Consider the following 115,343-nt stretch of genomic DNA (forward strand, 5'->3'; position numbering starts at 1 on the left):
CGGTGCGGGCACCGTGGTTCTTTTGCTGTTTTGAGCGTCAAGCTTCCAGCATCAGAACGACTCGTCCGCCGACAGATAGCGCCATTGTCCCGGCGGGAGTGCGCCCAGCATCACCCGGCCCATTCGCACGCGCTTCAGACCGATCACTTCGAGGCCAACCAGTTCGCACATCCGGCGGATCTGGCGCTTCTTGCCTTCGCGCAACACGAAACGCAGTTGCTCGCCGTTTTGCCAGCTGACCTGTGCAGGCTTCAACGGCACGTCGTCGAGCGAGAGGCCGTGACGCAATAGCGCGAGGCTTTCCGGTGGGAAATGGCTTTCGACGTCGGTGGTGTGTTCGCCGAACGACACGCGCACCAGATATTCCTTGTCGATTTCCGAATGGCCGCCGATCAGTTGCTTGGCGATGCGGCCGTCCTGCGTCAGCACCAGCAGGCCTGTCGAATCGATGTCCAGACGTCCGGCCGGCGCAAGTTGGCGCAGATGCGCGACCGAGAAGCGGATGTCGGAGCGGTCGCCTTCCCAACGATTTTCCGGCGTCACCAGGGTGATTGCCGGCTGGTAGCCGTCTTCCGCCTGACCGGAGACGAAGCCCACGGTCTTGTGGATCAGGACCGTTACCTGGCTCGCCTGCGCCGCTTCGGCGGCAGGGTCGATCTCGATGCGCTGGTCCGGACGAACCTTGGTGCCGAGCGTGTCGACCCGCTCGCCGTCGACCAGCACCCAGCCTTTTTCGATCCACTCGTCGGCTTCGCGACGCGAGCACAGGCCGAGTTCCGACATCAGCTTGGAAAGGCGCAGGGTGCCCGGTGCGTCTTCGTAATCGCGACGCGGGATGCGCGGGGCGGCATCGGTGTCGCGTTCGGTTCTGGCTGCAGGCGCCGGGCCGCGCGGCTTGTCGGCGCGCGCGGGGCGCGTGTCGTCGCCAAAGCGGCGGCCGGCGGCCGGCAGTGTTTTATCGAAGCTGCGAGCCGGGCGTTCGCCTCGGTCACTACGTTCGCTGCGGTCGCCGGCACGAGCAGGACGATCGCCGAATTCCCGCTTGGCCGGTGCGCGTTCGCCGCGGTCGTCGCGCGGTGCGCGTGCGGGACGGTCCGTGCGGTCACCGTAGCCGCTTTTGACGGGCTTCGCGAAAGTGCGCTCGCCACGCTCGGACGAACCACGCTCGCTTTCAAAACGGCGCGGAGCGCTATCGCTGCGCGGCCCGCGTTCGCCGCCACGGCGTTCCTGCGGGGCGCCACGATCGCTGCCGAAACGGGGGCGATCCGAGGCGTCGCGCGCCGGACGCTCGCCACGTGGTCCGCCTTCCGACGGACGGCCTGCGCCCGGACGCGGGCCACTGAACGAGCGGCGTTCGCCGTCGTCACGGCGCGGGGCGCGGCTGCCTTCGAAACTGCGGGGCGCGCGTTCGCTGCGATCTGCGCCGCCTTCGAAGCGCCGGGGTGCGCCCTGGCTGCGTTCGCCGTCAGCGCGACGCGGAGCACGTTCGCTACGATCGCCACCACCTTCAAACCTGCGGGGCGCACGCTCGCCGTCGTCACGACGGGGACCACGGTCGCCGCCGCCTTCAAATCGACGCGGTGCGCCTTGAGGGCGTTCGCCGTCAGCGCGACGCGGAGCACGTTCGCTACGATCGCCACCACCTTCAAACCTGCGGGGCGCACGCTCACCGTCGTCACGACGGGGACCACGGTCGCCGCCGCCTTCAAATCGACGCGGTGCGCCTTGAGGGCGTTCGCCGTCAGCGCGACGCGGCGCCCGTTCGCTGCGATCGGCACCACCTTCAAACTTACGGGGCGCACGCTCACCGTCGTCACGACGGGGACCACGGTCGCCGCCGCCTTCAAACCGGCGCGGTGAGCCTTGGCTGCGTTCACCTTCAGCGCGACGCGGAGCCCGTTCGCTACGATCGCCACCACCTTCAAACTTACGGGGCGCACGCTCGCCATCGTCCCGACGCGGCGCGCGATCGCCGCCACCCTCGAAGCGGCGCGGCGCGCCGCCGGCTCCTTCGCGTCGCGGCGGCCGATCCGACGGTGCCCGGCGCGCAGCGCCGGCGCCACCTGCATCCCGCTCGCGGGAAAACGATCCTTCAGCCTGTGGCGCACGCGCGCCAGCGCCTGCCGGCTTGCCTGCGCCGGTAGGCCGCTTGCCGCCCGCTGCGCCGACGCCTTCACCCCGTGCCCCGTTAAACCCGGCTGTCGGTGTAGACGGCCTTGGTCCGCTCGGACGCGTCGGCTTACGTGCCGAGGTGCTTCCGGTACGGACAGGGGCGCGTTCGGACGAAGCCGGCCGCGGGTGCTTGGCTGTTAATTTGACTCGCATGAAATCTCACACTGCAATCGCGCGCAGCAGTTCGGTCTCGACCTGAATTTGCAGCCGGTTGTCCGACAGACCGTGTCCATCCAGCAGGAACACGTCTTCGACACGTTCGCCGAGCGTATTGATCCGCGCCGACGCAACGCCGACCCGGTGCTCGGCCAGCACGCGCGCGATTGAATAAAGAAGGCCTGGCCGGTCGTTCGCAGACACGGACAGGATGTAATATTGGCCGCGCTCGTCGGCCCGAAGATCGACGCGCGGCGTGACAGGGAAGGTCCGCGACAGCCGCGACAAACGGCCTTTCGACGGTCCCGGTAGCAGGGTGCCGTCACCGGTGAGGCGTGCGGTCAGTTCCTGTTCGACCAGATTGGCAATATCGCGATAATGCACGTCTTCTTCGGTATGCGCGACGAGGAAATTATCGAGCGCGTACCCGTGACGGGTTGTGCTGACCCGCGCATCGAGCACCGACAAGCCATTGCGGTCGAAATACGCACAAATACCGGCGAACAGATCGGGCTGGTCCTTCACATAGACCAGCACCTGAAGCGCTTCGCCGATCGGCGACGGACGTGCCCGCACGATCGGTGTCGCGGTCTCCACGTGCCGGTACAGCACGCGGGTCTGCCAGGCAATGTCCGCCGCGTCGTGGCGCAGGAAGTAGCCGATGTCCAGCTTGTCCCACAGCGCCTTTTGCGCACCTTCCGGCACGGTTTCCAGGCGCAGCAGGGCCAACGCTTCTTCCTGACGCGACTTCAACTCGGAGTGCGCGTCAGGCCGCGCGCCGCCGAGCACCGCCAGGGTCGTGCGGTAGAGGTCCTCGAGCAGCTTGCCCTTCCACGTGTTCCAGACTTTCGGGCTGGTGCCGCGAATGTCGGCCACGGTCAGCAGGTAAAGCGCGGTCAGCCGGCGTTCGTTGCCGACCAGTTCGGCAAAGCGCTTGATGACTTCGGGGTCGCTCGTGTCCTGTTTTTGCGCAACCTGGCTCATGGTCAGATGCTGCTGGACCAGCCAGACGACCAGTTCGCCGTCCTCGCCCTCGATGCCGTGGCTACGGCAGAAGCGCCGCGCGTCGGCCATGCCGAGCGTGGAATGGTCGCCGCCACGGCCCTTGGCGATATCGTGAAACAGCGCCGCCACGTACAGGACCCACGGCCGGTCGAAATTGGCGATCAACTGGCTGCAGAACGGATATTCGTGCGCGTGCTCGGCTACCGCGAAGCGGCGCAGATTGCGCAACACCATAAGGATGTGCTGATCGACCGTGTACACGTGATACAGGTCGTGCTGCATCTGCCCGACAATGCGCCGGAAGTTCAGCAGATAGCGTCCGAGCACGCTGGTCTGGTTCATCAGGCGCAGCGCATGCGTGATGCCGGCCGGCTGCTTCAGGATGTCCATGAACAGGCGCCGGTTTTCCGGATCGCGCCGCCAATGCTGGTCCATCACGTCGCGCGCGTTGTAGATCGCGCGCAGCGTGCGCGCCGACAAACCCTTCACGCCCGGCGTCTGTTCGTAGAGCAGGAAAGCTTCGAGGATCGCGTTCGGCTCGCGCTGGAATACGTCGTCGCTGGCGATTTCCAGCATGCCCTGCTTCTCGACGAAACGGTCTGACAGCACGCGCGTGATGCCGCTCGTGCTGGGGAACAACTGCGCTTCGATGTTCTGGATCAGGATGGTGGCGAGCTGCGTGACCGCCTTGGCGGCCCAGTAATAGCGGCGCATCAGCTGTTCGCTGGCGCGCTTGGTGGCCGTCGGCTTGTAGCCGAAGCTTTCGGCGACCGGCGTTTGCAGATCGAACACCAGAATGTCCTGGCGGCGCCCGGCGATCACATGCAGCCGGGCACGCAGCGTTTTCAGGAAACCTTCGTTGCGGCGCAGTTCGCGCGCTTCACGCTCGGTGATCAGGCCGCGTGCTTCGAGCTCGCGCCAGCTGCTGCCGAAACCGGCCGCTTGTGTGATCCACAGGATCAGTTGCAGGTCGCGCAGGCCGCCCGGACTTTCCTTGATGTTCGGTTCGAGGGAATACGGCGTGTCCTGAAACTTGGCGTGCCGCTGCCGCATTTCCAGCACTTTGGCCTGGAAGAACGCGCGCGGGTCGAGAGCTTCGCGGTAGCGCTTTGCAAAGTCGTCGAAGAGCGTGGCGCTCCCCGTAATGCGCCGTGCTTCCAGCAGCGAGGTGCGCACGGTGACGTCGTTGGCCGCTTCTTCGATACATTGCGCCACGCTGCGCACGCTGCTGCCGAGTTCGAGCCCCAAATCCCACGCGAGACTGATAAAGCGCTCGATGCGCGCCGCGAGATGCTCGATCGGCGCGTCGGGCAGCAGGACCAGAATGTCGATGTCGGAGTGGGGCGCGAGTTCGCCGCGCCCGTAACCGCCCACGGCCAGCAGCGCCAGTTCGGGCGGCAGTTCGCAGGTGTTCCAGGCGGCGCGTAGCGATTCGTCGGTGGCGCGCGAGAGCGCGGCCATCAGCGAGTCGACGTTGGAGGCGGTCTTGAAGCGTTCCAGCAACTGGGCTTTGGCCACTTTATAGTCTGCCTTGAGCGACGTGGCGTGGGACTGGGCGACGGCTGGAACACTACTCATTGGCAGATGGGCGGGTGAGGTCGGAAGTCGGTCAGGCCGTGGCTGCGACAACCGGCGGACGCGCGGGCGTGCCGGCCGAGACAGTCAGCACGTCGTAGCCGGTTTCGGTGACGAGCACGGTGTGTTCCCACTGTGCCGACAGGCTGCGGTCCTTGGTTTTGACGGTCCACTGGTCCGGCATGGTACGGATGTCGCGCCGGCCGGCGTTGATCATCGGTTCGATCGTGAAGATCATGCCGGTTTGCAGTTCCAGCCCGGTGCCGGGACGGCCGTAGTGAAGGATCTGTGGGTCTTCGTGAAACACCGTGCCGATGCCGTGGCCGCAATATTCGCGCACCACGCTGTAGCCTTGCCCCTCGGCGTGCTTCTGGATGGCGTAACCGATATCGCCGAGATGGGCGCCTGGGCGCACCTGGTCGATGCCGAGCCACATGCATTCGAAGGTGGTCTGCACAAGGCGTTTGGCCATGATCGAGCCTTCGCCGACGATGAACATCCGGCTGGTGTCGCCGAAATAGCCTTCCTTGATCACCGTGATGTCGATGTTCAGCGCGTCGCCGTTCTTAAGTGTCTTGTCGCCCGGAATGCCGTGGCAGATCACGTCGTTGACCGAAATACAGGTGGCTTTCGGGTAGGGCGGGTAGCCGGGCGGCTGATAATTCAGCGGCGCCGGGACCGTTCCCTGGGCCTGGAGCATATATTCGTGACACAACCGGTCGAGTTCGCCGGTCGTGACGCCGGCTGTAACGAACGGCGTAATGTAGTCGAGCACTTCGCTAGCGAGTTTGCAGGCGACGCGCATCTGCGCGATATCGTGTTCGTTTTTGAGCGTAATAGCCATGAGTCGGGCCTGAAATGCAATTTATTGCAAGATTATCGCACCATATTCCACCTGCCGCAGGGTTTTGCGAGCAGGGTGGTGCCTTTGCTTCCGTGTTCGCGGCTGATTGCGAATGGCTTTCTGGGGCGGCCGTGAGCGCCTAGGTGCAACCGCCTACGGCAAACAGGAGCTACCACGCGGGTTGAGTCAGCCGATAGTCGCGTGCTATAATCTTTGGCTAAGTCGATCTCTGTCTTATTTCGTTGATGTATCGCTGTTCTAATGCTAATGGGCAGTGGGCGAAACGCAAGTTGGCAGAAATGGCTTCACGTGGCGATAGTTGCCTGCGCTACGGGATAGGGCAGTACCAAGGCAGCAGACTCGCAAGCCGGCGCACCCAGGGTGTCTGCCGCGTTCAGCCAGAAAGTGCATGGGCACAATGGCGGCGCGGCCGATACGGCAGCCGGCTTAAGACCCAACCCTCGCGGAGATTTTCATGGCAGTTACCATGCGTCAAATGCTGGAAGCCGGTGTCCACTTCGGTCACCAAACGCGCTTCTGGAACCCGAAGATGGCCCCCTTCATTTTCGGTCATCGCAACAAGATTCACATTATCAACCTCGAAAAGACGCTGCCGATGTACAACGACGCGCTGAAGTACGCGCGTCAACTGGCAGCGAATCGCGGCACGATCCTGTTCGTCGGCACGAAGCGTCAATCGCGCGACACGATCGCTGAAGAGGCACAACGCGCTGGCATGCCGTTCGTCAACGCACGCTGGCTCGGCGGCATGCTGACCAACTTCAAGACGCTGAAGGTCTCGATCAAGCGCCTGAAAGACATGGAAGCAGCGCTGGAAGCGGGCGAAACCGAACGCATGAGCAAGAAAGAAGCGCTCCTGTTCGAACGCGAAATGGCCAAGCTGCAAAAGTCGATCGGCGGCGTGAAGGACATGGGTGGTATTCCGGACGCGATCTTCGTGGTCGACGTCGGCTACCACAAGATTGCCGTGACCGAAGCTAACAAGCTCGGCATTCCGGTCATCGCCGTGGTCGACACGAACCACTCGCCGGAAGGCATCGACTACGTGATCCCGGGTAACGACGACGCTTCGAAGGCTGTCGCTCTGTACACGGCTGGCGTGGCTGACGCGATCCTGGAAGGCCGTGCTAACGCGGTCAACGAAGTGGTGCAGGCTGCCCGTGGCGGTGACGGCGACGAGTTCGTCGAGGTCAACGGGGAAGCGTAAAGCTACCCCGTGTCCGGCAAAAAAGGGGGCTTTCTACAGGCCCCCTTTTTTTAAGCCGCGACAAAGTAGTGGTGTGCTGTGAGCAGTGCCCAAACGTAGTCCGTAAAAAATACGTGCAACGTTGAAACGAATTCTTGCCGCCGGTATCGAAGTCCGGGCGGCGTGTGACAGACGGAACTCAAGGAGCAAATGATGGCGGCAATTACCGCAAGCATGGTTGCAGAACTGCGCGCAAAGACTGACGCGCCGATGATGGAATGCAAGAAAGCGCTGACGGAAGCCGAAGGCGACATGGCGCGCGCTGAAGAGCTGCTGCGCGTGAAGCTTGGCAACAAGGCCAGCAAGGCGGCATCGCGCGTGACGGCTGAAGGCGTGGTCGCATCGTTCATCGGCGGCAACGCGGGTTCGCTGGTCGAACTGAACTGCGAAACCGACTTCGTTTCCAAGAACGACGACTTCCTGGCTTTCTCGAAGACGATCGCCGAGCTGGTCGCTGCGCAAAACCCGGCTGACGTCGCTGCGCTGTCGGCACTGCCGCTGGACGGCTCGACGGTCGACGCCGTGCGTCTCGCGCTGGTCGGCAAGATCGGTGAAAACCTGTCGATCCGCCGTTTTGTGCGTTTCGAAACGTCGAACAAGCTGGCAGCGTACCTGCACGGCACCCGCATCGGCGTGCTGGTCGAGTACACCGGCGCGGACGAGCAGGTCGGCAAGGACGTGGCCATGCACATCGCTGCAATGAAGCCGGTCTCGCTGTCGTCGGACGACGTGCCGGCGGATCTGATCGCCAAGGAGCGCAGCATTGCTGAGCAGAAGGCTGCCGAATCGGGCAAGCCGGCTGAAATCGTCGCCAAGATGGTCGACGGCAGCGTGCAGAAGTACCTGAAGGAAGTCTCGCTGCTGAACCAGACGTTCGTTAAGAACGACAAGCAGACGATCGAGCAGATGCTGAAGGCTGGCAACGCGAGCGTGCAGAAGTTCGCGCTGTTCGTGGTCGGCGAAGGCATCGAGAAGAAGCAGGATGACTTCGCAGCCGAAGTGGCGGCTCAAGTCGCTGCTGCAAAGCAGCAATAAGTATCGCTTAAGCTTCAGTTAGTACCGTTGGACCCGCGGCGGAGCAAGACTTTGCCGCGGTCGGCGGCGCCGCAAGGCTGCGCGCGGGTGACCCTCGTGGCGCACGCCGCTGGCGAACCCCAGGGTTCGTCAATTTGGCGGCGCTTGCCCGAATCAGTATTTCACCCCTACATTAGTCCCTTGTTGTTGCCCTGTTCTGCGCGATCTGGATACCCCTATGCCCACAGCCTATAAACGCGTCCTGCTCAAACTCTCCGGTGAAGCTCTGATGGGCGACGATGCCTTCGGCATCAATCGCGCGACCATCGAACGAATGGTAGCGGACGTGGCCGAAGTGGTCCGTCTCGGAACGCAGCTGGCCGTGGTGATCGGCGGCGGCAATATTTTCCGCGGCGTCGCGGGCGGCGCGGCCGGTATGGATCGCGCCACGGCTGACTACATGGGCATGCTGGCCACCATGATGAATGCGCTGGCCCTGCAGGACGCGATGCGCCACGCCGGTATCGAAGCGCGCGTGCAATCCGCGCTGCGCATGGACCAGGTGGTCGAGCCGTACATCCGGCCCCGTGCGATTCGCCAGCTCGAAGAAGGCAAAGTCGTGATTTTCGCGGCCGGCACCGGCAATCCGTTCTTCACGACGGATACGGCGGCTGCGCTGCGCGGTTCGGAAGTCGGCGCGGAAGTCGTGCTGAAGGCCACCAAGGTGGACGGCGTCTATTCGGCTGATCCGAAGAAAGACCCGAGTGCGACCCGTTACGCCACGATCAGCTTCGACGAGGCAATCGGCCGCAATCTGCAGGTGATGGACGCCACGGCGTTCGCGCTGTGCCGCGACCAGAAGCTGCCGATCCGGGTATTTTCGATCGTCAAACCGGGCGCGCTCAAGCGCATCGTACTCGGCGAGGACGAGGGCACCCTCGTCCACGTGTAAACTCTCGTTCACATAACGTGGGCTTTAACGCGAGCCCAGGCCGCCGCATCATGCGCGCGCTGGCCGGCTCGCACCGTTTTGAAGGTTCGGAGGTTTAAAAATGTCTGTGGCTGATATCAGGAAGGGCGCTGAACAAAAGATGCAGCGTTCCATCGACGCGTTCAAGAACGACCTGTCGAAGATCCGCACGGGCCGTGCGCATACGGGCCTGCTCGATCACATCCAGTGTGATTACTACGGTTCGCCGGTGCCGATTTCGCAGGTTGCGAACCTGACGTTGATCGACGCTCGCACGATCGGCGTGCAGCCGTGGGAAAAGAAGATGGTCCAGGTCGTCGAAAAGGCGATCCGCGAGTCGGACCTCGGTCTGAACCCGGCGACCCAGGGCGACGTGATCCGCGTACCGATGCCCGCGCTGACCGAAGAACGCCGTCGCGAATTGACCAAAGTGGTCAAGAGCGAAGCGGAGACGGCCAAGGTCGCGATTCGTAACCTGCGCCGTGATGCAAACGAGCAACTGAAAAAGCTCGTGAAGGACAAGGAAATTTCGGAAGACGACGAACGCCGTGCAGGTGATGACGTTCAGAAGCTGACGGACAAGTTCGTCACGGAAATCGACAAACTCGTAGTGACCAAAGAAGCCGAGATCATGACGGTCTGAGGCCGGTTGGCTCAGCACCTTCAGGGTTTCCACTTCTTTTTTTGCAGTCACTGTCCCGACGGCCATGACCTATACCAGCTCAACCGTGCGCGTGCCTGATGTCGCCGCGGTGCCGCGACATATCGCGATCATCATGGACGGCAATGGCCGTTGGGCGACCCAGCGCCGTCTGCCGCGCGTGGCCGGCCATACGCGCGGCGTCGACGCGGTGCGTGCGGCCGTCGAGGCCTGCGCCCGGCAGGGCGTCGAATACCTGACGCTGTTTGCTTTCAGTTCGGAAAACTGGCGCCGCCCGAACGACGAGGTGTCGTTCCTGATGCGCCTGTTCGTCACCGCGCTGGAGCGCGAGATCGGCAAGCTGCACGCGAATGGCATTCGTCTGCGTGTGGTTGGCGATCTGTCCCGATTCGATACGCGCATTCGCGACCTGATCAAGCGCGCGGAAACCAAAACCGCGCGCAATACTCGTCTTACGCTCACCATCGCTGCCAATTACGGCGGCCGTTGGGACATCATGCAGGCCACCCGCAAGCTTGCCGAGCAATCGGCGCTGGCAGGTAAAGCGGTCGAAGTGAACGAGGATTCGTTCGCCGAACACCTGTCGATGGCCTATGCACCGGAGCCGGATCTCTTTATCCGCACCGGCGGCGAGCGCCGCGTCAGCAACTTCCTGCTGTGGCAACTTGCCTACACCGAGTTCTACTTCACCGACACGTTCTGGCCGGATTTCGACGCCGACGCGCTCGGCCACGCCATCGCTTCCTATGCGGAGCGTGAGCGCCGCTTTGGCCGTACCAGTGCTCAACTCGAGCCGCAATCGCAAAACGTCGATTCGCTTCCATGCTAAAAACCCGTGTCATCACGGCGATCATCCTGCTGGCGATTTTCTTGCCGGTCACGTTGTTCGCGCCGGTTGGCGCGTTCGGCGCGCTGATCGCCTTCGTCGTCGTATTCGCGGCGTGGGAATGGGCGCGCCTGCTGAAGCTCGGCGGTGCAGGCCCGGTCATTTACGCGCTGGTAGCCGCCGTGGCGCTAGTCGCGAGCACACGTCTCGGTACCGGTATCGAGGAACCCCGGCCGCTGTTTCAGGCGGCCGCTATTTTCTGGGTGATCGCGGGGCCATATGTGCTTTTGCGCAAGCCGACCCTCGCGCAAGGCGCATGGCGCGGGTTTCTATTCCTGGCCGGCATTGTGGTATTCGTCGCGTGCTGGCATGCTCTCGTCGCCGCGCGCATGAAGGGCGTGCCGTTCGTGCTGTCGTTGCTGCTGTTGGTCTGGCTGGCCGATATCGGCGCATACTTCTCCGGAAAGGCTTTCGGGAAGCACAAGCTGGCGCCTGCCATCAGCCCGGGTAAGACCTGGGAGGGCGCGATCGGCGGCTGGCTGGCCGTGATGATCGTCGCCGCTGCGGCGGTCTTTTTGCATGCGTTCGAGCCGACCCTGTATTCTGCGCTGCTGGCGCAATTAGGCGCCGTACGTACGTTGCTCGCACTGACCTTGCTGGTGGCATTCAGCGTGGTGGGCGATCTGTTCGAATCGATGATGAAACGCCAGGCCGGAGTGAAAGATTCAAGCGGCCTGTTGCCCGGGCACGGTGGCGTACTCGACCGCATCGACGCATTGTTGCCGGTGCTGCCGCTTGCCATGCTGCTGCTCGGCTAGAGAAAGAGATATGCAAAAACGTCTGACATTGCTCGGTTCCACGGGCTCGATTGGAGACAGCACGCTCGACGTCGTCGCGCGTCATCCCGAGCGCTTTTCGGTTTACGCGCTCACTGCGCATCGCAACGGCGACAAGCTCGTCGAGCAATGCCTGCGTTTTCGGCCTGAGGTCGCGGTTGTCGGCGACGCCGACACCGCCGTGCGCGTCGCGGCGAAGTTGCGCGAAGCAGGCTGCAAGACCGAGGTCACGTACGGGCCGCAAGCGCTCGTCGACGTATCGGAGAGCGATGGCTGCGATACGGTGGTGGCGGCGATCGTCGGCGCGGCAGGCCTCGCGCCGAGCCTCGCCGCGGCGCGTGCCGGCAAGCGCATCCTGCTCGCCAACAAGGAAGCGCTGGTGATGTCCGGCGCGATCTTCATGGACGCGGTGCGCGACAACGGTGCCGTGCTGCTGCCGGTCGACAGCGAACACAACGCGATTTTCCAATGCCTGCCGCGCGAAGCCGCACTGCACGGCGGCGTCTCCAGGATCATCCTGACCGCCTCGGGCGGCCCGTTCCGCACGCGCGAACCGGCCACGCTGGTTGACGTCACGCCTGACGAGGCCTGCAAGCATCCGAACTGGGTGATGGGCCGCAAGATTTCGGTCGACTCGGCCACGATGATGAACAAAGGCCTCGAGGTGATCGAAGCGCACTGGCTCTTCAACGTGCCGGGCGAGCGTATCGAGGTGCTGATTCACCCGCAAAGCGTGATTCATTCAATGGTGTCGTACGCCGACGGCTCGGTGCTCGCGCAACTGGGGAACCCCGATATGCGTACGCCAATCGCGCACGCGCTGGCGTTTCCGGAGCGGGTCGATTCTGGCGTGGCGCAACTCGATCTGCTGCAGGTCGCGTCGCTCTCGTTCGAAAAACCGGACTACACGCGCTTCCCGTGTCTGGCACTCGCCGTGAAGGCGCTGGCCGAGGGCGGGTTGGCGAGCGCGGCCCTCAATGCCGCGAACGAAATCGCTGTTGAAGCGTTCCTGTCACGCCAGATCGGGTTCATGGCGATTGCTCAGGTGGTCGACGCCGTACTCAACGCTTTGCCGAACCGCAGCGCGCACGCGCTCGAGGACGTGATCGAGGCCGACGCCGCCGCGCGCCGTGCCGCCACCGACTTCATCGCGCGCCTGCCGGACGGCGCCCGTCGCACGGAACGCGCCGTCCAGTGAGGCGCCTATGAATCTGCTAATCGAACTGCTGGCCTTCGCGGTTGCGATTGGCGTGCTCGTGGTGGTCCACGAGTATGGGCATTACAGTGTGGCGCGTTTGTGCGGCGTCCAGGTGCTGCGTTTTTCGATCGGCTTCGGCAAGCCGCTGGTTCAATGGGTGAGCCAGAAGACGGGCACCGAATGGACGATTGCCGCGCTGCCGCTAGGCGGGTACGTCAAAATGCTCGACGAGCGCGAGACCGGCGGGGCGCCGATTCCGCCTGAAGCCTTGCCGCATGCGTTCAACCGCCAGTCGGTGTGGCGCCGTTTCGCGATTGTCGCGGCCGGCCCGATCGCGAACTTCCTGCTTGCCATCGTGCTGTTCGCCCTTGTGTTCGCCACTGGCGTGACCGAGCCGGCGGCCGTGGTTGCGACGCCTGCTCCGAATACCCCAGCGGCGCTGGCCGGTTTCGACGGCGGCGAAACCGTTGTCGCGGTGCGTACCGAGACCGCCGGCGAATCCGAGCGGGTGCGTTCATGGTCCGACCTGCGCTGGAAGCTGCTGGGCGCGGCATTCGATCACAAGCGGGTCGTGTTGAGCGCGAAAGACGCCCACGGCATCTCGGATTTTCAGCTGGATCTGCGCGGCATCACCGAGAAAGACGTCGACGACGACTTTATGTCGCGTCTCGGCTTCGAGCCGGGCGGTGGCAAGCTGACGGTCGCGGGCGTGCAGCCGGATAGCGCGGCGCAAAAAGCCGGCCTTGCGGTGGGTGACCGTCTGCGCGCGATCAACGGTGTGCCTACCGACAATGCCACGGCCTTCATCGCTTATGTAAAATCGCACGCCGGTGTACCTGTGACGCTGCAGGTGGAGCGCGGCGGGCCGGCGGCGGGCAAGCTGGAAGACGTTCGGATCGTCCCGCAGTCGCAGCGCGATGAGGCGACGGGGCAGCAGATCGGCCGTATCGGCGCGGAACTCGCGACTCAGGTGCCGTCGATCGACGTGCGTTACGGGCCGGTCGAAAGTCTGCAACTGGGCGCACGTCGTACCTGGGATCTGGCTGTTTATTCGGTGCGCATGTTCGGGCGAATGATCGTCGGCGAGGCATCGCTCAAGAATCTTTCCGGTCCCGTGACGATCGCCGATTACGCAGGAAAGAGCGCACGTCTAGGTCCTTCTGCATTCCTGTCGTTCCTTGCCCTTGTCAGTATTAGCCTCGGCGTACTGAACCTGTTACCAATTCCGGTATTGGACGGGGGTCATCTGTTATATTATTTGGTTGAAGCTGTAACCGGCAAAGTTGTCTCCGATCGCTGGCAACTCGTTTTTCAGAGGGCGGGTCTCGCCTGCATCGTCGCATTGTCGGCGATTGCGCTGTTCAACGATCTGGCTCGTTTAATCCATTTTTAAAGTGTCTGGCGGCGTTCACGATGGCGACCGCCCGACCTGATGCAGCTATACACACTGGGGAAGCACGTTGTTTAAACCTCATCGCTTTGTTCCAAAGACGGTTATAGCCGCGGCATTCGCCGCGCATGGGCTGGTTGCTCACGCAACGACGCCCTTCGTGGTGCAAGACATCCGGATCGAGGGGTTGCAACGCGTCGAACCCGGTACCGTGTTCGCGTACCTGCCCATCAAGCAAGGCGACACCTTTACCGACGACAAGGCTTCCGAAGCCATTCGCGCGCTATACGCCACGGGCTTCTTCAACGACGTCAAGATCGCGACCGAAGGCAATGTCGTCATCGTGCAGGTGCTGGAGCGTCCGGCCATCGGCACGATCGACTTCGCAGGCATTCACGAGTTCGACAAGGACAACCTGACCAAGGCGCTGCGCGCGGTCGGTTTGTCGCAAGGCCGTTACTACGACAAGGCACTCGTCGACAAGGCCGAGCAGGAGTTGAAGCGCCAGTATCTGACGCGCGGTTACTATGCCGCCGAAGTCACCACCACGATCACGCCGATCGACCGCAACCGCGTGTCGGTGCTGTTCTCGGTGGCTGAAGGTCCGAGCGCGAAGATCCGCCAGATCAACTTCATCGGCAATAAGGCGTTCAGCACGGGTACGCTGCGCGACGAAATGCAGCTGTCCACGCCGAACTGGTTCTCGTGGTACACGAAGAACGACCTGTACGCGAAAGACAAGCTCACCGGCGACCTCGAGAACGTCCGCTCGTATTACCTGAATCGCGGCTACCTCGAATTCAATATCGACTCGACCCAGGTGTCGATCTCGCCGGACAAGAAGGACATGTATCTGACGGTCACGCTGCATGAAGGCGAGCCGTACACGATCAACAGCATCAAGCTGGCCGGTAATCTGCTCGACCGCGAGCCGGAGCTGGCCAAGCTGATCAAGATCAAACCGGGTGACCGTTTCTCGGCTGAAAAGCTGCAAGCCACCACCAAGGCGATTGTCGACAAGCTGGGCCAGTATGGCTATGCGTTCGCCACCGTCAACGCGCAGCCGCAGATCGATCAGGAACACCACAAGGTCGACCTGACGCTGCAGGTGGATCCGAGCCGCCGCGTGTACGTGCGCCGCATCAACGTGGTCGGCAACACACGCACGCGTGACGAAGTGGTGCGCCGCGAAATGCGCCAGCTCGAAAGCTCGTGGTTCGATTCGAACCGCCTCGCGCTGTCGAAAGACCGGATCAACCGCCTCGGCTACTTTACCGACGTCGACGTGACCACGGTGCCGGTCGAAGGCACGCCTGACCAGGTCGACGTGGACGTCAAGGTGAGCGAAAAGCCGACTGGCGCTATCACGCTGGGCGCGGGCTTCTCGTCGACCGACAAGGTGGTGCTCTCCGCGGGCGTGTCGCAGGACAACGTGTTCGGTTCGGGTACGAGTCTCTCGGTGAACGTGAATACCGCCAAGACGTACCGTACCTTGACGGTTACGCAGGTCGACCCGTACTTCACGGTCGACGGCATCAAGCGGATTACCGACGTCTACTACCGTACGTACCAGCCGCTGTACTACTCGACGGATTCGAGCTTCAAGATCGTCACGATCGGTGGCGACCTGAAATTCGGTATCCCGTTCTCCGAAGTCGACACGGTGTACTTCGGCGCCGGCCTCGAGCAGAACCAGCTGGATATCGACGCGAATACGCCGCAGAGCTACATCGACTACGTGCACGAGTTCGGCCGCGTGTCGAACAACGTGCCGATCACGGTGGGCTGGTCGCGCGATGCGCGTGACAGCGCACTGGTGCCGAGCCGCGGTTACTTCACGCAGGCGAACGCCGAGTACGGCACGCCGATCGGCGGCACGCAGTATTACAAGGCCGACATCAACGCGCAGTACTATTATTCGTTCTCGCGCGGCTTCGTGCTGGGCTTCAACTTCCAGGGCGGTTACGGTAACGGCCTCGGCGGCAAGCCATATCCGATTTTCAAGAACTACTACGCGGGCGGTATCGGTTCGGTGCGGGGCTACGAGCCGAGCTCGCTGGGCCCGCGCGACGCGAAAACGAACGACCCGATCGGCGGCTCGAAGCTGCTGGTGGGTAACATCGAATTGACGTTCCCGTTGCCGGGCACGGGCTACGACCGCACCTTGCGTGTCTTTACGTTCCTCGACGGCGGTAATGTCTGGGGTACAGAGGGCAACAGCATCGGCGCGAACGGCCTGCGTTACGGCTACGGTGTCGGTCTCGCGTGGATCTCGCCGATCGGCCCGCTCAAGCTCAGCTTGGGCTTCCCGCTCACGAAGCACACTGGCGACCAGTATCAGAAGTTCCAGTTCCAGATCGGGACGGCGTTCTGATGCGGCGGCTGGCGGTCCGGCCCCGAGCGGCCGGCCAAATTACAGTATCGAGAGGATGACTTTGCTAACCGGTATGTTTTCGAAACGTGTGGCGTGTGCGTTCGCGCTGGCAATGACGCTGGGTGTCGGTGTAGCGGGTGCGGCGCACGCGCAGGAAGCCAGGATTGCTGCGGTGAATTCGGACCGTATCCTGCGTGAATCGGCTGCCGCGAAGGCTGCGCAGGTCAAGCTCGAGGCGGAATTCGCCAAGCGCGACAAGGATCTGGCCGACATGGCGCAGAAGCTGAAGACGATGTCCGACTCGCTCGACAAGAACGGCGCGTCGATGTCGGCTACAGATCGTGCGCAGAAGCAGCGCGACCTGTCGCAGCTGGATACGGACTTTCAGCGCAAACAGCGCGAGTTTCGCGAAGACCTGAACCAGCGCCGCAACGAAGAGCTGGCGGCGGTGCTCGACCGGGCCAACAAGGTGATCAAGCAGATCGCCGAGCAGCAGCACTACGACCTGATCGTTCAGGAAGCGGTGTATGTGAGCCCGCGCATTGACATTACCGATCAGGTGCTCAAGGCGCTCGCGGCCTCAGGTAACTGAACGCGCGCTGGGCTTGCCGGCGGCGGGCTTGCCGGCCAGACACCAGTTCGCCGGCCGCCGCTACGCAGCACGGGGCGGTGGAACTAACAAGCTGGACTGATTTGCGGCAACAAGCTTGCATGAGACCAGAGTCAGTGCTTTGCATGAGATCGGAGTAACGAGCTTTGCATGGGATCGGAGTAGCGCGTTAAAGCGCGAACTCCGATCGGCAGCCAAAGCGCAAACTCGGGTTGACCGCCAAAGCACCCACTCTGGGTCGACACAGGAGACAGGATAGGCATGGCATTTACGCTCGAGGACATCGTCCAGCGGTTCGGCGGTGAAGTAGTCGGAGATGGTTCGCAGCGCGTCGGCAGCCTGGCGCCGCTTGACCAGGCAGGCCCTGACCAGCTGGCATTCCTCGCCAATCCGAAGTACCTGTCGCAGGTCGAGACGACTCGCGCGGGCGCGGTGCTGATCAATGCCGAGGATCTAGCAAAGCTCGGCGCTCTCGAAAACCACGGGAATGCCGCGCGTAACTTCATCGTCACGCCGAATCCGTACGCTTACTTTGCGCGCGTCGCGCAGACCTTCATCGACATGGCCGCACCTAAGCCGGTGCCGGGCGTCCATCCGAGCGCGACCATCGACCCGTCCGCGCAAATTGCCGCGAGCGCGGTGATCGGCCCGAACGTCACGGTAGAGGCGGGCGCGGTGATCGGCGAAAACGTGCGTCTGGATGCCAACGTGGTGATCGGCCGCGGTACGCGGATCGGCGCGGGCTCGCATCTGTATCCGAATGTCGCGGTGTATTACGGCTGCAAGCTCGGTGAGCGCGTGATCGTGCACGCGGGTGCGGTGATCGGTTCGGACGGCTTTGGCTTCGCGCCGGATTTCGTGGGTGAAGGCGATGCACGCACCGGCAACTGGGTGAAAATTCCTCAGGTCGGCGGTGTGTCGATTGCGGCAGACGTCGAAATCGGTGCGAACACGACGATCGACCGGGGCGCGATGGCCGACACGATCATCGAAGAGAGCGTGAAGATCGATAATCTCGTGCAGATCGGTCACAACTGCAAAGTGGGCGCCTATACGGTGATCGCGGGTTGTGCGGGTATTGCGGGCAGCACCACGATCGGCCGTCACTGCATGATCGGCGGCGCAGTTGGGATCGCCGGTCACGTGACGCTGGCTGACTATGTGATCGTCACGGCGAAGTCCGGCGTGTCGAAGTCGTTGTTGAAGGCAGGCATCTACACCAGCGCATTCCCCGCAGTGAATCATGCGGACTGGAACAGGAGCGCCGCTTTGCTGCGTAACATCGACAAGCTTCGTGACCGTATCAAGGCGCTGGAAAATGCGTCGGCGGGCAAGCCAGCCGACGCAGCAAGCAACGCCGCCGGCGACCCGACCTGAGATAGCTGAACAACCCATTCGCCAACCCCGCTGGCCTACTTGCAGAACAATCCGCGGGGCAACCTGCCGGCACCGCGTAAAATAGCGGGCAAGCATCAGGAAGCAAAGTCGGTTGCCGTGACCGGGTGGCATGGCCGCCGGGTCACGGCAAGCGCCGGCAGCACGCGTTACCAACCCACCTGCACCAGCATTCGCAGTCATCATCGCGCAGTTAATGTGCGAGTAGAAACACCATGAGCACCGAAAAAATCAATCTCGACATTCATAAGATTCTCACGCTGCTGCCCCATCGTTACCCGATCCTGCTGGTCGACCGGGTGCTCGAACTCGAGCCGCATAAGAGTATCAAAGCGTTGAAGAACGTGTCGATCAATGAGCCGTATTTCCAGGGTCACTTTCCGACCCGTCCGGTAATGCCCGGCGTACTGATCCTCGAAGCGCTCGCGCAAACCGCGGCCCTGCTGACGTTTTCGGAAGAGCCGAGCGATCCGTCGAACACGCTGTATCTGTTCGTGGGCATCGACAATGCGCGTTTCAAGCGCGTAGTGGAACCGGGCGATCAGCTGATCCTGAACTGTACGTTCGAGCGTCATATGCGCGGCATCTGGAAGTTCAAGGCGCGCGCCGAAGTGGATGGTGCCGTGGCGGCAGAAGCGGATCTGATGTGCGCGGTGCGGCACACGGACAAAGACGCTTAAAGGTGTCCGGGCAGTCAGCGGCTTACCCTGAGCCCTGCAGGCTCCGGTTACGTCCATCCGGACAACGCAACAGAATCAGAAGCGAGGACGCATGAGCAGGATTCATCCCACTGCGATCGTCGAACCAGGCGCGCAACTCGACGAATCCGTCGAAGTCGGACCGTATGCCGTCATCGGTGCGCATGTGACGATCGGCGCACGGACCACGGTCGGTTCGCACAGCGTGATTGAAGGTCACACCACGATCGGCGAAGACAACCGGATCGGCCACTACGCATCGGTCGGCGGCCGTCCGCAGGACATGAAGTACAAGGACGAGCCCACCCGGCTCGTGATCGGCAATCGCAACACGATCCGTGAATTCACCACGATCCACACCGGCACGATGCAGGATTCGGGCGTCACCACGCTCGGTGACGACAACTGGATCATGGCCTACGTGCACGTCGGGCACGACTGCCACGTCGGCAATAACGTCATTCTGTCGAGCAATGCGCAGATGGCCGGCCATGTGACGATCGGCGATCACGCGATCGTCGGCGGCATGTCGGGCGTGCATCAGTATGTGCGCATCGGCGCGCACTCGATGCTGGGCGGCGCGTCAGCGCTGGTGCAGGATATTCCGCCGTTCGTGATTGCTGCCGGCAACAAGGCGGAGCCCCACGGCATCAACGTCGAAGGTCTGCGCCGCCGCGGTTTCTCCGCGGACGCGATCTCCGCGCTGCGCTCGGCGTATCGCTTGCTGTACAAGAACGGCCTGTCGCTGGAAGAAGCGAAGGTGCAGTTACGCGAACTCGCGACCGCGGGTGGCGATGGCGATGAGCCGGTACAAACGCTGCTCGCGTTTGTCGAAGCATCGCAACGCGGCATCATCCGCTAAACGATGGCCCTCAACCCAAGTCCGATACGCGTGGCGATGGTCGCTGGCGAGCCGTCCGGCGACCTGCTGGCGGCCTCGCTGCTCGAAGGCCTCGCAAGCCGTTTGCCTGCCTCCACGCACTACTACGGGATCGGCGGCCCGCGCATGATCGCCCAGGGCTTCGACGCGCACTGGCCGATGGAAAAGCTGACCGTGCGCGGCTATGTCGAAGTACTGCGGCATATTCCCGGAATCCTCGGCATCCGCAACGAACTGAAGCGGCAACTGCTGGCTGAGCCGCCGTCGGTGTTCGTCGGCGTGGATGCGCCCGATTTCAATTTCGGCCTCGAGCATCCGTTGCGCGAGGCGGGTATTCCGACCGTTCACTTCGTCTGCCCGTCCATCTGGGCGTGGCGGGGCGGGCGCATCAAGAAGATCGCCAAGGCGGTCGACCACATGCTCTGCGTGTTCCCGTTCGAAAAGGCGCTGCTGGAAAAGGCTGGTGTCGCGGCGTCCTACGTGGGTCATCCGCTCGCCGACGAGATTCCGCTCGTGCCCGATACGCTCGGCGCGCGCCGCACGCTCGGCCTCGCTGAGAGCGGGCCGATCATCGCAGTGCTGCCGGGCAGCCGGCGCTCGGAGATCGATCTGATCGGTCCGACGTTCTTTGCCGCGATGGAGATGATGCAGCACCAGGAGCCTGGCTTGCGTTTCGTGATGCCGGCGGCCACGCCCGCGCTGCGCGAAATGCTGCGGCCGCTGGTCGACGCGCATCCCGGGCTCGCGCTGACCATTACCGACGGCCAGTCGCAACTCGCGATGACGGCGGCCGATGCGATTCTCGTCAAGAGCGGCACGGTGACGCTGGAAGCTGCGTTGCTGAAAAAGCCGATGGTGATTTCGTACAAGGTGCCCTGGCTGACGGGTCAGATCATGCGCCGCCAGGGCTATCTGCCGTATGTCGGCTTGCCGAACATTCTGGCCGGGCGTTTCGTCGTGCCAGAGATCCTGCAGCATTTCGCGACGCCGCAGGCGCTCGCCGAGGCCACGCTGAAACAGTTGCGCGACGAGGCCAACCGGCGCACGCTGACGGAAATCTTCACGGAGATGCATCACGTGTTGAAGCAGAACACCGCGCAGCGTGCAGCGGAAGTGGTGGCGAGCGTGATTGAAAAGCGCAGGGCGCTGCCGTGACCACTGCGCGCGCACCCCGCCGCAAGACTGCGAGCGCTGCAGGCGTGGCGGCGCGGCAGGTCGGTCTTAACTTCGAGACGCCGGATGACATCGTCTGCGGCGTCGACGAAGCAGGGCGTGGGCCGCTGGCCGGCCCGGTGGTCGCTGCAGCGGTGATTTTCGATCCGTCGAAACCGATGATTCGCGGCCTCGACGATTCGAAAGCACTCACCGCCAGAAAGCGCGACGAACTGTACGACAAGATCGTCGAGCGGGCGTTGGCTTACTGCGTCGCGTCGGCTACCGTCGAAGAAATCGACACGCTGAACATCCTGCACGCCACCATGCTGGCGATGAAGCGGGCGGTCGAAGGTCTTTCGGTCGTGCCGACGCTCGTGAAAATCGACGGCAATCGCTGCCCGACGCTGAGCATTCGCAGCGAGGCGGTGATCGGTGGCGATGCACTGGTCAAGAGCATTTCGGCGGCGTCGATTCTCGCCAAGGTCACGCGCGATCGGATGCTGCTCGAATTGCATCAGACCTATCCGGTTTACGGCTTTGACGCGCACGCCGGCTATGGCACGCCGCAGCATCTCGCGGCGCTGCGCGAACATGGGCCCTGCGAGCATCATCGGCGCTCGTTCGCACCGGTGCGTGAAGCGCATCAGCGTTTCGGCACGGGTGCAAAGCGGCCGCTGGGCGACGTGATCGTCGTGTCCGGAACGCTCGCCGACGCCATGCTCGACGACGACGCTTTCGGCGAACGCAGCGGCGCCTGAGCGCCACGTGTGACCCGGCGTATCGCCCATCCTTTTCCTCATTCTCACTGTCTTCGCTGCCTGTGAAAGCCATCACCTCGCGGGACAATCCGCTCTACAAGCGCCTTAAAGCGCTGGCCGGCTCGACGCATCAGCAGCGTCGCAGCGGCCACGCGCTGCTCGAAGGCTTCCATCTCGCGAGCGCCTATCTCGACGTCGCCGGGCAGCCGGAAATGTGCATCGTTACTGAGGGTGCGTTGCGTCACGACGAAGCGCAGGCCATTGTGTCGCGCATCGACGAGCACCGCATCGTTACGCTGCCCGACGCGTTGTTCGGACAGTTGTCGAACGTCGTGCACGGTGTGGGGATTCTGTTGCTGGTCGAGAAGCTCGACACGCCGCTGCCGGACAAGGTCGCGCAGACCTGCCTCGTGCTCGACGGCGTGCAGGACGCCGGCAACGTCGGTTCGATTCTGCGCAGCGCGGCCGCAGCCGGGATTCAGCAGGTGTTTTGCGCCCCGGGTACGGCTTACGCATGGTCGTCGAAAGTCCTGCGCTCGGGCATGGGCGCGCATTTTCTGCTGCAAATCCACGAGGATGTCGAGGCACAGGGGTTGATCGAGCGCCTTGCGGTGCCCGTCGTCATCACGGATTCGCACGGCGCCGAGGCGATCTACGATTGCGATCTGAGCGGTCCGCTCGCGTGGGTGTTCGGCAACGAAGGAGCCGGCGTATCGCAGACCTGGCGCGATGCAGTTTCGTTGCGGGTGACGATTCCTCAGCCGGGCGGCATGGAATCGCTCAATGTGGCGGCTGCGGCGGCTGTCTGTGTATTCGAACAATGCCGCCAGCAGCGCCGCACATGAGCCTGCACTGACTTCGGTGTGAGGCCGCCTGCGCGGCCTCCCCAGCACCATGCGCGCAGGTAAAACTGGCCACGCTCAATAAGCCGGCCGATCCAGCTTGATCTCCTGCAGGATCGTCGTCGCGATCTCTTCGATCGACTTATGCGTCGACGAAAGCCACTTCACGCCCTCGCGCCGCATCATGGCTTCGGCTTCATTGATCTCGTAGCGGCAATTCTCCGGCGCGGCGTATTTGCTGCCCGGCCGGCGCTCGTTGCGAATCTCCGAAAGCCGCTGCGGATCGATCGACAAACCAAACATCTTTTGCCGATGCGCCAATAGTGGCGTAGGCAGCTTGCCGCGTTCGAAGTCTTCCGGAATCAGTGGATAGTTGGCGGCTTTCACCCCGTACTGCATGGCCAGATACAGGCTCGTCGGCGTTTTGCCGCTGCGCGAAACGCCGACCAGAATCACATCGGCATCGGCCAGATTGCGGTTCGATTGACCGTCGTCGTGGGCGAGCGAGAAATTGATGGCCTCGATCCGGTTCTTGTATTCCTCGGTATCGGCGTTCTGGTGGCCGCGGCCCATCGCGTGGCTCGACTTCAGCTCCAGTTCCTGTTCGAGCGGCTCGACGAAGGTCTGGAACATGTCCAGCACGAGCGCCTTTGAGCCTTTGACGATCTGATTCGAGGCGCTGTCCACCAGCGTCGTAAAGACGATCGGACGGCGGCCGTCCTGCTCGGTCGCTTCGTTGATCTTTTCGAGCGTGACGTAGGCTTTTTCCGTCGAATCGACGAAGGGCACGCGAACCAGGCGGAATTTCTGGTCGAACTGGGAGAGGATCGAATGCGCGAAGGTTTCGGCAGTGATCCCGGTACCGTCGGAGACGATGAATACGGTGGGCGGCATCAGTGGGGCTGGGGAACGTGAGCGGGAAAAAGCGCTCGAATGAAACATCGCTGCATTGGCATCGCTGCACGGTGGCTAACCGGAGATTGCAGCGGCGTCATTTCAGCGCGCCGTGGGCACCGCAATTGCGTCCGGATGGCGGTGGGACCTCGCGAAAGCCTCGCAAGAGCCCGTCAGCCGGTCCGGGGCGCGATTCGAGGCGCAATTCTCGTCCGACTGTCACATTTTGAGAGTCGGCACGGTAGAATAGCGGCAACCTGTTGGATAAGCAATTGCAGGCGATTGGCGTCTAACTCACCGCGAACGGTCGGTCAACGCCGCGCTTTGCGCCGGTAACTTGCGGCAAATTGAGAGATTGGGGTGGATCGATCGGTAATTTCGTCCATCCGCTTTCTACTTCGTGCATCTGGCGCTTTTTGGTCCGCGCGGCCATCTGCGGCGATTGCTTCTCCAACAGGTTGTGCAAGACGCGAGGTCACGCTTCCAATGGGCGTCTCGCGTTCAAGCCCACTTGCACAGCCGTGAATTTCTTTCACACTTAGGGGCTTGTATGACTAACGCAGTTACCGTCGCAAAGGAAGAGGCGTATGTAGTTCCGTTTGAGCAGTTGCGGATGACCGATGTGGAGATTGTCGGCGGCAAGAATGCGTCGCTGGGCGAGATGATCAGTCAGCTCGCCGGCGCAGGTGTTCGCGTGCCGACTGGCTTCGCCACGACGGCACTGGCTTTCCGCGACTTCTTGCAGCACAACAATCTGACAGAACGCATCGCCAAACGCCTCGAAACGCTCGACGTCGACGACGTGAAGGCGCTCGCCGAGGCGGGTAAGGAAATCCGCCAATGGATTGTCGACGCGCCGATGCAACCGCGTCTGGAAGCGGATATTCGCGCGGGCTTCGACACCCTGCAAAACAGCTCGCCTGAAGAACTGTCGTTTGCCGTGCGTTCGTCGGCAACGGCGGAAGACTTGCCGGACGCATCGTTCGCGGGTCAGCAGGAAAGCTATCTCAACGTGGTCGGCATCGACGAGGTGCTCGATCGCATGAAGCACGTGTTCGCGTCGCTGTATAACGACCGTGCTATCTCCTATCGCGTTCACAAGGGCTTCACTCACGCTGAAGTCGCGTTGTCCGCAGGCGTGCAGCGCATGGTGCGTTCGGACGTCGGTGCGGCAGGCGTGATGTTCACGCTGGACACGGAATCCGGCTTCAAGGACGCCGTATTCATCACGTCGAGCTATGGCCTGGGCGAAACGGTCGTGCAGGGCGCCGTGAATCCGGACGAGTTCTACGTCTTCAAGACCACGCTCGCACAAGGCAAGTACCCGATCATCCGCCGCTCGATCGGCTCGAAGCTGATCAAGATGGAATTCACCAAGGCCGGCGAGCAAGGCCGCGTGAAGACCGTCGACGTCGCGCACGAGCAGCGCAACCGTTTCTCGATCACCGACGAAGACGTGATCGAACTCGCGAAATACGCCGTCATTATCGAAAAGCACTACGAGCGTCCGATGGACATCGAGTGGGGCAAAGACGGCCGCGACGGCAAGATATTCATCCTGCAGGCACGTCCGGAAACGGTGAAGAGTCAGGCTGCGGGCAAGGCCGAGCAACGCTTCAAGCTGAAGGGCCAGTCGAACGTGCTGGCTACCGGTCGCGCGATCGGCCAGAAGATCGGCGCGGGTCCGGTGCGTGTGATTCACGATCCGTCGGAAATGGACCGTGTGCAGCCGGGCGACGTGCTGGTGGCCGACATGACCGACCCGAACTGGGAGCCGGTGATGAAGCGCGCATCCGCCATCGTCACGAACCGTGGCGGCCGGACCTGCCATGCGGCGATTATCGCGCGTGAGCTGGGCGTGCCGGCCGTGGTCGGTTGCGGCGATGCGACCGACGTGCTGAAGGAAGGCTCGCTCGTGACCGTGTCGTGCGCTGAAGGCGACGAAGGCAAGATCTACGACGGTCTGCTCGAAACCGAAGTCACCGAAGTGCAGCGCGGCGAACTGCCGCCGATTCCGGTGAAGATCATGATGAACGTCGGCAATCCGCAACTGGCCTTCGACTTCTCGCAACTGCCGAACGCAGGCGTGGGTCTGGCACGGCTCGAATTCATCATCAACAACAACATCGGCGTTCACCCGAAGGCGATTCTCGAGTATCCGAACATCGATCAGGACCTGAAGAAGGCCGTGGAAAGCGTGGCGCGTGGCCATGCATCGCCGCGCGCGTTCTACGTCGACAAACTGACCGAAGGTATCGCAACGATCGCGGCGGCGTTCTATCCGAAGCCCGTGATCGTGCGTCTGTCGGACTTCAAGTCGAACGAGTACAAGAAGCTGATCGGCGGTTCGCGCTACGAGCCGGACGAAGAAAACCCGATGCTGGGCTTCCGTGGCGCATCGCGTTACATCGCCGACGACTTCGCCGAAGCGTTCCAGATGGAATGTATCGCGCTGAAGAAGGTGCGTGAGGAGATGGGCCTCGACAACGTCGAGATCATGGTGCCGTTCGTGCGTACGCTGAAGCAGGCGGAGCGCGTGGTCGGGCTGCTGGAGAAGTTCGGCCTGAAGCGCGGCGAGAAGGGCTTGCGCCTGATCATGATGTGCGAAGTGCCGTCGAACGCGATTCTCGCCGAAGAATTCCTGCAATTCTTCGACGGCTTCTCGATCGGTTCGAACGACCTGACGCAGCTCACGCTCGGCCTCGACCGCGACTCGGGCATGGAATTGCTGGCAGTCGATTTCGACGAACGCGACCCGGCGGTGAAGTTCATGCTCAAGCGCGCGATTGAAACCTGCTTGCGCCTGAACAAGTACGTCGGTATCTGCGGGCAGGGTCCTTCGGATCATCCGGACTTTGCACAGTGGCTGACCGATGAAGGCATCGCGTCGATCTCGCTGAACCCGGATTCGATCATCGAGACGTGGCAGCAACTGGCGAAATCGCTGAAGAAGTAATTGAGCACCGGGCGGAGGCCCGATAAGCAGCTTGCATAAAGGGCGGTGCGGTACGTCAAAAGCACGTAAAAGCGTGCTGCGCTGCCCGGTAATATGCACCCGCTTCGTGCTATAAACACCCCGGTAGATCCGGGGTGTTTTGCTTTGTGGAGATCAACATGGCGCCAGGTGGATTGTTCTGGTGGATCGGAGCAGGTGTGCTTGTCGTGCTGGAGTTGATCAGCGGCACGTTCTATTTGCTGATGATCGCGTTGGGTTGTGTGGCGGCCGCTATTGCCCATATAGCGGGTGCCGCCGCCGATCTACAGTTTGCGATTGCAGCCGTCGTGGCGCTGGCCGCGGTGCTGTTGCTGAGGCGCTCGCGCTTCGGGCGCAGAACGCGCAAGGAGGCGTCGAAGAACCCTGACGTCAATCTGGATATCGGCCAGACTCTGGCCGTGCCGGCGTGGCACGAGCACCGGGCGCGCGCCAATTACCGCGGCGCTGCCTGGGACGTCGAACTGGCCGCCGGCGAGCCCGAAGATGCGCAGCTTTATGAAATCGTCGAGATGCGCGGCAGTTGCCTTGTGGTCGTGGCCAGCCGGCAGGCGAAAACCGGGGTGACGGTGGACTGAGCGTGCACCCATGTGTGCACCAACGCGTGCACAAAACGACGTACAACTATTCGAACTACGGACCGGAGGTCAGTAATGGACTCAACCATCGTCGCGGCGGTGCTTCTGCTTATCGTGATCGTGCTGGCGGCACAGACACTCAAGATCGTGCCGCAGCAGCATGCGTGGGTGCTGGAGCGGCTTGGCCGCTATCACCGTACGCTGACGCCAGGCTTGAGCTTTGCGTTTCCGTTCGTCGACCGGATCGCGTACAAGCACATCCTCAAGGAAATTCCGCTCGAAGTGCCGAGCCAAGTGTGTATTACGCGCGACAACACGCAATTGCAGGTGGATGGCGTGCTGTATTTCCAGGTCACCGATCCCATGAAGGCGTCGTACGGTTCGAGCAACTTCGTGTTCGCGATTACGCAGTTGTCGCAGACCACGCTGCGTTCGGTGATCGGCAAGCTCGAGCTCGACAAGACGTTCGAAGAGCGTGATTTCATCAATCACAGCATCGTGTCGTCGCTCGATGAAGCCGCGTCGAACTGGGGCGTCAAGGTGCTGCGCTACGAGATCAAGGATCTGACGCCGCCGAAGGAAATTCTTCACGCAATGCAGGCGCAGATCACCGCTGAGCGCGAAAAGCGCGCGCTGATCGCAGCATCCGAAGGGCGTAAGCAGGAGCAGATCAATATCGCGTCCGGTGGCCGCGAGGCGGCGATCCAGAAATCCGAAGGCGAACGGCAGGCGGCGATCAATCAGGCGCAAGGGCAGGCGTCGGCGATTCTGGCGGTGGCCGAGGCTAACTCGCAGGCGATTCAGAAAATCGCTGCGGCAATCCAGTCGAACGGCGGGATGGAAGCCGTGAACCTGAAGGTGGCCGAGCAGTACGTGAACGCGTTCGGCAACCTGGCCAAGCAGGGCACCACGCTGATCGTGCCGGGCAACCTGGCGGATATGAGTTCGATGATCGCCTCGGCGCTGACGATCGTGAATAAAGGGAAGGGCGCTTCCGAAGTGCGCTGATTCAGCTTTTTCCGCTCAAAAAAATGGCCCGCTTATTTTGCGGGCCATTTTTTATTGAAGCACCACGATTACGTGGCTGAGCGCATCAGGCGCGCCTTCTCGCGTTCCCAGTCGCGCTTCTTTTCCGTTTCGCGCTTGTCGTGCTGCTTCTTGCCCTTGGCCAAGCCGATTTCGCATTTGACACGGCCGCCCTTGTAGTGGAAGTTCAGCGGCACGAGCGTGTAGCCGCGCTGCTCGACTTTGCCGATCAGTTTGCTGATTTCCTCGCTATGCAGCAGCAGCTTGCGCGTGCGCACCGGGTCCGGGTGGATGTGGGTCGAGGCTTCGGGCAGCGGGCTGATGTGCGTGCCGATCAGGAACAGTTCGTTGTTCTTGATCACCACATAGCCTTCCTTGATCTGGCCACGCCCGGCGCGCAGGGCTTTGACCTCCCATCCTTCGAGCACGAGCCCTGCTTCGTAGCGTTCTTCGACCGAATAGTCGTAGAAGGCTTTTCTGTTGTCTATGATGCTCATGAATGGAAAGTGCCCAACTCGTTTAAAATCACGATTTTAGCAAAGCGAGGCGAGGAAAGCCCGCGGCGCTTGCCCACCCTTGCCACGCGCTGTTCAATTTATGGCAGATGTCCAGAAAACCGTGTTGATCCGCCATTCGGCGGAACAGATGTTCGACCTCGTTACCGACGTCGCCGATTACCCCAACTTCCTGCCCTGGTGCGGGGGTGTCGAAATTCGCCGCCAGGACGAAACCGGCATGGAGGCGAAGATCGATATCAACTTCAAGGGCATCAAGCAGCATTTCGCCACCCGCAACAGCATGGAGCGGCCCACGCGCATCGATATGGAGTTCGCTGACGGCCCGTTTCGCAAATTCACCGGCTTCTGGCGTTTCACGCCGCTGCGGGCGGATGCCTGCAAGATCGAATTCGCGTTGCACTACGAATTCACCAACATCATTCTCGAGAAGATCATCGGGCCGGTGTTCAGCCACATTGCCAACACCTTCGTCGAATCGTTCGTGAAGCGCGCCGATCAGCGCTACGGTAAGGCATGAGCGCGCGCTTGTCGATTGAAGTCTGCTACGCGCTTGCCAATGAGCAGACGCTGATCGCCGTGGACTTGCCGGAAGGCGCCACGCTGCAGCAGGCGCTCGACGCAAGCGGCATCTTGCAGCGTTACCCGCAGATCGATCTGGGCACGCAGAAAGTAGGCGTGTTCGGCAAGCTCAAGCCGTTGGATACGGTGCTAGCCGACCATGATCGCGTCGAGATTTACCGGCCGCTGCTGGTGGATCCGAAGCTCTCGCGTCAACGGCGCGTCGAAAAGACGCGCAAGGCGGGTTCAATCGAAGGGCGCCGCTGGCAGAACAAGGATTCGCGTTAGCGGCCAATGCGCTAGTGCGCGGACGGCTGCGCCTTGTCCTCGATCGATACGGTGCCGGACGTGCCGTCGTCCGCATGCTGGCGCACCGACCAGCACACCCCCGCCACCAGCAGCAGGATCGCCGCGGTTTCCAGTGGGCGTGGCAGGCGCTGGTCGTAGATGAACGCGTAGAGCAGCGCGAATAGCGTTTCGAACACGATCATCTGGCCGGACAGGGTCAGCGGCAGCCGCTTCGACGCGGCGTTCCACAGCCCGTTGCCAAGCCACGACGCGCCGACCGCAAGGCCCAGATTCAGCATCCAGAAGGTATGCCAGCGCGCGTCGCCGAGCGGTGCCTGCAGGGCGCCAGACGGCATGACGGCGACTACCAGCCACAATGCCGCGCCGAGCGCGCCGGTCACCACACCCCATAGCACCGACCACTCGTTACCGCTGAAATGCGTCTGGCGCTGCAGGTAGCGGGCGTTTTCGACGGCAAACCACGTCCAGCAGGCGAGCGCGCCGACCGCGCAGGCGAGGCCGAGGAGTTTTGTCGCGATACTCACGGGCGCGCTGTCTGCGACCGTGAAGACGTCGATGTTGATGCAGGCGATGCCGGCCACCACCAGGCAAAGAGGCCATACGAGGCGGGCGAGCGGCACGGCGCCGTGATCGCGCCGGCCGAGCAGCGTCACCGTGACCGGCAGCACCCCGACGATCAGCGAGGCCGGCGCGATGCCGATCATATGGACCGCCGCGGTCAGCAGCAAGTAGTAGAGCAGGTTGCCGGCCAGCGCCAGTTTGACCAGCGCGCCGAGATCCTCCCGGGTCAGGCGTTTGACCAGCGAGCGTGCCATCGGCAGCGCGGCGGCCAGCGAAACGATGCCGTACATCGTGTAGCGGCCGGCGCTCAGCAGCAGCGGCGAAAAATCGGGCAGCACGCGCGGCACCAGAAACACCATGCCCCATAAGGCCCCGGCCATTACTCCATATGCCACACCGCGCTGCATTGACTGCCCCTGCAAGAAAACTGGAATGGTCGGCAGAATAGCCGTTTGGCGGGCCGGGCGTCTTGTTTGATTCTGCATTCCAGCGGTTTTATCCGGCGTTTTCAGCCGCCTTTTAACTTCCGGGCGGTGGCCCGGGGCGTGAGAGTCTGTCAAATTGCGCGCGTTTGAGCCGTGGGGAGTCTCCTTGCACCCGAACGCGCAAACGAAACCGGATCGAACTCGAGGCGAACGCGGAACCGAAATCGGAAGGGGTAAAGTCGTGAAAAAAATCCCCCGAAATTCGCTAAGCTGCTGTTAGTGCAGTGAAAACCGGGGAGGTATCGCGTATAATTCGCTTTTGCGCCTATAGGATTTGCCATGCGTCTGATCCAAACAGCACTCACGTTCGATGACGTGCTCCTCGTCCCGGCTTTCTCCGATGTTTTGCCGCGCGACACCAGCCTCAAGACCCGGCTGACCCGCAACATCTCCCTGAATATGCCGCTCGTGTCCGCCGCCATGGACACCGTCACCGAAGCCCGTCTCGCGATCGCGATGGCGCAAATGGGTGGCGTGGGCATCATCCACAAGAACCTCACCGCGGCTGAACAGGCGGCTGAAGTTGCCAAGGTCAAGCGCTTCGAATCGGGCGTCGTGCGCGATCCGATCACCGTGCCGCCGCAAATGAAGGTGCGCGACGTCATTGCGCTGTCACGCCAGCATGGCATTTCGGGCTTCCCGGTCGTCGAAGGCGCGCAACTGGTCGGCATCGTCACGAACCGCGACTTGCGTTTTGAAGAGCGTCTGGACGAGCCGGTGCGCAACATCATGACGCCGCGCGAGCGCCTCGTCACCGTCAAGGAAGGCACGCCGCTCGCCGAAGCCAAGGCGCTGATGCACAGCCATCGCCTTGAGCGCGTGCTGGTCATCAACGACGCATTCGAACTGCGCGGCCTGATGACCGTCAAGGACATCACCAAGCAAACCGAGCACCCGGACGCGTGTAAAGACGAGCACGGCAAGCTGCGCGCGGGCGCGGCGGTCGGCGTGGGCGAAGACAACGAAGAACGCGTTGAGCTGCTGGTGCAGGCCGGCGTCGACGTCATCGTGGTCGACACGGCGCATGGCCACAGCAAGGGCGTGCTCGAGCGCGTTCGCTGGGTCAAGCAGAACTTCCCGCACGTTGAAGTGATCGGCGGCAACATCGCCACGGCCGCGGCGGCCAAGGCGCTGGTCGAATACGGCGCAGACGGCGTGAAGGTCGGCATCGGCCCGGGCTCGATCTGCACGACGCGGATCGTTGCCGGTGTGGGTGTGCCGCAGGTCACGGCGATCTCGAACGTGTCGGAAGCGCTCAAGGGCACCGGCGTGCCGGTCATCGCCGACGGTGGCGTGCGATTCTCGGGCGACGTCAGCAAGGCGCTGGCCGCCGGCGCGAATTCCGTGATGATGGGCAGCATGTTCGCCGGCACCGAAGAAGCGCCGGGCGACGTGTTCCTGTTCCAGGGCCGTCAATACAAGTCGTACCGTGGCATGGGCTCGGTCGGCGCGATGAAGGACGGTGCTGCAGACCGCTATTTCCAGGACAATTCCGCGAACATCGACAAGCTGGTGCCGGAAGGTATCGAAGGCCGCGTCGCCTACAAGGGTTCGGTCAACGCAATCCTGTTCCAGCTGATCGGCGGCGTGCGCGCCAGCATGGGCTACTGCGGCTGCCGCACCATCGCGGAGATGAACGACAAGGCCGAGTTCGTGCAGATCACGGGTGCGGGCTTGCGCGAGTCGCACGTGCATGATGTGCAGATCACCAAGGAAGCGCCCAACTACCACGTGGACTAAACGCCAATGAAGCCATTGCTGCGCGCTGTACTCATCCTCGATGCGTTGTTGCTGCTTGCGTTCGGCGTGCTGTTTCTGCTGACGCCCTGGACTTCGTTGTACAACGCGCTGCAACTGGTGCAAACCCAGCCGGCTCTGGTCGGCCAGGGGTTTGGCGTGGCGCTGATCGGGCTCGCGTGGCTCGCTTTGCACGCGTCGATCGACGGCGCGCTCACGTCGACGGTCGCCAGGGTCGTCGGCCATGTGAACTGGCTGACCGGCGTGCTGATGCTGGTCTGGCTGCTCGGGCTGCATACGCCGGCGTTGACCGGCTTCGGGCAGATCATCGCCGTGCTGACCGGTGTCGTGCTGCTGGTGGTTGGCCTGGGCGGTGTGCGTCTGTCGGGCGCGGTGCGGCGGCGTGAAAAGTTGCGGCTGGTTGAAGCCGCTGCCGCCGAACGTGCAGAAAAGCAGGCCGCGAAAGATGCCGCCAAAGACGCTGCCAACAGGCGCGACACCGGTCGCGTGACGGCGGAGCCGGTCTATCGTGCCGAGCCGGTCGTAGAGCCCGTTATGCCGGTCACACGGCCTGTGAGTCCTGTTTCGGCTGTGCCGGTCTACCCGTCGGTCGACGAACCGGGCCTGACGGCCTCTGAACGCGCCGCACGGGCGGAGGCAGCCGCAGCGCGGGACGACGCGCGCAACGCCGCCGCCGATGCACCCGGTGCGCCCCGGCCGCCGTTTCATGGCTGACGCGCCAAGCGCCAGAACGCCTGTCGAAGCAACCGGATTCCGTTCGCGCGCGCCGCAGGCAGGTGCCTGCGATGTTGAACGGTCCAGCGCGCTTCATCGCTACGCTTCATGTTCGATGGTCCTTACGTGGACCGCTTTGAATTCAACGCCGCGCTTCTTGCGCGGTATCCCGTATCCGTTCACTTTTGACTCCGTCCGTTGCCATGCATGACAAGATCTTGATCCTCGACTTCGGTTCGCAAGTCACCCAACTGATTGCACGTCGCGTTCGCGAAGCCAACGTGTATTCGGAAATTCATCCGTACGACGTCGATGCGTCGTTCATTCGCGATTTCGCGCCGAAGGGCGTGATTCTCTCCGGCGGCCCGAGCTCGGTCACCGAATCGGATACGCCGCGCGTGCCGCAAGTGGTGTTCGAACTCGGCGTACCCGTGTTGGGCATTTGCTACGGCATGCAGGCGATGGCCGAGCAGCTCGGCGGCAAGGTCGATATCGGCCACCTGCGTGAGTTCGGCTATGCCGAAGTGCGCGCGCGCAACCATACGAGCCTGCTCGAAGGCATCAGCGACTTCACCACGCCGGAAGGTCACGGCATGCTGAAGGTGTGGATGAGCCACGGCGACAAGGTGCTGGAAATGCCGCAGGGTTTCAAGCTGATGGCGTCGACGGAATCGTGCCCGATCGCGGCGATGGCTGACGAAGCGCGCCATTTCTACGGTTTGCAATGGCATCCGGAAGTGACGCACACCGTGCAGGGCCGCGCGATGCTCGAACGCTTCGTGCTGCAGATTTGCGGCGCGAACCCTGACTGGGAAATGGGCCATTACATCGACGAAGCCGTCGCGAAGATTCGCGAGCAGGTGGGTAACGAGCACGTGATTCTGGGTTTGTCGGGCGGCGTGGATTCGTCGGTGGCGGCGGCGCTGTTGCATCGCGCGATTGGCGATCAGCTGACCTGCGTGTTCGTCGATCACGGCCTGCTGCGTTTGAACGAAGCCGAGCAGGTGATGGCAACGTTCGCTGAGAACCTTGGCGTCAAGGTGATTCACGTCGACGCGAGCGAAGTGTTCCTGTCGAAACTGGCCGGCGTGACCGATCCGGAAGCGAAGCGCAAGATCATCGGCGCGGAATTCGTCGAGGTGTTCCAGACCGAAGCCAACAAGCTGACGGACGCGAAGTGGCTCGCACAAGGCACGATCTATCCGGACGTGATCGAATCGGCCGGCAAGGGCAAGAAGGCCACGCAGACCATCAAGAGCCACCACAACGTGGGCGGCCTGCCTGAGACGCTGAATCTGAAGCTGCTCGAACCGCTGCGTGAACTGTTCAAGGACGAGGTGCGCGAACTCGGCGTGAAGCTCGGTTTGCCGCCGGCCATGGTGTATCGCCATCCGTTCCCAGGCCCGGGTCTGGGTGTGCGGATTCTCGGCGAAGTGCGCCGCGATTTCGCCGATCTGCTGCGTCGCGCGGACGCGATTTTCATCGAGACGCTGCGTACCTTTATCGACAAGGAAACCGGCAAGTCCTGGTATGACCTGACGAGCCAGGCGTTTGCGGTGTTCCTGCCGGTGAAGAGCGTCGGCGTGATGGGCGACGGCCGGACTTATGAGTATGTCGTGGCGCTGCGCGCTGTGCAGACGCTGGACTTCATGACCGCGCATTGGGCGCATCTGCCGCACGAGTTGCTGGGGCATGTGTCGAATCGCATCATTAATGAAGTTCGTGGGATTAACCGGGTGGTTTATGACATCTCGGGGAAACCGCCGGCGACGATTGAGTGGGAGTGAGGAAGTAAAGACTCCCAACCAGCTACTTACATTTCGCTCGGATATTGCCCGATATGCCGTGATTTGTAAGGCTTAATTCAAATGAGGCATTTGGCCATTTGAATTCCGCCATCGAAGTTTGTGCCACGAAAGGTTGGTTAAACGGGGGGGCGTCGTCCGCTTATCCGCCGGGGCTCGATACTGCACCGGCAATACGATTTTCGTGCGACGTTGTTTTTCAGCCTGGGACGCTATCTTGCGAGCGGATCTTGGGCATCTGGAGATCTCGTGGTTGGTGACGGTGCATGATCGCACTAACCACGGGAATTCGATAGGTTGTGCACGAAGCTTGCACTTCGAACTTCAAGCTCGAAACAACGCAGTACAAGGTTGTCGGCCGTGACGGAGTTTCAAGTCACGATATATCCCCGGCCCCATTCCCTTTCTTCATGATTATCGCAATCAACGGGCGGTGAGCGGAGATGGCGATCGCCCGCTACGGCTACAGGGTCCTTGTTAGCTTGGCGCGGAGAAGCAGCTGATTGCACGAGTGTGCCGTGCGGCTAGGTTTTCGACTGTGGAACGGACGCGGCATCGGCAGGCTGTGGGGAAACACTCTCGGCGAATCCGGCCGCTGGCTCGCTTGCGGGGGATGTTGGCCAGGAGCCGGGTCGCGGGCCTCACTCTCAGCGTTGTACGATTGATCGCGTCGGGACGTTCCATGACCTCGAGGCTTTGGCGCTTGTGGCGGGTGCGAGGAACATAGGTTCTACGCGGTCTATCTGAAGCAAAACAGGCCCGTGAGGCCCATTCGGCGGATCGTGAGCCGCTGACGGATTCGATGTCAGGTGTGTACCGCACTGCTAGGACGAGTACGGCCTTTTGAGGTCGCGCTGCCAGCGCGTTTCGCAACTGGCCGTGCTTTCTTTGCCACTACGGCCTTCGTCGCGGTTTTGGCTTTTGCGGCTGCCTTTGGCACTGCTTTGGTCTTTGCCAGCGTGAGGTGCAACCCCATCGCGACGATCACCTTCATGATCGTCGCGAACTCGGCATTTCCTTTGTTGGAGAGCGCGCGGTACAACGCTTCACGCGCGATACCCGACTCGCGTGCGAGTGCCGTCATACCACGTGCCTTGGCAACGTCACCAAGTGCTGCCTGAATCTCAACCGGATCCCCGCCTTCAAACGCTTGGGCGAGATACAGCCGGTAGTCGTTTTCATCTTTCAGGTACCTCGACGCGTCGAACTCCATCAACTCGCTGACTTTCATGTCAAAACTCCAAATCTTTCGCGATGACCTTGGCGCGCTTGATGTCTGCGGCCTGCGTGGACTTGTCGCCACCGCATAAGATGATCACCAGCACATCGCCACGCTGCTTGAAATAGACACGGTAGCCCTTGCCCACATCGATCTTCATTTCCGAGATGCCGTCGCCTACGGCACGCCAATGTCCAAGGTTGCCTAGCCGTGCCCGGCTGAGCCGACCGACGATCGCCATCGCCGCCTGGCGGTCCCGCACGCGCGATAACCAACTGTCAAATTCGGGCGTAATGATCAGCTTCGTCATGCTCGGATTGTAATCCATGGGTTACGGAATATCAAACGCTCGCGCTGACGGGTAAAACGCTGTTAATCGTTGGGCATGGGCCCATCGTCCGAACGAGGGTCGCATTGGACGGAGCCTGACGGTATCGATGACGGTATCGCGGCCAACAATCGTATTGACATGCCTCGTTATGGCGATTCTGTGGAAAAACGGCATCAATCGTCCGATGCAGTCGATTGAAAGCCGTTGGGTGCCGACAGGAATATCCGGTACCGCTGGCGGTATCGACGTCATATGAGCGGCGGAAACGCCGTCCACACAAGGCGCCAGCGTCGGATTGACGATTGAGTGGGAAGGCGTCGGAATTTATTAAATAAGATCAATGGCGTACGTACCAGATCCGATTGTCAACTGAGAACTTATCCGTCGCTAATTCATGGATTGACAAGGGATTTGTGATCCTTCCATCAAAAGCCAGGCAAATTCTACGGTACTGAATGTGGCATCAGATGCCGGTAAACGGACCGTATGGGCCCGCTGATGATTAAGGCTTCATGCTTTACCGTCAACCCGATTTCGGGCACGACGGTAAAGTTCAGCCAGGAAAGCCAGAGTTCGCCCGGGTTGGCAAGTGTCCGTAGGGCTGGTGGTTGGTGACAGTAAGTAAGCATCTGTCCCAACCATGAGAATGACGCGATGCACACCGAATGTGCGCTTCGCAACCTTAAGCCCCGTTCGGCGATGTACAAGATCGCCGAACGTGACGACATGTATGTCACGGTTTCCCGGTGGGCACGATCTCCTTTCGATAGAACTAGCGCATCAATGGGTGCCGAGAGACGCTGACGATTGGCCGCTATGGTCGGGATGGATCTCGCCTGCATTCGCGCGCGCGAAACTGCTGGATTACCTGCGTGCCGTCAGCGAAGGTAAATCCTCGGACGTAGAGAAGCCGCGGGTTATCACGGTCGGGCGTGAGCTCGCGTGTGAGGTCGGCTTGGGCAGCTTACGACGCAGCAGCCAGCACCGACAGCAAATCCGATAATTGGATTAGTCATCGATCACTGGAGCCGGATGGCGCCGGGACGACTTGACATCGTTACTGGAGAATCATTGTGAGCTAGTGGTAACAAAGAGGCAGTGCGATTTCTGTAAACCGCCACCTTAGCGATTAACCTGCTGCTGCAGATGGACCGGGTAGCGTTCGCCGTGGACCGGTATGCTGGATAGGGCGCTGCAGAGGTTGTGAAGATCATCGGGCGAAAGTTCAACCAGAGCGCCGTGAAGGTTTTCTTCCAGGCGATGCAGCTTGGTAGTGCCGGGGATCGGAACGATCCATGGCTTCTGTGCCAATAACCAGGCGAGGGCGATTTGAGCCGCAGTCCCACCTTTCTGTCGCGCGATCCGGGTAATTTGATCTACTAAGGGCCTGTTCACTTTACGTGCCTCCGCCGTAAAGCGAGGAATGGCGTTCCGGCGGTCGGCTATGTCAAAAGTTGTCGTTTCAGTGATCGCACCCGTCAGGTATCCTTTGCCAAGCGGGCTGAAGGGGACGAACCCAATGCCAAGTTCCTCCAGAGTCGGCAGAAGCTCGGTTTCGGGCTCACGCCACCATAGCGAATATTCGCTTTGCAGTGCAGTGACCGGCTGAACAGCATGCGCGCGGCGGATGGTGGAGACGCCAGCTTCGGACAAGCCGAAGTGCTTAACTTTACCTTCGCAGATGAGATCTTTGACCGTCCCGGCGACGTCTTCGATCGGAGTGTCTGGATCTACACGGTGTTGATAGAGCAGGTCAATGACGTCGGTCTTCAGCCGTCTGAGCGAACCCTCGACAGCTTCCCGAATGTGTTCCGGTCGGCTGGTCAGGCCGATCTCTTTGTCGTGCCCATCGAACTTGTAGCCAAATTTAGTGGCAATGACTGCTTTGGTGCGGAAGGGTGCCAAGGCCTCACCCAGTAGCTCCTCATTTCTGAACGGTCCATACACTTCGGCCGTGTCGAAGAAGGTGATACCGCGCTCGAAGGCCGCTCTGATCAGTTTGATTGCTTCCAGTTTGTTCAGGGCTGGACCGCGTCCATAGTTCAGACCCATGCAGCCCAGACCCAGGGCCGATACTTCGAGACTGCTGCTACCCAATTTGCGCTGTTGCATTTTCGTGGGCTCCTAGTTCAAGACAGCTTGAGGTGTCGTTCAGGATTCAGACGATACATAGGTCAGCGGATGTAGAAGCTTGTTGCATCGGACCTGGCGTGAATTCTGCGCTCGTCCCAAAGTGGGGGTTTCCTTCTCTAGACTCTTTGAGTAACAAACCTGTTGAAACACCCATCGCTAAGTGCGGTTTTGATCCAGCCACGTGACCAGTTTGGCAATGCCGTCCGCGATCGAAACCTGTGGCTCCCAGCCGAGTAGCTCTTTCGCCCGCGCGCGGCTAAAGCCCAGCTTTGTCTCTACGGGCAGCAGCAGCTTGCTGGGGGCGGCGTAGTAGTCGGCCTTGAGATCTGACTTGCAGGCCTTAAGGACCAGCTCGACTACTTGATTCTGAGAGGTATCCACGCCCGACACGATGTTCATACCGGCACCACTTGCCTCGCTAGACATTGCCATCAGGTTGGCTCGAGCAGCGTCGCCCGCATAGATGTAATCGGTCACCTGGGTCCCGTCTTCTTCGATGACAGGCCGTTTGCCAGACCGGATGCGCTCGTATGCCTGCACCATCTGCGTGACGGCAATAGCGCGCTTGTGCTGGCGCTCACCGTAGATCGCCGAGTAGCGAAGCGCGAGGAAGTCGACGCCGTACTCCTGCTGGTAGAGAAGGCCCAATCCCTCGCCCATGATTTTCGACGCGCAGTAAAGGATTAACGCTGGCGGCATGCCGGCCCAGCGCAATGGCGAGTCGTCGGTATTGGGCTCGTTGCCGACCGCCCCGTAGATACCGTTGGAAGAACTAAACACCACCTTCTTGACGCGCTGGTGACGGCTGGCTTCAAGAATGTTCTGCAGGCCACGGACGTTCACGTCGATGCCCAGCCATGGATTCGCGCGCATGGGTTCGGCCAGAAAACCGGCGACAGCGAACACGCCATCGCAATCGACCATTGCGTCGTAGAGTTCGTTGAGGCGTAGCACATCGCCGCGCACAAAGGAGCAGCGTTTATCCGCCAGCAGGAAGTCGATGTTTTCCGTCGAGCCGAGCGCCAGGTTATCAAGCAGGACCACCTCGCGCGCACCGCTGGCTAGCAACTGTTCACCGATGTGTGAACCAAGGAGGCTCGCGCCTCCTACCACGACAAACCTACCTTCTGAAATGCCTGGCATTTCTTCTCCTCGTCAGATCGAAAGCCACCGCCGCGCTCGTGGGCCGCAGTGCATCGCATCAGATCGAATTGGTCATGTAACGTTGATATAGACGCACTTCTCGTAGAGGAACGAGTCGATGTAACCGGGGCCGCCCTTGGTGCCATAGCCGCTGAGCTTGTAACCGGCCATGCCAACCCCGATGTCCATCCAGCCATAGCAGTTGACCCAAACGCTGCCGGCCTTGATGCCGTCGACCATGCGCAGTGCCGTGGACATATCGCGCGTCCAGACGGCGCCCCCCAGACCGTACTCGGTAGCATTCGCGAGGCGCAGGGCTTCATCCTCGGTGTCGAACGGCAGCACCGAGATCACGGGTCCGAAGATCTCCTCGCGCGCAATCCTCATGTTGGGCGTAACGTTCGAGAAAATGGTGGGCTGGATGAAGTAGCCTTCGGCGAGATCGCCGCCGAGGCGCTCGCCGCCGCTCGCCAGCGTGGCACCTTCGGGAGCCGCACCCTTCACATAGCCCATCACGCGCTCTAACTGCTGCTGTGAAATCAGCGGTCCCATTTGCACAGCCGGGTCAAGACCATTGCCGACGCGCAGGGTTTGGGTGAATGCCGTGAGGCGTGCGATAAATTCCTCATGAATGCCGCGCTGCACGAACAGACGCGTGCCGGCCGTGCAAATCTGGCCACTGTTGTTGAACACGGCCATTGCGGCACCGGGCACCGCCAGGTCCAGGTCGGCATCAGCAAATACGATGTCAGGAGATTTCCCACCCATCTCCACCTGCACACGCTTCATGTTGCTGGTAGACGCCTCGACGATTTGACGACCGGTCGCAACGGAACCTGTGAAGACGATACGATCCACATCATTGTGGCCGGCCAGCGCAGCACCTGCCACCGATCCGTACCCCGTGACGACATTGACCACGCCTTCGGGCATGCCGGCTTCATGCAGCAGGTTCACCATGTATAGAACCGACAAGGACGCGAGCTCGGCGGGCTTGAGCACCACCGTACAGCCTGTGGCAAGCGCACCACCTACGAGGAACCACTGGCCGACCAGCGGGTTGTTCCATGCGAGAATTCCACCTACCACGCCCAGGGGCGCCTTGACGATCATGCTCTTGACCGTGCCGGCCATATTGTTCTGCAGCAACTGCCCTGACGGGTTCATCGTTTGGGTCGCGAAATAGGCGAGCGCCTGCAGCGCAATCTTCTTCAGATTGCGGGTACGAGTGATGGGGGATCCCATGTCGAGCGTCTCAAGCAGGGCCATTTCCTCGAACCTCTTGTCCACGAGGTCGTGCACCCTCATGAGAAGCGCCTGGCGCTCGTACGGCGTCCACTTCGACCAGGGTCCTTCGAATGCAACGCGAGCTGCCTTGACCGCCCGGTCGACGTCTGTCGCGTCGCCCTGCGCTAATCGCGCTAGCACCTCGCCGGTGGCTGGATTCAACGTGCTGAAGGTCTTGCCCGAAGCTGCTTCAACAACACGACCGCCAATGACGTGGCCAAGCTTTGATTTCAGAAAAGAATGCACGTCCGCATCGATGTCTGCATGCGTATTCATATTTGCTAGCGTTTTTTCCGGTTGGCCGAACGACCCCGTCCGCCTTTTGGCAAAAGCAGACCCCGCATCGGTTCTCGTTCTACGTGAACCGATGCCGCCGGTCTAAAAGCATCTTCTAAGCCAGTCGGTCGCCACGCACGATCGGCGGTGCCAGTCGGTTATGGGTGACTTGTCATGTGCCGCTCATAAAGGCACGGTTGTCTGTAGTGCAGACATGTCGTTGACACGACGCTTTGGGTTGTCACCGTCGAGGATGAAATCGATTCAAAGGAGGAATTCTTCGTCGGAGGGAACGGTGCCGATCTCTATCGAGCCGTGAAGCCGCCGTCGACTGCTAACGCGTGACCTACGATAAAGCTGGCGGCGGGACTGCACAGCCAGACCACTGCGGAAGCAATCTCTTCCGCACGACCCAGGCGGCCGATCGGCTGCTCCTTGATCAGCTCTCGCATCGCTTCAGGCTCGCGCTCCAGCATGCCGGTGACCATTGGCGTTTCAATGACGCCCGGGCACACTGCGTTGATATTGATACCCCGGCTTGCATATTCGAGGGCGGCGCTCCTGGTGAGACCTAGTACGCCATGTTTGGACGCGCGGTAGATTGCACGGCCAGGCGTGCCCACAAGGCCGCCTATTGAAGAGCAATTGACGATGGCGCCGTTTCCCTGATCGCGCATCTGGCGCAATTCATACTTCATGCAATTCCAGACGCCGCGCAGGTTGACGGCCATCACACGATCAAACTCTTCGCTGCTCGCATCGGCAGTCTCTGCAAAGGGACTGTTGACTCCCGCATTGTTAAATGCCGCGTCGAGGCGGCCGAACCTCGCAACTGTCGACTCGATCAAAGCCTTGACCTGCATCTCCACCGCCACGTCGCATTGCATGGCGACGGCCGGGTAACCCGCTGCGATGAGTTGCCCGGCGGCCTCGTGCGCCGCGGCTTCGTTGATATCCGCCAACGTCACGGTGGCGCCCGACTCGGCGAACGCTTGTGCCGTGGCAAGGCCGATGCCGGAACCAGCACCGGTGACGAGCACGACTTTTCCATCAAACGATATGTTCATCTGAGTCACGCTATTGAGGATGGTAAGTCGGGATGGTAAACATTCGCCGTCTTGGGAATAAGTCCATGGAACGGCAAGACGCTATGAAATGAATTCATGAATGTGCCCCGCGCGCCCCACGCAAGCCTGCCGCACTGACTTAATTGATAACAGACGCCATACCGTCAAGACCGGTCGTCATTGATGAAGCTGGTTTATAGGTGTTTGCGGAATTAAGCGTCTAATCACCTGCGCGCGAGATGGCTAAATTAGCGATCAACGGGTAAGGACCCGCGCTATGCGCTCCTTCACCCGATGCGCGTGGCATGTAAAGGACGGAAATGCAAAATGAAATTCTTCAATGTAGCGGTAGTAGCGTTTTCTTTGGGGCTCAGCGCCTGTTCGCAAATGGTAAGGACGACCGATATGACAAAACTAGATTCTGTTACTCCGCTATCCACTCTTGAGGACATGCGTACAGTTTCGCCGGCGCTTGTGCACTATACGAATGGCACACTGCTTGGCGATCTTTGGAAGCGTCCCCAACTGTCGGCTCGGGATCGGAGCATCGTTACGCTATCGGTATTGATTGCGCGCAATCAGACCACCGAGATGCCGTACTACCTAAACCTGGCGCTGGATAGTGGAGTGACGCCAGGCGAGCTTTCCGAGATCATCACGCACCTGGCGTTCTATTCCGGCTGGGGCAATGCAGCGTCGGCAGTTGCGGTCACTAAATCGGTTTTTGATAAGCGCGGGATTACGCTATCCAACCTTCCAGCCGTTCCGAGCGAACCGCTTCCCATCGACGAGGCTGTGGAGGCTCAAAGGGCAACTGCCGTCGAGAAGAATTTCGGCTCTGTGGCGCCAGGTGTCGTGCACTACACGACGGAAGCACTCTTTCATGATCTCTGGCTGCGTCCGGGCTTGGCGCCTCGAGATCGAAGCCTTGTGACAGTCAGTGCGCTTGTCGCGACGGGGCAGTTCGCGCAATTGACGTATCACCTGAGCCGGGCAATGGACAACGGTCTCACGAAGGCACAGGCCTCTGAAGTCATGACGCAGTTAGCCTTCTATGCCGGTTGGCCAAACGTGTTCTCAGCGCTGCCGGTGGTGAAAGATGTGTTGGAAAAGCGGCCAGACTAGTTCACTGGACGTTTCAAGGAGAGAAGCAGATGAGCGCATGGAAGCAAGATGAATTGAGCCGGATAGCCGGGGCCGATGATTTGCACATTTCGCCATTTCGCGAGGATGGGAAGACTTACGGCACGCCGACCTGGATCTGGTCCGTCGTGGTCGACGGCGCGCTGTATGTACGTGGCTATAGCGGCAAAGCTTCCCGTTGGTATCAGGCTGCCGTGAAACAGAAAGCGGGGCGCATACTCGTCGCCGGTATGACGCGGGACGTCGTCTTCGAGCCCGTGGATGGCGCGATCAATGACCAGATCGACGACGCGTATCGGAGCAAGTATCGCAGCAGTTCATATCTCGACCCAATGATCGGCACGCGGGCCCGTGCCGCAACAATCAGCATTTCTCCGCATCCTGACGCTGACTGATCGTCCGGCGGTGCTACTCAGACCGCCAGACCAGACAGCGCGCAGGTCGTTGGCGTTACTCGGCGTACTGCCCGTCGCTGACCTTTTCCATCCACTGGACATTCTTTCCGTCGACTGCCTGCTGGATAGCTATGTGCGATACACCTGCAGCGGGGGAGGCGCCGTGCCAATGCTTCACTCCGGGCGGTATCCAGACTACGTCCCCGGCCTTCATCTCGCGTTTCTGACCGTTCCAGTCCTTCACCCAGCCCAGGCCGGACGTGATGACAAGGGTCTGCCCGAGAGGATGCGCATGCCACGCGGAGCGGGCACCCGGTTCAAAGGTGACCAGACCGCCTGATACGGTGGAAGAGGGCGTTGCCGGGAATAGCGGGTCGACGCGCACGGAGCCGGTGAAATTATCCGTCGGTCCTTTGATCGACGGCTGGGAGCCGGCTCGCGCGACGACAATCGTGGGCCCACCCACCTCATCCGCCTGAGCGGGAACTGAGGTGGAAATAAGTAGCGTGGTCGCAATGGCAATGGCAATTCTCATCTTGATCCTCTATGAAACGGTTCGGGTGCGAAGCCTTCTGTGCTCAGGCAAGCGGCTTCGCCGATCAAGACAGCGTCGTGACCGGCTGTCGAATACAAGCTAACATTTGCCTTGCAAACTTAACCCGTTCGCTCTCGTGCGACTAGTGGCCAGATTCCGCAAACGCCTATGAGGTCAGTTCATTAATGCCACGCGAAAATTTCAATGACCTGCTCGCCTTCGTCGCCGTTGCTCGCGAACGCAGTTTCACGCGCGCAGCTGCGCAGTTAGGTGTGTCCCAATCAGCATTGAGCCATACCATCCGCTCACTCGAAGGGAGACTTGGCCTGCGGCTGCTGACGCGAACCACGCGCAGCGTGTCCCCTACGGAGGCTGGCGAGCGCATCCTGCAGCGCGTTGCACCCCGTTTCGAGGAAATTGAAGCTGAATTGGCAGCGGTGACTGAGCTTCGCGACAAACCTGCCGGCACGATTCGGATCACGGCGACAGATCACACCACCAACACGATTCTCTGGCCCAAGTTGTCCAAGGTGCTTCGCAAGTATCCGGAGATCAAGGTGGAAATCGTGACGGACTATGGCCTCACGGACATCGTGGCGGACCGCTACGACATTGGCATTCGTCATGGAGATCAGGTGGCGAAAGACATGATCGCGGTTCGCATCGCCGCGGACATGAAGATGTCAATCGTTGGCTCACCTGCCTATCTGGAGAACAAACCGCAGCCGAAGACACCTCATGATCTGGTGGAACACAATTGCATCAATCTGCGTCTGCCGACACTTGGCGCGTTCTACGCCTGGGAGCTGAAGAAGGGCAGCCGTGAAGTTCAGGTCCGCGTGGAGGGCCAGCTCTCATTCAACGGCACCTATCACATGCTCGATGCCGCGTTGGCCGGCTATGGTCTTGCGTACCTGCCGTCGGAGCTCGCGCAACCTCACGTCGCCGCAGGGCGCCTTGTTCGCGTACTCGATGACTGGTGTCCTACGTTTCCTGGCTTGCACGCGTACTACGCGAGCCGTTCAGAGTCGTCGCGAGCAATGGCCGTGGTGATCGATTCGCTGCGCTATCGTCCAAAAACGAATTAAAGCCTGAGTCGCTTGCTGGCAATTGCGTGAGCATGCATTGGACCGTTGGGCTTACGGTTTTGCTGGCGCAAGTTCTCCTTGCAAACACCTGTCTCTGCCGACGACACATGTCCGCGGTAGCGACGCCATTTCGCGCGTCGCAGGCACGCGCCCGGTGTGCCTGGCCGCTCCGTGCGGGATTTTCATATGAATCCGCCGACTGGCATCGAACTTGCAAAATGGTGTGCGTGTCGCAGCCCGGGATCATGCGGGGCTGCGAATCTGCAACCCAATGGAGAGTGACCTATGTCTAATGCTTCGCCCGCTTCTGCTTCAGCCGCCGCTTCAGCGATTAGCGCGGGTCATCGCAAAGTGCTGGAGTGGCTGGAGTCGTCCGATTCGAAGCGGATGTTGATCGGAGGGAAGTGGGTAGATGCTGTCTCGGGCAAGACATTCGAGACAATCAATCCCTCTACCGAAGAGAGGCTCGCATACGTGGCGGAGGCTGACAGCGCGGACGTCGACGCTGCAGTGGCGGCAGCCCGGCGCGCGTTCGAATCGGCTTCGTGGTCCGGCATTTCGCCGCATGCGCGCACTCGCTATCTGCTAAAAATTGCCGATGCTGTGGAGAGCCATGCGGACGAGCTCGCCGTTCTCGAGACCCTTGATAACGGTATGCCGCTTTCTTTCAGCGCCGCGCGGGTAGCCCAGGTCGCTGAGATTTTCCGCTACTACGCCGGCTGGCCGACGAAGATTTACGGCACGACCAATCCGACCGACAGCGCGCGCTTCATCTACATGTTGCGTGAACCCATGGGTGTCTGTGGGCTGATCAACGCCTGGAACGTTCCACTGGTCATGGCGGCGATGAAAATCGCACCGGCCCTGGCGTGCGGCAATACCGCCGTGCTGAAGCCAGCGGAACAGACGCCGCTCACTACCTTGCGTCTTGCTGAACTGATCGAGGAAGTCGGGTTGCCGCCGGGCGTCCTGAACATTATTCCCGGTTTTGGCGCAACCGCTGGCGGCGCACTGGTCGCTCATCCCGGCGTCGACAAGGTGGCGTTCACCGGCTCGACGGCAATCGGCAAGCAAATCCTTCAGTCATCGGCGAGCAACATGAAGAAGGTGACGCTCGAACTCGGGGGCAAATCGCCGAACATCATTTTCCCCGACGCGGATCTCGACAAGGCGCTGGCAACCGCAGTGGCGACATTCTGCGGTAATTCCGGCCAGATCTGCTCGGCCGGCACGCGGCTCTTCGTCCAGGAGAGTCTCCACGACGAGGCGACAGAGCGCATCGCGCAGATCGCCGCCACCTATAAGGTCGGCTCGCCTTTCGATGCGGATACCAAACTCGGACCGCTCATTTCGGCCCGGCAAATGGAACGCGTGTTGTCTTACGTCGACGCGGGCAAAAGCGGCGGCGCGAGATTGAGTCTGGGCGGCGACAGGGTTGGCAATCGGGGCTATTTCGTCGAACCGACCGTCTTTAGTTCGGTGTCCAACGACATGAAGATCGCGCGAGAAGAGATATTCGGGCCGGTGCTGTCGATTATTCCTTTCAAAGACGAGGACGATGTGGTTTTCAAGGGCAATGACACAGAGTACGGCCTCGCCTCGGCAGTCTGGACAAGCGATATCGCTCGCGCGCATCGCGTCGCCCGGTCGCTCAAGGCCGGACGAGTCTGGATCAATACCTATGCGGAAGGCGATCCGGTAATGTCGATGGGGGGCTACAAGCAATCCGGGTTCGGACGCGAACTGGGATCGGAGTCCATCGATGCATACACGCAAACGAAGTCGGTCTATATGCGGCTGTGAACACGGCCGACTGAACGCGCGGCCATCAAATGATGGCCGCGCGTTCGGAGGAGTGGGCGCACGGTTGCCAGCAGGAAGTTTCAAATCGTTGCTGTTGATTGTTAATCGATAAGGATAACTATTTTATAGAAACTTGGTGACAGTCAAACCGCGCAGACGGGATTTAATCGGCCGTTCACTAATAACATCTGGAGACATCAAATTGAAGCGGATCTTTACGCGTTGGAGCAGGACAAAATCGGCTGCACTAGCGACGATGGTGGTCGCGTCGTGCCTTGGGAGCCTTCCGGCGGGCGCGCAGGAGTGTGAAGTCAAGCTTGGAGTGACAGGGCCGATGACCGGCGGGGGCGCAAGTTGGGGCTTGTCCGAGAAGGCCGCGACCGAGTTCGAGGTTGCGTGGACGAACGCCAACGGAGGGTTGCAGATCGGCAATCGCAAATGCAAAGTCTCCGTCATTAGTGTCGACTCGCAGTCGACCGCTGCTGGCGGCGCGGCGGCCGCTAACTATCTCGCGAGTCAGGGAGCGCACGCGGTTGTCGGTCCGGTCATCTCACCGGAAATCACAGGCTTCAAACCGGTGGCCAAGCGTAATGGCCTGGTGAACTTCACGCCGTCGTTTGCCGCCGACGTGATCAGTCCCGAGTTTCCCGGTACGTTTCACGAAGTGCAGTCGCCGCCCGTTTGGGCGCCGGCTGCTGTCAAGGCGGCAAAGGATCGTTTTGGACTAAAAACAGCAGTCGTCGTCGGTCCGAACGACCAGGGCGGTACGGATCCGGGCAAAGCGCTTGCCAAGGTTTATAACGACACAGGAGTCAAGACAACCACGGAGTGGTACCAGCGAGGGACGGCGAATTTCTCGCCAATTGTCGTCCGGCTCATGGGTATGAACGTCGATGCCGTGGAATTGGGCGGCATGCCTCCGGGTGAGGCAAGCATTCTTGTCAAGCAGATGCGGGAAGCTGGCTTTGCGGGAGCGTTTGGACGCCTGGGTGCCGGCGGAGATGTCGTCATCGCCAATTCCGGCGGCGAACAGAAACAGAAAGCCTTCTACTGGTTCGATCATATTCCTACCGAAGATCCCGGTATCAGAAAGATGAATGCCGACTATGAGCGGTTGATGAAGCGCCCGATTCCAGAGATGGCCCTTTGGTACAACGAACAGATCGCAGCGGAGATGTTGCTCAAGGCAATTTCACTCGCCGGCACCGACCAGGACGGCGAAAAAATCGCCGCGGCGTTGCGCAACATGGTGCCTGAATCGCGTTACGTGGGCAAAGCAGGCTGGCGCGGCAAGAAGCAGTACGGCATCAATCAGGAGCTTTCATTTCCGGTTGCTGTGAACTTCATCGTGGACGGCAAGCGGGCACCCCAGCAAAAAATCGATATTCCCACCGAGTCCGCCAAGTAGTGTGAATCACGAAAGAGCGCATTGCTGCGCGCAGTAATTGCGGGTTGAGGTATCCAAAAGTTTCCATCACCTTATCTTCCTTAGGAGCGATCCATGACATTCACGGCTACCGGCGATTCCGTCGGCATTTACAAGCATGTTCCGCAACTCGCGCGTATTCGCACCGATGTGCTATTGGGCGATGTCTGGAAGCAACCGGAAATGGCGTACCGCGACCGGATCCTTGTCACGCTCGGCGTGCTCGCAGCCGGCGGCAAACTGGAGGAAATGAAAACCTGGATGGCGCGTGGCGTCGACGCGGGTATCACGCTCGACGAGTTGCGCGGCCTCATCGTCCAGGTGACCTTCTACGCAGGTTGGCCGGCTGGACTATGCGCCGGGAAGGCGGCGCTCGAACTGTTCGAATCCGAAACCAGGTAGACGAGGCATCGTCATGAACATTGGATATATCGGTCTTGGCTCCATGGGTTCCGCGCTTGCGCGCCGCCTGGTGGCCAGGCATAGAGTCATCGTCTGGGATATTAATAACGGTGCCACGGCGGCCTTTGAACAACTCGGCGCCACGGTGGCGCCTTCCGCTGCGGAATTGGCACGCCAGTGCGAGATCGTATTGCTATGCTTGCCGCGCACATCGGATGTCCGTGATTTGATCTTCGGCCGGAATGGTCTTGCCGAGGGTCTTTCCAGCGGCAAGCTGGTCGTTGACCAGACTAGCGGGGTGCCAGGCCAGACTCGCGACATTGCCGCACAGCTTGCCACACAGGATGTCGCCATGATCGATGCGCCCGTTTCCGGCGGCGTGGCGGGCGCGAATGCGGGGACGATCTCTATTATGATCTCCGGAGCCGAAGCCGACTGCGAGAGAGCATTGCCGGTGCTGCGGGATATCAGCCCGAACGTGTTTCACTGCGGCAATCGGGTTGGCGACGGTCAGGCCATGAAGCTTTGCAATAACTTGCTGAGCGCCGGCTGCCGCGTGTCCACCTTTGAGGTTGTGGCGATGGGCAGGAAGATGGGCCTATCGCTCGCCACCATGAGCGAAATGATCAACAAGGGATCGGGGCGGAACCGCACGTCGAAAGTTACCTTGCAAGAACTCAGTGAAGGCAGGTCGGTTGCAAGCCATTTCGCCATGGCCCTGATGTTGAAGGATATGAACCAGGTCATTCAACTCGGGATGGACTGCGGAGCACCAACCACGCTAACGAATATCGTCCGCGGGATTCTGCAGACGGGTGTCAATATGATGGGGGAGACCGCGCAGTTGGAGAAGGTCATCGATCTCATCGAGAACATGGCCGGAACGCATATTCGGGATGCCCCGGATACGGCATTGTCCCAGCCTGTTTCGCCCCTGCAGCATGCTGGCAAACAGGCGTTGCGGGTGGGGTATGTCGGCCTGGGCACGATGGGGGGCGCGCTCGCGCGTCGCCTGATGCTCTCCCGAACGATGCGAGTGTTCGACGTAAGCGCTGAAACTGCACGGGCTTTTGAAACGGAAGGTGCCATCGTCGCAAAGGATCTGCCGTCGCTCGCCCGTGAGTGCGATGTCATATTTGTGTGTGTACCGACATCTGCCATTGTGCGCGAAGTGATTTTCGGCAAGGACGGTTTGGCTGAGGGACTGTCACCCGGCAAGATCGTCGTCGGCAAGATCGTCGTCGACCAGACCACGGGTGATCCGACCGTAACGATCGACATCGGCACCGAGTTGCAAAAACTGGGCGTCCAACTGGTCGACGCACCGGTTGCGGGCGGCGCGCGCGGCGCAGTGGCGGGCACGATTGCAATCATGGCTGGCGGCTCACCCGATGCTTTCGCGACCGTGCGGCCCGTTTTCGAATCCATTAGTCCGAATGTCGTCTATTGCGGAACGCTGGGTAATGGTCATATCGCCAAGCTGGTCAATAACGCGGTGGCGACCTGCAACTGCCTTCTCACTTACGAAGCTGCTTCCATTGCGGTGAAGTATGGACTCAAGCTCGCCGACCTGTCGAAGGTCATCAATCAAAGTACGGGTTGGAGCGCAGCATCGGAGCGGATTCTTCCTTCGCTATCGGAAGGAAAGGCAACCGCGGGTTTCCAACTGGGACTGATGGTTAAGGATCTGAAGCTTGCCGGTGGTATGGCGATTAAATGTGGTGCGCCAATGCTGGTTGCGAGAACCGTGTGCAGCGTGTATGAGGTGGGCGCACATATCTTTGGCAAGACCGCGAACATCGACGAGATGGCGCGATTCTACGAATCCATGTCGGACATTCGATTTATCGGTGCCTGATAAGGGCGCCGTGTCCTTCGGCCGGATCACACGCGCGGCGGCGTAGCGCTGCGCGTGCACGCGTCTCTATTCGCGTTGAATGTATCTCAAGGAAAGGAAATGAAGATTCTGGTGCCAGTTAAAAGAGTTGTTGACGCGAACATCAAGGTGAAAGTCAGATCGGATCAAACCGGAGTCGATATCGAAAACGTAAAGATGTCGATGAATCCGTTTGACGAAATCGCCGTGGAAGAAGCCGTCCGATTGAAAGAAGCGGGTGTGGCCACCGAGGTCATTGCAGTGTCCTGCGGCGTCGCGCAATGTCAGGAGACGTTGCGTACCGCGCTTGCAATCGGTGCGGACCGCGCCATCCTTGTCGAATCGAACGAAGAACTACAGCCACTCGCTGTCGCAAAGTTGCTGAAATCGGTCTTTGAGAAGGAGCAGCCGCAACTGGTAGTCCTGGGCAAGCAGGCCATCGACGACGACTCCAATCAGACAGGCCAGATGCTGGCTACGCTGGCCGGACTGCCGCAGGCGACGTTCGCCTCAAAGGTGACGGTGACGGGCGGCAAGGTGACCGTTGCGCGCGAAATTGACGGAGGCTCCGAAACGCTTGCATTGAAGTTGCCCGCAGTGATTACCACTGACCTCCGCCTGAATGAGCCGCGCTACGTTACGCTACCGAGCATCATGAAAGCGAAGAAAAAGCCGATCGTAACGATGAAACCCGAGGAACTCGGCGTTGATGTGACGCCGCGTTTGAAGACGCTCAAGGTGAGCGAGCCGCCTAAGCGTAGCGCGGGCGTCATCGTGCCGGACGTGAAAACGCTGGTCGAAAAGCTCAGGGGCGAAACGAAGGTAATCTGACGATACAGAAGAGAAACAACATGACCATCCTGGTGATTGCAGAACACGACAATGCTTCGCTCAAGGGCGCAACATTCAATACCATGACTGCCGCAGCGGTTATCGCCAGTTTTGCGGCGAACGATATTCACATGATGATCGCGGGTCATCAGGCACAGGGCGCGGCTGAAGCCGCGGCGAAAATCGCCGGCGTCTCAAAAGTGTTGCTTGCCGAAGCGCCGCAGCTCGAGGCGGGCCTCGCGGAAAACATCGAAGCGACTGTGCTGCAGGTCGCGCACACCTATTCGCACATTCTCGTGCCGGCAACGGCGTACGGAAAGAATCTCGCGCCACGGATCGCAGCGAAACTCGACGTGGCGCAGGTTAGCGACGTTATTGCCGTGTTGAGTGCAGATACGTTTGAGCGGCCTATCTATGCGGGCAACGCCATCGCGACGGTGCAGTCGGCAGAGCCGATCAAGGTGCTCACGGTGCGCGCTACGGCTTTCGAGGCAGCGGCGGCGGAGGGCGGCAATGCGGCAGTGGAGCGAGTCAACGCGGTGGATGCGCACCTTTCTGAGTGTGTCAGCCGGGAGATTGCGACCTTGAATCGTCCGGAACTCACGGGGGCGGAGATCATCGTATCCGGCGGCCGCGGCTTGGGCAGCGCGGAGAATTACGCCGCGCTCCTCGAGCCTCTGGCCGACCAGCTCGGTGCGGCAATGGGTGCATCGCGCGCCGCAGTGGATGCGGGCTTTGTTCCAAACGACTATCAGGTCGGCCAGACAGGGAAAATAGTTGCGCCGCAACTTTACGTGGCAGTCGGCATTTCTGGCGCCATTCAACACCTCGCGGGGATGAAGGACTCGAAGGTGGTCGTCGCAGTGAATAAAGATCCCGAAGCGCCGATTTTTGGTGTCGCGGACTATGGACTGGTCGGCGATCTGTTTGCAGCGATACCGGAGATGGTTCGTTTGCTAAAGCAGACGCCGTAGCGCGACGAAGCTCGATCGACCAGGCACACGGACGCCGGGCTCTGCTTGCCGTTGTTTTAGCCCATGCTTCAAAAGGCCGCCTCTGGTCGAACCGCCTACTCAACTGGCCGGCCAGAGGGCCGACCAGTCAATGCGAGGGAATACCTGCCGTCTTTCCGCCATCGACTGCCAGAACCACGCCTGTGATGAAACTCGCGTCCTCGGAGAGCAGAAAGGCGACCGCCGCGGCAACTTCATCTGGTCGACCTTCGCGGCCAATAGGGTGAGCCGCGCGAATGCGGTTGGCGTTTTCCGCGTCCTCGAACATCACCTCGGTCATTGGCGTGCGGATCATACCGGGCGCGATCGCGTTGACACGGATCCCGATCGGACCGAGTTCAAGCGCCATGGTCTGGCTGATGCCGACGATTCCATATTTCGAGGCAGCATAGGCGAGCCGGTTTGGCACGCCACGAATGCCCGCTGCAGAACTCAGATTGACGATTGAGCCCGACGCGTGTGCACCTTTCATTGCACGAGCGAAGGCTTGGCAAACATTGAATGTTCCATCGAGATTGACCGATAACACGCGACGCCAGACATGGGGTTCGACAGTCAGGACGCTGCCCACGCCTCGTATTCCGGCACAATTGACAAGTCCCCAAAGTTGCCCAAACTGTTGAGCCGCGCCCGACACCAACGCGTCCACCTGTTCGCGATCCGATATGTCGATGCCGACGCTATACACTCTGTCGCTACCTTCGAATGCAGCTACGACCTTGTCGACGTTTTCCTTGTGCACATCAGCGGCAACGATGGACGCGCCTTCGTCGAATAATCTTCTTACGCAGGCTGCGCCGATGCCACTCCCGGCTCCGGTCACAATGACGACCTTGTTTTCGAAGCGTTTCATTTATGATGCTCCTGATGCTCGGTTTGACTTTTTCAGACCAATACACGATTGATACGACGCTGGCCCACACGGGGTATGTATCCGGACCTTTGCCATGCGTATTCGCCGTGGGCCGCTGCCCGGAAAAGGCAGCGGATGGTGCTCAGCTTATTTTCTTCAGTGCGCATCCATAGCGGTCAGCGCGAGAAGGGTGTTCATTCAGAACTTATGACGCAGAGCGAGACGGACGAGAATCTGATGGTTATTCGATGAGTCACCCAACGAGTCGATATCAGCGACAGCGGGCGTGCCGAGCGACGATGTTCCGGAAGCACGCTGCCAGCCCACACCTAAGTAGGCGTCGGTCCGCTTGGAAAGGAAGTAATCTGCCAGAAAGGAAACCTGGTGATAGTGCTGATTGCCGACGGTTGTGCCTTCCGCCGTCGAGACACCCTTACCGATCGCATAGTTATAGGCAACGCCGACAAACAGGGCAGGGCCAAACTGGTATCGAGCTGCAACGTCATAGTTGTTGAAGCGCGCCATGCCGTTTGAGAAGGCGGGTCCCAGATTGGCATACTGAACGTTCGAGAATGACGCAGCCAGCGTCATCGATCCGATGGTGTAGTTGGCTGCCGCCATGGCCACCTGCCAGGCTTGAGCGCTCGCATACCCCTTGTTTAACGATTGCGAGAGTACCGTCGCGCCGTTGGCATTTCCCGTAAAGAAGCCTGAACCCGCCGTTGCGGAGGTAGGATTCTTGAAATACTCGAATGCCGCGCCCAGTTTCAGGGGACCATACGCATAGGCAGCACCCAGCGAATACCCGCTATTCCCAGTGACGTTTCCGGCAACGCCGCCGGCACTGTACTCACCTCCGAATGTGAGTCCGTGGTAGCTCTGGCTCATGTACCGAACCGTGTTGTTAACCCGTAACCCATTGCCGGCGTTATCGACGTCACCCGGGTGCGTTGCATAGTCACCGCCGAGCAGATTCGATCCGGTGAGGGGCGCCGGAAAGTAGAAGACCATGTCGTACTGACGGCCGAACGTTACATTCCCGAACCGATCGCTACTGAGGCCGACGAATGCCTGGCGGCCGAACTGCGCGCCACCTTGTGCAGCCGTGCCGTTGTTCAGATTGACGCCAGACTCGAGCGTAAAGATCGCGTGCAAGCCGCCACCAAGATCTTCGCTACCGGTTAGTCCCCACCGGCTGCCCATTAGGCCGCTCAACGATTCGAGGAAGATTCTCTTTCCACCGCTGGGACCGCCGGAGTTGCTTTGATACATGATGCCTTCGTCGATTACGCCGTACAGGGTGACCTGACTTTGTGCGTAGCTCGCTGTAGCAGGAAGTGCTAACGCGGCGCAGCACAGGATAGATCGCTTCGTGTTCGGTGTCATGCGGGTTGTCTCCTCACGGATTTAGTTAGTTGTACACGCGCTGCGAACAGGATCTCAATCTGTGCATCAGCATCACGCGACGCGCATTAAATGCAACGTCTGTGCCAACCCACCGGAATAATCGATCGCGTCAAGTCTGATGCTCGGGAAACGGAGATTGGAGATAGGGGTGTTGGTGTTCTTGCTCTCATTGTTAAATTAGTTAAGGTAACCTAAGCGAATTAAGTGCATATGTATAATCGCAAAATGCGTCAGTTTGGCGGCTTGTCATAGCGAACCGAGCGGCGATCCGCTATGGCATGTCTCTGATGGATACAGCGAGCGTGTGTTTCGCGCACACTTCGAGAACCCGCATGCACGGTGCCTAGAGCGGCATAAGGAGGCGAGGCGCCATGCCGATGTCTGATATCAGTGAGGCGCGGATGGGAAATAGAGATTCGTATTCAAGGCGAGCCAGGCGCGTGTCAAACCGTAATGGACTGGTCTGCGCGTTGGCTCACCGAGATCATTGTTCACGAAAATTCAGGAAGATGGATCCGATACACCTTGGCAGCCGTGCCGTGGAATAGCGCGGCCTTCTCACTGGGCGAGGCCGCGTGCACGATATGCTTCAACGCGTTCCAGATCGGTACGAAGCCGCCTGAACGTCCGTCCGGAGGATAGTTGCTCTCCATCATGCATCGGTCGGCGCCGAAGGCTTCGATGCAGGTCTCGACGTGTGGGCGCCAGGTCGCAGCGAGTTCCTGATAACCGATCGGGTCTTGCCGCTCCTCGAAACGGAATCCCCAGAAGGGCATCCCAAGACCGCCGATTTTGCAGTAAATGTTCGGTCTCCGCGCCACTTCGGATATCGTTTCGCGATACTTGCGAAAGACGTCGGCGCGGGATTGCTCGTCCATGTCCATCGCCATGGCATGCCCGCAATGGTCCAGTACGATCGTGGCCTGAGGGAACGCATCTGCGAGGTCGATGAGATCCTGCAACTGGTGATGGAACATGGCCGCGTCGAAGGTTAGTCCGCGTTTGACGAGTTGTTCGAAACCGGGCCGGAATCCCGGGTTCTTCATAACGCCGCTCGGTGGGCGGTGAGTAATGAAGCGATAGGGCGCTTCGGTCGGGTCTTCGATGGTGACCTGACGGACCCCTCGGAAACGCTCGGGCGCGAGTTCGAGCGCGCGGTCGAGCAGCGCCGCTACCTGGTCGCCGAACCTTAGATCCGCGTAGCCGACAATCGCCGCGGCGACGCGGCATTCCCCATACGCACCACTCGCGCACATCGCACCGACACCGTTGGCAAACTCGATTTCGCCAAGTGGTCGTAGGACTTCTGGCCCGTCCGGGCGAGCAAAGGCCTGTGTCTCAAGATAAACGGACGCCACGACACGATGCCCTGCGCGTACGTCTTCGAGGTAGTCGTCGAGCATGTAGCACAACGGTGGTCGGTCGAACAGGTGATGATGCGAATCGATGATCGGTATCTCGGGGTCGAGAATAGGCTCGTCGCGGCCCACGAATAACTGATTGTGTGTCGCCGACGTCTTGGTGGATTGAATCATGAGTTAGAGGTACTCCTCTGCAAGGGCAATGTCGCGGATTTCGTCTACGGTGCCGCTGCGGCGCACTTCACCATTGCGGATGACGTAGGCACGATCCACCAGTTTCAGGGCGGGACGGGCCATCTGCTCGGTCATCAGAATGGTCGTGCCGCGTCGCTGCAATTCACGAATGGCGTCGCTGATGTGGCCGATCCAGACAGGTGCGAGGCCGAGGAACGGCTCGTCGAGCAGCAGCAGCTTCGGCATCGTGCTAGCCGCGCGGGCGATCGCTACGATCTGCTGCTGGCCGCCGCTCAACTGATTCGCCGGTTGATCGGCGCGCTCAACAAGAAGTGGAAATATCTTCTGGATCCATTCGAGATTGGCCATCGCTTTCGCAATCGGAATCCCCGTGGTGCCGGCCAACACGTTCTCGGTCACAGTCAGCGAACTGAACACGCGCCGACCCTCAGGGGAATAGCCGATGCCAAGGCGCGCGCGTGCGGGGCAGGACACGCCGACGAGGTCCTTTCCGTTGAACACAATGCGGCCGGCTGCGGTCGGCACCAATCCGACCACGGAATTGATGAGACTCGACTTGCCCGCGCCATTTGACCCGACCAGCAACACCGACTCACCCCGTTTCACTTCGATCGACACGTCGTGCAATGCCTCGATGCCCCCGTAGCGGACGCCGAGATTTTCGATTGTCAGCATATTTACTCCTCAGTAACACCCAGGTAGGCGTCGATCACGTCGCGGCGCGACAGGACTTCGTCAGGCGATCCCTCGGCGAGGAGGCGGCCGGCTTCGAGTACGAGAATGCGAGGACACAGACGGCGGACCAGATCCATGTCGTGTTCCACGATCAGCACGCCGCAACCGAGTATCGTTCGCGCGTGTTCGATGAACCGGTCCACCTGTGTGCGTTCCCGCCGTTCGAGGCCTGCCGCCGGCTCATCGAGCAGAAGAAAACGGGGGCGTGCCGCCAATGCCATGACCAGTCCGAGCATCTTCTGCAGACCATAAGGGAGCTTGTCGCTTGGTTCGTGTAGATGCGCGGCCAGGCCGAACTCGTCCAACAGGGTGTCGATGCCTAACGAGGGGCCGTCGTGCCGCGAGCCGAAGCGCTCGGCGCGGAACAGGTTTTCTTCGACGCTCACACTGCGAAACGTGTTGGTCTGCTGGAAGCTGCGCGCCACGCCAAGTTTGCTGACGGTGTGGAACGGCTTGGCCGTGATATTGCGGTCACCGAGAAAGACTTGGCCAGACGTCGGCGATAGCATGCCGCATATGACGTTGATCATCGTTGTCTTACCGGCGCCGTTGGGGCCGATCACGCCGACAACTTCGCCCTGTGGCACCTGGAATGAGATGCCTTCGAACACCTTGAGCCCACCGAAGTGCTTGGAAGCGCCCTCAATGCGAAGGCTGCACGCTCGAGTCGTGTCGTTTGCGGCTGAAGGGAAAACTTGAGCCGAACTCATGCCTTTCTCCAATGAACAGGTTTCACTTGCGGCTCGGTACGTATTTTCCGGTTGGTGGCCAGTTTCACCAGCGTGCCGACGATTCCGCCTGGCGCTGCCATCATGACGATCAGCAACAGCAGGCCGAACATGCCTCCAGAGAGATCGGCATAGCCGCTGAAGATGTTCGTCATGACGATAAGCAGCGCGCTGCCCACGACGATCCCCAGCATCGAACCGCGGCCACCGACGAAGGCGTAGGCAATGTAGTTGTTGATCGACCATGAGGCGAACGAACTCGGGTGAGCCGTTGAGAGCATGTTCACAAGAGCGAAGCCGGCCAAACCCGACACGCCCGCGGATGCCACGAAACCGATCGTTCGATACTTCCAGACAGCAACACCGAGACTTTCAGCCAGCGTTTCGTTTTCGTCGATGGAGGTGAATTCCGCGCGAAAACGCTGGGTCACAGTCAGCGTAATGAGCGCCGCGATGAGACACACCGCGACGGTCACCACGATCAACATCGTGGGCGACCCGAGATCTTTGCCGAACAGCGTGGCGGGCGGCACACCTGCGATCCCGTCTGAGCCGCCTGTCAACGTAGGTGTTTCAAAAATCACCAACTGGAGAATCTCGTTGAAGAGGAATGTCACGATGATGAAATAGACGCCTTTGAGCCGCAGCACGAGCGCGCCGAGCGGAATCGCAAAGAGGGCGGGCACCACGAATGAGAGTCCCATCAGCAAAAGCAGGTCTGTTGTTCCGCCTTTGGCCAGCATGGCCGAGGCATAGCCGCCGATCGCCATGAATGCCGGTACGGTGAATGAGAGCAGACCCATTCGCAAGGTGATGTAGACGGCCAACGCTGCGCTTACGCCAATTGCGCATTGATAGGTCAGCGAATTCAGAAAGGTATTCACCGTGAGGAAGGGTATGGCGGCTAGTGGAAGGAGCAGTACGACGCCCCAGATATCCAGCTTAAAGTCGCGATGACGGTTTGAGTTCATAGGGATGAGGTCGCATGAGGTATTGGGAGGGCGATCAGGCCTTGCGTGCGACGGTGCCGAGCAGGCCTTGCGGGCGTACCAGCAGGATCAGCACGACCAGCAGGAACAGCGCGAGCGCACCTTGAGATCCGCCGAGATAGACACTCGAGTAGGCTTCCACGAGACCGACAATGAACGCCGCGATCATGGCGCCCGTGACACTACCGAGCCCGCCGAGAATGACGACGACAAAAGCCTTCCCGAGCACGGCTTCTCCGCCAGTCGGCTCGAGCGCGAGCATGGGAGTCACGAGCGCGCCGGTGAGGCCGGCCAATGCCGTAGCAATGGCGAACGCCATGGGAAACATCCGCGCGGGCGGAATGCCCTGGGCTTTTGCCACCGGCGCGTCGTCGGCCATTGCGCGCAGTGCGATTCCGTAGCGGGTTCTATAAACAAGGTAGTAAACCCCGGCAATCGCGGTGGCGCAAACAGCCATCACGATCAGGTTGGGATACGGGATGTAGAACCCTGCGCCACGCAGCGAACCCGAAACCGGAAATCTGAAATCGACGGGTTCGGCACCGTAGACGAACGTGACCCCGGTGGTCATGATCTGGTAGATGCCCAACGTAATCAGCATCGTTGCGAGGTGGTCGGTGACGTATTTCTCGACGAATAGCGTCTGAATGACGTACCCGATGACGCCGGTGGCCACCGTTGCCAGCAGTACGGCAACAACGAATGGCAGGCCGAGGGAGTGCGATAGCGAATACGCGAAGTATCCACCGAGAATATAGAAGCCGCCGTGAGCAAAGTTGACGACGCCCATAATGCTGAAGATGAGCGTAAACCCGATACTAATTAAGGCATACTGAGTGCCTAGAGTCAGGCCGTTTACGCCGGCCGCAATGACGCTTTCCAAGGTATGTCTCCGTCTTCATGTTGTAGTTGAGCAGGGGCTCAAGCCTGGGCGCTAGTTCGCAACAGTCGTGCCAACTTTTTGGCACCGAAGCACGTGGCTGGGAAGTCTCATTGACGATATTTCTGTCTTTGATGAGAACAGGTGTGCGTGAAGAGGACGTCTCTGAGTTTCAAGTGCACATTCTTGGGTCGAGCCCGAATGGCGCCGTGCTACGGGTAGAGATATTAGGGAACTTCGCGCCGGAGACTCTTCATGGAGTTTCATGCCTTCCTCAATCGGTTCATAGGCAACTCAAAAGAGTTGTCCGGATACGAACGGATCTCCGGTCCGATCCGGGACCCAGACGCTGTGTGTTTCGCAGCGACACAGATGTCGAGCAAAAAGACAATTCCGTGCTTTTTCGGGCGCATTCGATTCCAGTCGCCGCACGACGGAACCGGCCTGCAGCGCCGCGCAAAGCCGCCTCTGACTAATACCGTCCGCCACTACGTCGCTGAACGCCTTTGCCGTTCGATCGCCTGGCATAGGGGTTGCAGTAACAAGGGCTGAATGTCACGGAGACTCACGATGGAAGACACCGCACGATTGCCTTTGCCTTTGCCAGTGCCGAACGCTGACTCGCTTCCTTATTGGACCGCGGCACGGGAGCGCCGGTTGGTGATCCGCAAGTGCTCTGCATGCGAATCGCTGCACTTCATGCCGCGCTATCTATGTCCGGTCTGCTGGTCCGACCGGCTCGAATGGGTCGACAGTGGAGGCACCGGCAGCGTCCATAGCTTTACGATCATTCGCCGGGCGCCGATGTCGGCATTCGCTGCTCGTGCGCCGTATGTCGTCGCATTGATCGACCTCGATGAAGGGCCACGCATGATGGCCAACGTAATTGGCGAAGACGCGCTATCCGTGCGCATCGGCGACCGGGTCTGCGTGACGTTCGAGGATCGTGGCGACGGCGCCCGGCTTCCTCAATTCAATCGCGTTTCGGCCGAAGGCTAGATCCATGAAAACAGCGGCATCGCTCAAGAACAAGATCGCCATTGTCGGCGTGGGTGAATCGGAGATCGGGCGTGTTCCTCACATGTCCGGACTCGGCCTGAATGCGCAGGCTGCAAAGCGCGCACTCGACGATGCGGGTCTCCAGGTATCCGACATCGACGGGGTACTGACCGCGTACTCGTTCACCGAACCGTATTTCATGCTGGGCTCTGTGATCTGCGAATACCTTGGGCTGAAGCCCCGGTTTAACGCGTCGCTCATTACCGGGGGCGCGAGTCCGGCCGTCATGTTGAAGCATGCGGCGGAGGCGATCGCTTCCGGGCAGTGCGAAACCGTACTCGTGTGCGCGGGCGAAAATCGCGCCACTGGCCAAACGCGGGATGCCGCGGTCGCGTCATTGATGGCGGTGGGGCATCCGTATTTCGAGCAGCCGTACGGCACGTCGATTCCCGGCTTCTACGCGATGATCGCGCAGCGTCACATGCACGTATACGGCACGACGCGCGAGCAGATGGCCTCGGTCGCGGTCAACACGCGCGAACACGCTCTATTGCATCCCAATGCGCACATGAAGAAGCCATTGACGGTGGAAGAAGTGCTCTCGGCGAAACCAATCGCGGACCCGCTTGGCATGCTCGACTGCTGTCTGATCTCCGACGCGGGCGGTGCCTTTATCGTCACCTCGGCGGAGCGCGCCGCGGACCTGAGGAGCAAGCCGATCTATTTGCAGGGGATTGGGGAGTACCACACGCACGAGCATCTGATGTGCGCACCGAGTCTGACCGAGTTTGGCGCGACGGAGTCCGGTCGTATTGCGTACGAAATGGCCGGCTTGGAGCCGCGAGATATCGATGTCGCTGAACTGTACGACTGCTTCACCATCGTACCGATCATCGAGCTGGAGGAACTTGGTTTCTGTGAGCCGGGCGAGGGTGGGGCCTTCTTTGCCGGCGGTCATGCACGCGTGGGCGGTGCACTACCTGTCAATACACATGGCGGAATGCTCTCGCACGCGCATGCTGGCGCGGCAGGAGGTCTCTTCGGCATTGTGGAGGCGGTTCGTCAATTGAGGGGCGGACTGGGCGCGCGTCAGGTGAAGGGTGCGGAAGTCGCGCTTGTTCACAACGAAGGGGGCATTCTGTCCTCCCATTGCACGGTCATTCTGGCCAACGCGAAAGGCTGAAATCATCCTGGCTAGCACCCGAGTCGCAGCTTGTCGAGGCAGCGGCTTGGGGCGACGGCGCGCGGTCGTTTTCCCGCTAAAGCTTTGCATCCTTGCTTTTCACAAGCGAGCGGGCACGTTCGCGCATGCGATTCATGCGCTTTATTTAAGCGCATCTGCGCTTGCCCATCACTAAAGATCTAAATCAGAAGGAGCAGCGTCCATGAATATTGGCGTGCCGGCCGAAACAACGGCCGGTGAAACTCGAGTTGCCGCGATTCCGGAAACGGTAAAGAAACTGAGGGCCCAAGGTCATGTCGTGCGGGTGGCGTTGGGCGCGGGAGTCTCAGCGAACATCACTGACGACGCCTACCGGGAAGCAGGTGCGGAGATCACTGATCAAGCAACCGCGCTGGGATGCGAAATGGTCCTGAAGGTACGCGCGCCTGGAGCAGATGAGTTGCGTGTCTTCCAGCGCGGCGCGGTACTCGTCGGCATGCTCGACCCATTCGATGCCAGCGGCGCAGCGCGACTGGCGGCAGCCGGACTAACGGGATTCGCGCTTGAGGCCGCACCGCGCACGACGCGTGCGCAGAGTCTCGACGTGCTGTCTTCTCAGGCGAATATTGCGGGTTACAAAGCTGTTCTCGTTGCCGCCTATTTCTATCAGCGCTTCATGCCGATGTTGATGACCGCAGCGGGCACGGTGAAAGCCGCTCGCGTGCTGATTCTCGGCGCGGGCGTGGCCGGTTTGCAGGCGATCGCAACCGCCAGGCGCCTCGGTGCCGTGATCGAAGCGTCGGACGTGCGTCCCGCCGTGAAAGAGCAGATCGAATCCCTCGGCGCCAAATTCCTCGACGTCCCTTACGAGACCGACGAGGAGCGCGAAGCTGCGCAGGGTGTCGGCGGCTACGCGCGCGCGATGCCGGCTAGCTGGCTGGCGCGTCAGGCGTCGCTGGTCCACGCGCGCGCGAGCCAGGCCGACATTGTCATCGCTACCGCACTGATTCCCGGCCGCACTGCGCCGACCTTGATCACGGCCGAAACTGTGCGGTCGATGAAACCGGGCTCCGTAATCGTCGATCTCGCCGCAGGACGTGGCGCGCCGTCCGACGGCTACGTGGGCGGCAATTGTCCGCTCACCGAACCTGACAAGGTAGTGGTGAAGCACGGCGTAACGATTGTCGGGCACACGAACCTGCCAGCGATGGCCGCGGCCGATGCGTCTTCGCTCTACGCGCGAAACGTGCTCGATTTTCTTAAGCTGATCATTACCAAAGAAGGCACGTTCAACATCGATCTCGCCGACGACATTGTTGCGGCAACGCTCCTCACGCGCGATGGTGCCGTGACGCGGACTGCGGCATAAGGCTCATGAGGAAACAGGGAATGGAAGTTATCAATCACACCGTCGTCAACCTGATCATCTTCGTGCTGGCGATCTACGTCGGCTATCACGTGGTCTGGAACGTCACGCCCGCGCTGCACACGCCGCTGATGGCGGTGACCAACGCGATCTCGGCGATCGTGATCGTCGGCGCGATGCTCGCGGCAGGCCTCACCGTGGGCGACACCGGCAAGTTCTTCGGCGCGCTGGCTGTCGCGTTAGCGGCGGTGAACGTGTTCGGCGGATTTCTCGTGACGAGGCGAATGCTGGAGATGTTCAGGAAGAAAGAGCCGAAGAAGCTCACGAATGACAAAACTGCGGACAAGACGGCCAAGGAGAACGCGTAATGAGTCTGAACGTCGTCACGCTGCTTTATCTGGTCGCGTCGGTCTGTTTCATTCAGGCGCTCAAGGGGCTGTCGAATCCGAAGACGGCGCGCACGGGCAATACGTTCGGCATGGTCGGGATGGCGATTGCGATCCTCACGACCATCGCGCTGATCGTCAAACAGGCGAACGCGCTCGGCTCGAATCTGGGCCTCGGGCTCGGCCTGCTGCTGGTCGCGCTGGTGATCGGCGGCGCGATTGGCGCGTTCGTCGCGGCGCGCGTCGAAATGACCAAGATGCCGGAACTGGTCGCGGCGATGCACTCGCTGATCGGTCTTGCGGCCGTGTGTATCGCTTATGCGGTGGTGTCGGAGCCGGCGGCATTCGGCCTCGTCGATCCTGACAATGCGATTCCGGGTTTTCTGCCGTATGGCAATCGCGTCGAACTGTTTATCGGCACGTTTGTTGGCGCGATTACGTTCTCCGGGTCAGTGATTGCGTTCGGCAAGCTGTCGGGCAAGTACAAGTTCCGGCTGTTCCAGGGCGCACCGGTGGTCTATGCGGGGCAGCACCTCATCAACCTGTTTCTTGCGATCGGGATGCTCGGCTTCGGCGTGATCTTCTTCCTCACGCAATCGTGGCTGCCGTTCATCATCATGACGTTGATCGCGTTCGTGCTCGGCGTGCTGATCATCATCCCTATCGGTGGCGCGGACATGCCGGTGGTCGTGTCGATGCTGAACTCGTATTCGGGCTGGGCGGCGGCGGGCATCGGTTTCTCGCTGAACAATCCGATGCTGATTATTGCGGGCTCGCTGGTGGGCTCGTCGGGTGCGATCCTGTCGTACATCATGTGCCGCGCGATGAACCGCTCGTTCTTCAACGTGATTCTCGGCGGCTTCGGCAACGAGCCAGGCGCGGCGGCGGCGGGTGGCGCGGCCGAGCAGCGTCCGGTGAAATCGGGTTCCGCCGACGATGCGTCGTTCATGCTCGGCAATGCCGAAACCGTGGTGATCGTGCCGGGTTACGGCCTCGCCGTGGCGCGTGCGCAGCATGCGTTGAAGGAGCTCACCGACAAGCTGGTCGAAAAGGGCATCGAGGTGAAGTACGCGATTCACCCGGTGGCCGGACGCATGCCGGGGCACATGAACGTGCTGCTCGCGGAAGCCGAGGTGCCGTACGACATGGTCTACGAAATGGACGACATCAACGGCGAGTTCGGTCAGGTGGACGTGGTGCTGGTGCTCGGCGCGAACGACGTGGTGAATCCGGCCGCGAAGAACGATCCGAAGTCGCCGATCGCGGGCATGCCGATCATCGAGGCGTACAAGGCGCGCACGGTCATCGTGAACAAGCGTTCGATGGCAGCGGGCTACGCCGGTCTCGACAACGACCTGTTCTACATGGACAAGACGATGATGGTGTTCGGCGACGCGAAGAAGGTGATCGAAGACATGCTGAAGGCTGCATGAGTTCGTGTCACTCGTGACAACACAGCGTGTCTTCGTGGACGACACGACTGCGCCGTCAAACCTATCAGCGATGCGCCAAAAGCGCGTCACCGCTGGATTCAGGAAAGTGGCGTAGTCCTTGCTTAATTGATGTACCCGAATCTAGCAGGTCGCACTGGAGACAGACATGCCTATTCAAACGAGTATCGACGGACAGATCGCCTACGTCACGTTGAACCGCCCTGAAGCACTCAACGCGCTGAGCTTCACGTTGCTGCAGGACCTGTCGAATGCATTCGATCAAGTCGCTGCGTCGAATGCCCGCGCACTTGTCATCACGGGCCATGGCGACAAGGCTTTTTGCGCGGGCGCCGACATCACGGAGCTGATGAGTCGCAATCTCGTTGCCGAGCGGGATGGAGCCCTGTTTGGCCAAGCCGTGTTCGCGAAGCTCGACCGTTTGCGGATCCCGTCCATTGCGGTGATTCACGGCTATGCATTCGGCGCCGGTCTCGAACTCGCCATGGCATGCACGTTTCGCATCGTAACCGCAAAGGCCAAGGTCGGATTGCCGGAAATCAAGCTAGGCCTCATTCCAGGCTACGGCGGCACGCAGCGGCTGCCGCGACTGGTCGGGCCCGCGAAAGCGCTCGACATTATCATGTCCGGCCGCACAGTCGGCGCGGAAGAAGCGGAACGCATCGGGCTGGTCAACGCGATCGTTGGAGGCAGCGATCCGCAGGCGCTTGGTGCGCAATATGCAGCGCAGTACACCGGTTTCAGCCTCTGCGCTTCGGCCTTTGCCCGTGACGCGGTGCGCCGCGCGATGGAGGTCGATCTTGCGGAAGGCTTGCGCATCGAAGCGGACCTTTCCACGCTCGCCTATCGCACCGCCGACGCTGCGGAAGGCATGCGCGCATTCGTCGAAAAACGCCCAGCGAAATTCAATGATATTTGACGTTCGCAGCGCCACCGCTACGGCAATGTTGTAAAGCGCAGGGTGCTGTATTGACTGTTGCCGCGATCGGCCCATTGACACCGGAAATTCAATGAACGTACTGGACAGAATTGACTTAAGTATCGAACTCAATGACGACGAGAAGATGATCGTCGACAGCGTGAAAACACTCGCGCGTGAGCAGATCGCACCGCGCGCGGCAGAATACGACCGTACTGGCGCGTTTCCGCAGGCCAATATCGATGCGATCAATTCGCTCGGACTCAACGCGATGTTCGTGCCGGAAGAGTATGGCGGCGCGAAGTTGTCGTTCACGTGCTACGCGCTGTGTGTCCGTGAGATATCGAAGGCGTGCGCCTCCACCGGCATCATCTGGGCGACGAATTTTCATGCGATCAAACCGCTGATCGAATACGGCAGCCTTGCCAGCAAGCAGCGTTTTCTGCCGGCGGTCGCGCAAGGCGCGCTTGCCTCGCTGGCGATTACGGAACCCGGCGCGGGATCGGATGCTACCGGTATGCAAACAACCTTCCGCGAAGACGGCGATCACATCGTGATCAATGGCGGAAAGACGTTCATTACGAATGGCGACGTAGCGGACCTGTATCTGCTGTTCGGCAAGTGGGCAGGTATCGACGATCCGAAGCGGGCAATCTCGGTGTTGATTCTCGAGAAAGGTACACCGGGTCTCACGGTACTCGGCACTGAGCACAAGATGGGCACACGAGCCTCCGGCACAGCGTCGCTCGCATTTGACAACTGCCGTGTGCCGCGTGCGAACCTGGTGGGTGAGCCGGGAGATGGATTGCGCATTCTGCTCGGTTCGCTGAATCGTTCGCGGCCCAGCGTGGCAGCACATGCGCTAGGCGTTGCACGCGCGGCGTTCGAAGACGCGACCGCCTATATCAACGAGCGCAAGCAGTCGGGGCGCAAGATCATCGAGTTTCAGGGTATTCAATTCATGCTGGCCGATCTGGCGGCGGAGCTGGCCCTGTGTGAGTCATGGCTGTGGCGCGTGGCGGCAATGATCGACGCGGGCGAGACTGACTTCGGCATCGAAGCCTCAATGCTCAAAATGCGTGCCTCGGACGCCGCCATGCGCATTACCACCGACGCGGTGCAGTTGTTCGGCGGCTACGGTTACTGCTCCGACTATCGTGTCGAACGCCTGATGCGTGACGCGAAGATCACCCAGATCTGGGAGGGAACCAATCAGGTTCACCGCCAGTTGATCGGACGAAGCTTCATTCAGAAATAGGAGACGCAGATGACGCAAATCAGAACAGTCGGCGTGGCCGGCAGCGGTACGATGGGTTGCGGCATTGCCATCGTTGCCGCGCGCGCCGGCTTCGTGACCCGGGTGTACGACACGCGGCAGGACGCGCTCGACCGCGCACGCAAGCAGACAGAAGCTTTTCTGAATAAATCGGCCGAACGCGGAAAGATTCCAGCGGATGCCGTGCCGGAAATCATGTCGCGCTGGCATGGCACGACGAGACTCGACGATCTGGCGGATTGCGACGTGGTGATCGAGGCGGTGTTCGAAAACCTCGACGTCAAGCATCAATTGTTCAGCGCGTTGGACAAGATCTGTCCGCCGCAGACGCTATTCGCGTCGAACACGTCGACGATCTCCATTACCGAAATCGCAGGCGGCTCAGGACGAGCGGACCGCTTCGTGGGTATGCATTTCTGCCTGCCGGCGCAATTGATGAAGCTGATCGAAATGTCGCCGGGACTGAACACGAGCGAGGAGACGTTCGAGCGTGCGTGGGCTTTCGCCGAGGCGCTCGGTCAGCGTCCGGTGAAAACGCAGGACACGCCAGGCTTCATTCTCAACTACTTCCTGATTCCATTTAACAACGACGCGATCCGTCTCGTGGAGCAGGGTGTGGCTGAAGCCGCGGATATCGACAAGGCAATCAAAGCCGCCCTGGGTTATCCAATGGGACCGATGGAGCTGCTCGATCTCGTCGGCATGGATACGCAACGCCTGCTATGTGAAGCCATGCATGGACTTACCCACGAACCACGCGTGGCGTGTCCCCCTCTGGTTCGCAGAATGATTGCCGCGGGCTGGCTAGGCAAGAAAACCGGCCGTGGCTTCCACACTTACGACAACACGAAGATGTTCGGAGCATGACGATGACTTATCGAATCATTCGGAAGGGCGAGAGCCGGTCGTTTCAGGAAGCTCACGCGTTCGTCGATGCCGCGCGCGACGACGCCGCCCCTCGGGTCTATATCGGCGCGCAAGCCGGCGCTGCCTTCGCTGAGGAACAGCGGCACGGTTGGCGCGCGACAGAAGTCCCGTTCGTTGCGATCGAGCTGGGTCATGAATGCCTCGCCGAGTACACAGGCGATTCCGCACGCACCGATCTCGAGGGCGGGGCAGCACCGAATGTCTTCGGCTTTGCGCGATTCAAACTCGGCAATGCCGCCCCCAGCAATCTGATCGAACTGGTCAAACCGGCGCAAGCCGATGCGGCCGCGCTGGCCAGGGCCAAAGCAGCGTTCGAAACGGCCGGCTTCGCCGTGGCAGTCTGCGGAGATTTTCCAGGGCGGATTGTCGACCGGCTTGTGCGGCCTTACTACAACGCTGCGTTGCGACGTCTCGACGAGAAACTGGCGAGCGCAACCGATTTGGATATGACGCTCCGCCTTGGTCTCGGCTACCCGGAGGGGCCGATTGCACTACTCGAACGAACTGGCCTGCAGCATCACTATCAAGTCACGCAGGCGCTTTATGACGCTTTGGGCGATAGCGCGTACGCGCCGGCTCGTCGCGCGCAGGTTGCGCACCGGCGTGCCCGGGACGCGGAGCAGTGATGCAGCCGCTACGGGGCGTGAAGGTAGTCGACCTGAGCACGCTATTGCCTGGTCCATTGTGTACGTTGCTTCTCGCCGAGGCGGGCGCGGACGTCATCAAGATTGAGCGGCCCGCCGGTGATGAAATGCGCGGCTACGAGCCGAAGTCCGGACCCGACAGCGTGAATTTCGGCCTGTTGAATCGTGGCAAGAAGTCGGTCGCGCTCGACCTCAAGAATGCCACTGACCGGGAAGCGGCGCTCGCGCTGATCGACGAGGCGGACATTGTCGTCGAGCAGTTCCGGCCCAGCGTGATGAGTCGGCTGGGTCTCGGTTACGACGAGGTTGCGGCACGCAATCCGCGGCTCGTCTACTGCTCGATCACCGGTTACGGCCAGACCGGGCCAAAGTCGAGCACCGCGGCTCATGATCTGAACTACCTTGCCGAGACCGGAATGCTGGCGTTGTCCGCGGATAGCAACGGTGCACCAGTGCTCCCCCCCGCATTGATCGCCGATATCGCGGGGGGTACCTACCCGGCGATCATGAACATCCTGCTGGCGCTCAGACAGCGCGACCAGACGGGTCGCGGCTGTCATCTGGACATATCGATGGCCGACAACCTTTTTACGTTCATGTACTGGGCGCTCGGCAACGGATGGACTGGTAATGGCTGGCCAACGCCAGGCGGCGAACTCGTGACGGGAGGCACGGCGCGCTACCGGGTCTACCGGACACTCGACGGCCAGTACCTCGCGGCCGCGCCGCTCGAAGACAAATTCTGGCAGAACTTCACACGGGTCATCGGCGCACCGGAACTGGCGAACGCGGATGGTCTGGATTCCGCGGTTCAGCAGCGGGTTGCCGCGTTGATCGCGACTCAATCCGCAGAAACGTGGATCGAACGCTTCGCGGGCGTGGACGCTTGCACGGTGCGCGTCGTGGGCCTCGAGCACGCAGTCTCCGATCCACACTTCGCACAACGCGGGCTATTCGACCACAAGGTTCGGCTTTCGGGTGGCGATGTGATCAGCGCACTGCCTGTTCCGGTAGCTGAAGTTTTTCGTGACAAAGAGAAAGTCAAGGACGCGCCGCTTCTCGCCGGCGGGTCGCCGAATTTCAATATCTAAGGAGCAATGCAATGTCTTCAGGCAGGCGAGGACTCTATTGGGAGGACTTCGAGATCGGCAAGGTGTTCCAGACGCCGGCTCGCACGATCACGTCGACGGATATCGTCAATTTCGCCTGTTTGACGGGCGACTTTAATGAAGTCCACACGAACTGGGAGTACTGCAAGACCACGCCGTTCGGCGAACCGATTGCTCACGGGCCGTTGGTCTACGGAATCATGGGTGGCTTGCAGTACGCGAGTGGAATCAATGACGGAACGCTACTCGCGCTACTCCAGATCGACAAGTGGCGGATGCTTGTTCCGGTCAAACATGGCGATACGCTGCACAGCGAAGCCACGGTGATCGAACGCAAGGAGTCGAGCAAACCAGACCGTGGCACCGTCAAGATGGAACGGCGCTTTGTACGTCACGACGGCACGGTTGTCCAGGAAATGGAAGTGACGATTCTTTATAAACGCCGGCCGTCGGAAAAAGCCGCCGCTTAGCGTTCTGCAATCGGATCAGAAGGAGGGGCAATGACGAGTAAAACGCCGCGTACCTGGTTGATCACGGGCGCAGACAAGGGGCTCGGCTTCGCTACCGCGAAAGCCGCGCTGGAACAAGGCGACCGGGTAGTCGTAACAGTGCTCGCCGCCGATGGCAGTCACGGCCTGTCCGAAGCATATCCGGACCGCTTGCGGGCCTTCCATCTCGATGCACGGGACCACGCTCGTTTCGATGACGTGGTGGTGCAGGCCGATCGGGCATTTGGAGGCATCGACGTGCTCGTCAACAACGCGGGGTATGGACTGCTCGCAGTCGCCGAGGCAACTCCCGCGGACAAGTACCGCAGCATGTTCGAAATCAACTTCTTCGGGCTCGCCGAAATGACCCGGGCGGTGCTGCCGGTGATGCGCCGTCAACGATCGGGGCATATCATCAATTTGTCGTCGAAGGCGGGGTTCGGCGCATCGGCGGGCTTCGCTTTCTACAGTGCATCCAAATTCGCGGTGGAAGGGTATTCCGAGGCGCTGGCGATGGAAATCAAACACCTCGGCATTCATGTGACGATCATCGAGCCCGGCGGCTTTCGTAGCGATTTTGCGGGCCCCTCGCTCGTGAGCGCGAAAAGCGACGAGGAAGATTATGCGGGCACCAATCGCATGATTAGTGACTACGTCGAGCAACGCCACGGGAAACAACAAAGCGATCCCGCGAAATTCGGGCCTGCATTGTGCCGTCTGGTCGAGGCGAAGGAGCCGCCGCTGCGTCTGCCGCTTGGCGAGGATAGCCTGCAATTCATCCGGGACGACATCGGCGCCATTTCGGCCGAGTTGGACCGTTGGGAATATCTCTCCAGATCGACGAGGGCCGACGAATAGGAAGCGGCTCAAAGCTGAATGGCCCGTATCGCCGTTAAACGGGGCGATACGGGCCATGACGTTTGACGTGTCTGTATGCCTGAAACGTTAATGGGATGCTCAGTGAGCGACTCCCTGAGCGCCGTCGACATAGATCGTTTCGCCGGTGAGGAAGCTGCAGGCAGGCGCAAATAACATGGCAACCAGCGAGCCGACTTCAGCGGCGGAACCGGGGTGCCCGCGTGGAATACGTTTCTCGAGATAGCTCATGAGTGGACCCGCGGCGATCGAGTCCGCATTCAGGTCCGTCTGGATATAGCCGGGTGCGACGTTCATCACCCGGATACCCTTGCCGCCCCATTCGACTGCGAGGCAGCGCGTGATCGCTCCGACGGCTGCCTTGCTGGCGCAATAAGCGAGATTACGCTTCACACCGAGCTTGTCAAAGAATGAACCGATATTGACGATGAGCCCACCGCCCGCTGCGATCAGATGCGGGTAGACCTTCTGGCAAGCGGTCATCACCGATGTGGCGTTCATATCCATCACCTGATGCCATTGTTCGAGCGATAGCTCGGCGGAAGGGGCGTCGATATGCAAGCCCGCGTTGTTGACGAGGCCTGTGATCCGCCATCCTTCTTCGCCCAGGTCGCGAAATACCTTTGCCAGCGCATCGGGTTGCGTGACGTCGGCCCGACGAGCGATCAGACGCGACGCCACGTCGCCGGAGGTGTTGTGGACTTCGGGCAGCGCGCCGGAACGGGACAGGCAGACGACATGGTGGCCCTGCTCGGAGAGCGAGAACGCAATGGCAGCGCCGATTCCTTTGCTTGCTCCCGTTACGACAATACAATCGCGTTTCATTCGGTTCCCTCAGCTTTCATATCTTCGGATTCGCACATGTCAGGCGGCGCGATAGCGTACGGCCATGGGTTGCAGTTGCCCATTCTCGACCTGCAGCATCAGCTCGCGCTTGAGAATCTTGCCACTGGCAGTTAATGGAAATGCCGGCAGTGCAAGAAAGTATTCCGGCATATCAAACTTGGACAGACCTTCCCGCGCGAGATGCGCCAGGATTTCCTCCGCGTCCGGGGCCGCGCCATTGCAGATGATGGCAAGACAAACCTTCTCACCCAGGCGCGGATCGGCGACGCCGAAGGCCGCAGCTTTCTTGATGCCGGGGTGGCGGTGTGCGTACTCTTCGATGTGGCTGGGATGAATGTTGTGACCGCCGCGGATGATGAGATCCTTTTTGCGGCCGACGATCTCAAGGTTGCCTGCTTCGTCGAAACGTCCGAGATCGCCACTCATGAACCAGCCGCTGCTGTTGAACGAAGACTCAGTCGCAGTTTGATTGTTGAAGTAGCCGAGCATCAGCAGGCCACCGCGTCCGCCAATCTCTCCGACCTCGCCCGGCGCGGCCTCCAGATCCGGGCTGTCTGGCTGCCACAGCCTGATCTCGTAGCCCGGACACGATTTGCCGCACGTGCCGGTGATGGTTTCGACGGTGGCCGTCGGCTTGGTGTACTGATGGGAACCGTTCTCCGTCATGCCATAGACGTTCTGAGGCTTTGCCCCCAGTGACAACAGCTTGCGCGCGGTCTCGGTCGGAATAAGGCTCCCGGCCATGTAGAAAAACTTCACAGCGCCGAGCCGCGTCGCGCCGCGTTTCTCGACTTCCTGCAGTAAGTCCATCGCGTGCGTGGGCACGCCCATGACGTAGGTCGCGCCCGTCGACTCGATCCAGTCGAATGGAGTCACGCCCGCGAGGGGGTCGTACATGACGAGCTCGCAACCCGCGACAAGAACCTGTTCGAGTCCGACCGTCGCAACATGGTGACTCATCGGGCTGAGGGTCAACAGCACCGTGTTCTCGTCTTGCCCCCAGTCGGCGACGAGGGCACGGCCGTTGGCCAGCAACGTGTTGTCGCTGTGCATCACGCCTTTCGGCGTACCTGTCGTGCCGCTCGTGAAAGCGAGGTACACAACCTGGTCCGGATTGGTGCTCGGTGGCGGAAGCGGGATGCGCGATCCTTGCCCAGGATAAGGCATGGGGTGGATGCCGCCGGTCGGCAGCTGAATCTCCTCTGTGCGCAGCGGCGGTAGCGCATAGACGCGTTTCATATGCGCCAGATCGGTTGCGCGCGCGAAAATGTTGGCGGTGTTGGCGTCGGCTCCCCACCCCGGTTGCGCGAAGAGCGCACGGCAATCGATGCGCCCCAGCATCGTGACGATTTCCGTCACGGTGTAGTTCTGGTGCAGGGACGGGTTGCATACATAGCCGTTGCGCGAGCACGCCAGCATGATGACCACGGTTTCGATCCGGTTTGGCAACCAGATCGAGACTCGGTCACCGCTGCGCAGGCCACTGTCGTGCAGATCAGCCGCCACCGCGTCGGCCCAGGCGACGACTGCACTCCAGGTCAGCCTCCGCGAGCCGTCGCGCACGGCGAAGGCGCTGCCTCGTTCCGCCGAATGACGCTTTGCGAGCGAGTACATCGTGTCGGTCTGCCAGATGCCTTTGAGGTAATGGCGTCGCGCGGCCGCGGGATCGTGCAAGGTAAGAAGGTGCGACATGGTCGGAACTCCGGAAGTCTCGCTTTTCAGTGACCGAAACGATCGGCGTCGGGGCTGCGGCGTTCGGCGAAAGCCGCTGCGAGTTCAGTGTGTTCGTCGGTCTCAAGGTAGCCGCGTAGCAGGAGATCGTGTGCCATCCGTGACAGACCGGATACGCCGCCGTGTCTCGCGTTGAATGCGGCCTTGATCGATGCCAGCGCAAATGCCCCGCGTTCCGCGATTTCCAATGCAAACTTGCGCGTGGCGTCCGGCAACTCGGCGTCGGGCACCACCTGGTTGATGAGCCCCCACTCCAGCGCCTCGCGAGCGCTTAGCTTGGGGTTGCGATACCACATCTCCTTGGCGCGCTTTTTCCCCACGAGGTCTTCCAGGTACCACGTGCCGTAGCCGGCGTCGAAGCTACCGACTATGGGGCCGACCTGACGGAAGACTGCGCTCTCCTTTGCGATCGTGATGTCGCATACCATTTGCAGGACGTTTCCGCCGCCGACGGCATATCCGTTGACGGACGCGATCACCGGCTTTTGCAGCCTGTCGATGCTTTCGTACATTTCGAGCGTCGGCAGTACGCCGGCGTAGAGGAGGGAATCTTCCATGCCGTCCTTTCGGCCGCCGGTGCAGAAGAACTTGTCGCCGGCGCCGGTTAGCACGATCACGCGGGTACGCGTTTCGCGCCGGATCTCGTTGATGCAGTCACGAATTTCATGGCACATGCGAGCTGTGAACATGTTGCCGTCGTGAGGACGGTTCAGCGTGATGAAACCGATGGGCCCCTCTTCGTGATAAATGATTTCCTCGAACTGCATCGTTTTCTCCTCCGTTAAGATGGTTCAGGCGCATTTGCCGCTTTGCTCTCAGACTCGGCCGCACAATGCGATCACTTCTGCAAGGTGCGTGCCATTCGCGATAATCCGAGGGGTGGTTGGTGCTTACCCTCGTTTCCCTTAGGCGAGTCAAAACCGGCAACCGATCCGAGCCCCTGCTGACGGGGCCATAGTCAACCGAACTAACTGATTCATGAGCGAGGAAGATAAGTCCTAGCTGAAATTACGGGTAATGCACTGCATTCCCGGTGGTAGGCTTGTGTCCACGACGAGTACAGATCAATCATCCAAAAACACCGATGCTCGTGGTGGAGACACAGGAAAAATGATGGAGACACGAGAACTGGTTCGGCAACGTGCATCAGCTTCCACACTACGCGGCGTACTGATTCTGGCTGCGGACGGCAAGGAACTGATTGCGAGCGGCATCGCCGAGCAACGCGAGATGGCAACGCGCATCATCGCCGGTTGGCACGAGGCGAGACGCCGGGAGCGGCGACTCTTTTCCGTGGAAGGCCCGGACGCGTCGCCCGTGGTGGTGGTGGTACTGCCTGCCACTGACTCAACGATCCTGATTGCCATGGTGCGAGAGGGGCGTGACGCGCTTTTCGAGTTCGTCGGCTCTGTGGACTTCGCGAGCGACATCCTCGCTCACTTTCTGACGAATCCGTTCGAAGCGCTCACCGTGGTCGATCGCGAAGGGATCTTGCGTTACATGAGTCCGGTCCACGAGCGCTTTTTCGGCATGAAAGCAGGGAGTGGAATCGGCCGTCCGGTGACTGAAGTAATCGAGAACACGCAACTCCATCAGGTGGCGGCTTCCGGAAAGGCGGAGATCGGCTCATTGCAGGAGATGCGCGGCGTCACACGTGTCGTGACGCGACATCCGATCATGAATGGCCGTGGTGAAACCGTTGGCGCGATTGGTCAGGTCATGTTCAAAGGTCCTGAGCAGTTGCAGGCGTTTTCGAGCGAGCTTGCCAAGCTCAAATCCGAGGTGGCGTATTACAGGCGCGAACTCAAGGATCTGAAGACTCGCAGCTATGGCCTTGATCAGATCGTCGGCGAGAGCCTCACGATGCAGCGGCTAAAGCAGCAGATCATTAAGGTTGCACCACTGGACGTGCCAGTTTTGCTCACGGGTGAAAGCGGTACCGGGAAGGAAATGGCGGCGCACGCGATTCACAAACTGAGCGGTCGGCGCGATGCGAGCCTCGTGATGGTCAATGCGGCGGCACTTCCGTCTACGCTCGTCGAGAGTGAGCTTTTCGGCTACGAGGGCGGCTCGTTTACAGGCGCGGAGCGTAAGGGCAGGCGCGGCCAGATCGAGCAGGCGGACGGAGGCAGTCTTTTCTTCGACGAGGTGGGCGACATGCCCGCTGAAGTGCAGGTGAAGCTATTGCGGGTGCTGCAGGACGGTTCGTTTCAGCGGGTCGGCGGAAGCGAGCCGCGGCATTCGAATTTCCGTCTTATTAGCGCAAGCAACCGCAATTTCGAGGCAATGATCGACGAGGGCACATTCCGGCTGGATCTCTTCTATCGGATTGGCGCCGTGGTGATCCGCATGCCGGCTCTGCGCGAGCGACTCGACGATATTCCGCTTCTCGCGGAACTGGCGCTCAACCATTTTGCCGAGCGGCACGGCCATCAACCGAAACGACTCTCGGATGAGGCACTCGAATTTCTGCAGACCCAGTCGTGGCCTGGCAATGTGCGCCAACTCATGCACACCGTTGAACGCGCGGCCATTTTCAGCGAGTCGGATGTCATCCATGCTGCCGATTTCGGGCTGCTCGAATCCGCGTCCGTCGAGTTTTCGACGATGATGCCCACGCGAAGTTTCGCGAACCAGGATCGCATCGCCGTTCCTGCCGCCATACCGGAGACACTGAATGTGAGCACGGCGGTGGAGCAGGTTGAGGAGCAGATGATTCGCAAGGCGATGGCACAGTACGACGGCAACAAAAAAACGCGTCGCGACGAGCTTGGGCATTTCGCGGTCCTATCTCTACAAGCGGCTCGCGCAAATGGGGCTTGGCGTCTGAACGGACGCGAGCATATTCCGTTAGGCATGAGGGCTTTGCGAGAGCGGGTGCAAGCGCCGTTCTCGCAAAGCTATGATTCACGCGGTTGCATTTCCGCCATTTCGGCTGAACGCTCTCCAGCTTTCTCTCTTATTTCTCCGCTCCTGCGTGCACGAAGTCCGGCCGACGGCTCTCCAGTGCTGCGTCCAGACCTTCGCGGAATTCCGGACTCGACATGGCCAACGCCTGGCCGAGACCTTCGAAGGCGAACATGTCATGAAGCGATGTTTCAAAGCTTCGTGCCATCAGTGTTTTCGCAAGCCCCATGACTTCCGCGGGTCCTTCGGCGAGACGCGCTGCCTCTGCTAGGCCCGCAGCTTCGACTTCATCGTCAGGAACCACCTTGGCGACCAGTCCGAGGTCCAAAGCTTCCTGCGCCGATATCGTCGCGCCGCTAAACAGCAGGTTCTTTGCGCGCGCCATGCCGATCAGGCGAGGCAGGTGGTACATGGTGCCAATATCTGGAAGCGCGCCGATCCTGAAGAAGCCCGTGATGAATCTGGCGCCTTCGCCAGCAATCAGCATGTCGCCTGTCAGTGCGAGTCCCATACCGCCGCCCACAGCCGCACCTCGAACGCCTACAACAACGGGTTTGTCCAGCGTGATCAGCGGTGTCAGCCAGCGGCTCAGATTGCGGAAGCGGCGATGCACGGGCCATGGATCGCACGCCGTTTTCAGCATCTTGAGGTCGCCGCCAGAGCAGAACGTGGGTCCGTCAGCGGTGAGGAACACCGAGCGAACGGCGCGATCGCCTTCAGCGCGCTCGATTGCGTCACCGAGTTGTTCTCGAAGTTCGCTCGTGAGGGAATTGCGATTCTCCGGGCTGCACAGCTTGATCACGAGCACTGAACCTTCGGTCGTTGTGCTCACCAGTTGTTTTGTCACCTGTCGCTCCTTGATATCTCTCATTGGTAGACCTCCGTTGATGCAACTGCCATGCCAATTCGGTCAATGCCTCATTCACTGGCGACGGGCGAATAAGTGTTCTCGGCGAGAACATCCGCGTCCACCGAGCAAACACATTTTGTTCCTAAGTTCGCGCGCGACTCGCGACGTCCTCGTGGATCCAACGAATGCGGGTGTGGATGAGCGTGTTTGCTGGCAATCGGCACGGACCTTGCCTTAATCGACGCGGACCAGGGTTGCCACGAAGGCTGCCCAACGACGGTAGGAACCAACGGAGAGAACTTGATGTTCACGAATGACACACTGAAGGGGCGCGTGGCGCTGATCACGGGAGGCGGCAGCGGCATCGGCCTGGAGATCGCCACGGCGTATGCGAAGCTGGGCGCTTCGTTGATGCTTATTGGTCGAAATGAGGAGCGTGTTCAGGCCGCGGCGCAAGCGATCACCGAAGCAGGCGGCATCGCGGTCGCCCGCAAAACAGACGTGCGCAATTACGACGAGGTCAAGGCGACCGTCGAGGCGACAGTGGAGAAGTTCGGATCGCTCGATATTCTGGTGAACAATGCCGCGGGTAACTTCGTTTGCCCCACTGCGGAACTGTCGCCGCGAGGCTGGAGCACCGTGATCGACATCGATCTGAACGGCACCTTCCACGGCTGCCATGCGGCGTACCCGCATCTCAGGCAATCGAAACATGGTGGCTCGATTATCAGCATCATCACGATGCTCGGGGTCACCGGCTGGCCGCAGGCTGCCCACGCCGCTGCAGCGAAAGGAGGCATCCTCTCGCTTTCGCGAACACTGGCGGTGGAGTGGGGTGGCGACGGCATACGTGTGAATACCATCTCGCCGGGTCCGATCGGCGACACGGAAGGTGTGCAGCGCATGTACATCGAAGGGGGCCGTGGCGAGCTCGAAGCGAAGAAAACGGCGCTTGGGCGCTTCGGCAAGAAAGAAGACATTGCGAATGCGGCCGTTTATCTGGCGTCGAGCCTGGGATCGTATGTGACCGGCGAGAACCTGATCGTGGACGGCGGCAGGTGGTTGAAGTACGTAGCCGCCTAAGAGACGGGCGATTGAGATAGCGGCGATAGGGGGGCGAGGCTGCCTTATCACCGCGTTCTTTATTGTCGCTTCGGATGTGAAGGTGCCGCACTCACGGTCGAAAACGTGGGTGCGGTCACTCATGTTCAGAATGTCATTTCAGATCACACCGTCGTGGCGCAGCCTCTCACACTCGTCGATGTTCATGTCGAGCCACGTGCGAAGCACGTCATCACTGTCTTCACCGAGACGCGGCGGGGCCTTGCGATATGTCTGCGCATTGCCGTCCACGTGGATGCCGAGGCCCACCTGCGGTATGCGCACACCATCGCGCGTTGCGGCGTAGAAGAACCCGCGCCGATGCAGTTCCGCATCGGCGGCGACCTCGTCCACCCGATTGATCGGCCCGGCCGGAATCCGTGCCTCGCGAAATATGTCGAGCCAATAGTCGCGCGATTGCGTGGCGATGATCGCCTGGATCTTCTCGACGATCTCTCCGCGTAACTGCCGTCGTTCGCTGTTGCTCGCGTAGCAGGGCGCGTTGCCGGTCTGCGGCTCGCCGAGTGCGGCCCAGAACCTGGCCCAAATGCCATCGTTGCCGAGGCCAATGGTGAGCGGTGCATCTGCGGCCTGAAACACCTGATACACCGCGATGACGCTGTCGCGCCCGCCGGAGCGTTGCGGCACCTCGCCCGAACCCAGATACGGCACGATGCGTGGCGTCATGAACCGCGTCATGCTCTCGACCATCGACACATCGACGCAGTGTCCCTCGCCAGTACGATTGCGATCGACAAGCGCGGCCAGTACCGCGAGCGCGGCGTCGGTGCCCGAGAGCAGATCGGCGGCGGGCGTGCCGATCTTCTGCGGGTCGGTATGCGCCTCGCCCGTGAGGTCCATTACGCCGCTATAACCTTCGGCGATCAGGTCGTAACACGGCAGCTCGCTACGCTCGCCCTCCAGCCCGAACCCCGAGATCGACGCGTGAATCAGCCGTGGATTGATGTGCTGGAGACTCCTGGCATCGATGCCGAGCTTGCGTTGTACGGAAGCAGTCCTGTTGACCACAACGACGTCGGCACAGGCCACCATGCGCTTGAGCACGTCCAGTCCCGCAGGCTTGCGAAAATCCAGTGTCAGGCTGTGCTTGTTGCGATTGACGCTGAGAAACCACAGCGACTCGCCGTCGAGAAAGGGCGGCCCCCAGGCGCGTACATCGTCGCCCTGGCCGGGCTGTTCGATCTTGACGACCGTGGCGCCGAGATCGGCCAGCAGCAGCGTGGCGTAAGGGCCGGCCACGGAGGTGGTCAGATCGAGTACACGCACGCCGTCGAGCAGTTTCAGGCGTGCGCCTTCGCGCGGAGGCGGCAGATGGTCGAAATCGGTCATGGTCTCTGGGTTGTGTCTATCTGGGCGGAAACCATGGCAAGTCCCGTGCCACCGCGGCGGGGTGTGGCAATCCGCTGAACCCGCAGGGTGGGCAATGCAGAGATGCAGCGGTTGTCATCGTGATCCCACATCCATCGGCGTTGATCATGGGTGGGCATGAAGCTCCCGTTCGCGGTTGCCCGCTGACACCTCCACGTGTATTCGACGAGGCCACCTGCGTTGTCGCGCAACGCACCTGTCCTTCCGATAGACACGTGCCGCGCGCCGCGCAATTTGAATACCGTTGCCTGACCCGCTTTCAGCGGCCCCGTATTCCAGCCCCACGCACGTGGAGTCTACGAGTACAGCGGCCGTCAACACGCCGTTCGAGGAAGCCATCGGCGACCACATGATTACGCGCACCACTGCATCCGCACATGGCATGCATGTTGCAAATCGGTGGACCGCGCGCGCCGTCTGGCGCCTATGTCATTCGGGAGCTGAGATTGAGAGAGGAAATACAGAGAGTCGGAGTGGTGGGTGCGGGTGCGATGGGTCGAGGCATTGCGCAGGTCTGTGCGTTGGCCGGCTGTAGCGTCCAGCTATTCGACGCCAACCAGGATGCTGTGTCCAGCGCGACAGGTTTCGTGCGGGAAGACCTGATGAGCGCCGTTGCGCGAGGCAAGCTCTCTCAGGCTGACGCGAACGCAGCACTGCAAAGGGTGGCGACGGCCCGCACTCTTGAAGATCTGGCAGGTTGCGATATGGTGGTCGAAGCCATTGTCGAGCGGCTCGATGTCAAACAGCAACTGCTGTGTGCACTGGAAGCCGCAGTCGGACCCGAGTGCGTGCTCGCGACCAATACATCTTCACTCAGTGTCACCGCAATTGCGGGGGCGTGTGTGAATCCAGGAAGAGTGGCCGGCTGGCATTTCTTTAATCCAGTGCCACGTATGAAGCTGGTAGAGGTGATTCAGGCGCCGCGTACGGACGCCGAAGCGGTGCGTCTGCTCGCGAATCTGTCTGAGAGGATCGGTCATCGCGCGATCGTGGTGTCGGATTCTCCAGGATTCGTCGTCAATCACGCTGGGCGCGCCTTCGTGACTGAAGGCCTCAAGCTTCTCGCCGAGCGTGCTGCGGAACATCATGTTCTCGATGCGATTCTTCGATCATGTGCGGGATTTCGCATGGGGCCATTCGAGTTGCTGGATCTGACCGGGCTGGATGTGTCGGTTCCGGTGATGGAGTCGATTCATTCCCAGTTCTACGGCGACGATCGCTATCGGCCTGTCACGCTCGCACGCACGCGTCTGCTTGCCGGATTGCTTGGCCGCAAGACCGGGCAGGGCTTCTATGCATATGACGGGAAGGGCGCGAAGGTAGAGTCAGCCCGGGCACCCTTGACCGGCACGCTCGAGCCCGCGGTGTGGTGGCCGGCAACCGGTGATGAGGCGCTTCCTGAGTCCGTCGTTGCGCTATTGAGCACCTGCCGGCGCGTCGAAACCCCGCACGAAGCCGACGTTTTATTGCTTGCGCCGCTCAAGCGGGATATGTCTGCGACGGTGGCGGAGCTGCAACTGGACGCGGCGAAAGCCGTCGGAATCGATCCCGTGTTCGGTAGCGCCAACGGCGTGACGCTGATGGTTTGTCCGGGTACGACCGCCACGACCGTCGATGCGGCACGCTCGATATTCGCGATGCAATCTATCAAAAGTTTTGTGGTTACGGACTCGCCTGGATTCGTCGCGCCACGTGTCGTAGCGTGCATCGTCAACCTCGCCTGTGAGATGGCTCAGCAGGGTATCGCATCGCCGCAAGATATTGATGCGGCAGTACGAATTGGTCTCGGCTATCCGGCCGGGCCATTTGAGTGGGGCGATCGTCTCGATCCGAAGCGTGTGCTGGCGATTCTCGAGGGGTTGTACGCGACGTTTGGAGACCAACGCTACCGCCCATCGCCCTGGCTGGTGCGTCGGGCGAAGCTCTCGATGTCTCTTCTTACGCCTGATCGTTCGTTCTAGCGAGCGACTGTCGAAGCCGACGGTGCCATGTTGTAAGCGAACACGCAAAAACGCGTGTCGGTACGGGACACACGCCGTGTCTTTCGCGAACGCAGTTCGGCCCCGCAGGGTGTCTGTTGCAGGGCATACAACGGGCTCCCGCGCATGGTATGCGACTTGCATTATGAACCGCAGGGCTGCCTCAATGAGCTTCAATCGCATCTCACCTGCGTTCAGCGCCGCTCGCCATCGCGATTGCAACGCGCCTGGCGTGCATGAAGCCACGTTTGTCGGCCCTGCGTAAATCGGTGCGCAATTAGCGCATCGAATAAACGACGGTGACCAAAGCAGTTCGTACAAAAAGTCAGGAGACGGAGATGGACCCCTTGATGCACCAGCGAGCTATGTTCTCGTGCATACGCAAGCCGCAGTTGACGAGTCCATCGCTGTCTGTCGTTTGCGTTGGCGAGTTTATGGGGGAGGCACGCACATGAACAGCAATGCAGGCCGGATCGAAGAAGCTGCCGAACTGGTGGATTCGGACAATCATCTATTCCGCAAGATAACGACCCGTATCGTTCCAGTCCTCTGGCTCGTCTATTTCTTCAACTATCTCGACCGCACGAACGTCGCGTACGCGCATTTGCGCATGAAGGATGATCTGGGCTTCAGCGATCCCGTCTTCGGTCTGGGTGCCAGCCTTATTTTCTTCGGGCTGATTGCGTTCGAGATCCCCAGCAACATCGTTCTGGCTCGCATTGGTCTCAGGAAGACGTTATTCCGCATCATGATTCTGTGGGGCCTGTGCAGCGCCGCGATGAGTCTTGTAATGACACCTACGGAGTTTTACATTCTCCGTTTCATGATCGGCGTATTCGAGGCGGGCCTGGTGCCAGGGGCGCTTTACTACATCACGCTGTGGTATCCCACCCAGCGACGGGGCCAACCCTGTGCGATGTTTTATACCGCGCCGAGCTGCGCAGGGATCGTGTCGGGGCCGCTTGCCGCTGGATTCATGACGTATCTTAACGGTGTCGGCAACTTCAAAGGGTGGCAATGGCTTTTCATCATGGAGGGCCTGCCATGCCTCGTTCTCGCTTTCGTGGCGTATCGCGTTCTAGCCGATAGCCCGGATAAAGCAACCTGGCTGACTCGGGACGAACGCCGCCGCGTACAAAATCTCATCCAGGATAGCAATGTCGCGCATCACACGCTCGACCGGCAGGATTTCCTCACCGTCGCGCGTGACCCGCGTCTCTGGGTGCTTGGCCTCACGGGCTTTCTGATGCTCATTCCCCAGTTCGGTCTGACCTTCTGGCAGCCAACTCTGCTGAAGGGGATGGGTCTCACGGTCATGGAGGTCGGGATTTATTCGGCATTGCCCGCTATCTGCGGCGTGGTGACCTCAGTGCTGGTGGCGAAGCACTCAGACGCGACTGGCGAGCGTTGCTGGCATTACATCGGCTCCGCGCTCACGGCGGCCGTGGGATTGCTGCTCACGACGTTCTTCCCGTCGAACACACTCCTGACGTTGCTATGCCTATGCCTGACCTGGGCGGGTTTTGTGAGCGCTTACGCGATGCTCTGGACATTTCCCGGACGTATCTTCAGCGGCCGGGTGGCTGCCACCGGGCTCGCGATCGTCACGGTCATTCACGGCAGCGCCGGGATCGTCGGGCCCTATGGCCTCGCATTGATCAAGACAGCGACCGGCGGATTCACCATCAGCCTCTACACCGGCAGCGTGCTGCTGGTTGCTTCGACGTTGATCTTTTATCCGTTCTTTTCTCGCAGATCGACGCTTCAACTTGAACAGGCTCGATAACCGTGACGTCAGCAACGAGGAACGATTTCGCCATGATCTCGCGCTCTATATGCGGTGCCTTTACGGTGATCACGTGTTCAGATAATCCGTCGTCGTATGCGAGCGCAGGCTTTGCAGGGCATTGGCATGAGTAAGACCTTGTACGAAAAGATATGGGAGGCACACAGCATTCTGGAAGGAGAAGATGGACAGACGCTGTTGCACGTCGGACGTCATATCGTTCAGGACGGGTCCAATCATGCATTCGACGCGCTGCATCAGCGCAATTTGCGCGTGCGTAGACCGGACCAGATGTTCGCCACGCCTGACCACGGCGTTTCCTCCAGAAGCCGCGATGTGGAAGCCATCGCAGATCCCGATCAAAGACGTGCGGTACAAGCGTTGTCAATGAACTCAAGGGAGTTCGGCATCGTCCATTTCGGGCTCGATGATCCGCGCCAGGGGATCGTGCATGTCGTAGGACCGGAGCAAGGCATTTCCCAACCGGGGATGCTGCTTGTTTGCGGAGATTCGCACACTTCGACACATGGCGCACTGGGTGCACTGGCCTTCGGGCTCGGCGCAAGCGACGTCTTTCATGTCCTCGCCACCCAGACCATCTGGCAACGGCGCGCGAAGACTTTGAGGGTTTCGGTCGAGGGCGCATTACCCGCAGGCGTCACGGCCAAAGATTTGATATTGGCCATCATCGCGAGGCTCGGTGCAAACGGCGCCGCCGGATACGTCATCGAGTACGCCGGTCCGGTTCTGCGAGCGATGTCGATAGAAGAACGGCTGACGGTTTGCAACATGTCGATTGAAGCGGGGGCGCGGGCCGGCATGGTCGCGCCGGACGACACCACGTACGCCTATCTCGCGGGCCGTCCGTTTGCGCCCAATGGTGCGAAGTGGGACAAGGCACTCGCCTGGTGGCGCACGTTGCCATCCGACCAGGACGCCGTGTTCGACAAAGAGATCTCGCTCGACGCCAACGCGCTCGCGCCGATGGTGACCTGGGGCAACAGCCCCGAAGATGCACTGCCGGTCGACGGCCGGGTGCCCGATCCGTTGGACGAGTCCGACCTTGAGCGGCGCGCTTATCAACTGCGAACGCTCGACTACATGGGACTTTTACCGGGGATGGCGCTCTCCGATATCCGGATCGATCAGGTCTTCATCGGCTCGTGCACCAACGCGCGAATCGAGGACCTGCGGGCCGCATCGAAAATCGTCAAGGGGGGCCGCGCAGTTGTGCCGGCACTCGTCGTGCCAGGGTCAACTCAGGTGAAGCTCGCGGCAGAGGCCGAGGGTCTCGACCGCATCTTCCGCGACGCAGGGTTCGAGTGGGGCGAATCAGGATGCTCGATGTGCGTCGCGATGAATGGCGATCGGGTTGCGCAAGGCAAGCGTTGCGCGTCGACGTCGAATCGAAATTTCATTGGACGTCAGGGCACGGGGAGCCGCACGCATCTTGTCAGCCCACCGATGGCGGCGGCCGCCGCCCTGACAGGGCGCATCACCGATGTGCGCAAGTTCGAGGTCTGAGATGGAACCGTTCGTTACGCTCGACGATGTCGCTGCGCCGCTGGACCGATCGAATGTCGACACTGACCAGATATTGCCCGCCCGATTCTTGCGCCGGCCGCGCACGGACGCGTACCGGAACTTCCTGTTCCGCGACATGCGCTTTCGCGAGGACGGTAGCGAGGTTGCGGATTTCGTGCTGAACCAGGCACCGTTTCGCCGCGCTCGCATTCTTGTGGCGGACCGCAATTTCGGCGGCGGATCGAGCCGCGAGCAGGCGCCCTGGAGTCTAGTGGACTACGGTATTCGCTGCGTGATCGCGTCGGACTTCGGTGAAATCTTCTATCGCAATTCGCTGAAGAGTGGGCTGCTGCCCGTCGAACTGGATATCGGTACCTGCATCGCGCTACGCGAGCAACTCCACGCGAATCCGGGCGCGACGCTACGTGTCGATCTGGTCCGGCAAATTGTGACGGCACCCGACGGTGCCACCTACGGATTCAGGATCGATCCGTTTCGAAGACGCTGCCTGCTCGAAGGCCTGGACGAAGTCGGTTTGACTCTGGAGTACGACAGTGACATCGCCCAGTTCGAGCAATCCTACCGCCAGCGGTTCGATTGGCTTTTTTAATCCATCAGGTACGTACCTGTTTCCATTTCACGTAAGCAGAAAGGTTGACCGATATGCCATTCTTTAAATCGCTGCCCGACGAAGCGGGTCCTCCCAGCATATTCACGAAGTATCCGGATATCTACGGCCCCTGGTCGACGATGAGCGAGGCAATGATGAACGGCCCTTCGCCGCTCAGTCAGGCCGAACGGGAACTGATCCTGGCGTATGCGGCCGGCGTCGCGGGTTGCGACTTCGTTTATGTGGCGCATTCGGAAGTCGCGTATGAACGCGGTATCGAAAACGGTCTGATCGAACGCCTGATCAACGATCCCGACTCCGCTCCGCTCGAACCACGCCTGAAGCCGCTGCTGGCTTTCGTTCGCAAGCTGAGTCTGACGCCGGGGCAGATATCTCAGGCGGACGCGGATTCGGTGTTCGCTGCAGGTTGGGACGAACACGCGCTTCACGACGCGATTGCGATAACTGGGCGCGCCGCCTTCATGCAACGGCTCGTTCAAGGGTACGGCTTTATACCGATGACTCGCGAGCATGCTGTGAAACGAGCCAAAAAGCGGATCGAGCACGGCTACGTCAATCTCTACAGTGCGTTCCGCGGGTCGAAGTAAAGCGCTCCCTCAATCAAAGCGTCAGCAACGCAAGTCAAACTACCATGTTCAATCAGCTCGAAGCAGACTTTCCCACACATCGGCCTCGCACCGAGGGCGCAGAACTGGCGCTTCAGGGCATCCGCATCGTCGACTTTACTCATTTCATCGCGGGTCCTTTCGCAACCATGATCCTCGCCGACATGGGCGCTGAAGTAATCAAGGTTGAATCCCCCGGCAAAGGAGACGATTTCCGGCAATATCCGCCGATGGTGCCGGAGTTCGGTGGCGGCGTGCCCTACGCGTGGACCAATCGTAACAAGCGCAGTATCGCGCTGGATCTGAAGTCTTCAGAAGGGTTGGCGTTGGCGCGTGAACTCGTGGCGAAAGCGGATATCGTCGTCGAGAACTTCTCCACGGGTGTTATCGAGCGATTGGGGCTCGGCTACGAAACGTTTCGTGAAAGCAATCCGGGACTGATCTTCTGCTCAGTATCCGCGTATGGGCGAAAAGGCGCGTTTGCTGATCGCCTCGGCTTCGATCCTATCGCCCAGGCGGAAAGCGGTTTCATATCCATGAATGGATACCCGGATCGCGAAGGGGTGCGAGCGCTTTCGCCGGTCATGGACATCAGTACTGCAATGATGACCAGTAACGCGATTCTCGGCGCGCTCGTTGCAAGGGCGAGAACCGGCAAGGGACAGGCAGTGGAAGTCGCGCTCTTCGATACCGCTGTCCTCATGACCGGCTATGCCCCGCTGCAAGAGCTCTACACGGGGAAGGGGCCGGTCAGGCCAGGCAACACCAGTCCGGATACCTGTCCGTCGGGCGTCTTCAAATCGATGGATCAGTCGTTTCTTATCAATTGCGGGAACACGCAAATCTTCCAGCGATTGATGACTCAGGTGTTGGATCTTCCTCAGGTGGCTAGCGACCCGGCGTACGCGACCAACAAGGACCGTGTCGCGAAACGGCAGACGCTTTTCAGCCTGCTGCAGGACGAGTTTTCCAGGCAGCCGTGGGAGTACTGGCAAGCACGTATGCGCGCGGCAAACGTGCCGTGCGGCGAGTTGCGGACAGTCGGCGAGGCAATTCGATCCCCGGAAGCGCACGAGCAGCAGATCGTTACGCGAATTCCTCATCCTGAGTTGGGCTGGGTGCCAAATATCGCGCTGCCGATTCGTTATGCGCAGACGCCGTTGGCCGACCCCGCGCCGGCGCCGCGCGTCGGCGAACACACACTCGACGTTCTGGGCGAATGGCTGGGATACAACCGGGAGCGGCTTGAAACGCTGGCCGAAGCGGGCGCCTTCGGCGCAGCCGCGGTACAGGGTGCGCTTAAGTGATTTCATGAGCCCCATGCGAGGATGGTCGACTTCGATCATCCTCCGCCCACGCGCGAGGGCGCGCGGCTGGGGCGGCTCGATCGCGCCAGCTGAAGCTGCCGTTCGGTCGCCACGTCAACTGGCACCGATCGATTCGACCACCCTCATTCTTGCCGTTCGTCTGTGTCAGGCTGGACAAGCTCCGGCCAGAAGCGCCGGATCACCGAGCGTTGCCTCGAGTACGCGTAACAACTGTCGGGCCGGACCGCCAGCTTCGCAGGGTCCACCGTAGCCTGGCCGATTCTCCGTGCGCCACTGATAGCCTGGAACGCGGTCGTGCCCAGCGGAATCATCATCTCCATCAGATGCGTGCAGCTCGCAGCGCCACGGAGTTTCTGCTTGACGATGTTCGACCAGCCGGCCGCGATCCGTTCTCCGACCAACGCCGACAGCGTGGATTCGGCCTCTTTGCATAGCTCGTACGGAGTGGCGTCGGAAGAGGCTTCGATGTTGCGGATCAGGAACGTGTCGTCAATAGTCACGCGAACGGAAAGATCATGCAAAGGCATGCGGGCGGGCAACGGTTCAGGACGGCTGACGAGTGCCATCGGAAACGGCTTGGTGTCGACGAGATGAGCTTCGATGTCGTAGAGCCCGTCTTTGCGGCGAAACCCATGCATGTCGATGACACGGTGGTGTACGTCGCGACGAGGGACAGGAGCCGACAATGGCATTTTGGAGACCTCGCGGTTGGAATGTTGTAAGCGTGGACAACGCAATAAACACGCCAAATTGCGGCGTGTCGTCGGTCTCCGTACGCGATGACTCGCCAGCCGGCCCGTGACTGGCCGGTACCCGGCCGAGGGCGAGGCCGAGGCGTGCAGGCGAATACACGGACTGTCGCCACGAAGGACACTCACTGCGTTTCTCCGGTTCACCAGACGTGCTTCAAGACGGGGAACTCGCGACAAGTGTCATGACGATCATGCTGTTTTTCTCAACGATCTAGCAAGCGCACCACAGCCAGTCCATCGCGTTTGACGGCACGGGTGAGTACGGCCACACCTATCTCAGCACTTCAATATCCAAAACTGGCATCTCAATTGCTTTTATAGCTCGATGGCTGCCGATACGGCGCGAGCGTATCAATTGAATCTGGCGTGGGAATTTCAACATGCTGAAACGTGGAGGCCCTGTGCGCCTCCGAAGAGCATCGTCGAGCCGGGTCGCTGGGTCGTCATGCTCTGAACTGTCGAGAGAGTCGAAATTGGAAAGCTACGATTACATTGTTATTGGAGCGGGCTCAGCAGGTTGCGTAGTAGCGCGGCGTCTATCGGATAACCCGGAATTGAGGGTGCTCCTGCTTGAAGCCGGCCCCGCGTCCGACGACTTCTGGATTCGCACCCCAGCTGGAATGGGCAGGCTGTTCAAACACGAAGACTACAACTGGAAGTATTTCACAGAGCCTGTGCCAACTCTGCGCAATCGGCAGATTTACTGGCCGAGAGGTAAGACGCTCGGCGGCAGCAGCGCGATAAACGGCATGGTCTACGTCCGGGGTAACCGCAGCGATTTCGATCACTGGGCGAGTCTGGGCAACACGGGGTGGGGGTGGGAGGACGTCCTTCCGTACTTCAAGCGCGCGGAGGCTAACCAGCGGATTACTGGCCCGTTATGGGGCACCGGGGGCCCGTTGGTGATCAGCGATCCAGCAGTCAAGCACCCGAGCGCCTTCGCGTTTCTGGAGGCTGCTCGCAGGAACGGCATTCCGACGCTGGAAGAGATCAATGGCGTTGAAGAGCATGGCGCCGGATTTTTGCAAGCGACCATCTCGAACGGCATTCGGCAAACAGCGTACTCGGCCTACATCGAGCCGGTCAAGCATCGAACCAATCTGGTCGTGCAAGCCAATACGCACGTGCGCCGTGTCGTGTTCGAGGACAGACAGGCAACGGGCGTGGAGGTGATCCAGGGCGATTCGACCCGAACAATCGCCGCACGGCGCGAGGTGATCGTCTGCGGAGGCGCCTTGAATTCGCCGCACGTGCTGATGCTCTCAGGCATCGGCGATGGTGCCATGCTGCAGCAGCATGGCATTTCCACGCTGGTTCACGCACCCGGTGTGGGGCGGAATCTGCAGGATCATTTCGTGGTACGCGTGCAGGCGAGGGCAACTCGCGAGAGCTCCTATAACCATGCACTGAGCGGTTGGCGAAAATACTGGGAAGGTGCCCGCTACGTTGCGACGCGGCGTGGCTATCTGGCGCTGGGCTCTTCGATGGCGGCGGCTTTCGTCAAGAGTGGACCGGATGTTCCCTACGCCGACCTTGAAATCAGCTTTCGCCCAATGACTTTCCGTTATCTTCCCACCGGAAGCGTCGAGGTCGACGATTATCCGGGCGTCAGCGCATCGGTCTACAACATGCGTCCCGCGTCGAAAGGCCAGATCACGCTGAAATCCGCCGACCCGTTGCAGGCTCTCGCGTTCAACCCGAACTATCTAGGTGATCCGTCTGACGTCGACGTCATGCTGTCGGGCCTGCACACCATTCGCCGTATTTACGCCAGCGAGCCGCTTGCGTCGCGGATTCTGTCTGAAATTGCCCCCGGCCCCGGCGTCGCAACCGACGAACAGCTGATCGATTACATGGAGCGGGAGGGGCAGTGCGCTTTTCACCCCGCGGGCAGTTGCAAGATGGGGAATGACGATATGGCCGTAGTCGATGCCGGCCTGCGTGTTCATGGTGTCGAGCGGCTCCGGGTTATCGATGCGTCGATCATGCCGACGGTGACGTCGGGGAACACCAATGCGCCGAGTGTCATGATCGGTGAAAAAGGAGCCGACCTTATTTTGGCTGAAGCAATGCAGGCTCGAGCGGTGCCTGCCTGAACCCACATTGCAGCCATTGCGAGGAGGGGTGGCGGCGCATGACTTTCCATGCGACGTCGCCGCCACTTTGCTTTACCAGCACGCCTCGAGTATGGAGAGAATTGACGCCTCGCTCGACACGAGCCGGCTGTTGCGTGTGATGAACCAGTCAGACATCGCAGCGCTGGCGATCTTGGGCAGATCGACCCGAGCAATCCCGATGTCTTGTAAGCGATGAGGCACCAACAGTCTTCCGAACAACGCCTCGATCGCGTCAACGGCGGCTATCGGTTTCTCCGGGCGTGAGCTGCCACCGGACTTGCCGAGCAAAGCTTCGCTGATCGCATCGAATCGTTCGTCTATGTCCTGCGCATTAAAACGCATTGTGTGCGGCAGAACAATAGCATTCACGATGCCATTCGCAATGTCACTATGTGCACCGATGGCATGGGCCAGAACCGAAGCAAGGCCGCCGCCAGAATGCTCTGTTCCTCGCCCACAAAGAATTGCGGCAAGCACGAGACGTTCGCGCCCCGGAGTATCGTTCACGCTCGAGCTATTCAGATGGTTCGCGATCAGACGCAGCGAATGCATGAGCATAGCTTCGGAGATGGGGTCGCACTTTTGCGAGGCGATTGCTTCCACGGCCGTGGAAAGCGTATTGAGACTCGCGCTCTGGATCAACGGGTCGGGTGCAGTGCGGAGAAATTCCGGGTGCACGAAAAGCGCCTTGACTCGTGTCTTGGGATCGAACAGAGCGAGGCGGCGTCCGGTATCCTCATCATGGACGGCGCTTCCGGCTTTAACGAAGGCTGTACTCGGTGTGGTGGGTACGATGAACTGAGGTAGCTTAGGCGCTCTCAGTCGCGGGCTCTCAAAGGTTCCGTCCGGGAGCCGTCTGGTACTGAGTGTTTGCGCGGGAGCCTTCTCCGCGAGAAGAATGCTGGCCGCACGGGCGGTGACCGCGGCGGAACCGCCGCCAACGGCAATGACGCTGTCAGCCTTCAGATCTTCGATGATCTGCGCGGACTCCATGACGGAAGGCAGCGGGCTATTTGGCCGTACGGTGATGCATTCTCCGATCAACATGGGCCCGAGAACTTGCCGCAGTAAATCCATCGCCTGGGAATCGCGCACGGACCGTCCGCTGACGATGACTGCGCGGCTGCAGCCTTCACGCGTCAGCTCTCGCTCCAACGACGAAAGACAGTTTTCGCCGCAAAAAAGCCGCAATTCGGCTGCCACGTGTTGGAACGACAACGGCACGGGATCTCTTTTCATTGCGAGGGATGTTCGTTCTCTGACGGGGTGGTTGTAGCGTCCGGTGTGAATTGAACTGTTGTGCTGGGTCGGCCTGCCTAGTGTAGACCGACCGGACACGCTCGCGGGTCGGCTTTTATTGCCGCGGAGGTAAGCTTGCCTTACGCCCCATCCGTCGCATCCCCCGCGGCAAAATAGAGGTCTTGTGTATTCCCCGTGGACATAGAGGCACGCAAACGTCGTTATCGCGCACAGCCTGTGTGATCAACAAACCGGGTAGCGTGCCTTCTTTTGACTGGGGTGCCACACTTCCACACATGGCACATATGTTGCGCCTCGGGAGCTACGCTATTTAAGGGCAGCGCGGCCCGGTTGAGGGAGATACATGGCAGAAGAATTATTGTTCGCAGTCGAGCAGGGCATCGCCACGATCACGCTGAATCGTCCGGATAAGCTCAATGCTTTCACAGACGACATGCAGGAGACCTGGCTAGATGCACTCGAGGAATGCCGCATAAACCCGGAGATTCGCGTGATTGTGATGACGGGAACCGGCCGTGCATTCACCACGGGTGGCGATCTCGACACGTTCTCGGCCAGTGCGGCGCAATCGCCCGCGGCGATCAAAGCGCGCGTTGCCGAAGGCATACAACGGCTGCCAAGAAAAATCGCGGAGTTAGACAAACCCGTGCTGGCGGCGTTAAACGGCCTCGCAACCGGCGGAGGTCTGGACATTGCGCTCGCGTGCGACATTCGCTTCGCTGCGCAGAGTGCGCGTTTTGCGGAAACCTATGTTCGTATGGGCCTGATTCCGGGTGTGGGGGGGGCGTACCTGCTGCCCCGCATCGTCGGTATGTCGAAGGCGCTGGAAATGTTCTGGACTGCGGATTGGGTCGATGCCGAGGAGGCCGAGCGCATTGGTCTCGTCAACAGGGTCTTTCCAGACGCGGAGTTGATGGCGGGCACTTACGCGTTTGCAAGACGAGTCGCAGAAGGCGCGCCGCTCGCGGTGCAACTGATCAAACGCGTGATGCGTTTCGGTCTGGACAAGGACCTGGCGACGGCGCATGAAATCGTCGCCGCCAACCTGCCCATCGTGCGAACGAGCGAGGACCACAAGGAGGCAGTGAACGCATTCAGGGAAAAGCGCACGCCGCGCTTCAACGGGCAATGAAATCGATTGGAGCCACGTCAGCGCTGCTCGGACAAGCTTGCCACGATTTCAATCATACGGTCGAGCACCGGATCCCGCTGACCCTTCACCCATCCGAATACGAAGCGGGTAACGTAGTCGACCTTGTCGAGTGGGATGACCGCGAGGCTTGGGGGATAGGTGAAGTTCCTGCCGATTACCGCTAGACCGATACCCATTCCGACTGAAATGAGATTGAGCTGCGACGTGATCGACCTCACCTCCTGGACGATCTTCGGTTCGAACCCGGCCTGCTGGCAAAGTGAGTAGAGCGGCCCGTAGCCCGGGCTGCTGCTCGACCGCGGGACGACCACGAAGCGTTCAGCGCCGAGTTCGGAGAGGGAAAGCGATGTCCTTCGCGCGAGCGGATGGTCGATTGGAAGCACGACGCCGAGGCCGCCGTTCTCAATCGGTAACCAGTCAAGCGCGGTATCTTCCTGCTCCAGCACGCTGTCAGTCCGACGGTTCCAGAAGAACTCGGAACTCGGTCCGAAGTGCATGAACCCCGCGTGAATTTTTCCGCTGGCGAGCGCGTTCGGCTGCTCGAAAGTAGGAATTTCGAGCAGAGAAAGCGATACGTCCGGATACGTCTCACCAAACTGCTTGATCGCGGTGCGGAAGAGAGAATGCAGCAGCGTTAGCGAGCCATAACCGATGCTCAGCACGCCGCTTTTGCCTTCTCCCACTCTCTTGGTGACCGCTAGTGCGTCGTCGATGTCGCCCATGATTGCCTGCAATCGCGGCAAAAGCGCTTGCCCCGCTGCGGTCAGCTTCACGCGGTGTGCAAGCCGCTCGAAGAGCGGAGTGCGAAGCTCGCTTTCGAGGTCGGAAATGATCTGCGAAACCGCTGGCCGAGTGATATGCAAACGCTCGGATGCGCGACCGAAATGCTCTTCTTCGGCGGCTGCTATGAAATACCTGAGGTGTCGAAGTTCCATGGTGATCCGCGATAGCTCGTTGCAACATGTGAATGCAACTTGCGTGCCGTGTGTCACCTTACCTTGCCCGAAGGCGACAGTTGTAGAGAGCAGAGTAGACGAGCGCTGCGCATCGACGAGGTTGGCGCAATTTGCTGTGCGGGCGCAGCAAATTGCGGCGACGTGGCCGCCCCGTGGGGCTTCAACCTTATGATGTCATATCAGCCTCAGGCTCGATACGGACCAAAAGCGCCTGACTGATCGAGACGGGCAATGTCCTCAGCGGTAAATTTCAGTTCGTTGCCGAGAATTAGATCGCGATGCTCGCCGAGCAGTGGCACGCGACGATGGCGCGATGTCTCGTCGAGCCATGCGGGGTTGACCGGCAGCGTCAGCGTGCCACCAACCCCATCGTCCACCTCACATAGGGCGCCCCGCTTGACGAGATACTCGTCGCAAATGACCTCGGCCATATCCAGAATGCCGGCAACGGGAACGTCTGCCGCGATCAACTTTGCCGTGATCTCCGCGCGCGTGTGCGCTCGCGTGAATGCCTCCGTAATGGCATGCACTTCCTGTTGCCGTATCGAACGTTCCCGATAAGTGGCGTAACGTTCGTCGGTGCCCAGTTCCGGACTACCCATCGCCACGCACAACCGCCGCCAGAAATCGTCCCGATTGCAACCTATGTTGACGTATCCGTCGGAAGCGGAAAATGCTCCATAGGGCACACCGTGAAAGCCATTCGAACCGGCGAACGATGAGGCGGCGGCTTCCTCGAATTGCACGCGGCTGAGGGCGACTGACACCATGGGGAGCATGCATTCGACAAGACCGATATCGATCAGCTTGCCGACACCGTGACGTTCCTGATTGCGCAGCGCAAGCAGAATCGCGGCGTGAGCGGACACGGCGCCCATGATGTCTCCCAACGCGAATCCGCACCACACCGGGTTACCAGAGTGGTCCCGTGTCAGTCCCGTGGCTCCCGCCATGGCTTCGGCCACCATCGCAAGGCCAGCGCGATCCGCGTACTTGCCCGAATTCTCCATGCCAAAACCAGAAATGCTGACGATCACGAGTCTCGGAAAGCGTTGCTGCAGAGCGCGAGGGTGCAACCCAAGCCGTTCGAGCGCCTGGACACGCATATTCGTCACGAAGACATCCGCTGTCTCGAGCAGACTGGACAGAATGGCGGAGCCCTGCGGGTTCTTGAGGTCCAGCGCAATGCTTTGCTTGTCCCGGTTTAGCGAGGCAAAGTACGCGGACACTTCCCGATCTCCCACGTACCGTATGGGCTCGCGGTGCCGGCTGAGCTCACCGTCGGGCGGCTCGACCTTGGTCACCTGGGCGCCTTCGTCTGCGAGCATCTGGCAGCAGTAGGGCCCCGCGATCAGGTGAGAAAGTTCGACGACCTTGATGCCTTCGAGAGGCAGCGGAATGGGACTTGTGGTTGGCATGGGTGCTCGGCTCTCGCTGGTAGACGACGTTTCCAATTTTCCGTCTGTGCCTTGCTTGAGTCGAGTCGCATTTTTTGTGGCCGAAGGTAAGTTTTCCTGACACTGGCGGGCACGACTCGTTGTTGGACTCGGGTTGGCATACATGATGCAATGTATTCCATGGTGTCTGGCGAATCATCGCTATGGGCGGTCGCATCCTCTCTCGAACGGATTGACGGAGCTCGACATGTATCTGGCCGAAGCGAAGAAACCGTCCGAACCGAAGGGCGAGTGGGATCTACTCAATGATATTGACATCCCGTTCCCTGAGCATGCCTCTGAAATGGGGCAGCGCTGAGAAGAACAGGCAGGCAGCGAGTGCCGACGCGACACCGGAAACAATAGCCAGCGAGTAGCCGACCATCTGAGGGTCTTTAAACACCTTGTCAGTGAGAATCGCAATCGCGGTGGGGCCTACGCCGAAGCCGATAGACTGGGCGAGGAACGTATGCAGCGACGCCACGAAGCCGCGTAGCCGGCTTGGTGTGCTTAACTGGGTCGCGGCAGCAAAAATACTGACGGGAAAGCTGAAGAAGAAGATAGCGACACCGGCTGCAATGAATACGCCAGTGGCGCCGGGCGCAAACGGAATGGAAACGCAGGAAATGAACACGGAGACTTCGGAGAAGCCAGCGACACGCAGTGCGGCGTCGGGAATTCGCCTGCGTTCAAAAAAGCGAACCACAAACGGCCCAAGCAGCACGCCGCTCGTGCCCACGATTACGGCAATCAACCCCAACCGGTACCCGACGACGGAAGGCGCCACGCCCCGGCAGCGAATAAGGAACGACGGGAGCCAGGCGGGTGTTCCAAGCGTCACTATCGAATGCATGCCGATGCCAAGATACATTCGGCCATAGAAGGCGCGGCGTTTCCATATGTAGCTTAAACCTTCGGAGAAGGTGAACCGCCTGCCGTCAGCGGAGTTTTTGACAGTGACACTGCGCGCCGGCTCGCGCACCGTGAGAAGTATCGCAGCTAACACTACACCTGTGAGGCCTACCAGAACAAAGGCTATTTGCCACGTCGCAAAGTCCTGAAGGAGCGGAATGGACCTCCGAATGCTATCGGCGAAATAGAGAACCAGACCGCTGGCTACCAGTGAAAACCCAGCGCCGATGAACTGGCCGGCATTGAAGACGCTGATTGCCCTTGGCGCCTTGCTTGTTGAGAAGTAGTCCCAGATAAGGGAGCAACAGACGGGGAAAACACAGGCCTCGCTGGCGCCGACTCCAAATCGCGCGGCAAACAGTTCGAGATATGTATTCGCGTGCCCGCAGAGCGCAGTAAAAGTGCACCAAAGACAGATGCCAAAGATCAGGATGTTGCGTCTGTTCGTGATGTCGGCGAGTCGCCCGAACACCGGGGCTGCGATCAGATATGCGGAAACGAACGCGGTTCCTTGAATCAGGCTGAGTTGTGTGTCCGAAATGAGGAGGGTTCGTTTTATTGGATCGACGAGAAGATTCAATAGCTGGCGGTCGACATACGCGAGGGAATAGCTCAAAGTGAGTAGTCCGAGAACATACCAGGACGCCGCGCTATCCAGTTTTGCATGAAATAACAGCCGCGTCGGGACCGTCATATCGACGACCTTCAATTGTTCCCGAGGAATTATTGGTCGACCCGTACTCTTCATGTCTTCTCCATAAGCGCGCCTTTGTCCGGCGGCAGAATTGATCTTTGCTGTCCCGCGCGACTTTTATCAGCGCAGTGTTGATACGCAGAGCAGCCGGCGGTGAACGCGGTTAAACAGGTCGATGTTCGATTACTCCCCGGCGCGTAATGTCAGACGGGATTGCTGATTTTCGTCAGTGGTGCTGCTCTCTGTTCTGAAGCGATGCGGGCTATCTAGCGCGCTTAGGTAGTGTGTCGACGGGTCGGTCATGCTGTGTAAATGTTGTTTGCAACACCTATGCCAAGCTATGGGGCGGCGCTGTCGAGCTATGAAGCGTACGAAACGTAGCGAAGAGAAGTGCCGGATGTACTCGAAGCGGACACCTTTGCTTTTGTCGCAGACACCTATGCCTCGTGTGCTGGCGGGACTGATGTGTCTCGTCAGTTGAAGCGCACGGATAGGCGCATCGGTCTTACGCAATGGCATACATGTTGCGTAATCAGCGCCTCGAACAGTCTCGCTGATCACTCTTTCAGAGTGTGACGCGACGGTAACGCCTTGAAATTCGAAAGGGGAAAAGCATGGACCCAGCGATGTCCGAAGAGATCGAAGCAGTGCGCGACATGGTCAATCGCTTCATGAAGAATGAAGTGAATCCTGTCATGGACGGTTATGAGGCACGTGGAGAGTTTCCACGCGAACTGATTCGCAAGGCTGGCGAGACTGGCCTTTACGGCGCCGTATTTCCCGAATCGGTTGGTGGCAGCAACATGGGCTACCTTGCCGCCGCAGTGATCCAGGAGGAAATGGCTCGCAACGATGTGCGCTTCTCGTCCTGCAATAACCAGCAAGGTTCCACCTGCCCAAGCAGTATTTATTTTGGCGGAACGGCGGACCAGATCAGGAAATACGTACCTGATCTTATCGCTGGCAAGACAATTGGCATGATGTCGCTGACTGAGTCCGGCGGCGGCTCGGACGCTGAGGGTAATCTGAAGACTTTCGCCCGGCGCGACGGCGACGTCTACCGCATTACGGGGCAAAAGATGTGGGCGTCCATGGCCAACGAGACCGATGTCGGCATCCTGTTCGCAAGGACTGATCGTAACGCAGGCTCGAAGGGTGTCACTGCTTTCATCGTTCATCCGAAGCAATATCCGGGCTGGAAGGCTGAGCCGATTGCAATGCTGGGATTGTCGAACGCACTGCGTACAAATGTGCTTTTTCTCGACGATTTTGTGGTGCCGGTGGAAGATCGTCTGGGCGAGGAAGGCGAAGGCTTCAAGATCATCATGCGCACGCTTCAGGCGGGGCGCGTGACGGTTTCCGGCAAGGCTTTGGGCGTAGCCCGGGCATGCTTTGAGGATGCGCTGCGTTACGCAAATGAACGCACGCTTCGTGGTCAGCCGCTCGGGCGCCTCCAGATGATCCAGTCTGACATTGCTGAGATGGCGACCGCTATCGAGGCCAGCAGGGCGCTGGTATATAAGGCCGCACAAATGATGGACGACGCTCAGCCGTCCAACCGCATGGCTGCAATTGCCAAGTATCACGCTTCACAGACGGCCAGGCTTTGCGCGGACAAGGCCCAACAGATTTTCGGCGGCTATGGGCTCGCACGCGAATACCGTATCTCCTGGTTGAAGTCATATGCCGATTTGTTCTTCGTCGGCGAAGGCTCGGCGAACGTGCAGAAGATCATGATCGCTGAGGACGCGTTGGGCTACAAACTTGCCGACCGTCACCACGGTAAGACTGGCTTGCGCGACATTCGTAAGCACGACGTCGCTGACGAGACGGTCAAGGCATGAGGCGAAGTATCAATTCAACGAACGACGAGACAACAGAATGCCAGAAAATTTAAGTGGTGAGACGCGGCTGTTTCCTATCATTGGAGACCCGATCGTATTCGTCAAGTCCCCGCAACGCCTGACTAGCGGCTTCGCGGCACGAGGCCACAACGGCATTTGCATACCGATGCAGGTGCCGGACGGGGACCTTAAGGTGGTCATGCAAGGTCTTACGGCTGCGCGCAATGTCGACGGATTGCTCGTCACCATGCCGCACAAATTCACCGCCTTTACGTACTGCGCGACTAGCTCCGAGACGGCGAGGCTGCTGGGCGGTGTGAGCGTGATGCGCCGTAATCCTGACGCTACGTGGCATGGTGGCATGCTGGATGGTCTGGCGTTCGTCAAGGCTCAGATAGACGAGGGGGCCAAGCCTGAAGGCGCGCGAGTGCTGCTGGTCGGTGCCGGCGCAGCGGGTAGCGCAATCGCTATCGCTTTACTCGAGGCAGGCGTTCGCGAGTTGATCATCCACGACGCAAACGACTCTCGCGTCGCGCAGTTGATGGAGGTCGTAGCCGATCTGGGGCGCGGCCGGGTGAGCGCCGGTCCAGCAGACCCGACAGGCTGCGATATGGTCTGCAATGCGACACCAATGGGTATGGCCGATGGCGATCCGCTTCCCGTTACCGCGGATCTGCTTAAATCTTCCATGTTCGTAGGCGATGTCATCGCCGGGCATGGCGTGACACCATTCTTGCAGGCGGCCCAGGCCGCAGGCTGCAAGACGGCAAACGGCGTGCAGATGGTCGAGGCCGTGCAGGAGATGATGCTCGACTTCATGCTCGGGGAGTGATCGTTTGCTGACTGCCGCCGCACCGCCGTGCCCGGGGAGCGGAATTTATCTCTGATTGGCGATCTGCCTGTCCGTTTCCCCAAGGTTTAGACCCCGAGAGAGATAGACTCCCTTGGGAATCGCGCTCCTGTGGCTTCGGTCACAGGGGCTTTTTTGCGTCTTGGTCCGCATGGTCCTGCCCAATACGAAAGTGGTTGCAGCGCTATCCACCGTCCCGATGAGTTGCGCCCGTACGCACCAACAACACTGCGCACAGCGCCGCGCAAACATTCATCGCCGCGATCACGAAACCCATCGGTGACGGCGTGCCGTTTGCGAACGCGCCGACGAGCAAGGACCCGACAATCCCTGTCCCGTACTGCGCCGCGCCGACCAGCGCCGACACTGACCCGGCGACCTCGGGGAAGAGACCGAGTGCGCCAGCAATCGAGTTGGCGATGATCATGCCACTTGTCGACACCATCACGAACACCGGCACCACCAGACCCGCGAGGCCGCCGAAATTGGTCCAGGCATCCACTGCAAGTATGAGTCCGGCAAGCGCTGCGACGAGCGTTGCCGCCCGCATCAGCCGATCGCTACCGATGCGTGGTATGAGACGTGTGTTCACCTGATTCATCACCATGATCCCGACAATACCGGCGCCAAATAGCGCACCATAGAACTGAGGTGACACATGGTGGTAACTGATGTACGCGAACGGCGACCCTGCGATATAAGCGAACGTCGCGCCGTAGAAAAATCCGCCTGCGCCGGCGTACCCAACTAATCGTTTGTGACCGACAAGACTTCCGTAAGTTGCCCAAGCACGCCTTAGTGGCTCGCGATTGCGGCGCTCTTGCGGCAAGGTTTCCGGTAATGTGTACAGCGCGGCGAGTGTCGCGAGGCCGACGCCCACGAGCGTCCAGAAGACCACACGCCACGATGCGACGTGCAGGATCGCTCCACCGACGCTAGGCCCAATCAACGGTGCAATGGCCATCACGGTCATCAACTTTGACATCATCTGCGCAGCAACGGGACCGGCATACAGGTCGCGCACCATTGCTCTGGCAAGCACTACGCTCGCGCATGCACCCACCGCCTGCACCGCGCGGAAGGCAACCAGCATCGGTGCACTGGTCGACAGCGCGCAACCTGCGGAACCGGCGATAAACATGACGAGCCCGATAGCAATCGGCTGGCGACGGCCACGACGGTCGCTAACAGGCCCCCACAGCAACTGTCCAGGACTGAAGCCGACCAGATAGCCGGAGATGGTCAACTCCATCATGCCGGCGCTCGCATGCAGCGTCGCCGCCATCGCCGGGAGGGCGGGAAGGTACAGGTCAGTCGAGATCGAGGCGAAGGCCATTAGCAGGCCAAGGATCGCAAGGACACGCATACCGTGCCGGTCGGCGGTATCGCGCGTAACGGCGTCTGGCCGAGGCCGCGCTGCATCAGTGCGTTCGTAGTCCGAGCGGATGTCCGGTGGCGCTGAGGGTAAATCGGTGGTGGACATGGCGCTGATAGTTTGCTGGTGAATCGGGCGGTGAGAGGCGGCGTCAGCGAGTGGGTCCAGGAAAAAGGGCGTCATCCGGACTGGACAACGCTCTGCCTTGCACCAATCGCTATCGCACCCGATGCCTGTTTGCCGCGCGGCGCAAAATGCCATCGAGGGATCGTGGCCTTGTTGCTTGCCCCGAAGGTCAGCCGATGATGAGGCGACCCTCGACCGGATAGTTCGGGTCCGTATAGCCAGGCGTCGAGGCGTGACCCGGAGGAACCAGACTGTCGACGAACTTTTCGTCATCCGGTCCAAGCTGCAGCGTTAGTGCCTCGAGATAGCTGTCCCAGTGCGCTTCTGTCCGCGGACCCGCAATCGCGGAGCTCACCAGCTTGTTCTTCAGCACCCAGGCAATGGCAAAGGCGATAGACGTGGTGCCGCGTTCAGCGGCGTGAGCTGCGACTTTTTGCGCGATGGCCAGCGATTCCGGGCGCCACTCAGTCTGCTGGATACGCTTGTCACCGCGTCCTGCGCGGGAATCGGATGGCGGCGTACCGTCAAGCGCGTACTTGCCCGTCAACACGCCTCGCGCGAGGGGGCTGTAAGGCACTACGCCGATACCGTAGTGCCCGGCTGCCGGCATCAACTCGACCTCAGCCGTTCGATCGACCATGTTGTACACAGGCTCGATTGCGACGGGGCGATCAATGCCAAGCTGGTCAGCCAGACGCACGGCCTCCGCAACGCGCCAGGCCCGGAAATTGGACAGGCCGAAATAGCGGACTTTGCCTTGGCGAATCAGGTCGCCGATGGCACGCACACCTTCCTCCAGCGGCGCATTGATCAGTGCTCGATGGAAGTAGAGAACATCGATGTAGTCGGTGCCAAGACGCTTCAGGCTGGCGTCGACCGTCTGGAAAATCCACTTGCGCGATTGCCCCAGCTCATTCGGCCCCGGATTCGCGCTAGCCTGATAGCCGAATTTCGTCGCGACAACCCAGCTGTCACGCCTTTGCGCGATCGTGCGACCGACGATTTCCTCGGAGCGGCCGCCGTGATAAACGTCAGCGGTATCAAGGAAGTTCACACCCTGATCGAACGCCTTGTCGATAATCCGTCTGGAAGTCGCTTCGTCCGTTTCGCCGCCGAACATCATCGCGCCCAGACACAGGGGCGAAACCTTGAGGGCGCTGCGGCCCAGATACCGATAGTCCATTATCTTCTCCGTGCAGGCTATGCCCGCCGTTGCTAGTGGGAAAGGGGGGCTGCGTGCCGGGCACAGGTTGCCCCCGGCTCAAGGGATGCAGCCCGTCAGAAAATAGGTAGTGACGCGTCGGCCCGCGCCGCTGTTGGATTCGCGACGGATGCGCAGATGGCGCGTCTGGTTTGAACAGTCAGGACGCGCTGCTCATCGGCCATAGCGGGTATCAACAGATGATAGGCAGATCGGGTCTAGTGATAAAGCCCTCAAAACAGCAAAGTCTTATGAGCAGCGATCATGAATGCTTCTTCTTTTCGCGCGTTGTGACGTCTGGAGGGTTGCGAATTGCATCAAAACGGATGTCACCCTAACGCCGGTACCGAAGTGTTTCGACGATCAGCGAAAGTGCGGGTGACGATTGACGGCGGCTCGCATAGAAAATGTGAAGACCCGGAAAGGTTGGGCACCAGTCTTTGAGTACCGGGTGGAGTCGGCCGCTGGCGACGTGCGGGCGTGCCAGTTCTTCGGGGACGTAGGCCAGACCGAATCCCGCCAGCGCTGCGTCCAGAACGGGATAGATCGAGTTGAAGGTCCACGGCCCGCTTACCCGCACCTGCAAGTTGCGCTTACCCTTCTTGAGTTCCCACGCGTAGACGCCTCCGCGATTGGAATAGCGGGTGTTGATGCATTGATGTCGTGAAAGATCAGACGGGACTTTTGGTGGAGGACGCTTCTCCAGATACGAAGGCGCGCCGACGATCGTCATTTGTATATCCGGCGAGATCCGAACGGCGGTCATATCTTTGGCGATCTGATCGCCGAAACGCACGCCGGCGTCATAGCGTTCTTCCACGATATCGGTCAATCCCGGGTCGACGAAAATCTCAATCTTGACGTCCGGATAGGCCGGCTGGAGTTGCGACAGCTTCGGCCACAAGACCGTGTTTGCTGCAAAGTCCGACGTCGTAATGCGGACGGTGCCGACAGGCTTGTCACGGAGTTCGTCGAACGCCGCCAGTTCGTCGGCGATCGCCTGGAATCGGGGTGCTACGCTCCGAATCAATCGTTCACCGGCGTCCGTCGGGGAGACGCTGCGGGTTGTGCGGGTCAGCAGGCGTATGCCCAATCTCGCTTCCAAGCCACGGATGGTGTGGCTCAATGCCGATTGCGACACGCCAACCTGCGCCGCCGCCCGCGTGAAACTACGCTCGCGCGCAACCGCGAGAAATGCAAGGATGTCCCGGAAGTTCTCAGCCGACATTTAGTTGGACACTCCTGAATACGCCTGGGTTTGTGGTGACCCACTCGTGTGCTAACAGTATGGCTGCGAGCGCTGAGTGGCCCGTGGGGACGAAGCTGCTTCTTCGCAGAATGCCAGAGGCGATCGATGTTCGACGCAAGTGTTTCATGAGTTACGCTCTGTATTTTTTGCGCGTACGGATAGCGCGCCTAGGACCGGTAGCGCAAGGCGTCGATGAGCAAAGTCATGGCATGCGAAGGTTGCCGACGGTTGGGATAGTAGAGATGCAGTCCTGACCATACCGGGCACCAGTCTTCGAGAAGGGACACGAATTGCCCTCTGGCAACAAATGGGCGCACCAGGTCTTCCGGCAAATACGCGAGTCCGAATCCACTCTTCGCTGCTTCCAGAATATCGTAGGCGTTGTTGAACACGAGCGGCCCATCCACGCGGGCATTCAATGTGCGTTTTCCCTTCACGAACTCCCATTCGTACAACCCGCCGTAGGTTGACGTCCGTAGATTGATGCAGGCGTGTTCAGTGAGGTCATGCGGCGTTTTTGGCTGTCTTCGCCGGGCAAGATATGCCGGTGTGCCGACCACCGTATTGCGAACGTCCGGGCCGATACGCACTGAGATCATGTCCTGGGCGAGCTCTTCACCGAAGCGCACGCCAGCGTCATAGCCTCGTGCGGCAATGTCGACACTCGCGTATTCGTTGACGAGTTCGACCTTGATATCCGGGTATTGCGGCAGAAATTTTGCCAGCTTTGGCCAGAGCGTGCTTCTGATCGCGTAGTCGATAGCGGTGATACGGATCGTTCCCATCGGTGTATCACGCAGCTCGCTCAACGCCTGAATTTCCGCGTTGATCTCATCGAACTCGGGCGCCAGCCGATCCAGCAACCGCTGCCCCGCCTCCGTGGGCGATACGTTGCGGGTGCTACGCATCAAAAGCCGAACGCCGAGTTTCGATTCAAGCTCGCGGATGGTGTAGCTCAGCGCGGGTTGAGACACGCGGAGCTGAGCCGCTGCGCGTGTAAAGCTGCGCGCACGTGCAACGGCAATAAAGGCGAACAGGTCGCTGAAGTGGTTGCGCGGCATTGATGAGCCACCCTTATAAGACCTTGCCGATTCTACCGTCTAGTTGCCCATGGGTGCAGCCGATAGACTTCTTCTTCCCATGAATGAGCATTCCCGTTTCGACGGGCGGTACAACTATCAGGAACTTTGACGCGCAATCTGCGAGAAGTATGAACGCGTCCTCTTTTAGGCGACACTCGAAAAATGACTACAGTAAAGAACGCTTTGGTCTCCGCATCGGTTCTGGTCGCGCTTTCGTCGACGAATGTTGCGAACGGAAGCGGCGTGGCTGAAGGCGCGAATGTCGTCGGTTCGCAGAAAGTTACATTCAAAAGCGGTGGAGTCCGGATGGCGGGGAATCTCTATCTCCCACCCGACTACGACGTGACCCGGAAATATCCTGCTATCGTCGTCGCGCATCCTTGGGGTGGCGTAAAGGAGCAGACATCCGGCCTGTACGCTCAGCAACTGGCAAACAAGGGTTTTGTCACGCTGGCTTTCGATGCATCTCACTACGGTGAGAGCGGCGGCGAGCCGCGTGATCTGGAAGACCCGGCCGATCGCGTTCAGGACATCCGCAGCGCCGTGGGTTATCTGAGCAACCTGTCCCAGGTCGATAGCAAGCGAATCGGCGCGTTGGGTATTTGTGCTGGCGGTGGCTACACGCTCAACGAGGCTCAGACCGATCTGCGGGTCAGGGCGGTAGCCGGCGTCGTGACCTACGACATCGGCGCCGCGACACGTGAAGGCATCGAAGGCGCCCCAGTCTCCGCCGATAATCGCAAGAAGCTCCTGGAGAATGTCGACGCCCAATTGACCAAAGAGTCTGGCGGGTCGCCCGTCCTCGTCGAGCAGCTCATTCCGGGGCGTGAGCAATGGAATGGCAGCACACCGAACTTCATGCGTGAAGCCTACGACTACTACTTGACGCCGCACGGAAGCCATCCGAACGCCAGGAACCTTTATGTGGTGACCAGCCCCGGTTTGCATATGGCGTACTACCCGCTGGAACACATGGCGGAAATCTCTCCGCGGCCAGTGTTGCTGATTGCCGGCGGCAAGGCCGAAACGCTCAAGTTCAGCCGGGACGCCTACGCCATGGCGCAGGAACCCAAGGAACTACTGGTCATCCCCGACGCGTCGCATTTCGATCTGTACGACAAGCCGCAATATGTAGACCCCGCAGTCGCGAAACTGGCGGAATTCTTCGGGCGGAACCTTTAAGTCCGATGGTCGGCGGCGAAACAGAAGATGCGATCCAGTGCGACGAACGAGGCGCCCGGCGACGGAAGCTTGAGCGAAGGATCAAATGCTTGTTCTGTCTCAGAGGTTCTGAAAGAACGCTTGGGATGGACGCTACGAATCACTATGAAAATGGAGTGAAATCATGAGTTTTTCTTTTGAGAATCAGGTCGCGTTGGTCACCGGGGCTGCTTCCGGAATGGGGCTGGCGACGGCCCGGGCATTCGCTCAGGCCGGCGCGGCTGTCGCATTGGCAGACGTGAACGGGGAGGCCGTGCGTGCAGTCGCCGACGAACTCACGGCCGCGGGCTATAAGGTGATTGGCCTTCGCTGCGATGTCGCCGACATGGACCAGGTCGAGGCAATGGTGAACGAGACGGTATCGACTTTCGGCCGCCTGGATGCCGCGTTCAACAACGCAGGCGTGCAGAGTCCCGTGGCTGCAACGGCCGATGCCGACCCGAAAGACTATGAATTCGTGATGGGCGTCAATCTTCGTGGAATCTGGAACTGCATGAAGTTCGAGCTGCTGCAGATGCGCAAGCAGGGGAGCGGCGCGATCGTCAACAACTCTTCGCTCGGCGGACTCGTGGGGATCGCAGAGCGCGGTATTTACCATGCCTCCAAGCACGGTGTAGTCGGGCTGACCAGGAGCGCCGGGCTTGAATGCGCGCCGCTGGGAATTCGCGTCAACGCAATTTGTCCGGGCATTATCGAAACGCCGATGGTCTCGGGCATGCTGGAGAGCCAGCCGGAGGCGATGGCGGAAATGATGAAAGAAGTGCCGATCGGCCGTCTTGGTCGCGCCGAAGAGATCGCCGATGCGGTGCTGTGGCTGTGCAGCCCGGCTTCCACGTTTGTGATCGGTCATGCGCTTCCTGTCGACGGTGGGTATACCGTGCGCTGATGCACGACGAATGCGACGGATCACCCTTCAGGGCAATTGTGCACCTGCTGGCGTTGCGGCGAATACCGGAATGCATCGGTTGGCGTGCTGTTCGGGGATGGCTGTCAGACTTTCTGCTGCGGCGCACACGGCGCATCAACCTGGCGCGCAAGCTGCCCATCATCACTGGTCTGCTGCTTTCGTCGAGTATCGGGTTAGTTCTGCGGGGGGCTCATGTTCATTGGCGCGGTGGCGGTGCTTGGCGCGGCGTTGTACATCTTCATTCCCGGCGATATCAAACGCATCGAATTGCCCGAGCCAGGCGCCACGTGAAGGAGGTCGTGAGCGCTGCTCAATTGGTGTATGTTTTGATTTACCGCGTCAATCCTCGAGGGCAGACAGATGGAGCGTTCCAACTACGCACGTGAAGACATCGGCAATCTTGTGCTGCTTGAGCACGTCAATCTCACGATTCCGGACCAACGTCTCGCGACCGTGTTCTATGTCAGTGCACTCGGTCTGACGCGCGATCCTTTTCTCATGACGGGCGTGACCAACATGTGGATCAACGCCGGCCGCTCGCAGATTCACTTGCCGCACGGCGATGCACAGCGCCTTCGCGGACATGTTGGGCTGATCGTGGGAAGCCGCGCGTCTCTGATCGAGCGGTTGCGCGCTGTCGGACCTTTGCTGGAGGGAACGCGGTTCGGATGGATCGAGCGGGACGAACGCGTGGAAGTGACCTGTCCTTGGGGGAATCGGTACGACTGTCTCGATCCCGATGCGTGCCGGGCGAGCGACCCGTGGGCGGGTATCGTTCTGGGTATTGTGTATGTGCAACTCGATGTGCCCGTCGGCTGCGCGACGTCGATTGCTGCGTTCTATCGCGAGATATTCGATGCGCCTGTCGACTCACGTGAGCGCAACGGGTCGCGGCAGGCGGTGGTCGCGGTCGGCAGACATCAACAACTCATCTACGCGGAGTCGCCCTCGGCAAGCCCGGAGTACGACGGGCATCATATTCAGATCTATGTGGCCGATTTCTCCGGACCATATGAACGGCTCGCTGCGCGAGGGTTGAATTATGGCGAGGAGACTCACCAATATCGCTTCGCCGAGCTCGTCGATCCTGCGACTGGAACGCCTTGCTTCACGCTTGAACATGAAGTCCGCAGTTTGCGTCATCCACTGTATGCGAGGCCGTTGGTGAACCGGAATCCGGATCTGACTAACCGCAATTACAGAATGGGCGGCGAGGGAGTTGGCGGAGTGTTCTGATTGGTGAGGCACACCACTCTTCTCTCAACTGGCCGCTGCTGGATCTGCCGGCGCCTGATCCCTTCGACTATTTTCTGGTCTCCTCGGCTTTGTGTGCAGCTTAGGTTGTGAAGTTGTACTGCCTAACTCGCAATATTCCTACCGAAAACATCCGTCTGTCTCAGAACAATATTGTTGATCCGGAAAACCGGTACCAGCAGATTTTCAAGGTTCAGGCGTTCTGGCGGGTTTGGGCATGAAAATTGTTCCTTCTTTCATGCCACGACGTGCTGCCGCAGATACTCGGCAGTCCGGCTTTCCTTCGCGTGCACGACCTGAGCCGGTGTGCCGCTCGCGACGATCTTGCCGCCGGCGTCGCCGGCGCCCGGGCCGACGTCGACAACCCAGTCGCTTTGTGCGGCCACCCGCATGTCGTGCTCCACCACGACGACGGTGTTGCCGGCATCCACGAGTCCATGGAGTTGCACCATCAACCGGTCGACGTCGGCGGGATGCAGGCCGGTGGTCGGTTCGTCGAGGATATACAGCGTGTCGCCGCGTTGCGCGCGTTGCAGTTCCGTGGCGAGCTTGATGCGCTGAGCTTCGCCGCCGGACAATTCGGTGGCGGGCTGACCGAGCCGCAGATAGCCGAGGCCGATGTCACGCAGCACTTTCAGTGCGCGCATCAAGCCGGCTTCGTCAGCGAAGAAATCGCAGGCGGCGTCGACGGTCAAGCCGAGCACCTCGGCGATGTTCTTATCGCGCCATGTGACTTCAAGCGTCTGCGGGTTGTAGCGCGTGCCGTGACAGGTCGAGCAGGGCGCATAGACGCTTGGCAGGAACAGCAGTTCGACGCTGACGAAGCCTTCGCCTTCACACGTCGGGCAACGGCCTTGCGCTACGTTGAACGAGAAGCGGCCCGCGCCGTAGCGGCGCTTGCGAGCCAGTGGCGTGTCGGCGAACAGCTTGCGCACGTGGTCGAAGAGGCCGGTGTAGGTGGCGAGATTGGAACGCGGCGTGCGGCCGATCGGTTTCTGATCGACGCGCACAAGGCGGCGCAGCGCGTCCATGCCTTCGGCAATGCGGCCGCCGGTCGGCGCGCTCGTGGCCGCGAGCAACGGGTCCTGCTCGTCGTCGTCCGGGTTTTCAAAGACGCGTCCAAGGTGACTAGCGACCAGTTCCGGCAACGCCTGGCTCACGAGGCTCGATTTGCCCGAGCCCGACACGCCCGTGACGGCAGTCAGGCAGCCGAGCGGAAACGCGGCGTCCAGCCCATGCAGATTGTTGCGCGTGATGCCGGCGAGCCGCAGCCAGCCGGCCGGTTCGCGCGTCGCGCGGGCGACGGGCGCGGGCGGCGCAAACAGATGCCGGCGCGTATGCGACGCTTCGATATTCGCGAGGCCGGCGGGCGGCCCGCTATAGACCACATGGCCGCCGGCTTCGCCGGCCTCGGGACCGACATCGACGAGCCAGTCGGCGCGCTGCATCATCTGCAGATCGTGTTCGACGACAAACAGCGAATTGCCCGCGGCCTTCAGGCTCTGCAGCGCGCTGAAGAGCGCTTCGCCATCCGCGGGATGCAGGCCGGCCGATGGCTCGTCGAGTACATATACGACGCCGAACAACTGCGACGACAACTGCGTGGCGAGTCGCAAGCGCTGCAGTTCGCCGGATGACAGCGTGGGCGTACTGCGCTCCAGCGCGAGATAACCCAGACCCAGATCGACCAGAGTCGTCAGGCGTTCGAGCAACTCGGCTGCAATGCGTTGCGCGGCGACGCGTTTTTCCTCCGACAGATTGGGTGTGCGCCGCACGTCAGGCGAGGCTTTATGCGCGGAACCGCCTGCGGCAATCCGCTTATCGACGGCTTCGCGCATGGCGCTCCTGCTGAGCACGCTGCCTTTGCCGGCGTCTTTCCCCGAATGAGCGGCATCCGGCTCGGGCCATTCGCCGCGCGCGATCGGTTCGAGCATCTCGGCAAGTCCGGCTAGCGGCAACTGAGCGAACGCACCGATATCGAGCCCGGCGAATTTCACCGACAGCGCTTCCTTCTTGAGCCGCTTGCCATGACAGGCGGGACAGACGCTGCCAATCATGAATTGCGACACGCGCTTTTTCATCAGCGCGCTTTGCGTGTTCGCGAACGTGTGCAGCACATAGCGGCGTGCCCCGGTGAAGGTCCCTTGATAGCTTGGTTCGTCCTTGCGCTTGAGCGCGGCACGCGTTTCTTTCGGCGTGAGTCCGGCGTAGACGGGCGCGGTCGGCTGTTCGTCGGTGAAGAGAATCCAGTCACGGTCTTTCTTCGGCAAATCGCGCCACGGTTTATCGACGTCGTAGCCAAGGGTCACCAGAATGTCGCGCAGGTTTTGTCCGTGCCACGCGGGCGGCCATGCAGCGATTGCGCGCTCGCGAATGGTCAGCGAGTCGTCGGGAACCATCGATTTTTCCGTGACCTCGTACACGCGGCCAAGTCCATGGCAAGTCGGACAGGCGCCTTGCACCGTGTTCGGCGAGAAATCCTCGGCGAACAGCATGGGCTGCTTCGGCGGGTAGTCGCCCGTGCGCGAATAGAGCATGCGCACGAGACTCGACAGCGTGGTCACGCTGCCAACCGACGAGCGCGCGCTCGGCGTGCCGCGCTGCTGTTGCAATGCGACCGCGGGCGGCAGGCCTTCGATGGCGTCCACTTCGGGCACGCCGACCTGCTCGATCAGGCGCCGGGCATACGGCGCGACCGATTCGAAATAGCGCCGCTGCGCTTCGGCGTACAACGTGCCGAATGCCAGCGACGATTTACCCGATCCGGACACGCCGGTAAAGACGACCAGCGCATCACGCGGAATCTGCACATCGATGTTTTTCAGATTGTGCTCGCGAGCGCCGCGCACCCGCACGAAGCCGGTGAAGGCGGGTTCCTCGGGCGGCGGCGTCGAGCGAGCCTTTTTGTCGATGGCGTTCATATCGATAGTGGCGAATCAGCGTGCCCCTGCGGGCCAACGCTAGCGAAGCTGCACGGAGCATGCCCGACGGTTATCTGGCGATGATGCCAGTGAAGGCAGGGCGCACCCACCCCGTCAATCCAGAAATGACAGCCTATCATTGAAGCGCCTATCCGAGCGCGGAGTGCGGTGGCTAACGGATGCGCCACTGGCGGCCGAGGTAAGCATGCTGGCGCAGCGCTCGGCGGCCGCCGAGAAGGCCGCCAAGGCCGCAACGCAGAACACGGCTGCACCGGTCGAGGTCGTACGCTCGCCGATCCGCACGCTGTTTTCACGCGACTATCGCTCGATTCTGTTCGTCAATCTGCTGCTGACGATCGGCGGCATGATGCCGACTAGTGAATTCCAGCGGGCGCAAAGGCGCGCCCGCGTCGTCCATAAAGAGGTCCAGCCACATGACATGCGGTGAAATAACTTTCGCATAGCCTGTTGCGGGAGCCATAGCTAAAGTGCGCGTATCGGATGCGATGCACGGTTCCACAATTTCACCGCAGACGATACCCCGGTCACTACCGTTATGGCATCGTCATGGAAGAACTTGGAAAATTCACGCTATATGTCACGGCTTTTGTCATCGCCGTATCGATGGTCGAAGCCGTCTGACTGACTCGAAAAAACCGCAATGCGGCGACGCCATTTGCGTGGCACGAAGTGTGGCTTTCGCTCGCCGACGTCTTCGCGCGCAAGCTGCTCGCAATGCTGCCGCTATCGCTCGCTACACCTGTGTTTGCTCTCGCCTGGGAGCATCGCATCTTCACGGTGGAACTCAATAGCGCGCTGGCGGTAATGGCGCTCTTCATCGGTCAGGAATTCTGCTACTACTGGTATCACCGCGCGTCGCATCGCATGCGCTTCTTCTGGGCTACGCATGCCGTGCATCATTCGCCGAACCAGTTGACTCTGTCCACCGCGTACCGGCTCGGCGTGACGGGTAAGCTGACGGGCTCGGCGATTTTCTTCGCGCCGCTCGTGTGGCTCGGCGTGCGTCCTGAAGTCGTTCTGCTGACGCTCTCCTTCAACCTCATGTATCAGTTCTGGCTGCATGCCACGTGGATTCCGAAGCTCGGTTGGCTCGAGTATGTGTTCAATACGCCGTCCTCGCACCGCGTGCACCATGCATCGAATGTCGACTATCTGGATGCGAACTACGGCGGCGTGCTGATTATCTTCGACCGGCTGTTCGGCACTTATGTCGGGGAACGCGCCGACGAACCCTGCCGCTACGGGCTTGTCAACCCGACCACCTCACGCAATCCGTTCGTCGTCGAGTTCGAGCACTGGGCGACGCTAGTGCGGGACGTGGCGAAGGCGAAAAGCGTGTGGACCGCGATCAATCATGTAATCCGGCCGCCGGGCTGGATGCCGGAGGGCGGCGGCGAAACTACGGAAGAACTGCGGCGTAAGAGCGAGGCCGCGCGTCGCGAGTGCCAGGTGCCCAACGGTTGATGAACTGGCGACTTATGCACGGCCAGCCAAACGGAACAAGCGTTATCCGGCAACACGAGGGCGTACGACAACACCGGACTCCGGAAAGCAGCAGAAACAGCTCCGGCGGGTCAGGACCGTCCAGGCAGCCCGTCGGATGAGCGATCCCTGGCTTCGGCGGACGGCGCGGCGTCCTGCGCCACATGAGGCCTGCTGTAACGCTCGGATAATGCTTCGTAAAGTGCCGGCGCAAAAAGTTTCGATATCTGGCTGGCGATTAACGCGGTGGCCATGAGGGAGATGACGAGTGCGTGGCCGTCAATCATCTCGATCACGATCACAAAAGCGGTAATGGGACTTTGTGTGACCGCCGCAAGATAGCCCACCATGCCAAGTGCGATCAGCATTGGCAACTGCATCTGGCCAAACAGCAGGTGCAATGCGTTGCCAATACCGGCGCCAATCGCGAGCGAGGGCGCAAACAGGCCGCCTGGCGCGCCTGGCAGATACGAGCCAACCATCGAGGCCATCTTGAGCACCGGGTAGGCGACGCCCAGTTGTGCGCGTCCTTCCAGCAATGCGCGTGCTTCGGCATAGCCGCTACCAAACGTGTGGCCGCCCGACACCACCCCGATTACCGCGACGACCAGGCCACACGCGGCACCAAATGCCACCGGTCGACTACTGCGCCAGGCACTCACCGACGCGGGCATCCAGCGTTTGGTGTTCAGTAGAAGCCAGCAGAAGACGCCGCCAGCCACGCCCGACGCGGCGCCAATCAACACCACCGCGACTGCCAGCAGATCTGGAAAGTGGCTGCCGACCTTGATCGTTCCAAAATACGTATAGTTGCCCTGCAGGCCCAGCGAAACGACGCCGGCGAAGATGATCGCGGTAATCAGCACGCCGCTCGTGCGCTGCTCGAAGCTGCGGGTCAACTCTTCGATTGCGAATACGACGCCGGCAAGCGGCGCATTGAAGGCCGCCGACAGACCCGCCGCCGCACCCGCGAGGGCCAGCCGCCGTTCCAGTTCGATGCCCCGGATAGCCCGGAACCGGTGCGGATAGAAGCGTCGCAGGTTGAACATGAGCGCGGCGCCCACGTGAATTGTCGGCCCCTCGCGGCCAATCGTGAATCCGCCGAGTATCGAGAGGAACGACACCAGAATCTTGCCGACGAGGATCCGGATACTCAGCAGACGTGGAGCAAGATCGCCGCGGTCATGGAGCGTGGCAATGACCTGCGGGATGCCACTGCCTTCGGAGCCGGGAAAGTAGCGTCGGGTAAGCCATACACCCAGAGCACCGATCGCCGGGGTGACGGGAAGCGGCAGCCACCAGTATCGCGCCGCATAGCGCAGAAATGTGTCGTACCCGATGTCGATCAGCTTCGCGTAGAAAACGGCGATGAGCCCGGTCGCGATGGCGCCCAGCCAGAACACACCATAGTGCAGCCATAGCCGCCGCGCGCGTTGTAGTGCACGTTTATTAACAAGTTCTGAAATATGCATGCGGCCGCCGAAAACGCATCAGTATGGTTTATATGGCACAGTGTGCCATATATTTGCATGGACCATACATGGCGCGGAGACCGACGGTGCTCTGCGAACGACGATATCTATGGCAGCTCGGCTGGCTTCCCAAACACCCAGCCAAACGATGCGATCTCGGGCTTGTGCAACGCCGCCAGCTTCAGCAGGCACCGTTCGCCCTTGGCGGTGAGGTGGACCCGTACCTGGCGCCGGTCCTCATCGCCGGGTTTGCGAATCACCAGCCCGGCGGATTCGCAGCGCGATACCAGCGCAGCCGTGCCATTGGGTGCTGCTTGCAATCGCTCGGCCAGTTCGCCTACTGTCGCCCACGATCTGCCGGGAAAACCTTTGACCTGGAGCATCAGTTGATACTGCAAAGGCGTGACCCCAGCAGCATGAGTGACCTCTTCGGAAAACCGCAGGAAGCAGCGCAGCTGGTAACGGAACTCGGACATCGCCTCCAGATCTTCCTTGCTCAGTGCCTCAGGCGCTTCGCCTTTGCGTGAAATCATTGGATCTCCCGTTGTTGAATAAAGTGTAACGTCGCGCGCGGGCATCCCTTTGTTGCCCGTTACCGCGTCAGCAGGAGCGCGTTTAGTCAAGGTGACGATTCACCTGAGATCATCCGCGCCTGGTGGGGATTCTAAAGTGGGCCGCTGAAAGCGTGAGGAAACTGGATACGTTCAACTGCAAGTATGTTGGCGGCTGCCGTGGGAAACATTGCATGACTGACGGCAGCCGGCTTAACAGGTCGAAAATAATAGGTCGAAAACCGCGCTCGACGGAGGGATCAATCTGGAGCGGCATGTCCGATGCG

Annotated in this window: 96 protein-coding genes and 5 pseudogenes (1 of these 101 only partly in view); 63 read left to right on the plus strand and 38 right to left on the minus strand. The window is 60.4% G+C overall.

What is annotated here, in order from left to right; all coding sequences use genetic code 11:
• Positions 1-51: 51 nt before the first annotated feature.
• The 3 genes from GH665_RS08065 to map are packed head-to-tail and all read right to left on the minus strand — an operon-like array spanning position 52 to position 5,752.
• Entirely contained in the window at positions 52-2,325 is a 2,274-nt protein-coding gene (locus tag GH665_RS08065; RefSeq protein ID WP_153135412.1) for a pseudouridine synthase, read from the minus strand.
• Positions 2,326-2,331: 6 nt separating this feature from the next.
• A complete protein-coding gene (locus tag GH665_RS08070; RefSeq protein WP_046568861.1) occupies positions 2,332-4,911 on the minus strand; it encodes a [protein-PII] uridylyltransferase in 2,580 nt (859 codons plus the stop codon).
• Between the two features lie 31 nt (positions 4,912-4,942).
• Entirely contained in the window at positions 4,943-5,752 is an 810-nt protein-coding gene (gene map, locus GH665_RS08075; protein ID WP_153135413.1) for a type I methionyl aminopeptidase, read from the minus strand.
• A gap of 475 nt (positions 5,753-6,227) precedes the next feature.
• Between map and rpsB the strand changes: the two genes are divergently transcribed.
• From rpsB to GH665_RS08155, 16 genes are all read left to right on the plus strand, one after another.
• Positions 6,228-6,980 carry a 30S ribosomal protein S2 gene (gene rpsB, locus GH665_RS08080; protein WP_028199373.1) on the plus strand — a complete coding sequence of 251 codons (753 nt, stop codon included), beginning with the start codon at positions 6,228-6,230 and terminating at the stop codon, positions 6,978-6,980.
• 192 nt (positions 6,981-7,172) lie between these two features.
• Positions 7,173-8,054 (plus strand): translation elongation factor Ts, encoded by an 882-nt coding sequence (tsf, locus tag GH665_RS08085; RefSeq protein WP_153135414.1) that lies wholly within the window; start codon positions 7,173-7,175, stop codon positions 8,052-8,054.
• 217 nt (positions 8,055-8,271) lie between these two features.
• The gene (pyrH, locus tag GH665_RS08090) at positions 8,272-8,985 is read left to right on the plus strand and encodes a UMP kinase (protein WP_028199371.1); all 714 of its coding nucleotides are present in this window, start codon (positions 8,272-8,274) and stop codon (positions 8,983-8,985) included.
• A 100-nt stretch (positions 8,986-9,085) separates the two neighbouring features.
• Positions 9,086-9,646, plus strand: a complete 561-nt coding sequence (gene frr / locus GH665_RS08095; RefSeq protein ID WP_028199370.1) for a ribosome recycling factor — start codon at positions 9,086-9,088, stop codon at positions 9,644-9,646.
• Positions 9,647-9,710: 64 nt separating this feature from the next.
• Positions 9,711-10,493 (plus strand): polyprenyl diphosphate synthase, encoded by a 783-nt coding sequence (gene uppS / locus GH665_RS08100; RefSeq protein ID WP_028199369.1) that lies wholly within the window; start codon positions 9,711-9,713, stop codon positions 10,491-10,493.
• Positions 10,487-11,308 (plus strand): phosphatidate cytidylyltransferase, encoded by an 822-nt coding sequence (locus GH665_RS08105; protein ID WP_028199368.1) that lies wholly within the window; start codon positions 10,487-10,489, stop codon positions 11,306-11,308. The genes uppS and GH665_RS08105 overlap by 7 nt, the downstream gene beginning before the upstream one ends.
• 10 nt (positions 11,309-11,318) lie before the next feature.
• A complete protein-coding gene (locus GH665_RS08110) occupies positions 11,319-12,524 on the plus strand; it encodes a 1-deoxy-D-xylulose-5-phosphate reductoisomerase (RefSeq protein ID WP_153135415.1) in 1,206 nt (401 codons plus the stop codon).
• A gap of 7 nt (positions 12,525-12,531) precedes the next feature.
• Positions 12,532-13,917 carry an RIP metalloprotease RseP gene (gene rseP, locus GH665_RS08115; RefSeq protein WP_153135416.1) on the plus strand — a complete coding sequence of 462 codons (1,386 nt, stop codon included), beginning with the start codon at positions 12,532-12,534 and terminating at the stop codon, positions 13,915-13,917.
• A 67-nt stretch (positions 13,918-13,984) separates the two neighbouring features.
• Positions 13,985-16,288, plus strand: a complete 2,304-nt coding sequence (bamA, locus tag GH665_RS08120; protein ID WP_153135417.1) for an outer membrane protein assembly factor BamA — start codon at positions 13,985-13,987, stop codon at positions 16,286-16,288.
• A gap of 55 nt (positions 16,289-16,343) precedes the next feature.
• Positions 16,344-16,880 (plus strand): OmpH/Skp family outer membrane protein, encoded by a 537-nt coding sequence (locus tag GH665_RS08125; RefSeq protein WP_174771706.1) that lies wholly within the window; start codon positions 16,344-16,346, stop codon positions 16,878-16,880.
• A 279-nt stretch (positions 16,881-17,159) separates the two neighbouring features.
• Positions 17,160-18,275 (plus strand): UDP-3-O-(3-hydroxymyristoyl)glucosamine N-acyltransferase, encoded by a 1,116-nt coding sequence (lpxD, locus tag GH665_RS08130; RefSeq protein ID WP_153135418.1) that lies wholly within the window; start codon positions 17,160-17,162, stop codon positions 18,273-18,275.
• Between the two features lie 233 nt (positions 18,276-18,508).
• Positions 18,509-18,973: a 3-hydroxyacyl-ACP dehydratase FabZ gene (gene fabZ / locus GH665_RS08135; RefSeq protein ID WP_020065638.1), complete on the plus strand. Its 465-nt coding sequence runs from the start codon at positions 18,509-18,511 to the stop codon at positions 18,971-18,973.
• Between the two features lie 91 nt (positions 18,974-19,064).
• The gene (lpxA, locus tag GH665_RS08140; RefSeq protein WP_153135419.1) at positions 19,065-19,853 is read left to right on the plus strand and encodes an acyl-ACP--UDP-N-acetylglucosamine O-acyltransferase; all 789 of its coding nucleotides are present in this window, start codon (positions 19,065-19,067) and stop codon (positions 19,851-19,853) included.
• Between the two features lie 3 nt (positions 19,854-19,856).
• The gene (lpxB, locus tag GH665_RS08145; RefSeq protein ID WP_153135420.1) at positions 19,857-21,026 is read left to right on the plus strand and encodes a lipid-A-disaccharide synthase; all 1,170 of its coding nucleotides are present in this window, start codon (positions 19,857-19,859) and stop codon (positions 21,024-21,026) included.
• Positions 21,023-21,784 carry a ribonuclease HII gene (gene rnhB / locus GH665_RS08150; RefSeq protein WP_153135421.1) on the plus strand — a complete coding sequence of 254 codons (762 nt, stop codon included), beginning with the start codon at positions 21,023-21,025 and terminating at the stop codon, positions 21,782-21,784. Before lpxB ends, rnhB begins: the two co-directional genes overlap by 4 nt.
• A 62-nt stretch (positions 21,785-21,846) precedes the next feature.
• Positions 21,847-22,629 carry a TrmH family RNA methyltransferase gene (locus tag GH665_RS08155; RefSeq protein ID WP_153135422.1) on the plus strand — a complete coding sequence of 261 codons (783 nt, stop codon included), beginning with the start codon at positions 21,847-21,849 and terminating at the stop codon, positions 22,627-22,629.
• Between the two features lie 75 nt (positions 22,630-22,704).
• On the opposite strand, the gene ppsR is transcribed toward GH665_RS08155, so the two are convergent.
• Entirely contained in the window at positions 22,705-23,520 is an 816-nt protein-coding gene (ppsR, locus tag GH665_RS08160; protein ID WP_153135423.1) for a posphoenolpyruvate synthetase regulatory kinase/phosphorylase PpsR, read from the minus strand.
• Between the two features lie 550 nt (positions 23,521-24,070).
• Between ppsR and ppsA the strand changes: the two genes are divergently transcribed.
• The 3 genes from ppsA (at position 24,071) to GH665_RS08175 (ending at position 28,098) form a co-directional block, all read left to right on the plus strand.
• Complete coding sequence (ppsA, locus tag GH665_RS08165; protein ID WP_153135424.1) at positions 24,071-26,476, plus strand: phosphoenolpyruvate synthase; 2,406 nt, start codon at positions 24,071-24,073, stop codon at positions 26,474-26,476.
• A gap of 158 nt (positions 26,477-26,634) precedes the next feature.
• Complete coding sequence (locus GH665_RS08170; RefSeq protein WP_153135425.1) at positions 26,635-27,090, plus strand: NfeD family protein; 456 nt, start codon at positions 26,635-26,637, stop codon at positions 27,088-27,090.
• 75 nt (positions 27,091-27,165) lie between these two features.
• The gene (locus GH665_RS08175) at positions 27,166-28,098 is read left to right on the plus strand and encodes an SPFH domain-containing protein (protein ID WP_153135426.1); all 933 of its coding nucleotides are present in this window, start codon (positions 27,166-27,168) and stop codon (positions 28,096-28,098) included.
• Positions 28,099-28,166: 68 nt separating this feature from the next.
• On the opposite strand, the gene smpB is transcribed toward GH665_RS08175, so the two are convergent.
• Positions 28,167-28,613, minus strand: a complete 447-nt coding sequence (gene smpB, locus GH665_RS08180; RefSeq protein WP_153135427.1) for an SsrA-binding protein SmpB — start codon at positions 28,611-28,613, stop codon at positions 28,167-28,169.
• A 100-nt stretch (positions 28,614-28,713) separates the two neighbouring features.
• Between smpB and GH665_RS08185 the strand changes: the two genes are divergently transcribed.
• Together GH665_RS08185 and GH665_RS08190 are read left to right on the plus strand one after the other, a co-directional pair.
• Positions 28,714-29,151: a type II toxin-antitoxin system RatA family toxin gene (locus tag GH665_RS08185; RefSeq protein WP_028199353.1), complete on the plus strand. Its 438-nt coding sequence runs from the start codon at positions 28,714-28,716 to the stop codon at positions 29,149-29,151.
• Positions 29,148-29,480 (plus strand): RnfH family protein, encoded by a 333-nt coding sequence (locus GH665_RS08190; protein ID WP_030102975.1) that lies wholly within the window; start codon positions 29,148-29,150, stop codon positions 29,478-29,480. The genes GH665_RS08185 and GH665_RS08190 overlap by 4 nt, the downstream gene beginning before the upstream one ends.
• An 11-nt stretch (positions 29,481-29,491) precedes the next feature.
• On the opposite strand, the gene GH665_RS08195 is transcribed toward GH665_RS08190, so the two are convergent.
• A complete protein-coding gene (locus tag GH665_RS08195; protein ID WP_153135428.1) occupies positions 29,492-30,469 on the minus strand; it encodes a DMT family transporter in 978 nt (325 codons plus the stop codon).
• Positions 30,470-30,826: 357 nt separating this feature from the next.
• Here GH665_RS08195 and guaB point away from each other — a divergent pair, with 357 nt between their 5' ends.
• The 3 genes from guaB (at position 30,827) to guaA (ending at position 34,806) form a co-directional block, all read left to right on the plus strand.
• Complete coding sequence (guaB, locus tag GH665_RS08200) at positions 30,827-32,287, plus strand: IMP dehydrogenase (protein ID WP_153135429.1); 1,461 nt, start codon at positions 30,827-30,829, stop codon at positions 32,285-32,287.
• 6 nt (positions 32,288-32,293) lie between these two features.
• Positions 32,294-33,019, plus strand: coding sequence for a hypothetical protein (locus tag GH665_RS08205; RefSeq protein ID WP_153135430.1), 726 nt, complete (start codon positions 32,294-32,296; stop codon positions 33,017-33,019).
• A 203-nt stretch (positions 33,020-33,222) separates the two neighbouring features.
• The gene (gene guaA, locus GH665_RS08210) at positions 33,223-34,806 is read left to right on the plus strand and encodes a glutamine-hydrolyzing GMP synthase (RefSeq protein WP_153135431.1); all 1,584 of its coding nucleotides are present in this window, start codon (positions 33,223-33,225) and stop codon (positions 34,804-34,806) included.
• A 969-nt stretch (positions 34,807-35,775) separates the two neighbouring features.
• Here guaA and GH665_RS08215 read toward each other — a convergent pair.
• From GH665_RS08215 to GH665_RS08240, 6 genes and pseudogenes are all read right to left on the minus strand, one after another.
• A pseudogene (locus tag GH665_RS08215) lies at positions 35,776-36,055 on the minus strand (addiction module antidote protein); the annotation flags it as partial.
• A gap of 1 nt (position 36,056) precedes the next feature.
• A complete protein-coding gene (locus GH665_RS08220) occupies positions 36,057-36,353 on the minus strand; it encodes a type II toxin-antitoxin system RelE/ParE family toxin (RefSeq protein WP_167530929.1) in 297 nt (98 codons plus the stop codon).
• Between the two features lie 1,143 nt (positions 36,354-37,496).
• Entirely contained in the window at positions 37,497-38,486 is a 990-nt protein-coding gene (locus tag GH665_RS08225) for an aldo/keto reductase (RefSeq protein ID WP_153135434.1), read from the minus strand.
• Between the two features lie 177 nt (positions 38,487-38,663).
• Positions 38,664-39,650, minus strand: coding sequence for an NAD-dependent epimerase/dehydratase family protein (locus tag GH665_RS08230; protein ID WP_153135435.1), 987 nt, complete (start codon positions 39,648-39,650; stop codon positions 38,664-38,666).
• Between the two features lie 72 nt (positions 39,651-39,722).
• The gene (locus tag GH665_RS08235; protein WP_153135436.1) at positions 39,723-41,213 is read right to left on the minus strand and encodes an aldehyde dehydrogenase family protein; all 1,491 of its coding nucleotides are present in this window, start codon (positions 41,211-41,213) and stop codon (positions 39,723-39,725) included.
• A 305-nt stretch (positions 41,214-41,518) separates the two neighbouring features.
• On the minus strand, positions 41,519-42,280 hold the full coding sequence (locus GH665_RS08240) for a glucose 1-dehydrogenase (RefSeq protein ID WP_153135437.1): 762 nt from the start codon (positions 42,278-42,280) through the stop codon (positions 41,519-41,521).
• Positions 42,281-42,607: 327 nt separating this feature from the next.
• Between GH665_RS08240 and GH665_RS08245 the strand changes: the two genes are divergently transcribed.
• Together GH665_RS08245 and GH665_RS08250 are read left to right on the plus strand one after the other, a co-directional pair.
• Positions 42,608-43,405, plus strand: a complete 798-nt coding sequence (locus tag GH665_RS08245; protein WP_153135438.1) for a carboxymuconolactone decarboxylase family protein — start codon at positions 42,608-42,610, stop codon at positions 43,403-43,405.
• A gap of 29 nt (positions 43,406-43,434) precedes the next feature.
• A complete protein-coding gene (locus GH665_RS08250) occupies positions 43,435-43,818 on the plus strand; it encodes a DUF2255 family protein (RefSeq protein WP_153135439.1) in 384 nt (127 codons plus the stop codon).
• A gap of 55 nt (positions 43,819-43,873) precedes the next feature.
• Here the strand turns inward: GH665_RS08250 and GH665_RS08255 are convergent, their stop codons facing one another.
• Positions 43,874-44,353 (minus strand): (R)-mandelonitrile lyase, encoded by a 480-nt coding sequence (locus tag GH665_RS08255; RefSeq protein ID WP_153135440.1) that lies wholly within the window; start codon positions 44,351-44,353, stop codon positions 43,874-43,876.
• A gap of 185 nt (positions 44,354-44,538) precedes the next feature.
• Here GH665_RS08255 and GH665_RS08260 point away from each other — a divergent pair, with 185 nt between their 5' ends.
• The 7 genes from GH665_RS08260 (at position 44,539) to GH665_RS08290 (ending at position 52,753) form a co-directional block, all read left to right on the plus strand.
• Positions 44,539-45,441, plus strand: a complete 903-nt coding sequence (locus GH665_RS08260; protein WP_153135441.1) for a LysR family transcriptional regulator — start codon at positions 44,539-44,541, stop codon at positions 45,439-45,441.
• 285 nt (positions 45,442-45,726) lie between these two features.
• On the plus strand, positions 45,727-47,244 hold the full coding sequence (locus GH665_RS08265) for an aldehyde dehydrogenase family protein (protein WP_153135442.1): 1,518 nt from the start codon (positions 45,727-45,729) through the stop codon (positions 47,242-47,244).
• Between the two features lie 202 nt (positions 47,245-47,446).
• Positions 47,447-48,652, plus strand: coding sequence for an ABC transporter substrate-binding protein (locus GH665_RS08270; RefSeq protein ID WP_153135443.1), 1,206 nt, complete (start codon positions 47,447-47,449; stop codon positions 48,650-48,652).
• Positions 48,653-48,745: 93 nt separating this feature from the next.
• Complete coding sequence (locus GH665_RS08275) at positions 48,746-49,072, plus strand: carboxymuconolactone decarboxylase family protein (RefSeq protein WP_153135444.1); 327 nt, start codon at positions 48,746-48,748, stop codon at positions 49,070-49,072.
• A 13-nt stretch (positions 49,073-49,085) separates the two neighbouring features.
• Positions 49,086-50,930, plus strand: a complete 1,845-nt coding sequence (locus GH665_RS08280; RefSeq protein ID WP_153135445.1) for an NAD(P)-dependent oxidoreductase — start codon at positions 49,086-49,088, stop codon at positions 50,928-50,930.
• Positions 50,931-51,029: 99 nt separating this feature from the next.
• Positions 51,030-51,779, plus strand: coding sequence for an electron transfer flavoprotein subunit beta/FixA family protein (locus GH665_RS08285; protein WP_153135446.1), 750 nt, complete (start codon positions 51,030-51,032; stop codon positions 51,777-51,779).
• Positions 51,780-51,799: 20 nt separating this feature from the next.
• Positions 51,800-52,753: an electron transfer flavoprotein subunit alpha/FixB family protein gene (locus GH665_RS08290; protein WP_153135447.1), complete on the plus strand. Its 954-nt coding sequence runs from the start codon at positions 51,800-51,802 to the stop codon at positions 52,751-52,753.
• 127 nt (positions 52,754-52,880) lie between these two features.
• Here the strand turns inward: GH665_RS08290 and GH665_RS08295 are convergent, their stop codons facing one another.
• The 7 genes from GH665_RS08295 to GH665_RS08325 all read right to left on the minus strand — a co-directional run bounded on the left by GH665_RS08295 (position 52,881) and on the right by GH665_RS08325 (position 59,943).
• Positions 52,881-53,645 (minus strand): SDR family NAD(P)-dependent oxidoreductase, encoded by a 765-nt coding sequence (locus tag GH665_RS08295; RefSeq protein WP_153135448.1) that lies wholly within the window; start codon positions 53,643-53,645, stop codon positions 52,881-52,883.
• A gap of 198 nt (positions 53,646-53,843) precedes the next feature.
• Positions 53,844-55,031, minus strand: coding sequence for a porin (locus GH665_RS08300; protein WP_153135449.1), 1,188 nt, complete (start codon positions 55,029-55,031; stop codon positions 53,844-53,846).
• Positions 55,032-55,543: 512 nt separating this feature from the next.
• Positions 55,544-56,587, minus strand: a complete 1,044-nt coding sequence (locus GH665_RS08305; protein ID WP_153135450.1) for an amidohydrolase family protein — start codon at positions 56,585-56,587, stop codon at positions 55,544-55,546.
• A 3-nt stretch (positions 56,588-56,590) separates the two neighbouring features.
• Positions 56,591-57,283, minus strand: a complete 693-nt coding sequence (locus GH665_RS08310; RefSeq protein WP_153135451.1) for an ABC transporter ATP-binding protein — start codon at positions 57,281-57,283, stop codon at positions 56,591-56,593.
• Between the two features lie 2 nt (positions 57,284-57,285).
• Positions 57,286-58,053 (minus strand): ABC transporter ATP-binding protein, encoded by a 768-nt coding sequence (locus GH665_RS08315; RefSeq protein ID WP_153138304.1) that lies wholly within the window; start codon positions 58,051-58,053, stop codon positions 57,286-57,288.
• Complete coding sequence (locus GH665_RS08320; RefSeq protein ID WP_153135452.1) at positions 58,050-59,042, minus strand: branched-chain amino acid ABC transporter permease; 993 nt, start codon at positions 59,040-59,042, stop codon at positions 58,050-58,052. The genes GH665_RS08315 and GH665_RS08320 overlap by 4 nt, the downstream gene beginning before the upstream one ends.
• A gap of 34 nt (positions 59,043-59,076) precedes the next feature.
• The gene (locus tag GH665_RS08325) at positions 59,077-59,943 is read right to left on the minus strand and encodes a branched-chain amino acid ABC transporter permease (RefSeq protein WP_153135453.1); all 867 of its coding nucleotides are present in this window, start codon (positions 59,941-59,943) and stop codon (positions 59,077-59,079) included.
• Between the two features lie 567 nt (positions 59,944-60,510).
• On the opposite strand from GH665_RS08325, the gene GH665_RS08330 reads away from it, so the two are divergent.
• From GH665_RS08330 to GH665_RS08385, 12 genes are all read left to right on the plus strand, one after another.
• Entirely contained in the window at positions 60,511-60,939 is a 429-nt protein-coding gene (locus GH665_RS08330) for a Zn-ribbon domain-containing OB-fold protein (RefSeq protein ID WP_153135454.1), read from the plus strand.
• A 4-nt stretch (positions 60,940-60,943) separates the two neighbouring features.
• The gene (locus GH665_RS08335; RefSeq protein ID WP_153135455.1) at positions 60,944-62,122 is read left to right on the plus strand and encodes a thiolase C-terminal domain-containing protein; all 1,179 of its coding nucleotides are present in this window, start codon (positions 60,944-60,946) and stop codon (positions 62,120-62,122) included.
• A 202-nt stretch (positions 62,123-62,324) separates the two neighbouring features.
• Positions 62,325-63,470 carry a Re/Si-specific NAD(P)(+) transhydrogenase subunit alpha gene (locus GH665_RS08340; RefSeq protein ID WP_153135456.1) on the plus strand — a complete coding sequence of 382 codons (1,146 nt, stop codon included), beginning with the start codon at positions 62,325-62,327 and terminating at the stop codon, positions 63,468-63,470.
• A 20-nt stretch (positions 63,471-63,490) separates the two neighbouring features.
• Positions 63,491-63,835 carry an NAD(P) transhydrogenase subunit alpha part 2 gene (locus tag GH665_RS08345; protein ID WP_153135457.1) on the plus strand — a complete coding sequence of 115 codons (345 nt, stop codon included), beginning with the start codon at positions 63,491-63,493 and terminating at the stop codon, positions 63,833-63,835.
• Positions 63,835-65,286, plus strand: a complete 1,452-nt coding sequence (locus GH665_RS08350) for an NAD(P)(+) transhydrogenase (Re/Si-specific) subunit beta (protein WP_153135458.1) — start codon at positions 63,835-63,837, stop codon at positions 65,284-65,286. The genes GH665_RS08345 and GH665_RS08350 overlap by 1 nt, the downstream gene beginning before the upstream one ends.
• Positions 65,287-65,452: 166 nt before the next feature.
• Positions 65,453-66,223, plus strand: coding sequence for an enoyl-CoA hydratase/isomerase family protein (locus GH665_RS08355; protein ID WP_153135459.1), 771 nt, complete (start codon positions 65,453-65,455; stop codon positions 66,221-66,223).
• Between the two features lie 91 nt (positions 66,224-66,314).
• A complete protein-coding gene (locus GH665_RS08360; protein ID WP_153135460.1) occupies positions 66,315-67,481 on the plus strand; it encodes an acyl-CoA dehydrogenase family protein in 1,167 nt (388 codons plus the stop codon).
• Between the two features lie 9 nt (positions 67,482-67,490).
• Complete coding sequence (locus GH665_RS08365; RefSeq protein WP_153135461.1) at positions 67,491-68,366, plus strand: 3-hydroxyacyl-CoA dehydrogenase family protein; 876 nt, start codon at positions 67,491-67,493, stop codon at positions 68,364-68,366.
• 2 nt (positions 68,367-68,368) lie between these two features.
• Positions 68,369-69,052, plus strand: a complete 684-nt coding sequence (locus GH665_RS08370; protein WP_153135462.1) for a 3-hydroxyacyl-CoA dehydrogenase family protein — start codon at positions 68,369-68,371, stop codon at positions 69,050-69,052.
• The gene (locus GH665_RS08375) at positions 69,052-70,161 is read left to right on the plus strand and encodes a CaiB/BaiF CoA transferase family protein (protein WP_246216164.1); all 1,110 of its coding nucleotides are present in this window, start codon (positions 69,052-69,054) and stop codon (positions 70,159-70,161) included. Before GH665_RS08370 ends, GH665_RS08375 begins: the two co-directional genes overlap by 1 nt.
• 11 nt (positions 70,162-70,172) lie before the next feature.
• The gene (locus GH665_RS08380; RefSeq protein WP_153135464.1) at positions 70,173-70,649 is read left to right on the plus strand and encodes a MaoC/PaaZ C-terminal domain-containing protein; all 477 of its coding nucleotides are present in this window, start codon (positions 70,173-70,175) and stop codon (positions 70,647-70,649) included.
• Positions 70,650-70,679: 30 nt separating this feature from the next.
• Positions 70,680-71,525 (plus strand): oxidoreductase, encoded by an 846-nt coding sequence (locus GH665_RS08385; RefSeq protein ID WP_153135465.1) that lies wholly within the window; start codon positions 70,680-70,682, stop codon positions 71,523-71,525.
• 99 nt (positions 71,526-71,624) lie between these two features.
• Here the strand turns inward: GH665_RS08385 and GH665_RS08390 are convergent, their stop codons facing one another.
• From GH665_RS08390 to GH665_RS08400, 3 genes are read right to left on the minus strand one after another with little or no spacing between them, the layout of a single operon-like run.
• Positions 71,625-72,368, minus strand: coding sequence for an SDR family NAD(P)-dependent oxidoreductase (locus GH665_RS08390; protein WP_153135466.1), 744 nt, complete (start codon positions 72,366-72,368; stop codon positions 71,625-71,627).
• A gap of 39 nt (positions 72,369-72,407) precedes the next feature.
• Positions 72,408-74,063, minus strand: coding sequence for a class I adenylate-forming enzyme family protein (locus tag GH665_RS08395; protein ID WP_343038686.1), 1,656 nt, complete (start codon positions 74,061-74,063; stop codon positions 72,408-72,410).
• A 44-nt stretch (positions 74,064-74,107) separates the two neighbouring features.
• Positions 74,108-74,887, minus strand: coding sequence for an enoyl-CoA hydratase-related protein (locus tag GH665_RS08400; protein ID WP_153135468.1), 780 nt, complete (start codon positions 74,885-74,887; stop codon positions 74,108-74,110).
• A gap of 1,096 nt (positions 74,888-75,983) precedes the next feature.
• Here GH665_RS08400 and GH665_RS39070 point away from each other — a divergent pair.
• A pseudogene (locus tag GH665_RS39070) lies at positions 75,984-76,631 on the plus strand (sigma 54-interacting transcriptional regulator); the annotation flags it as partial.
• 448 nt (positions 76,632-77,079) lie between these two features.
• Here the strand turns inward: GH665_RS39070 and GH665_RS08410 are convergent.
• Positions 77,080-77,874 carry an enoyl-CoA hydratase/isomerase family protein gene (locus GH665_RS08410; RefSeq protein ID WP_246216165.1) on the minus strand — a complete coding sequence of 265 codons (795 nt, stop codon included), beginning with the start codon at positions 77,872-77,874 and terminating at the stop codon, positions 77,080-77,082.
• Between the two features lie 306 nt (positions 77,875-78,180).
• On the opposite strand from GH665_RS08410, the gene GH665_RS08415 reads away from it, so the two are divergent.
• The gene (locus GH665_RS08415; protein WP_153135470.1) at positions 78,181-78,960 is read left to right on the plus strand and encodes an SDR family oxidoreductase; all 780 of its coding nucleotides are present in this window, start codon (positions 78,181-78,183) and stop codon (positions 78,958-78,960) included.
• Between the two features lie 138 nt (positions 78,961-79,098).
• On the opposite strand, the gene GH665_RS08420 is transcribed toward GH665_RS08415, so the two are convergent.
• A complete protein-coding gene (locus tag GH665_RS08420) occupies positions 79,099-80,328 on the minus strand; it encodes a CaiB/BaiF CoA transferase family protein (protein ID WP_153135471.1) in 1,230 nt (409 codons plus the stop codon).
• Between the two features lie 485 nt (positions 80,329-80,813).
• Here GH665_RS08420 and GH665_RS08425 point away from each other — a divergent pair, with 485 nt between their 5' ends.
• The 6 genes from GH665_RS08425 (at position 80,814) to GH665_RS08450 (ending at position 88,199) form a co-directional block, all read left to right on the plus strand.
• Complete coding sequence (locus GH665_RS08425) at positions 80,814-82,328, plus strand: 3-hydroxyacyl-CoA dehydrogenase (RefSeq protein ID WP_281357223.1); 1,515 nt, start codon at positions 80,814-80,816, stop codon at positions 82,326-82,328.
• A gap of 469 nt (positions 82,329-82,797) precedes the next feature.
• Complete coding sequence (locus GH665_RS08430; RefSeq protein WP_153135472.1) at positions 82,798-84,132, plus strand: MFS transporter; 1,335 nt, start codon at positions 82,798-82,800, stop codon at positions 84,130-84,132.
• 126 nt (positions 84,133-84,258) lie between these two features.
• Positions 84,259-85,656: a 3-isopropylmalate dehydratase large subunit gene (gene leuC, locus GH665_RS08435; protein ID WP_153135473.1), complete on the plus strand. Its 1,398-nt coding sequence runs from the start codon at positions 84,259-84,261 to the stop codon at positions 85,654-85,656.
• A 1-nt stretch (position 85,657) separates the two neighbouring features.
• Positions 85,658-86,266, plus strand: coding sequence for a 3-isopropylmalate dehydratase small subunit (leuD, locus tag GH665_RS08440; protein ID WP_153135474.1), 609 nt, complete (start codon positions 85,658-85,660; stop codon positions 86,264-86,266).
• A 53-nt stretch (positions 86,267-86,319) separates the two neighbouring features.
• Complete coding sequence (locus tag GH665_RS08445) at positions 86,320-86,874, plus strand: carboxymuconolactone decarboxylase family protein (RefSeq protein WP_153135475.1); 555 nt, start codon at positions 86,320-86,322, stop codon at positions 86,872-86,874.
• A gap of 44 nt (positions 86,875-86,918) precedes the next feature.
• The gene (locus GH665_RS08450; RefSeq protein WP_153135476.1) at positions 86,919-88,199 is read left to right on the plus strand and encodes a CaiB/BaiF CoA transferase family protein; all 1,281 of its coding nucleotides are present in this window, start codon (positions 86,919-86,921) and stop codon (positions 88,197-88,199) included.
• Between the two features lie 143 nt (positions 88,200-88,342).
• Here GH665_RS08450 and GH665_RS08455 read toward each other — a convergent pair whose 3' ends face one another.
• Positions 88,343-88,912 carry a DUF2889 domain-containing protein gene (locus GH665_RS08455; RefSeq protein WP_153135477.1) on the minus strand — a complete coding sequence of 190 codons (570 nt, stop codon included), beginning with the start codon at positions 88,910-88,912 and terminating at the stop codon, positions 88,343-88,345.
• Positions 88,913-89,445: 533 nt separating this feature from the next.
• Here GH665_RS08455 and GH665_RS08460 point away from each other — a divergent pair.
• Positions 89,446-91,068, plus strand: a complete 1,623-nt coding sequence (locus tag GH665_RS08460) for a GMC family oxidoreductase (RefSeq protein ID WP_153135478.1) — start codon at positions 89,446-89,448, stop codon at positions 91,066-91,068.
• A 72-nt stretch (positions 91,069-91,140) separates the two neighbouring features.
• Here the strand turns inward: GH665_RS08460 and GH665_RS08465 are convergent, their stop codons facing one another.
• On the minus strand, positions 91,141-92,328 hold the full coding sequence (locus GH665_RS08465; protein ID WP_153135479.1) for an iron-containing alcohol dehydrogenase family protein: 1,188 nt from the start codon (positions 92,326-92,328) through the stop codon (positions 91,141-91,143).
• Positions 92,329-92,692: 364 nt separating this feature from the next.
• On the opposite strand from GH665_RS08465, the gene GH665_RS08470 reads away from it, so the two are divergent.
• Positions 92,693-93,481 carry an enoyl-CoA hydratase/isomerase family protein gene (locus tag GH665_RS08470; protein WP_153135480.1) on the plus strand — a complete coding sequence of 263 codons (789 nt, stop codon included), beginning with the start codon at positions 92,693-92,695 and terminating at the stop codon, positions 93,479-93,481.
• A 17-nt stretch (positions 93,482-93,498) separates the two neighbouring features.
• Here GH665_RS08470 and GH665_RS08475 read toward each other — a convergent pair whose 3' ends face one another.
• The 3 genes from GH665_RS08475 to GH665_RS08485 form a co-directional block, all read right to left on the minus strand.
• On the minus strand, positions 93,499-94,437 hold the full coding sequence (locus GH665_RS08475; RefSeq protein WP_153138310.1) for a LysR substrate-binding domain-containing protein: 939 nt from the start codon (positions 94,435-94,437) through the stop codon (positions 93,499-93,501).
• A gap of 206 nt (positions 94,438-94,643) precedes the next feature.
• On the minus strand, positions 94,644-95,876 hold the full coding sequence (locus tag GH665_RS08480; RefSeq protein WP_167530931.1) for a CaiB/BaiF CoA transferase family protein: 1,233 nt from the start codon (positions 95,874-95,876) through the stop codon (positions 94,644-94,646).
• Between the two features lie 277 nt (positions 95,877-96,153).
• On the minus strand, positions 96,154-97,554 hold the full coding sequence (locus GH665_RS08485; RefSeq protein WP_153135482.1) for an MFS transporter: 1,401 nt from the start codon (positions 97,552-97,554) through the stop codon (positions 96,154-96,156).
• 572 nt (positions 97,555-98,126) lie between these two features.
• On the opposite strand from GH665_RS08485, the gene GH665_RS08490 reads away from it, so the two are divergent.
• Positions 98,127-99,344 (plus strand): acyl-CoA dehydrogenase family protein, encoded by a 1,218-nt coding sequence (locus GH665_RS08490; RefSeq protein WP_217361872.1) that lies wholly within the window; start codon positions 98,127-98,129, stop codon positions 99,342-99,344.
• A gap of 37 nt (positions 99,345-99,381) precedes the next feature.
• Complete coding sequence (locus GH665_RS08495; protein WP_153135484.1) at positions 99,382-100,176, plus strand: shikimate dehydrogenase family protein; 795 nt, start codon at positions 99,382-99,384, stop codon at positions 100,174-100,176.
• Between the two features lie 202 nt (positions 100,177-100,378).
• Here the strand turns inward: GH665_RS08495 and GH665_RS08500 are convergent, their stop codons facing one another.
• From GH665_RS08500 to GH665_RS08515, 4 genes are all read right to left on the minus strand, one after another.
• The gene (locus GH665_RS08500) at positions 100,379-101,560 is read right to left on the minus strand and encodes a multidrug effflux MFS transporter (protein ID WP_217361893.1); all 1,182 of its coding nucleotides are present in this window, start codon (positions 101,558-101,560) and stop codon (positions 100,379-100,381) included.
• A 304-nt stretch (positions 101,561-101,864) separates the two neighbouring features.
• Positions 101,865-102,878, minus strand: coding sequence for an aldo/keto reductase (locus tag GH665_RS08505; protein WP_153135486.1), 1,014 nt, complete (start codon positions 102,876-102,878; stop codon positions 101,865-101,867).
• Between the two features lie 352 nt (positions 102,879-103,230).
• Positions 103,231-104,124: a LysR family transcriptional regulator gene (locus GH665_RS08510; RefSeq protein WP_153135487.1), complete on the minus strand. Its 894-nt coding sequence runs from the start codon at positions 104,122-104,124 to the stop codon at positions 103,231-103,233.
• Positions 104,125-104,312: 188 nt separating this feature from the next.
• Positions 104,313-105,206, minus strand: a complete 894-nt coding sequence (locus GH665_RS08515) for a LysR family transcriptional regulator (RefSeq protein ID WP_153135488.1) — start codon at positions 105,204-105,206, stop codon at positions 104,313-104,315.
• Between the two features lie 183 nt (positions 105,207-105,389).
• Between GH665_RS08515 and GH665_RS08520 the strand changes: the two genes are divergently transcribed.
• The 4 genes and pseudogenes from GH665_RS08520 to GH665_RS08530 all read left to right on the plus strand — a co-directional run bounded on the left by GH665_RS08520 (position 105,390) and on the right by GH665_RS08530 (position 108,591).
• The gene (locus tag GH665_RS08520) at positions 105,390-106,409 is read left to right on the plus strand and encodes an alpha/beta hydrolase (protein ID WP_153135489.1); all 1,020 of its coding nucleotides are present in this window, start codon (positions 105,390-105,392) and stop codon (positions 106,407-106,409) included.
• Positions 106,410-106,572: 163 nt separating this feature from the next.
• Positions 106,573-107,334, plus strand: coding sequence for an SDR family NAD(P)-dependent oxidoreductase (locus GH665_RS08525; protein WP_153135490.1), 762 nt, complete (start codon positions 106,573-106,575; stop codon positions 107,332-107,334).
• A 72-nt stretch (positions 107,335-107,406) separates the two neighbouring features.
• Positions 107,407-107,646: pseudogene (locus GH665_RS39640) on the plus strand (hypothetical protein); the annotation flags it as partial.
• A 69-nt stretch (positions 107,647-107,715) separates the two neighbouring features.
• Positions 107,716-108,591: a VOC family protein gene (locus tag GH665_RS08530; RefSeq protein WP_153135491.1), complete on the plus strand. Its 876-nt coding sequence runs from the start codon at positions 107,716-107,718 to the stop codon at positions 108,589-108,591.
• A gap of 254 nt (positions 108,592-108,845) precedes the next feature.
• Here the strand turns inward: GH665_RS08530 and GH665_RS08535 are convergent, their stop codons facing one another.
• Entirely contained in the window at positions 108,846-111,530 is a 2,685-nt protein-coding gene (locus tag GH665_RS08535; protein ID WP_153135492.1) for an excinuclease ABC subunit UvrA, read from the minus strand.
• Between the two features lie 217 nt (positions 111,531-111,747).
• Between GH665_RS08535 and GH665_RS08540 the strand changes: the two are divergent.
• Together GH665_RS08540 and GH665_RS08545 are read left to right on the plus strand one after the other, a co-directional pair.
• A pseudogene (locus GH665_RS08540) lies at positions 111,748-111,894 on the plus strand (MFS transporter); the annotation flags it as partial.
• 203 nt (positions 111,895-112,097) lie between these two features.
• Positions 112,098-113,015 (plus strand): annotated as a pseudogene (locus GH665_RS08545) (sterol desaturase family protein).
• A gap of 110 nt (positions 113,016-113,125) precedes the next feature.
• Here the strand turns inward: GH665_RS08545 and GH665_RS08550 are convergent.
• The 3 genes from GH665_RS08550 to GH665_RS08560 form a co-directional block, all read right to left on the minus strand.
• Positions 113,126-114,505: a chloride channel protein gene (locus GH665_RS08550; protein ID WP_153135493.1), complete on the minus strand. Its 1,380-nt coding sequence runs from the start codon at positions 114,503-114,505 to the stop codon at positions 113,126-113,128.
• A 107-nt stretch (positions 114,506-114,612) separates the two neighbouring features.
• Complete coding sequence (locus GH665_RS08555; RefSeq protein WP_153135494.1) at positions 114,613-115,038, minus strand: MarR family winged helix-turn-helix transcriptional regulator; 426 nt, start codon at positions 115,036-115,038, stop codon at positions 114,613-114,615.
• Between the two features lie 278 nt (positions 115,039-115,316).
• Positions 115,317-115,343, minus strand: the final stretch of a protein-coding gene (locus GH665_RS08560) for a GNAT family N-acetyltransferase (protein WP_153135495.1). Its footprint extends 675 nt past the window's final position; only the last 27 of its 702 coding nucleotides appear in the window; its start codon lies beyond the right edge, outside the window; the stop codon is at positions 115,317-115,319.

Source organism: Paraburkholderia agricolaris (genome assembly GCF_009455635.1).
Lineage (GTDB): Bacteria > Pseudomonadota > Gammaproteobacteria > Burkholderiales > Burkholderiaceae > Paraburkholderia > Paraburkholderia agricolaris.

What these genes read in the sequence shown, in the direction of transcription:
- GH665_RS08065 (WP_153135412.1), bottom strand. Translation starts at nt 2,325, where the DNA reads ATGCGAGTCAAATTAACAGCCAAGCACCCGCGGCCGGCTTCGTCCGAA.
- GH665_RS08070 (WP_046568861.1), bottom strand. Translation starts at nt 4,911, where the DNA reads ATGAGTAGTGTTCCAGCCGTCGCCCAGTCCCACGCCACGTCGCTCAAG.
- map (WP_153135413.1), bottom strand. Translation starts at nt 5,752, where the DNA reads ATGGCTATTACGCTCAAAAACGAACACGATATCGCGCAGATGCGCGTC.
- rpsB (WP_028199373.1), top strand. Translation starts at nt 6,228, where the DNA reads ATGGCAGTTACCATGCGTCAAATGCTGGAAGCCGGTGTCCACTTCGGT.
- tsf (WP_153135414.1), top strand. Translation starts at nt 7,173, where the DNA reads ATGGCGGCAATTACCGCAAGCATGGTTGCAGAACTGCGCGCAAAGACT.
- pyrH (WP_028199371.1), top strand. Translation starts at nt 8,272, where the DNA reads ATGCCCACAGCCTATAAACGCGTCCTGCTCAAACTCTCCGGTGAAGCT.
- frr (WP_028199370.1), top strand. Translation starts at nt 9,086, where the DNA reads ATGTCTGTGGCTGATATCAGGAAGGGCGCTGAACAAAAGATGCAGCGT.
- uppS (WP_028199369.1), top strand. Translation starts at nt 9,711, where the DNA reads ATGACCTATACCAGCTCAACCGTGCGCGTGCCTGATGTCGCCGCGGTG.
- GH665_RS08105 (WP_028199368.1), top strand. Translation starts at nt 10,487, where the DNA reads ATGCTAAAAACCCGTGTCATCACGGCGATCATCCTGCTGGCGATTTTC.
- GH665_RS08110 (WP_153135415.1), top strand. Translation starts at nt 11,319, where the DNA reads ATGCAAAAACGTCTGACATTGCTCGGTTCCACGGGCTCGATTGGAGAC.
- rseP (WP_153135416.1), top strand. Translation starts at nt 12,532, where the DNA reads ATGAATCTGCTAATCGAACTGCTGGCCTTCGCGGTTGCGATTGGCGTG.
- GH665_RS08125 (WP_174771706.1), top strand. Translation starts at nt 16,344, where the DNA reads ATGACTTTGCTAACCGGTATGTTTTCGAAACGTGTGGCGTGTGCGTTC.
- lpxD (WP_153135418.1), top strand. Translation starts at nt 17,160, where the DNA reads ATGGCATTTACGCTCGAGGACATCGTCCAGCGGTTCGGCGGTGAAGTA.
- fabZ (WP_020065638.1), top strand. Translation starts at nt 18,509, where the DNA reads ATGAGCACCGAAAAAATCAATCTCGACATTCATAAGATTCTCACGCTG.
- lpxA (WP_153135419.1), top strand. Translation starts at nt 19,065, where the DNA reads ATGAGCAGGATTCATCCCACTGCGATCGTCGAACCAGGCGCGCAACTC.
- lpxB (WP_153135420.1), top strand. Translation starts at nt 19,857, where the DNA reads ATGGCCCTCAACCCAAGTCCGATACGCGTGGCGATGGTCGCTGGCGAG.
- ppsR (WP_153135423.1), bottom strand. Translation starts at nt 23,520, where the DNA reads ATGCCGCCCACCGTATTCATCGTCTCCGACGGTACCGGGATCACTGCC.
- ppsA (WP_153135424.1), top strand. Translation starts at nt 24,071, where the DNA reads ATGACTAACGCAGTTACCGTCGCAAAGGAAGAGGCGTATGTAGTTCCG.
- GH665_RS08170 (WP_153135425.1), top strand. Translation starts at nt 26,635, where the DNA reads ATGGCGCCAGGTGGATTGTTCTGGTGGATCGGAGCAGGTGTGCTTGTC.
- GH665_RS08175 (WP_153135426.1), top strand. Translation starts at nt 27,166, where the DNA reads ATGGACTCAACCATCGTCGCGGCGGTGCTTCTGCTTATCGTGATCGTG.
- smpB (WP_153135427.1), bottom strand. Translation starts at nt 28,613, where the DNA reads ATGAGCATCATAGACAACAGAAAAGCCTTCTACGACTATTCGGTCGAA.
- GH665_RS08185 (WP_028199353.1), top strand. Translation starts at nt 28,714, where the DNA reads ATGGCAGATGTCCAGAAAACCGTGTTGATCCGCCATTCGGCGGAACAG.
- GH665_RS08190 (WP_030102975.1), top strand. Translation starts at nt 29,148, where the DNA reads ATGAGCGCGCGCTTGTCGATTGAAGTCTGCTACGCGCTTGCCAATGAG.
- GH665_RS08195 (WP_153135428.1), bottom strand. Translation starts at nt 30,469, where the DNA reads ATGCAGCGCGGTGTGGCATATGGAGTAATGGCCGGGGCCTTATGGGGC.
- guaB (WP_153135429.1), top strand. Translation starts at nt 30,827, where the DNA reads ATGCGTCTGATCCAAACAGCACTCACGTTCGATGACGTGCTCCTCGTC.
- GH665_RS08205 (WP_153135430.1), top strand. Translation starts at nt 32,294, where the DNA reads ATGAAGCCATTGCTGCGCGCTGTACTCATCCTCGATGCGTTGTTGCTG.
- guaA (WP_153135431.1), top strand. Translation starts at nt 33,223, where the DNA reads ATGCATGACAAGATCTTGATCCTCGACTTCGGTTCGCAAGTCACCCAA.
- GH665_RS08220 (WP_167530929.1), bottom strand. Translation starts at nt 36,353, where the DNA reads ATGACGAAGCTGATCATTACGCCCGAATTTGACAGTTGGTTATCGCGC.
- GH665_RS08225 (WP_153135434.1), bottom strand. Translation starts at nt 38,486, where the DNA reads ATGCAACAGCGCAAATTGGGTAGCAGCAGTCTCGAAGTATCGGCCCTG.
- GH665_RS08230 (WP_153135435.1), bottom strand. Translation starts at nt 39,650, where the DNA reads ATGCCAGGCATTTCAGAAGGTAGGTTTGTCGTGGTAGGAGGCGCGAGC.
- GH665_RS08235 (WP_153135436.1), bottom strand. Translation starts at nt 41,213, where the DNA reads ATGAATACGCATGCAGACATCGATGCGGACGTGCATTCTTTTCTGAAA.
- GH665_RS08240 (WP_153135437.1), bottom strand. Translation starts at nt 42,280, where the DNA reads ATGAACATATCGTTTGATGGAAAAGTCGTGCTCGTCACCGGTGCTGGT.
- GH665_RS08245 (WP_153135438.1), top strand. Translation starts at nt 42,608, where the DNA reads ATGAAATTCTTCAATGTAGCGGTAGTAGCGTTTTCTTTGGGGCTCAGC.
- GH665_RS08250 (WP_153135439.1), top strand. Translation starts at nt 43,435, where the DNA reads ATGAGCGCATGGAAGCAAGATGAATTGAGCCGGATAGCCGGGGCCGAT.
- GH665_RS08255 (WP_153135440.1), bottom strand. Translation starts at nt 44,353, where the DNA reads ATGAGAATTGCCATTGCCATTGCGACCACGCTACTTATTTCCACCTCA.
- GH665_RS08260 (WP_153135441.1), top strand. Translation starts at nt 44,539, where the DNA reads ATGCCACGCGAAAATTTCAATGACCTGCTCGCCTTCGTCGCCGTTGCT.
- GH665_RS08265 (WP_153135442.1), top strand. Translation starts at nt 45,727, where the DNA reads ATGTCTAATGCTTCGCCCGCTTCTGCTTCAGCCGCCGCTTCAGCGATT.
- GH665_RS08275 (WP_153135444.1), top strand. Translation starts at nt 48,746, where the DNA reads ATGACATTCACGGCTACCGGCGATTCCGTCGGCATTTACAAGCATGTT.
- GH665_RS08280 (WP_153135445.1), top strand. Translation starts at nt 49,086, where the DNA reads ATGAACATTGGATATATCGGTCTTGGCTCCATGGGTTCCGCGCTTGCG.
- GH665_RS08285 (WP_153135446.1), top strand. Translation starts at nt 51,030, where the DNA reads ATGAAGATTCTGGTGCCAGTTAAAAGAGTTGTTGACGCGAACATCAAG.
- GH665_RS08290 (WP_153135447.1), top strand. Translation starts at nt 51,800, where the DNA reads ATGACCATCCTGGTGATTGCAGAACACGACAATGCTTCGCTCAAGGGC.
- GH665_RS08295 (WP_153135448.1), bottom strand. Translation starts at nt 53,645, where the DNA reads ATGAAACGCTTCGAAAACAAGGTCGTCATTGTGACCGGAGCCGGGAGT.
- GH665_RS08300 (WP_153135449.1), bottom strand. Translation starts at nt 55,031, where the DNA reads ATGACACCGAACACGAAGCGATCTATCCTGTGCTGCGCCGCGTTAGCA.
- GH665_RS08305 (WP_153135450.1), bottom strand. Translation starts at nt 56,587, where the DNA reads ATGATTCAATCCACCAAGACGTCGGCGACACACAATCAGTTATTCGTG.
- GH665_RS08310 (WP_153135451.1), bottom strand. Translation starts at nt 57,283, where the DNA reads ATGCTGACAATCGAAAATCTCGGCGTCCGCTACGGGGGCATCGAGGCA.
- GH665_RS08315 (WP_153138304.1), bottom strand. Translation starts at nt 58,053, where the DNA reads ATGAGTTCGGCTCAAGTTTTCCCTTCAGCCGCAAACGACACGACTCGA.
- GH665_RS08320 (WP_153135452.1), bottom strand. Translation starts at nt 59,042, where the DNA reads ATGAACTCAAACCGTCATCGCGACTTTAAGCTGGATATCTGGGGCGTC.
- GH665_RS08330 (WP_153135454.1), top strand. Translation starts at nt 60,511, where the DNA reads ATGGAAGACACCGCACGATTGCCTTTGCCTTTGCCAGTGCCGAACGCT.
- GH665_RS08335 (WP_153135455.1), top strand. Translation starts at nt 60,944, where the DNA reads ATGAAAACAGCGGCATCGCTCAAGAACAAGATCGCCATTGTCGGCGTG.
- GH665_RS08340 (WP_153135456.1), top strand. Translation starts at nt 62,325, where the DNA reads ATGAATATTGGCGTGCCGGCCGAAACAACGGCCGGTGAAACTCGAGTT.
- GH665_RS08345 (WP_153135457.1), top strand. Translation starts at nt 63,491, where the DNA reads ATGGAAGTTATCAATCACACCGTCGTCAACCTGATCATCTTCGTGCTG.
- GH665_RS08350 (WP_153135458.1), top strand. Translation starts at nt 63,835, where the DNA reads ATGAGTCTGAACGTCGTCACGCTGCTTTATCTGGTCGCGTCGGTCTGT.
- GH665_RS08355 (WP_153135459.1), top strand. Translation starts at nt 65,453, where the DNA reads ATGCCTATTCAAACGAGTATCGACGGACAGATCGCCTACGTCACGTTG.
- GH665_RS08360 (WP_153135460.1), top strand. Translation starts at nt 66,315, where the DNA reads ATGAACGTACTGGACAGAATTGACTTAAGTATCGAACTCAATGACGAC.
- GH665_RS08365 (WP_153135461.1), top strand. Translation starts at nt 67,491, where the DNA reads ATGACGCAAATCAGAACAGTCGGCGTGGCCGGCAGCGGTACGATGGGT.
- GH665_RS08370 (WP_153135462.1), top strand. Translation starts at nt 68,369, where the DNA reads ATGACTTATCGAATCATTCGGAAGGGCGAGAGCCGGTCGTTTCAGGAA.
- GH665_RS08375 (WP_246216164.1), top strand. Translation starts at nt 69,052, where the DNA reads ATGCAGCCGCTACGGGGCGTGAAGGTAGTCGACCTGAGCACGCTATTG.
- GH665_RS08380 (WP_153135464.1), top strand. Translation starts at nt 70,173, where the DNA reads ATGTCTTCAGGCAGGCGAGGACTCTATTGGGAGGACTTCGAGATCGGC.
- GH665_RS08385 (WP_153135465.1), top strand. Translation starts at nt 70,680, where the DNA reads ATGACGAGTAAAACGCCGCGTACCTGGTTGATCACGGGCGCAGACAAG.
- GH665_RS08390 (WP_153135466.1), bottom strand. Translation starts at nt 72,368, where the DNA reads ATGAAACGCGATTGTATTGTCGTAACGGGAGCAAGCAAAGGAATCGGC.
- GH665_RS08400 (WP_153135468.1), bottom strand. Translation starts at nt 74,887, where the DNA reads ATGCAGTTCGAGGAAATCATTTATCACGAAGAGGGGCCCATCGGTTTC.
- GH665_RS08415 (WP_153135470.1), top strand. Translation starts at nt 78,181, where the DNA reads ATGTTCACGAATGACACACTGAAGGGGCGCGTGGCGCTGATCACGGGA.
- GH665_RS08420 (WP_153135471.1), bottom strand. Translation starts at nt 80,328, where the DNA reads ATGACCGATTTCGACCATCTGCCGCCTCCGCGCGAAGGCGCACGCCTG.
- GH665_RS08430 (WP_153135472.1), top strand. Translation starts at nt 82,798, where the DNA reads ATGAACAGCAATGCAGGCCGGATCGAAGAAGCTGCCGAACTGGTGGAT.
- leuC (WP_153135473.1), top strand. Translation starts at nt 84,259, where the DNA reads ATGAGTAAGACCTTGTACGAAAAGATATGGGAGGCACACAGCATTCTG.
- leuD (WP_153135474.1), top strand. Translation starts at nt 85,658, where the DNA reads ATGGAACCGTTCGTTACGCTCGACGATGTCGCTGCGCCGCTGGACCGA.
- GH665_RS08445 (WP_153135475.1), top strand. Translation starts at nt 86,320, where the DNA reads ATGCCATTCTTTAAATCGCTGCCCGACGAAGCGGGTCCTCCCAGCATA.
- GH665_RS08450 (WP_153135476.1), top strand. Translation starts at nt 86,919, where the DNA reads ATGTTCAATCAGCTCGAAGCAGACTTTCCCACACATCGGCCTCGCACC.
- GH665_RS08455 (WP_153135477.1), bottom strand. Translation starts at nt 88,912, where the DNA reads ATGCCATTGTCGGCTCCTGTCCCTCGTCGCGACGTACACCACCGTGTC.
- GH665_RS08465 (WP_153135479.1), bottom strand. Translation starts at nt 92,328, where the DNA reads ATGAAAAGAGATCCCGTGCCGTTGTCGTTCCAACACGTGGCAGCCGAA.
- GH665_RS08470 (WP_153135480.1), top strand. Translation starts at nt 92,693, where the DNA reads ATGGCAGAAGAATTATTGTTCGCAGTCGAGCAGGGCATCGCCACGATC.
- GH665_RS08475 (WP_153138310.1), bottom strand. Translation starts at nt 94,437, where the DNA reads ATGGAACTTCGACACCTCAGGTATTTCATAGCAGCCGCCGAAGAAGAG.
- GH665_RS08480 (WP_167530931.1), bottom strand. Translation starts at nt 95,876, where the DNA reads ATGCCAACCACAAGTCCCATTCCGCTGCCTCTCGAAGGCATCAAGGTC.
- GH665_RS08485 (WP_153135482.1), bottom strand. Translation starts at nt 97,554, where the DNA reads ATGAAGAGTACGGGTCGACCAATAATTCCTCGGGAACAATTGAAGGTC.
- GH665_RS08490 (WP_217361872.1), top strand. Translation starts at nt 98,127, where the DNA reads ATGTCCGAAGAGATCGAAGCAGTGCGCGACATGGTCAATCGCTTCATG.
- GH665_RS08495 (WP_153135484.1), top strand. Translation starts at nt 99,382, where the DNA reads ATGCCAGAAAATTTAAGTGGTGAGACGCGGCTGTTTCCTATCATTGGA.
- GH665_RS08500 (WP_217361893.1), bottom strand. Translation starts at nt 101,560, where the DNA reads ATGCGTGTCCTTGCGATCCTTGGCCTGCTAATGGCCTTCGCCTCGATC.
- GH665_RS08505 (WP_153135486.1), bottom strand. Translation starts at nt 102,878, where the DNA reads ATGGACTATCGGTATCTGGGCCGCAGCGCCCTCAAGGTTTCGCCCCTG.
- GH665_RS08510 (WP_153135487.1), bottom strand. Translation starts at nt 104,124, where the DNA reads ATGTCGGCTGAGAACTTCCGGGACATCCTTGCATTTCTCGCGGTTGCG.
- GH665_RS08515 (WP_153135488.1), bottom strand. Translation starts at nt 105,206, where the DNA reads ATGCCGCGCAACCACTTCAGCGACCTGTTCGCCTTTATTGCCGTTGCA.
- GH665_RS08520 (WP_153135489.1), top strand. Translation starts at nt 105,390, where the DNA reads ATGACTACAGTAAAGAACGCTTTGGTCTCCGCATCGGTTCTGGTCGCG.
- GH665_RS08525 (WP_153135490.1), top strand. Translation starts at nt 106,573, where the DNA reads ATGAGTTTTTCTTTTGAGAATCAGGTCGCGTTGGTCACCGGGGCTGCT.
- GH665_RS08530 (WP_153135491.1), top strand. Translation starts at nt 107,716, where the DNA reads ATGGAGCGTTCCAACTACGCACGTGAAGACATCGGCAATCTTGTGCTG.
- GH665_RS08535 (WP_153135492.1), bottom strand. Translation starts at nt 111,530, where the DNA reads ATGAACGCCATCGACAAAAAGGCTCGCTCGACGCCGCCGCCCGAGGAA.
- GH665_RS08550 (WP_153135493.1), bottom strand. Translation starts at nt 114,505, where the DNA reads ATGCATATTTCAGAACTTGTTAATAAACGTGCACTACAACGCGCGCGG.
- GH665_RS08555 (WP_153135494.1), bottom strand. Translation starts at nt 115,038, where the DNA reads ATGATTTCACGCAAAGGCGAAGCGCCTGAGGCACTGAGCAAGGAAGAT.